At 62.1% G+C, this 113115-nt stretch carries 110 protein-coding genes, 1 tRNA gene and 1 pseudogene (2 of these 112 running past the window's edge); 43 read left to right on the top strand and 69 right to left on the bottom strand.

What is annotated here, in order from left to right:
• Positions 1-384 carry the 5' portion of a GNAT family protein gene (locus N5D61_RS12365; protein WP_279892937.1) on the bottom strand. It extends 222 nt beyond the left edge of the window, so only the first 384 of its 606 coding nucleotides appear in the window; its start codon is at positions 382-384; the stop codon falls past the left edge of the window.
• Positions 385-402: 18 nt separating this feature from the next.
• Positions 403-1560 carry an MltA domain-containing protein gene (locus N5D61_RS12360; protein ID WP_279893087.1) on the bottom strand — a complete coding sequence of 386 codons (1158 nt, stop codon included), beginning with the start codon at positions 1558-1560 and terminating at the stop codon, positions 403-405.
• Between the two features lie 247 nt (positions 1561-1807).
• Here N5D61_RS12360 and N5D61_RS12355 point away from each other — a divergent pair, with 247 nt between their 5' ends.
• The gene (locus N5D61_RS12355; protein ID WP_108238491.1) at positions 1808-2530 is read left to right on the top strand and encodes a hypothetical protein; all 723 of its coding nucleotides are present in this window, start codon (positions 1808-1810) and stop codon (positions 2528-2530) included.
• 20 nt (positions 2531-2550) lie between these two features.
• Here the strand turns inward: N5D61_RS12355 and N5D61_RS12350 are convergent, their stop codons facing one another.
• The 4 genes from N5D61_RS12350 to ppnN form a co-directional block, all read right to left on the bottom strand.
• Positions 2551-2997, bottom strand: a complete 447-nt coding sequence (locus tag N5D61_RS12350) for a CBS domain-containing protein (protein WP_279892935.1) — start codon at positions 2995-2997, stop codon at positions 2551-2553.
• 153 nt (positions 2998-3150) lie between these two features.
• On the bottom strand, positions 3151-3573 hold the full coding sequence (locus N5D61_RS12345) for a type III secretion system chaperone (protein WP_279892934.1): 423 nt from the start codon (positions 3571-3573) through the stop codon (positions 3151-3153).
• A gap of 88 nt (positions 3574-3661) precedes the next feature.
• Positions 3662-4243, bottom strand: a complete 582-nt coding sequence (locus N5D61_RS12340) for a GNAT family N-acetyltransferase (RefSeq protein WP_279892933.1) — start codon at positions 4241-4243, stop codon at positions 3662-3664.
• A 131-nt stretch (positions 4244-4374) separates the two neighbouring features.
• Positions 4375-5748 carry a nucleotide 5'-monophosphate nucleosidase PpnN gene (gene ppnN / locus N5D61_RS12335; RefSeq protein WP_108238495.1) on the bottom strand — a complete coding sequence of 458 codons (1374 nt, stop codon included), beginning with the start codon at positions 5746-5748 and terminating at the stop codon, positions 4375-4377.
• Between the two features lie 246 nt (positions 5749-5994).
• Between ppnN and N5D61_RS12330 the strand changes: the two genes are divergently transcribed.
• Positions 5995-6567, top strand: coding sequence for a sterol desaturase family protein (locus N5D61_RS12330; protein WP_279892932.1), 573 nt, complete (start codon positions 5995-5997; stop codon positions 6565-6567).
• Entirely contained in the window at positions 6533-7255 is a 723-nt protein-coding gene (locus N5D61_RS12325; protein WP_279892931.1) for a dienelactone hydrolase family protein, read from the top strand. The genes N5D61_RS12330 and N5D61_RS12325 overlap by 35 nt, the downstream gene beginning before the upstream one ends.
• Positions 7256-7344: 89 nt before the next feature.
• Here N5D61_RS12325 and N5D61_RS12320 read toward each other — a convergent pair whose 3' ends face one another.
• Positions 7345-7758, bottom strand: a complete 414-nt coding sequence (locus N5D61_RS12320; RefSeq protein WP_279892930.1) for a PaaI family thioesterase — start codon at positions 7756-7758, stop codon at positions 7345-7347.
• Positions 7759-7964: 206 nt separating this feature from the next.
• Between N5D61_RS12320 and N5D61_RS12315 the strand changes: the two genes are divergently transcribed.
• Entirely contained in the window at positions 7965-9485 is a 1521-nt protein-coding gene (locus tag N5D61_RS12315; protein WP_279892928.1) for an FGGY family carbohydrate kinase, read from the top strand.
• Here the strand turns inward: N5D61_RS12315 and N5D61_RS12310 are convergent.
• From N5D61_RS12310 to N5D61_RS12285, 6 genes are all read right to left on the bottom strand, one after another.
• Positions 9472-10191, bottom strand: a complete 720-nt coding sequence (locus N5D61_RS12310) for an SDR family oxidoreductase (RefSeq protein ID WP_108238628.1) — start codon at positions 10189-10191, stop codon at positions 9472-9474. The two genes, N5D61_RS12315 and N5D61_RS12310, sit on opposite strands and share 14 nt — an antisense overlap.
• A 16-nt stretch (positions 10192-10207) precedes the next feature.
• Complete coding sequence (locus tag N5D61_RS12305; RefSeq protein WP_279892925.1) at positions 10208-11203, bottom strand: sugar-binding transcriptional regulator; 996 nt, start codon at positions 11201-11203, stop codon at positions 10208-10210.
• A gap of 32 nt (positions 11204-11235) precedes the next feature.
• Complete coding sequence (locus N5D61_RS12300) at positions 11236-12117, bottom strand: carbohydrate ABC transporter permease (protein ID WP_218565101.1); 882 nt, start codon at positions 12115-12117, stop codon at positions 11236-11238.
• 1 nt (position 12118) lies between these two features.
• On the bottom strand, positions 12119-13024 hold the full coding sequence (locus N5D61_RS12295) for a sugar ABC transporter permease (RefSeq protein ID WP_108238501.1): 906 nt from the start codon (positions 13022-13024) through the stop codon (positions 12119-12121).
• A gap of 137 nt (positions 13025-13161) precedes the next feature.
• Positions 13162-14508, bottom strand: a complete 1347-nt coding sequence (locus N5D61_RS12290) for a sugar ABC transporter substrate-binding protein (RefSeq protein WP_108238502.1) — start codon at positions 14506-14508, stop codon at positions 13162-13164.
• A 60-nt stretch (positions 14509-14568) separates the two neighbouring features.
• Complete coding sequence (locus tag N5D61_RS12285; RefSeq protein ID WP_279892923.1) at positions 14569-15600, bottom strand: alcohol dehydrogenase catalytic domain-containing protein; 1032 nt, start codon at positions 15598-15600, stop codon at positions 14569-14571.
• Between the two features lie 165 nt (positions 15601-15765).
• On the opposite strand from N5D61_RS12285, the gene ugpC reads away from it, so the two are divergent.
• Together ugpC and N5D61_RS12275 are read left to right on the top strand one after the other, a co-directional pair.
• Complete coding sequence (gene ugpC / locus N5D61_RS12280) at positions 15766-16914, top strand: sn-glycerol-3-phosphate ABC transporter ATP-binding protein UgpC (RefSeq protein WP_279892922.1); 1149 nt, start codon at positions 15766-15768, stop codon at positions 16912-16914.
• Positions 16915-17253: 339 nt separating this feature from the next.
• Positions 17254-17877, top strand: a complete 624-nt coding sequence (locus N5D61_RS12275; RefSeq protein WP_279892921.1) for a cell wall hydrolase — start codon at positions 17254-17256, stop codon at positions 17875-17877.
• 88 nt (positions 17878-17965) lie between these two features.
• Here N5D61_RS12275 and N5D61_RS12270 read toward each other — a convergent pair whose 3' ends face one another.
• Positions 17966-18817, bottom strand: a complete 852-nt coding sequence (locus tag N5D61_RS12270; RefSeq protein ID WP_279892919.1) for a CAP domain-containing protein — start codon at positions 18815-18817, stop codon at positions 17966-17968.
• 290 nt (positions 18818-19107) lie between these two features.
• Here N5D61_RS12270 and N5D61_RS12265 point away from each other — a divergent pair, with 290 nt between their 5' ends.
• The 9 genes from N5D61_RS12265 to N5D61_RS12225 all read left to right on the top strand — a co-directional run bounded on the left by N5D61_RS12265 (position 19108) and on the right by N5D61_RS12225 (position 26990).
• Complete coding sequence (locus N5D61_RS12265; protein WP_279892917.1) at positions 19108-19764, top strand: peroxiredoxin-like family protein; 657 nt, start codon at positions 19108-19110, stop codon at positions 19762-19764.
• Between the two features lie 75 nt (positions 19765-19839).
• Positions 19840-20724, top strand: coding sequence for a LysR family transcriptional regulator (locus N5D61_RS12260; RefSeq protein WP_108238507.1), 885 nt, complete (start codon positions 19840-19842; stop codon positions 20722-20724).
• A 106-nt stretch (positions 20725-20830) separates the two neighbouring features.
• A complete protein-coding gene (locus N5D61_RS12255) occupies positions 20831-21742 on the top strand; it encodes a LysR family transcriptional regulator (protein WP_108238508.1) in 912 nt (303 codons plus the stop codon).
• A gap of 330 nt (positions 21743-22072) precedes the next feature.
• Positions 22073-23383 carry an MFS transporter gene (locus N5D61_RS12250; RefSeq protein WP_108238509.1) on the top strand — a complete coding sequence of 437 codons (1311 nt, stop codon included), beginning with the start codon at positions 22073-22075 and terminating at the stop codon, positions 23381-23383.
• Positions 23384-23470: 87 nt separating this feature from the next.
• A complete protein-coding gene (locus N5D61_RS12245) occupies positions 23471-24475 on the top strand; it encodes a succinylglutamate desuccinylase/aspartoacylase family protein (protein ID WP_279892914.1) in 1005 nt (334 codons plus the stop codon).
• A 139-nt stretch (positions 24476-24614) separates the two neighbouring features.
• Positions 24615-25298: a GNAT family N-acetyltransferase gene (locus N5D61_RS12240; protein ID WP_279892913.1), complete on the top strand. Its 684-nt coding sequence runs from the start codon at positions 24615-24617 to the stop codon at positions 25296-25298.
• Between the two features lie 88 nt (positions 25299-25386).
• Entirely contained in the window at positions 25387-25764 is a 378-nt protein-coding gene (locus N5D61_RS12235) for a hypothetical protein (RefSeq protein ID WP_108238512.1), read from the top strand.
• Positions 25765-25878: 114 nt separating this feature from the next.
• On the top strand, positions 25879-26487 hold the full coding sequence (locus N5D61_RS12230; RefSeq protein ID WP_108238513.1) for an SCO family protein: 609 nt from the start codon (positions 25879-25881) through the stop codon (positions 26485-26487).
• Complete coding sequence (locus tag N5D61_RS12225; RefSeq protein WP_108238514.1) at positions 26487-26990, top strand: copper chaperone PCu(A)C; 504 nt, start codon at positions 26487-26489, stop codon at positions 26988-26990. The genes N5D61_RS12230 and N5D61_RS12225 overlap by 1 nt, the downstream gene beginning before the upstream one ends.
• Before the next feature lie 88 nt (positions 26991-27078).
• Here the strand turns inward: N5D61_RS12225 and N5D61_RS12220 are convergent, their stop codons facing one another.
• The 14 genes from N5D61_RS12220 to N5D61_RS12155 form a co-directional block, all read right to left on the bottom strand.
• Entirely contained in the window at positions 27079-28353 is a 1275-nt protein-coding gene (locus tag N5D61_RS12220) for an Nramp family divalent metal transporter (RefSeq protein WP_218565105.1), read from the bottom strand.
• 380 nt (positions 28354-28733) lie between these two features.
• Positions 28734-29297 carry a type 1 glutamine amidotransferase gene (locus N5D61_RS12215; RefSeq protein WP_279892912.1) on the bottom strand — a complete coding sequence of 188 codons (564 nt, stop codon included), beginning with the start codon at positions 29295-29297 and terminating at the stop codon, positions 28734-28736.
• 118 nt (positions 29298-29415) lie between these two features.
• A complete protein-coding gene (locus N5D61_RS12210; protein ID WP_108238517.1) occupies positions 29416-29751 on the bottom strand; it encodes a hypothetical protein in 336 nt (111 codons plus the stop codon).
• Between the two features lie 360 nt (positions 29752-30111).
• Entirely contained in the window at positions 30112-31407 is a 1296-nt protein-coding gene (locus N5D61_RS12205) for a sorbosone dehydrogenase family protein (protein ID WP_279892911.1), read from the bottom strand.
• Positions 31404-31847, bottom strand: coding sequence for a DUF2231 domain-containing protein (locus N5D61_RS12200; RefSeq protein WP_108238519.1), 444 nt, complete (start codon positions 31845-31847; stop codon positions 31404-31406). The genes N5D61_RS12205 and N5D61_RS12200 overlap by 4 nt, the downstream gene beginning before the upstream one ends.
• A gap of 210 nt (positions 31848-32057) precedes the next feature.
• On the bottom strand, positions 32058-32351 hold the full coding sequence (locus N5D61_RS12195) for a hypothetical protein (RefSeq protein WP_108238520.1): 294 nt from the start codon (positions 32349-32351) through the stop codon (positions 32058-32060).
• A gap of 151 nt (positions 32352-32502) precedes the next feature.
• Positions 32503-33105, bottom strand: coding sequence for a cupin domain-containing protein (locus N5D61_RS12190; protein ID WP_108238521.1), 603 nt, complete (start codon positions 33103-33105; stop codon positions 32503-32505).
• A gap of 83 nt (positions 33106-33188) precedes the next feature.
• Positions 33189-33899 carry an urea carboxylase-associated family protein gene (locus N5D61_RS12185; RefSeq protein ID WP_279892910.1) on the bottom strand — a complete coding sequence of 237 codons (711 nt, stop codon included), beginning with the start codon at positions 33897-33899 and terminating at the stop codon, positions 33189-33191.
• Positions 33900-33933: 34 nt separating this feature from the next.
• Positions 33934-35166, bottom strand: coding sequence for a M20 family metallo-hydrolase (locus N5D61_RS12180; protein WP_279892909.1), 1233 nt, complete (start codon positions 35164-35166; stop codon positions 33934-33936).
• Positions 35163-35969 (bottom strand): amino acid ABC transporter ATP-binding protein, encoded by an 807-nt coding sequence (locus N5D61_RS12175; RefSeq protein ID WP_279892908.1) that lies wholly within the window; start codon positions 35967-35969, stop codon positions 35163-35165. Before N5D61_RS12175 ends, N5D61_RS12180 begins: the two co-directional genes overlap by 4 nt.
• Before the next feature lie 4 nt (positions 35970-35973).
• Positions 35974-36621 carry an amino acid ABC transporter permease gene (locus tag N5D61_RS12170; protein WP_279892906.1) on the bottom strand — a complete coding sequence of 216 codons (648 nt, stop codon included), beginning with the start codon at positions 36619-36621 and terminating at the stop codon, positions 35974-35976.
• Positions 36621-37280, bottom strand: a complete 660-nt coding sequence (locus N5D61_RS12165; protein WP_279892904.1) for an ABC transporter permease subunit — start codon at positions 37278-37280, stop codon at positions 36621-36623. The genes N5D61_RS12170 and N5D61_RS12165 overlap by 1 nt, the downstream gene beginning before the upstream one ends.
• 7 nt (positions 37281-37287) lie before the next feature.
• Positions 37288-38136, bottom strand: a complete 849-nt coding sequence (locus tag N5D61_RS12160) for a transporter substrate-binding domain-containing protein (protein ID WP_279892902.1) — start codon at positions 38134-38136, stop codon at positions 37288-37290.
• A gap of 229 nt (positions 38137-38365) precedes the next feature.
• A complete protein-coding gene (locus N5D61_RS12155) occupies positions 38366-39148 on the bottom strand; it encodes an aldolase (RefSeq protein ID WP_279892901.1) in 783 nt (260 codons plus the stop codon).
• Positions 39149-39283: 135 nt separating this feature from the next.
• Here N5D61_RS12155 and N5D61_RS12150 point away from each other — a divergent pair, with 135 nt between their 5' ends.
• On the top strand, positions 39284-39841 hold the full coding sequence (locus tag N5D61_RS12150) for an XRE family transcriptional regulator (protein ID WP_108238528.1): 558 nt from the start codon (positions 39284-39286) through the stop codon (positions 39839-39841).
• A 9-nt stretch (positions 39842-39850) separates the two neighbouring features.
• Here N5D61_RS12150 and N5D61_RS12145 read toward each other — a convergent pair whose 3' ends face one another.
• The 3 genes from N5D61_RS12145 to N5D61_RS12135 all read right to left on the bottom strand — a co-directional run bounded on the left by N5D61_RS12145 (position 39851) and on the right by N5D61_RS12135 (position 41974).
• A complete protein-coding gene (locus tag N5D61_RS12145) occupies positions 39851-40723 on the bottom strand; it encodes an NAD(P)-dependent oxidoreductase (RefSeq protein ID WP_279892899.1) in 873 nt (290 codons plus the stop codon).
• A 97-nt stretch (positions 40724-40820) separates the two neighbouring features.
• Complete coding sequence (locus N5D61_RS12140; RefSeq protein WP_279892898.1) at positions 40821-41333, bottom strand: GNAT family N-acetyltransferase; 513 nt, start codon at positions 41331-41333, stop codon at positions 40821-40823.
• Between the two features lie 293 nt (positions 41334-41626).
• On the bottom strand, positions 41627-41974 hold the full coding sequence (locus N5D61_RS12135) for a hypothetical protein (protein WP_279892897.1): 348 nt from the start codon (positions 41972-41974) through the stop codon (positions 41627-41629).
• A 245-nt stretch (positions 41975-42219) separates the two neighbouring features.
• Here N5D61_RS12135 and N5D61_RS12130 point away from each other — a divergent pair.
• From N5D61_RS12130 to N5D61_RS12120, 3 genes are all read left to right on the top strand, one after another.
• A tRNA-Val gene (locus N5D61_RS12130) sits at positions 42220-42296 on the top strand.
• A gap of 244 nt (positions 42297-42540) precedes the next feature.
• Positions 42541-43098, top strand: coding sequence for a DUF4174 domain-containing protein (locus N5D61_RS12125; RefSeq protein WP_279892896.1), 558 nt, complete (start codon positions 42541-42543; stop codon positions 43096-43098).
• Between the two features lie 109 nt (positions 43099-43207).
• Complete coding sequence (locus N5D61_RS12120; RefSeq protein WP_108238533.1) at positions 43208-43552, top strand: 2-oxoacid ferredoxin oxidoreductase; 345 nt, start codon at positions 43208-43210, stop codon at positions 43550-43552.
• Positions 43553-43611: 59 nt separating this feature from the next.
• Here N5D61_RS12120 and N5D61_RS12115 read toward each other — a convergent pair whose 3' ends face one another.
• From N5D61_RS12115 to N5D61_RS12025, 19 genes are all read right to left on the bottom strand, one after another.
• Positions 43612-44238 carry a DUF5666 domain-containing protein gene (locus tag N5D61_RS12115; protein ID WP_279892895.1) on the bottom strand — a complete coding sequence of 209 codons (627 nt, stop codon included), beginning with the start codon at positions 44236-44238 and terminating at the stop codon, positions 43612-43614.
• A gap of 430 nt (positions 44239-44668) precedes the next feature.
• Positions 44669-46138 (bottom strand): D-alanyl-D-alanine carboxypeptidase/D-alanyl-D-alanine-endopeptidase, encoded by a 1470-nt coding sequence (gene dacB / locus N5D61_RS12110; RefSeq protein WP_279892893.1) that lies wholly within the window; start codon positions 46136-46138, stop codon positions 44669-44671.
• A gap of 328 nt (positions 46139-46466) precedes the next feature.
• Positions 46467-46811: a YggL family protein gene (locus tag N5D61_RS12105; protein ID WP_108238536.1), complete on the bottom strand. Its 345-nt coding sequence runs from the start codon at positions 46809-46811 to the stop codon at positions 46467-46469.
• Positions 46812-46972: 161 nt separating this feature from the next.
• Positions 46973-47764, bottom strand: a complete 792-nt coding sequence (locus N5D61_RS12100) for an ABC transporter permease (protein ID WP_256600875.1) — start codon at positions 47762-47764, stop codon at positions 46973-46975.
• 34 nt (positions 47765-47798) lie between these two features.
• Positions 47799-49046, bottom strand: coding sequence for an ABC transporter permease (locus tag N5D61_RS12095; protein WP_279892891.1), 1248 nt, complete (start codon positions 49044-49046; stop codon positions 47799-47801).
• Between the two features lie 46 nt (positions 49047-49092).
• Entirely contained in the window at positions 49093-50100 is a 1008-nt protein-coding gene (locus N5D61_RS12090; protein ID WP_279893082.1) for an ABC transporter substrate-binding protein, read from the bottom strand.
• 54 nt (positions 50101-50154) lie between these two features.
• Positions 50155-51255, bottom strand: coding sequence for an ABC transporter ATP-binding protein (locus N5D61_RS12085; protein WP_279892890.1), 1101 nt, complete (start codon positions 51253-51255; stop codon positions 50155-50157).
• 257 nt (positions 51256-51512) lie between these two features.
• Positions 51513-52772, bottom strand: coding sequence for an aminotransferase class III-fold pyridoxal phosphate-dependent enzyme (locus tag N5D61_RS12080; protein WP_279892889.1), 1260 nt, complete (start codon positions 52770-52772; stop codon positions 51513-51515).
• Entirely contained in the window at positions 52769-53833 is a 1065-nt protein-coding gene (locus N5D61_RS12075; protein WP_279892888.1) for a phosphotransferase, read from the bottom strand. Before N5D61_RS12075 ends, N5D61_RS12080 begins: the two co-directional genes overlap by 4 nt.
• Complete coding sequence (locus tag N5D61_RS12070) at positions 53826-54560, bottom strand: SDR family NAD(P)-dependent oxidoreductase (RefSeq protein ID WP_279892887.1); 735 nt, start codon at positions 54558-54560, stop codon at positions 53826-53828. Before N5D61_RS12070 ends, N5D61_RS12075 begins: the two co-directional genes overlap by 8 nt.
• An 81-nt stretch (positions 54561-54641) precedes the next feature.
• A complete protein-coding gene (locus N5D61_RS12065) occupies positions 54642-55322 on the bottom strand; it encodes a GntR family transcriptional regulator (protein ID WP_108238544.1) in 681 nt (226 codons plus the stop codon).
• 84 nt (positions 55323-55406) lie between these two features.
• A complete protein-coding gene (locus N5D61_RS12060) occupies positions 55407-58916 on the bottom strand; it encodes a transporter substrate-binding domain-containing protein (RefSeq protein ID WP_279893079.1) in 3510 nt (1169 codons plus the stop codon).
• A gap of 131 nt (positions 58917-59047) precedes the next feature.
• Positions 59048-59674: a response regulator transcription factor gene (locus N5D61_RS12055; protein WP_279892886.1), complete on the bottom strand. Its 627-nt coding sequence runs from the start codon at positions 59672-59674 to the stop codon at positions 59048-59050.
• 380 nt (positions 59675-60054) lie between these two features.
• Positions 60055-60453 (bottom strand): response regulator, encoded by a 399-nt coding sequence (locus tag N5D61_RS12050; RefSeq protein WP_108238547.1) that lies wholly within the window; start codon positions 60451-60453, stop codon positions 60055-60057.
• Between the two features lie 277 nt (positions 60454-60730).
• Positions 60731-62062 (bottom strand): deoxyguanosinetriphosphate triphosphohydrolase, encoded by a 1332-nt coding sequence (locus N5D61_RS12045; protein WP_108238548.1) that lies wholly within the window; start codon positions 62060-62062, stop codon positions 60731-60733.
• A gap of 84 nt (positions 62063-62146) precedes the next feature.
• On the bottom strand, positions 62147-63310 hold the full coding sequence (locus N5D61_RS12040) for an EAL domain-containing protein (protein ID WP_108238549.1): 1164 nt from the start codon (positions 63308-63310) through the stop codon (positions 62147-62149).
• Positions 63311-63430: 120 nt separating this feature from the next.
• Positions 63431-63772 carry a hypothetical protein gene (locus N5D61_RS12035; protein ID WP_108238550.1) on the bottom strand — a complete coding sequence of 114 codons (342 nt, stop codon included), beginning with the start codon at positions 63770-63772 and terminating at the stop codon, positions 63431-63433.
• Positions 63769-64155 carry a phage holin family protein gene (locus tag N5D61_RS12030; protein WP_108238551.1) on the bottom strand — a complete coding sequence of 129 codons (387 nt, stop codon included), beginning with the start codon at positions 64153-64155 and terminating at the stop codon, positions 63769-63771. The genes N5D61_RS12035 and N5D61_RS12030 overlap by 4 nt, the downstream gene beginning before the upstream one ends.
• Before the next feature lie 5 nt (positions 64156-64160).
• Positions 64161-64475, bottom strand: a complete 315-nt coding sequence (locus tag N5D61_RS12025; protein ID WP_108238552.1) for a YqjD family protein — start codon at positions 64473-64475, stop codon at positions 64161-64163.
• 341 nt (positions 64476-64816) lie between these two features.
• On the opposite strand from N5D61_RS12025, the gene N5D61_RS12020 reads away from it, so the two are divergent.
• From N5D61_RS12020 to N5D61_RS12010, 3 genes are all read left to right on the top strand, one after another.
• A complete protein-coding gene (locus N5D61_RS12020; RefSeq protein ID WP_108238553.1) occupies positions 64817-66025 on the top strand; it encodes an ammonium transporter in 1209 nt (402 codons plus the stop codon).
• Between the two features lie 151 nt (positions 66026-66176).
• Complete coding sequence (locus tag N5D61_RS12015) at positions 66177-67262, top strand: acyltransferase (protein ID WP_279892884.1); 1086 nt, start codon at positions 66177-66179, stop codon at positions 67260-67262.
• Positions 67263-67306: 44 nt separating this feature from the next.
• Positions 67307-67546, top strand: a complete 240-nt coding sequence (locus N5D61_RS12010; protein ID WP_108238555.1) for a glutaredoxin family protein — start codon at positions 67307-67309, stop codon at positions 67544-67546.
• A 27-nt stretch (positions 67547-67573) separates the two neighbouring features.
• Here N5D61_RS12010 and N5D61_RS12005 read toward each other — a convergent pair whose 3' ends face one another.
• Entirely contained in the window at positions 67574-67840 is a 267-nt protein-coding gene (locus tag N5D61_RS12005; RefSeq protein WP_108238556.1) for a hypothetical protein, read from the bottom strand.
• 403 nt (positions 67841-68243) lie between these two features.
• Here N5D61_RS12005 and N5D61_RS12000 point away from each other — a divergent pair, with 403 nt between their 5' ends.
• Positions 68244-69137, top strand: coding sequence for a pseudouridine synthase (locus N5D61_RS12000; RefSeq protein WP_279892879.1), 894 nt, complete (start codon positions 68244-68246; stop codon positions 69135-69137).
• A 33-nt stretch (positions 69138-69170) separates the two neighbouring features.
• Here N5D61_RS12000 and N5D61_RS11995 read toward each other — a convergent pair whose 3' ends face one another.
• A complete protein-coding gene (locus N5D61_RS11995; RefSeq protein ID WP_279892877.1) occupies positions 69171-69671 on the bottom strand; it encodes a cupin in 501 nt (166 codons plus the stop codon).
• A gap of 320 nt (positions 69672-69991) precedes the next feature.
• Between N5D61_RS11995 and N5D61_RS11990 the strand changes: the two genes are divergently transcribed.
• The gene (locus tag N5D61_RS11990) at positions 69992-71326 is read left to right on the top strand and encodes a sorbosone dehydrogenase family protein (RefSeq protein ID WP_279893077.1); all 1335 of its coding nucleotides are present in this window, start codon (positions 69992-69994) and stop codon (positions 71324-71326) included.
• A 185-nt stretch (positions 71327-71511) separates the two neighbouring features.
• Positions 71512-72393, top strand: a complete 882-nt coding sequence (locus tag N5D61_RS11985) for a DMT family transporter (protein WP_279892875.1) — start codon at positions 71512-71514, stop codon at positions 72391-72393.
• A 13-nt stretch (positions 72394-72406) separates the two neighbouring features.
• On the opposite strand, the gene N5D61_RS11980 is transcribed toward N5D61_RS11985, so the two are convergent.
• A complete protein-coding gene (locus N5D61_RS11980; RefSeq protein WP_279892872.1) occupies positions 72407-73309 on the bottom strand; it encodes a DMT family transporter in 903 nt (300 codons plus the stop codon).
• A gap of 87 nt (positions 73310-73396) precedes the next feature.
• Between N5D61_RS11980 and N5D61_RS11975 the strand changes: the two genes are divergently transcribed.
• From N5D61_RS11975 to N5D61_RS11960, 4 genes are all read left to right on the top strand, one after another.
• Positions 73397-74731, top strand: coding sequence for a PLP-dependent aminotransferase family protein (locus N5D61_RS11975; RefSeq protein WP_279893075.1), 1335 nt, complete (start codon positions 73397-73399; stop codon positions 74729-74731).
• A 173-nt stretch (positions 74732-74904) separates the two neighbouring features.
• Positions 74905-75588: an ATPase gene (locus N5D61_RS11970; RefSeq protein ID WP_279892870.1), complete on the top strand. Its 684-nt coding sequence runs from the start codon at positions 74905-74907 to the stop codon at positions 75586-75588.
• A 150-nt stretch (positions 75589-75738) separates the two neighbouring features.
• Positions 75739-76149 (top strand): ester cyclase, encoded by a 411-nt coding sequence (locus N5D61_RS11965; RefSeq protein ID WP_108238635.1) that lies wholly within the window; start codon positions 75739-75741, stop codon positions 76147-76149.
• A gap of 88 nt (positions 76150-76237) precedes the next feature.
• Positions 76238-78457: an EAL domain-containing protein gene (locus N5D61_RS11960; protein ID WP_279892868.1), complete on the top strand. Its 2220-nt coding sequence runs from the start codon at positions 76238-76240 to the stop codon at positions 78455-78457.
• On the opposite strand, the gene N5D61_RS11955 is transcribed toward N5D61_RS11960, so the two are convergent.
• Positions 78447-78875: an NUDIX hydrolase gene (locus N5D61_RS11955; RefSeq protein WP_108238562.1), complete on the bottom strand. Its 429-nt coding sequence runs from the start codon at positions 78873-78875 to the stop codon at positions 78447-78449. The genes N5D61_RS11960 and N5D61_RS11955 overlap by 11 nt on opposite strands.
• Before the next feature lie 155 nt (positions 78876-79030).
• Between N5D61_RS11955 and yghU the strand changes: the two genes are divergently transcribed.
• The 3 genes from yghU (at position 79031) to N5D61_RS11940 (ending at position 82565) form a co-directional block, all read left to right on the top strand.
• Entirely contained in the window at positions 79031-79870 is an 840-nt protein-coding gene (gene yghU, locus N5D61_RS11950) for a glutathione-dependent disulfide-bond oxidoreductase (protein WP_108238563.1), read from the top strand.
• A gap of 209 nt (positions 79871-80079) precedes the next feature.
• On the top strand, positions 80080-82293 hold the full coding sequence (locus tag N5D61_RS11945) for an OsmC domain/YcaO domain-containing protein (RefSeq protein ID WP_279892864.1): 2214 nt from the start codon (positions 80080-80082) through the stop codon (positions 82291-82293).
• A 110-nt stretch (positions 82294-82403) separates the two neighbouring features.
• The gene (locus N5D61_RS11940) at positions 82404-82565 is read left to right on the top strand and encodes a DUF2986 domain-containing protein (protein WP_108238564.1); all 162 of its coding nucleotides are present in this window, start codon (positions 82404-82406) and stop codon (positions 82563-82565) included.
• Here N5D61_RS11940 and N5D61_RS11935 read toward each other — a convergent pair.
• The 6 genes and pseudogenes from N5D61_RS11935 to N5D61_RS11910 form a co-directional block, all read right to left on the bottom strand.
• Positions 82549-83010 carry a 3-dehydroquinate dehydratase gene (locus N5D61_RS11935; protein ID WP_279892860.1) on the bottom strand — a complete coding sequence of 154 codons (462 nt, stop codon included), beginning with the start codon at positions 83008-83010 and terminating at the stop codon, positions 82549-82551. The genes N5D61_RS11940 and N5D61_RS11935 overlap by 17 nt on opposite strands.
• 16 nt (positions 83011-83026) lie before the next feature.
• A complete protein-coding gene (locus N5D61_RS11930; protein WP_279892858.1) occupies positions 83027-83650 on the bottom strand; it encodes a glutathione S-transferase in 624 nt (207 codons plus the stop codon).
• Positions 83647-84681: pseudogene (locus N5D61_RS11925) on the bottom strand (NAD(P)H-quinone oxidoreductase). Before N5D61_RS11925 ends, N5D61_RS11930 begins: the two are co-directional and overlap by 4 nt.
• A 17-nt stretch (positions 84682-84698) precedes the next feature.
• Positions 84699-85868: an ABC transporter ATP-binding protein gene (locus N5D61_RS11920; RefSeq protein WP_279892855.1), complete on the bottom strand. Its 1170-nt coding sequence runs from the start codon at positions 85866-85868 to the stop codon at positions 84699-84701.
• A 27-nt stretch (positions 85869-85895) separates the two neighbouring features.
• Positions 85896-86321 (bottom strand): RidA family protein, encoded by a 426-nt coding sequence (locus N5D61_RS11915; protein WP_108238569.1) that lies wholly within the window; start codon positions 86319-86321, stop codon positions 85896-85898.
• Between the two features lie 167 nt (positions 86322-86488).
• Positions 86489-87739, bottom strand: a complete 1251-nt coding sequence (locus N5D61_RS11910; protein ID WP_279892852.1) for an NAD(P)/FAD-dependent oxidoreductase — start codon at positions 87737-87739, stop codon at positions 86489-86491.
• A 387-nt stretch (positions 87740-88126) separates the two neighbouring features.
• Between N5D61_RS11910 and N5D61_RS11905 the strand changes: the two genes are divergently transcribed.
• From N5D61_RS11905 to N5D61_RS11885, 5 genes are all read left to right on the top strand, one after another.
• The gene (locus N5D61_RS11905) at positions 88127-89101 is read left to right on the top strand and encodes a LysR family transcriptional regulator (RefSeq protein WP_108238637.1); all 975 of its coding nucleotides are present in this window, start codon (positions 88127-88129) and stop codon (positions 89099-89101) included.
• Positions 89102-89480: 379 nt separating this feature from the next.
• Positions 89481-91004: an amino acid ABC transporter permease/ATP-binding protein gene (locus N5D61_RS11900; RefSeq protein WP_279892849.1), complete on the top strand. Its 1524-nt coding sequence runs from the start codon at positions 89481-89483 to the stop codon at positions 91002-91004.
• Positions 91005-91039: 35 nt separating this feature from the next.
• Entirely contained in the window at positions 91040-91921 is an 882-nt protein-coding gene (locus N5D61_RS11895; protein ID WP_279892847.1) for a phytanoyl-CoA dioxygenase family protein, read from the top strand.
• Between the two features lie 151 nt (positions 91922-92072).
• Positions 92073-92897, top strand: coding sequence for an ABC transporter substrate-binding protein (locus tag N5D61_RS11890; protein ID WP_279892846.1), 825 nt, complete (start codon positions 92073-92075; stop codon positions 92895-92897).
• 52 nt (positions 92898-92949) lie between these two features.
• Positions 92950-93681 (top strand): class II aldolase and adducin N-terminal domain-containing protein, encoded by a 732-nt coding sequence (locus N5D61_RS11885; protein WP_279892845.1) that lies wholly within the window; start codon positions 92950-92952, stop codon positions 93679-93681.
• 36 nt (positions 93682-93717) lie between these two features.
• On the opposite strand, the gene N5D61_RS11880 is transcribed toward N5D61_RS11885, so the two are convergent.
• From N5D61_RS11880 to N5D61_RS11865, 4 genes are all read right to left on the bottom strand, one after another.
• The gene (locus N5D61_RS11880; protein ID WP_279892844.1) at positions 93718-94110 is read right to left on the bottom strand and encodes a VOC family protein; all 393 of its coding nucleotides are present in this window, start codon (positions 94108-94110) and stop codon (positions 93718-93720) included.
• Positions 94111-94247: 137 nt separating this feature from the next.
• Complete coding sequence (locus N5D61_RS11875) at positions 94248-94601, bottom strand: hypothetical protein (protein WP_108238575.1); 354 nt, start codon at positions 94599-94601, stop codon at positions 94248-94250.
• 145 nt (positions 94602-94746) lie between these two features.
• Positions 94747-96129 carry an ATP-binding protein gene (locus tag N5D61_RS11870; RefSeq protein WP_279892842.1) on the bottom strand — a complete coding sequence of 461 codons (1383 nt, stop codon included), beginning with the start codon at positions 96127-96129 and terminating at the stop codon, positions 94747-94749.
• The gene (locus N5D61_RS11865) at positions 96126-96836 is read right to left on the bottom strand and encodes a response regulator (protein WP_279892840.1); all 711 of its coding nucleotides are present in this window, start codon (positions 96834-96836) and stop codon (positions 96126-96128) included. Before N5D61_RS11865 ends, N5D61_RS11870 begins: the two co-directional genes overlap by 4 nt.
• 166 nt (positions 96837-97002) lie before the next feature.
• Between N5D61_RS11865 and N5D61_RS11860 the strand changes: the two genes are divergently transcribed.
• Positions 97003-97785 carry a VacJ family lipoprotein gene (locus tag N5D61_RS11860; RefSeq protein WP_279892838.1) on the top strand — a complete coding sequence of 261 codons (783 nt, stop codon included), beginning with the start codon at positions 97003-97005 and terminating at the stop codon, positions 97783-97785.
• Here the strand turns inward: N5D61_RS11860 and N5D61_RS11855 are convergent.
• The 3 genes from N5D61_RS11855 to N5D61_RS11845 all read right to left on the bottom strand — a co-directional run bounded on the left by N5D61_RS11855 (position 97772) and on the right by N5D61_RS11845 (position 99869).
• Entirely contained in the window at positions 97772-98233 is a 462-nt protein-coding gene (locus N5D61_RS11855) for an Hsp20 family protein (RefSeq protein WP_279892836.1), read from the bottom strand. The two genes, N5D61_RS11860 and N5D61_RS11855, sit on opposite strands and share 14 nt — an antisense overlap.
• A 138-nt stretch (positions 98234-98371) precedes the next feature.
• Positions 98372-98875, bottom strand: coding sequence for a thioredoxin family protein (locus N5D61_RS11850; protein WP_279892833.1), 504 nt, complete (start codon positions 98873-98875; stop codon positions 98372-98374).
• Positions 98876-98972: 97 nt separating this feature from the next.
• The gene (locus N5D61_RS11845) at positions 98973-99869 is read right to left on the bottom strand and encodes a LysR family transcriptional regulator (RefSeq protein ID WP_279892831.1); all 897 of its coding nucleotides are present in this window, start codon (positions 99867-99869) and stop codon (positions 98973-98975) included.
• Between the two features lie 132 nt (positions 99870-100001).
• On the opposite strand from N5D61_RS11845, the gene N5D61_RS11840 reads away from it, so the two are divergent.
• Complete coding sequence (locus N5D61_RS11840; RefSeq protein WP_279892829.1) at positions 100002-100730, top strand: SDR family oxidoreductase; 729 nt, start codon at positions 100002-100004, stop codon at positions 100728-100730.
• Here the strand turns inward: N5D61_RS11840 and N5D61_RS11835 are convergent.
• Entirely contained in the window at positions 100724-101635 is a 912-nt protein-coding gene (locus tag N5D61_RS11835) for an AraC family transcriptional regulator (protein WP_279892827.1), read from the bottom strand. The two genes, N5D61_RS11840 and N5D61_RS11835, sit on opposite strands and share 7 nt — an antisense overlap.
• A gap of 96 nt (positions 101636-101731) precedes the next feature.
• Here N5D61_RS11835 and N5D61_RS11830 point away from each other — a divergent pair, with 96 nt between their 5' ends.
• The gene (locus N5D61_RS11830; RefSeq protein WP_279892825.1) at positions 101732-102496 is read left to right on the top strand and encodes an SDR family oxidoreductase; all 765 of its coding nucleotides are present in this window, start codon (positions 101732-101734) and stop codon (positions 102494-102496) included.
• A 58-nt stretch (positions 102497-102554) separates the two neighbouring features.
• Here N5D61_RS11830 and N5D61_RS11825 read toward each other — a convergent pair whose 3' ends face one another.
• Positions 102555-102989: a GNAT family N-acetyltransferase gene (locus N5D61_RS11825; protein WP_279892823.1), complete on the bottom strand. Its 435-nt coding sequence runs from the start codon at positions 102987-102989 to the stop codon at positions 102555-102557.
• A 181-nt stretch (positions 102990-103170) separates the two neighbouring features.
• On the opposite strand from N5D61_RS11825, the gene N5D61_RS11820 reads away from it, so the two are divergent.
• The 3 genes in view from N5D61_RS11820 to N5D61_RS11815 are tightly spaced (at most 21 nt apart) and all read left to right on the top strand, a layout consistent with a single transcriptional unit that may run on beyond the window.
• Positions 103171-104850, top strand: a complete 1680-nt coding sequence (locus tag N5D61_RS11820) for a ShlB/FhaC/HecB family hemolysin secretion/activation protein (RefSeq protein ID WP_279893073.1) — start codon at positions 103171-103173, stop codon at positions 104848-104850.
• Between the two features lie 21 nt (positions 104851-104871).
• The gene (locus N5D61_RS26475; RefSeq protein WP_347881578.1) at positions 104872-105936 is read left to right on the top strand and encodes a filamentous hemagglutinin N-terminal domain-containing protein; all 1065 of its coding nucleotides are present in this window, start codon (positions 104872-104874) and stop codon (positions 105934-105936) included.
• On the top strand, positions 105933-113115 hold the 5' portion of the coding sequence (locus tag N5D61_RS11815) for a DUF637 domain-containing protein (RefSeq protein WP_347881577.1). The gene runs 1931 nt beyond the window's last position; the window shows 7183 of its 9114 coding nt (coding positions 1-7183); its start codon is at positions 105933-105935; its stop codon lies beyond the right edge, outside the window. Before N5D61_RS26475 ends, N5D61_RS11815 begins: the two co-directional genes overlap by 4 nt.

Genomic DNA, 113115 nt, shown 5'->3' with positions numbered 1-113115 from the left:
GAAGGCGTAGCTCAGCATCAGGTATTTCATTTCTGTGTTCAGGCCCGAGCGCTGGACCGATTGCCCCAGCCAAGTGTGACCGATCTCCAGCTTGCGGTTCTTGCGGTCAATTTTCCAGAAGCGGGTGCTGCCGACGATGCGACCGGTGTCGCGGCGCACGATCACGAACGGCATCACCGAACCCGCCGCGCGTCCCGCCAGGGCGGTGGCGATGTACTGCTCGACGGTAGCGGGGCCGGGAATGACCGTGACCTTCATGTCCCATAGATCGCCGTCCGCGGCAGCTTCCAGCAGCTCCCCCGCATGGGCGGTCTGGAGTGGCTGCAACGCCACGGCGCTGCCGGAGAGGATGACCTGTTCAGTGGGTATCACTTCAGTGCTCATGGGCCAGGGGTCCTGTCTTCAACTTTTGGGCTTGTTGTCTGGCAAGGGTGCTCCCTTGGGCCACAGCATCCAGATCTGCCCTTGCTGTTTCATGTTGCCCGCCAGTTCGCCCGCGGCATCGCCGGTGCCCCAGAACATATCGGCGCGCACTTCGCCCGCAATCGCGCCCCCGGTGTCCTGAGCGGCCACCGGACGCACCAGCGGCGACCCGTCTGGATGGGTCGACGACAACCAGAGCAAGCTGCCCAGGGGAATCACCTTGCGATCGATCGCCACGCTGTACCCGGCGGTCAACGGCACGTTGAGCGAGCCGCGCGGCCCTTCGTCGCTGTCCGGGCGCAGGGTGAAGAACACGTAACTGGGGTTGCTCCCCAACAGCTCGGGCACGCGCTCGGGGTGGGCAATGGCCCAATCGCGGATGCGGCCCATGGACACTTCGTCCTTGGTCAACTGGCCCTGTTCCACCAGCCAGCGGCCCACGGGTTTGTACGGGTAGCCATTCTGGTCGGCATAGGCAATGCGCAATTGCCGACCGCTTTCGAGCTGAACGCGGCCCGAGCCCTGGATTTGCAGGAACTGCAGGTCGATCGGGTTTTCCAGCCACGCGAGGACCGGGGCGTTGACGCCTTTTTCGCCGATGGTGGCTGCATCGTCGTAAGGGCGCAGGACACGACCGTCGAGGCGACCGCGCAGGCGCTTGCCTTTGAGCTCGGGGTACAGGCTGTCCAAGTTGACGATGATCAAGTCCTCGGGGACGCCGTAAATGGCGACCGGGTGTTGGTCATTGCGCTGCTCGCTGCCTTTGTAGATGGGCTCGTAGTAGCCGGTGATCAGCCCGTTGGCGCCGTGCTCCGACGAGCGCAGGCTGTAGACCTGAAGCGTGTTCTTCAGAAAGTCGCGCACCGCCGCCGGGTTCTGCGGCACCTGCGCCGCTTGCGTGCAGGTGGGGCCCCAGACCGCGTCCTTCGCCAGCCGCTTGCAGGCCGAGAACCAACTGTTGAAACCCGCCATCAGGTCGACGTCGTTGACTGCGGGCAGTTTGTCCCACTCGACGCTGACGTAGGTGGTGGCCTCGGCAGGCTTGGGTTTGGGTGCACCGCCATCGCAGGCTGCGAGCAAGGCGATCAGCGGAGCGAGGCAGAAAAGAAAGCGGCGCCAATGCAGGCTTGGGGTCATCACGCGGAGCGGTCCTGGAAGCATGTGAAGTCGGCTAGCTTGGTGAAAGGCGACGGCGCCGTCAAATCCGCGCGCCACTCCGGGCCGGAAAACCGAATGGCGGGCAGCCGTGTTCAGCGCGGATTGACTCCGCTCGCCGCACTTTTTTTCGATTTGCCGCTCTATGCAGGGCGGGGACGCTGCGATTGACGCGGGTCCAGTGGGTTGAAGCGTGTGATCGATGGTGTGTGTTGCTTCTGGGTTCTTCATGCGTTCGCGCTCGCGGGCGCTGCTCGCGTTCGGGCTCATGGCGCTTTGCGCGGTCGGTTGTACTCGACAGGATGGGCGCGACGTGGCGACGCAACTCAGTGAAACCCGGCCTCAGGAATTTTTTCAGACCAGCGTCGACCGGATGGCCACCCTGGCCATGCACGACAACCTGGAAAGCCTTTACCTGTTGATGAGCAAACTGTATTTGCGCAACCCGGCGCAGTGGCGCAAATCCGGCTTCGTCGACGCGCGCGCCGCTGAACGCAATGTGCGCTTGGCCATTGAACAGCAGAAGCCGTTGCCGCAGTTAGGCAACCGTCGGGACCTGGCAGCCCTCAGCTACGCGTTGAGCCCTGAGTTCCTGGGCGATCGGGTCGGCGCATTCATCTACGCCATTGGCAGCATGCTGGTCACCGCCCATGGAGGACGGCTCGAATTCTTCATGACTGACCAAATCAATCCGACCTTCGTCAACAACGCCGCCCGCAACATTGAGAAAGCCACGTGGTTGCTTGGCCAGCGACAAAATGCGAACGGCGAGTTGATGCTGTTCTCCAACGAAATCACGGAAGAGGGCAGCAACCTGAGCTTTGCCACGGAATTCGGAAAAATCGTCGCGCGGCTTGACCTGCTGACCCAAATGCTCGACGAGCGCTATCGGCGAATTGGCCTCAATTACGCGCAGAGCCTGTTGTTCCTCAACTTCCTGCCGGTGCAGTAACAGTCGGTGCGTCGTGTGGATCAATAACTCTCGCCGCGGATGTATTCCTGCATTTTCTCGATCAGGCGTGCCTGTTCGGCGATGGCTTCCTTGACCAGGTCGCCGATGGACAGCAGTCCCACCAACTGACCGTTCTCCACCACGGGCAAGTGGCGCAAGCGGTTATCGGTCATGATGCCCATGCACGCATCCACTTTGTGCTGCGGGGTGATGGTTTTCACATTCCGGGTCATGATCTCGCTGACCGGCGTGCCGACCGACGCGCGTCCTTCCAGTTCCATCTTGCGGGCGTAATCCCGTTCGCTGACGATGCCAACGATCACCGCACCATCGACCACGGGCACGGCGCCGATGTTCTTCTCGGCCATGAGCTTGATCGCGTCGATGACCATCTGATCCTGTCTGACGGTGTGAACTTCACCCTGGTGCTTTTCTTTGAGTTTCAGTAGTTCGGCTACGGTCGTCATGCTGGCCTCTCCGGCGCGTATTTGTGAGCGCGGCCACGCCAATCGGGCCGTGTGTACAGCATCGTAGAGAGATCGGATTCCAGCAAGTTTGGAAGCGCCGCGCAGATGGCAAAAAGCGTCATCGCACGACACCCGGGTGTCGCCGCCTGAAGCCTATAGGCTGCGGGCCAGCCCCGGCATCGCCGAGCGTTTCGGCGGCGTGACCGTTTTCAGCAGATGAGGCATTTCCCGCGCCTGGCGGATGAAGCCCTGAACGCCGTGCACGAATGCAGCTTCCGACAGGCCCTGAAGCGCCATGTGCGTGCATAGCCGGAGGTCGTTGCGGGGGTCCAGTGCCAGCCAGCACCCGTGCAGCGCGTCCGTGTCGAAATTCAAGCGCAGCAGATGTTCATACGTGTCGGGCGTCGAACGTAGCGGCAGCTTGCAGTGCAGCACCGCGACATCGCCCGCGGGAGGCATTTCGATGATGGCGACTTCACGGTCCTGATCGAACAGCGCGCAAACGCCATTTTCCAGACCCAGTTCGGTATTCAAATGCCTGCCCAGTGCGGCAAGCAGGGTGTCCGGTGTGCTCATGAGACTGTCCTTGTGCGGTCGGTTCGTTCCTGAGTGGTCTCACCGGCCCACGGGTTCCCATTCCCAGGCCGTCAGGTGGCCCGAGGCCTCACGGGCGCGGACGTCGCGGCCGGGACACCACCGATTCGATATTCTTGCGCCCGATCAGCAGCGGGCTCTTGGCCCTCCGGGAGGCCGGCATCTCGGCCAGCCATTTGAACATCACCAGGCAATCCACCAGACCATGGCGCGCATGGCGATAGGCGCGGGGCAGGCGACCGACCGTCTCGAAACCGAGCTTGGTCCACAGCGCCACGGCCACGTCGTTGGTCGACACCACCGAGTTGAACTGCATCGCGCTGAAGCCGCTGTCCACCGCCAGTTGCTGCGAGTGTTCGCACATCGCCCGTGCTACGCCACGACCGCGGGCCTGGTCGGTGACCATGTAACCGCAGTTGCACACGTGGCTACCGGGGCCGGCGGCGTTGGCCTTGAGGTAATAGCTGCCGAGCAAGACGCCGTCTTCTTCAGCGATCAGTGTGTGTGGCGGGTATTCGAGCCACAGGTGCTGGGCTTGCTCGTACGTCAGGTCGGGATCATAGGCGTAGGTTTCCTGCGCCTTGATCACGGCGTGGAACGTCGGCCAGAAGCGTTCGAAGTCTTCGGCCGTCATGGGGCGAATCTGGATCATGGAGGGTCCGGTCGGTCGAGGTAGTAACAGTCGGGGGGGCGAGCGACGGGGGCCTGAGGCCAGGGAGCGGTGGCCATGCAACTCGCCACCGCCGGCCCGTGGGCCACCTATAAACGCATCACGGTCGCGGCTCAGGACACCACGCGGTAACAGGGCACATAGGCCGCGCCGCCCGGCAGCTTCATCCGATGCTGCTCGACGAACGCCTGCAACAGCTTGTCCAGCGGCTGCATGACTTCGGCATCGCCATGAATCTCGTATGGGCCGTGCTCTTCGATCAGGCGAATGCCCTTGTCCTTGACATTGCCCGCCACGATGCCTGAAAACGCCCGGCGCAGGTTGGCCGCCAGTTCATGGGGCGGCAGGTCGCGGCGCAACTGCAGGCTGGCCATGTTGGCGTGGGTCGGGTCGAACGGACGCTGGAAGCTTTCCTCGATCTTCAGCAGCCAGTTGAAGTGGAAGGCGTCGGCCCGCTCGCGTCGGAACTGGCGAACCTCGGCCAGCCCGGCAACCATTTGCCGGGCGACTTCGGCCGGGTCGTCGATGATGATCTGGTAATGCTTGTGCGCTTGCGCACCCAGGGTCGCGCTGACGAACGCGTGCAGTTGCTCCAGGTAGGGCGCGGTGCTTTTCGGGCCGGTGAGAATGACCGGGAAGGGCAGGTCCTGGTTGTCGGGGTGCATCAGGATGCCCAGCAGGTAGAGGAATTCTTCCGCCGTGCCGGCGCCCCCCGGGAAGATGATGATGCCGTGGCCGACCCGAACGAAGGCTTCCAGGCGTTTTTCGATGTCCGGAAGGATCACCAGCTCATTGACGATCGGGTTCGGCGCTTCGGCGGCGATGATGCCCGGCTCGGTCAGCCCCAGGTAGCGGCCACCGCTGATGCGTTGTTTGGCATGGGCGATGGTGGCGCCTTTCATCGGCCCCTTCATGACGCCCGGGCCGCAGCCGGTGCAGATGTCCAGCTTGCGCAGGCCCAGTTCGTGGCCGACTTTCTTGGTGTATTTGTACTCCTCGGTGTTGATGGAGTGGCCACCCCAGCACACCACCATCTTCGGCTCGACGCCCGCCCGCAGGGTGCGAGCATTGCGCAGCAAGTGGAACACGTAGTCGGTGATGCCTTGCGACGATTCCAGGTCGATGCGCTGGCTGTCCAACTCGCTTTCGGTATAGACGATATCGCGCAGGGCGCTGAAGAGCATTTCCCGCGTGCTGGCGATCATCTCGCCGTCGACGAAGGCGTCGGCGGGCGCGTTCAGCAGCTCCAGGCGCACGCCGCGGTCCAGTTGATGTATGCGCACTTCGAAGTCCTGGTAGGCTTCGAGAATGGTTTTGGCGTTGTCGACATGCGCGCCCGTGTTGAGGATGGCCAGGGCGCACTGGCGGAAAAGACTGTACGTACTGCCTGAGCCAGCAGCGCTCAGTTGTTGCACTTCACGTTGTGAAAGCGTCTCCAGGCTACCTTTTGGACTGACCGAAGCGTTGATTACCTGTCTTGGAGCCATTCTGAATTCCTTGAAAGCAATGCCCCCCGCATGAGTCGGCGGAGGCATGTGGACAGTGAATGAAAACGCCATTCACCCTGGCGGCCATTTTTCACATCGGTCGGTCAGGAAAGCAAATGTTGTGCGGAAAATCTTTGGCGACCTTGTGAACGGGCAGGTGCGCGGTGACGATCCGTGACTTTTGATTTTCCACGCCCCCCGGTATGCTGCACCTCGACGTCAGACGCCCGTGACCACGCCGCCCTTATGATTTTCAACTTCGCGATTTTCCTCTGCACCCTGATCGCCATGGAGGGTGTCGGTTTTCTTGCGCACAAGTACGTCATGCACGGCTGGGGTTGGTTTTTGCACCGTTCTCACCACGAGGAGCACCTGGGCGCGTTCGAAACCAATGACGTTTACCTGCTGGTGCTCGTCGTGGTGGCCGTCGGTCTGATCGTCCTCGGCCACAACGGCCATGACCCGCTGCAGTGGGTCGGCGCGGGCGTCGCCGCTTTCGCGCTGATCTATATTCTGGTCCACGACGGCATCGTTCACCGCCACTGGCCGTTGCGGCCCCAGCCTCGCAATCGCTACCTGCGCCGGCTGTACCAGGCCCACCTCATGCACCACGCGGTCAAAGGCCGTCGCAACAGCGTTTCGTTCGGCTTCCTCTACGCGCCGCCCGTCGCCACGCTGCAACGGCAACTGCGCGAAATGCGTCGGAAGGAGCCAGCCTCTACCGGCGAGCGCACAGACCGCCGCGGTACGCCCATCCACCTTTTCATCGCTTCGGGAGACTCACGTGACGCCATCGAAAGCACAACAGGCAACCGCTAAAACCATCACTTACAACCGTCCGGACGGCAAGTCGGTCAGCGGTTACCTGGCCAGTCCGGCGAACAGCCAGGGCGCCCCGGCCATCGTGGTGATCCAGGAATGGTGGGGCCTCAACGATCAGATCCGCGGCGTGGCGGACCGATTGGCCGCTGCCGGTTACCTGGCGCTGGTCCCGGACCTGTATCGGGGCGAAATGACCGTCGAGGAAGAAGAGGCCCATCACCTGATGAGCAAGCTCGACTTCGCCGATGCCGCCACCCAGGACATCCGCGGCGCGGTGCAGTATTTGAAGGATTACACGCCCAACGTGGGGGTCACCGGCTTCTGCATGGGCGGTGCGCTGACGTTGCTGGCGCTGAACTTCATTCCGGAGCTGTCGGCAGGGGTGGTGTTCTACGGCATGCCGCCGCTGGAGTACCTCGATCCGCAAGCGATCAAGGTCCCGGTCCAGGCGCACTGGGCCACTCAGGACGAGTTCTTTCCGGCCGAAAACGTCGACGCGCTGGAGGCGAAGTTGGGAGAGGGCGGGGTCGACATCGAGTTCCATCGGTATTTGGCCCACCACGCCTTCGCCAATGAAACCGCCGTCGGCCCGGGCCGTATTGCGGGCACCCAGTACGACCCGGTGTGGGCGCAACTGGCTTGGGACCGCGCATTGACCTTCTTCGGCCGTACGCTCTGGAAGTGACCGCAACGCGGTGCCTATCCATGAGCGGTTTGCACCTGGATACGGCGCCGCCCGCCTCAAGAGGGTTCACTGAGGTGCGGTAACGCGCCTCATCGCAGGTGCTCGGGCGGAATGGCATAGGTGCCGACCACATGCGCCACGGCGTCGGGCGCCCCCTCGGAGTACAGCGAGACTTCGCCAATGGCCAGGGTCTTGCCGACTTTCATCAATTGGCACTCGGCGATGATCCGGCGCTCGGCTTGCGGTTTGCGCAGGAAGTTGATGGTCAAGCTGGTGGTGACCGCCAACGGGACGATGCCGATCGCGCCAAGCACCGCAACGTACAACGCCACATCGGCCACGGCCATCAAGGTCGGGCCTGACACCGTTCCCCCTGGGCGCAGATCCGAGTGATCGATGGCCTGGGAAACGGTCGCGCTTCGCTCGCCGACGTCCTCCACCACGATCCGGGTCTGCGGAAATTCCCGTGCGATGAATGCCGCGATTTCGTCCTTGCTCGCCATGGGCCTCTCCCGAATGAGTCGAAGCCGCAAGATTTGATGAGGCCCAGGGCAATTGTCAACGCGGGCGAGCGTGAAGAGGGTGTGACAGGCTTTGCGGCTCAGCCGCCAGGGGAAGCCACCTTCGTGCGACAGGGATCTTTCGGCGGATTTCGGCTAGTCTAGCCGTTCGATTCGACGGGTCACGGGCGGTGACGGAGCAGGGGTGCATGGGCAAGCTGGTTATCGGTATCGATCTGAGCACGACCACCTGCAAGGCCATCGCCTGGGATCTGCAGGGGCGGCTGGTGGCTCAGGCGCGGGCGCCTCTGGCCCTGGCTCGGCCTGGCGTGAGTGCCTACGAGCAGGACCCTCATGACTGGTGGCGAGCCACGCAACTCGCAGTCAGGCAACTGCTGCCCCTGATCGCGGACCACGCCATCGCGGCGCTATCGGTGGTCAACCAGCGTGAAACCGTCGCGGTCACCGACGCGGACGATGGTTTGCTGCGCCCGGCCATTCTCTGGCTCGACGAGCGCCGCAAGCATGAGGTGGCAGCGCTGTGCCAGCGGGTCGGCCACGACCGTTTGCACCGCATCACCGGCAAACCCCACGACTGGGCGCCAGCCATCTACAGCCTGGCCTGGTTGGCGGAGGCCGAACCCGAGATGTTCGGCAGGATCCGCCACGTGTACGAACCGCATGCGTGGCTGGTGCGGCAGTTCACCGGGCAGTTCGTGACCAGTTGGGCCAGCGCCGATCCGTTCGGCGCGTTCGACATTCATCAGCACCGCTGGGCCGACGATGTCCTGCAGGCGTTGCCCATCGCGTTGAGCCCCGAGTGTTTCCCCCTTGCGCTGGCACCCGGTTCAGTGCTGGGCGTGGTGTCTGCCCATGCCGAGGCGTGCACCGGGCTGCCGGCTGGCACGCCGGTGGTCGCGGGCGGGGGCGACGGTCAGGCCGGTGGCCTGGGAATTGGCGTGGTCAGCCCCGGTACGGCGTACCTGAATCTGGGCACGGCGATCGTGTCCGGGGTGTACGCCAGCCAACCAAAGGTCGACGATGCTTTTCGCACCCTGTGCGCCGTGGACCGTGAAGGCTACGTTCTTGAAACGTCCCTGCGCTCCGGCACGCTGCTGATCAACAGCCTGCTCAAGCAGTTCTTCGACATCGACGTGGTCGCCCACCCCGAGAGCCTCGTGCGGCTGGAAGTGGAGGCGTCGCGCGTGCCGCCCGGCAGCGCCGGTTTGATTTTGCTGCCGTACTGGAACGGCGTGATGAATCCGTACTGGGATCAGGATGCGCGAGGCTGCCTGCTGGGCCTGTCGCCCGATCACGGGCGTGCCGAAATCTACCGTGCGGTGTTGGAAGGCATCGCGTTGGAGCAGGCCGTCGCGACCCAGCGGATGGTCGAAGCCACCGGCGAGCCGGTGCACACCTTCGTGGCGATCGGTGGGGGAGCGGCGAGTCGGCTGTGGTGTCAGATCATCGCTGACGTGACGGACCGGCCGGTGATCCGCGCCAGCACTCAGGAAGCTTCAAGCCTGGGCGCAGGCATCGCCGCTGCAGTAGGCGCGGGTAGCTACCCCGATTTTGCCAGTGCCGCACGGGTGATGACCCAGGGCGGCGAAACCTTCGTACCCAACCCGGGGTTGCGTGAATTTCATCGCGAACTGCTGAGCCTCTACCGCGAGTTATACCCGCGCCTGCGCGACCTCTATCCGCGCCTGGCTCGACTCAACCTGCGCTGAAGCCGCCGTCCACGGTCAGGGTCACACCATTGACCATCGCCGCGTCGTCGCTGAGCAAAAAGGCGATGGCCGAGGCGATTTCGTCGGGTTGGACGAAACGTCCCAACGGTATGCGCGAGAGCATCGAAGCGGATTTGGCCGGGTCGCTCCAGGCCTTTTCGGCCATTGGCGTCAACGTCACCACCGGGTTGACGCTGTTGACCCGAATGCCATGACGCCCCAGCTCAACGGCCATGACCCGGGTCATGGCGTCCAGCGCGGCTTTGGACGCGCAATAGGCCAAATGATCGGGCGTTCCCACGGCGGCGGCCAAGCTCGAGACATTGACGATGGCGCCGGGCCGACCCCGGCGGATCAGATCACGCGCCACCGCCTGAGCGACCACCATGGGGGCTCGGGCGTTGACGGCCATCAGGTGATCGAAGGTTTCGACCGACGTGTCGAGCACCGATTCCAGCTCCACCACCCCTGCGCAGTTGACCAGCAGATCGATGGGCAGCGTGTTTTCGACTGCCGCTTGAGTCGCTGCCGCGTCGGCCAGATCGACCACCAGGGTGCGTTCGCAGTACGCCAAATCCGCCGGGTTGCGGCCCGCCGCTATGACCTCGGCGCCGCAGCGGCTGAGCCACTGCACCGTTTCCCGGCCAATGCCTTTGCCGGCGCCGGTGACCAGAATGCGTTTGCCCGTGAAATCGTGGGTTGCCATGAACATCTCCCCAGGGTCAGTTGTCGTGCGATTCGCTGGCACCGCCGAGCAATTCGAGGGCAGCGCTCTCATCGATGACCAGCTCGTGCACCACGTTGCGCAGCAAGACGGCGCGAATGATCTGCGCCTTGTAGGGCCCACCCGATACCAGCACGACTTTCTTGATCTTGCGCAGGTCTTCCGGGTCCAGCGAAATCGCACGGCGGTTCAGCGGGTGGTTGACCTCGATCCCGTCGCGGTCCAGCCAATGTCCGAGCAAGTCGCCCACCGCGCCCGCGGCCCGCAGCGAGCGCGCGTCCTGTGGGTTGACCAGCCCCAGTTCGAGCATCAGCGAACGCTCGCTGAGGTCGCCCACGGTCAGCAACGCCACGTCGGCGTTGCGCGCCTTACCCAGGACGTCCTGAACCGAGGCCTCTTCCAGGATCATCCCGCGATAGGCCTCGGAGGGCGCGAACAGCGGCGCGGCGAGGTAGTAGTAGGAGCCGCCGAACAGGGTGGCGAGGCTGGACGCGATCTCCACCGTGTTGTTCGCCGAGCCGTAATGCAGGCCCCCCAGCAGCGAGACCACCTTCATGTTCGGCAGCGGTCGGCCCTGCAGCTCACGCACCGCCTGACGCAAGGTACGGCCCCACCCGACGGCGATGGTGCAACCGTCTTGAAGGTACTCCTCGATGCTGGGCGCTACGCCAACGCCGAGCACGCGGAAGATGGTCGATGGATCGTCCGGGGAGGGCACGACGGTCACGCGTTCCAGCCCGAAATGCGCCTGCAGCCGGTCTTCCAGTTCGATGCAGGATGCCAGCGGCGAGTTGATCCGAATCTGGACCACGCCGGTTTCGCGGCAAGTCGCCAAGGCTTTGTTGACCCGCACGCGGGTGATCCCCAGGCGATCGGCAATCTGCTGTTGGGTCATGTTGTTGACGTAGTAGTACCAGGCGATGCGAATGTTCAGTTGATCCTCGGCGCTGACCGGGTCGGCGTCGGGGATCGTTTCCGGGTAGCGATTCTGCACGGCAGTGTCCTTGGCGCTCGAAGCGAGGGCGCCTACTTTACAGCGCCCATGGTCAGACCTTGTACCAAATGCTTGGAAACCATCAACGCGAAGATGATGACAGGGAACACGATCAAGGTTCCGGTGGCCATGATCTCGCCCCAGGGCAAGTCGTAGCCGCTCATGAAGCTGGTGGCGGTGACCGGCGCCGTGCGTGCGACATTGCGGGTCAACACCAGGGCATAGAGCAGCTCGTTCCAGGAAAAAATGAACGAGAAAATGGCCGACACCGCAACGCCGGGCATGGCCAGCGGCAGGGCGATCCGCCAGAAGATGGTAAAGCGCGAGGCACCGGAAAGACGCGCGGCTTCGTCCAGGTCCTTGGGTACGCCGCGAAACTGATCGGTGCAAATCCACACCACAATCGGCAGGTTGAACGTCAGGTAGACCAGGATCAGCACCAAGTGGGTGTCGATCAGGCTCAGGCTACGCGCCATGAGAAAAATGGGCAGCGCCACGACAATCGGACTGAGCATGCGGTTGGTGATGAACCAGAACCACAGGTCCTCCTTGCCGCGGAATTCAAAACGCGCCAGCGCATAGGCGGCCGGCGTGCCGAGACCGATCGCCAGCACCGTAGTGCACACGGCGACGATCAGCGAATTGCCGAGACTGTGCAGCACGTCGCGCTCGAACAGCACCTTGACGTAATTGTCGAGGTGCGGGGTAAAGGCCCACACCGGAGGCGATGCCAGCGCTTCGGCCTGGGTCTTGAGGCTCGTGGCGACCATCCAGTAAAACGGAAATACCGCGAACAGCACGATGGCCAGCAGCCCCACGACATGCCAGGCGTTGACTTTCATGCCGGGGCGAACCTGCCCGGGGCGAACCTGCTCGGGCGCAGCCACGGTGTGTGCAGCGGAAACGGTGGCCATGTCAGATCTCCCGGTAGACGAATTTGATGTACAGGCGCGCAAGCACGATGGTCAGGATCAACAATAGAATCGCCTGGGCCGAGGCGATGCCCTGATCGAACACACGGAACCCCACCCGCTGAATGTAAACGCTCACCAGCTCGGTCGCCGCACCGGGGCCCCCTCGGGTCATGGTGAATACGGTGTCGAACATCTTCAGGATGTCAGCGGTGCGCAAAATCAGAATCACCGTGGCGCTGGGCAGCAAGAACGGCAGTTGAACGTAGCGCACGATCTGCCAGCGGCTGCGGGTTTCCAGGCGGGCAGCTTCTTCGATTTCGTTGGGCACCATGGTCAGCCCGGCCAGCAGCACCAAGGCGCAGAACGGCGTCCACTGCCAGATGTCCATCAAGGCCACGGCGATGAAGGCGTTGGTGGTGTCTCCCAGCCATTCCACCGGACCCGCATCGAGCATCGCCAGCAGGGCATTGGCCACGCCGAAGTCGCGATTGAAGATCAGCCGCCCGATCAGGCCCGCCACCGCAGGGGCGGTGGCCAGCGGAATCACCAGGCTCATGCGCGCGAGCAGCTTGACCCCGGACAGGCCGGGTTTGTGCAACAGCAAGGCGATGATCAGGCCGAGGGCGAGTTGAATCGGCACCACCGTGATCAGAAACAATCCGGTGCGCCCCAGCGCACTCCAGAAGGAAGCATCTCCCAGAACGGTGAGGTAGTTATCGAACCCGATGAAAGGGGTCGCATCCTTGGGGCGGGCAAGGTTGTACTGGCGGAAGGAATTGACCAACGCGAAGACGGTCGGGAAGATCCCGATCAGCGCCAGGGCGACGGTAGCCGGCGCCAGAAAGGAAAACGCTGCCCGGGTGTTGTTCCACAACGTAGGGAACACCGGTTTTTTAGGGCTGGACATACAGATGGGTTTCTCCGGAGATCAGCTTCAGCCGCAGACATAGGGGCATGGGTGGCCCGCGATCGAGTGCCTGGCAACCGAACGCAGGCCTGCCACGCGCCGACGGCCTCTTGGCCGAAGGGCGGGGCGTGCACCGGTTATTTCAATAGCTTGACCTTGCCATCGTAGTAACCCGCTTTCTTCAGGATGTCCTCCATCTTCGTCCCGATGGCCTTGGCCCCGGCTTCGACGCTGGTCTTGCCCAGCATGATCGCCGTGCCGTTTTCGCCGACCACTTCGGAGATCTCCGGCCATTGCGGGAAGCGCGGACGGTAGTCAGGCACGCCGCCCTCCCACGACGTGACCATGGGCTGTACGAACGGGTATTTCTTCTGCACGTCCGCGTCTTTGTAGACTGACATCCGGCCACTCACGCCACCGGCTTCCAGGTACGGTTTGGCCATCGCCTCGGAGGTCACCCACTGAATGAACAGCCAGGCCGACGCTTTCTTTTTCTCGTCGGCGCTGGCATTCACCCCCAAGGAGAAACCGCCCAAGGCTGGCTTGAGGCCTGCAGGCCCCTTCGGTTCGGTGGCCACCCCCAGGCAATCCGTGATTTTCGACTTGGCCGGGTCTGCCAGGGTGCTGTAGAACGCTGACCATTCAGTGATCATCGCGACCTTGCCTTGGGCGAGGGCGTTGACCGCTTCGATATGGTCATAGTCGACGATGCCCGGTGGCATGAACTGCATCAGGTCCTGGCGGAATTGCAGACCTTGCTGTGAGGCTTTGGAGTTGAGGTTGGATTTGAAGCCGGCGTCCAGCAGCGAACCCCCGAACGGCCAGAGGAAGCGCATGAAGCTGTCGGCGGACTGGGTTTCACCTCGGCGCGACTGCAGTGCGTAGGCGTAACGGTCCTTGGCCTTGTCGGTGAGCTTGGGCGCGTAGTCCTTGAGCAATTCGTCCCAGGTCGCAGGCGGCTTGTCGAAGCCGGCTTCCTTGAGCATGCACTTGTTGTAGAACAGCAGGCCTGAATAGTTATCGAACGGCAGGCCGTAGGTCTTGCCGTCCCAGCCGCCAAAGGATTCCAGCAGGATCGGGAAGAAACCGTCGAGCTTCAAGTTCGGGTCGGCGAGCTTGGCGTCCTGAGTGAACGTGGTGATCGGTTCCAGCCAGCCATTGCCCGCGAACTCGCCGATCCAGACCACATCCGTGAGCACCACATCGAGCGGCTCACCGCTGGTGAACCTCAGCACTTCCTGCTCGCGGGTGTTTTCGTACGGGACGATTTCGTAATTGACCTTGATTCCGGTCTTTTTCTCGAATTCGGGCAGCAGTTTGATCGCCGCTGCGTATCCGGGACGGTCGAGGAAAATCGCCTTGATTTCGGTGCCCTTGTAAGGGGCCGAGGCTTCTTCCAGGGTCCAGGCCTGCGCGGCGTTCGAGCCTGCCGCCGCACTCAGGGCGACGGTCAAGGCAAGGGCATTCCATACCAGCTTCTTCATTACGTGACCTCTTTATTGTTGTTGATGAGGGTTACGCGGTGTCTGCGCTGACGCGCGTGTTCAGTCCGGGTGAGGCAGCACTACGGTTTTCAGTGCTCCATCGAGAAAGGCTGCGGGATAGCTGAAGGCTTCGCTGGCCTGTTCCAGGTCGAAGCGATGGGTGACCAGGCAATCGACGTCCACCGCGCCCTGGGCCACCAGTTGGATGGCGCGCTCGTAGACATGGCCCATGCGTCGGGACAGGCGAATGTCCAGCCCCTTGCGCCGCAGCACGGAGGCGCTCAGGGGGGCGTATTGATCGCCGTCGGGAATGCCGACCAGCACCACCCGGCCACCGATGCGGGCCGCGTGCGCGGCAATCTGAAAACCTTCAGGGGCGTTGGTCGCTTCCAGCACCAGATCGACGCCACGGCCACCGGTCCATTCGGCGATCGCGGCGTGATCGGCAGCAACCTGGTCGGCCCCCAGTTGCCGGGCCTTCTCGGTGCGGTAGTTGATCGGGTCGATGGCATAGACGGCTTTCTTGCCCAGCATCCGGGCCAGTTGCACCAGGCACAGGCCGATGGGGCCACAGCCGATGATGGCCACCGTTTCGAAGAGTTTCTTGCTGCCTGCCAGGTCCATGGCGTGAATCGCCACGCCCAAGGGTTCCAGCATGACGGCTTGAACCGGGGTGAAGTGATCCGGTACAGGGTAGACCTGACCCGGCGAGACGACGATGTACTCGGTCATCGCGCCGTGGGTGTGGGGCGGGGAACCGAGAAACTGCACGTTGGGGCACAGGTTCACATGGCCGCGCTGGCACCATTCGCAATGGCCGCAGGGTTTGGCCGGATCCACTGCGACCAGTTGCCCGGCCTTCAGGCCCAGCGTCGGGTGGTCGTCGACGACGCGTGCGGCGAACTCGTGGCCTGCGATGAATGGCTGAGTGATTCGGGCGTGGCCAATCGCGCCCTCCTTGAAGTAATGCAAATCGCTGCCACAGACGCCGACAGCGCTGACGCGAAGCAGAATCTCGTCGCCAACCGGCATCGGCACCGGCTTTTCGCCGATGCGGATGTCGCGGATGCCGTGGATGTAGGCCGCGCGCATCGCTTCACTCCTTGACATTTGTATTTTTAGAATTACAAATGATCCTAGAGCGAAACTTCTGGCTGTCAAGCAGGACGACGCAATCCGACCTGACTCCGGCGCAGTCGGTCCAGGCGGAGACACGAATGTTCGGACCCACACAACAATAATTCAGGGGACACGATTTTGACTGAGCTCAGTTTGAGTGGCGTCGAGAAAGCCTATGGCGACATCAAGGTGTTGCATGACATCCACCTGAGTATCGAAAGCCGCGAGTTCGTGGTCTTCGTCGGGCCATCGGGGTGCGGTAAGTCGACGTTGCTGCGTTGCATCGCGGGGCTGGAGAGCATCACCCAAGGCCGGATCCGAATCGGCACGCGGGACGTGACCTACCTGGAGCCTGCGGACCGTGGCGTGGCAATGGTGTTTCAGTCGTACGCGCTGTACCCGCACATGTCGGTGTACGACAACATCGCCTTCGGCCTGAAAATGCAGAAAACCCCCAAAGCGCAGATCGACGCCAAGGTGCAGCATGCCGCGCGGATTCTTCAGCTCGAACCGCTGCTGGCGCGCAAGCCCAAAGCGCTGTCCGGCGGGCAACGCCAACGCGTGGCGATCGGGCGCGCCATCGTGCATGAGCCGGAAGTCTTTTTGTTCGACGAGCCGCTGTCGAACCTCGACGCCTCCCTGCGGGTACAGATGCGCATCGAAATCGCCAAACTCCACGCCGACCTGCAGGCCACCATGGTCTATGTGACCCACGATCAGGTCGAAGCCATGACCCTGGCCGACAAGATTGTGGTGTTGAACAAGGGAGGCATCGAGCAGGTGGGTTCGCCACTGGAGCTGTATCACCATCCGCGCAACCGCTTCGTTGCGGGGTTCATCGGCTCGCCGCAGATGAGCTTTCTACCGGTTCAGGCGCTTGCAGCCACAGCCGAAGGCGTTCAGGTCGAACTGCCGGGGGGCGGATATTTACGGGTGCCGGTCAACGGCGAGAGCGTCAAGGCAGGGGATTCGCTGACCCTGGGATTGCGTCCGGAGCACCTGTCCGAAAACGCAGGGGGCGATGCGCAGATTCCGATCAAAGCGTTGGTGGTCGAGCACTTGGGCGGAGAGACGTTCATCCATGGCCAGACGCCTGGCGGTCACGATTTGATGATCAAGGGTGACGGCCTGTCACAGGTTGCCGTCGGGCAGGCGTTGTCGATCGGCGTGGCGGGTCCGCGCTGTCACCTGTTCGACGGGCAAGGCCAGGCGCTGGCGCACCTGCGGCATTTCACCGAGCAGGGCCCGGAAACCGAGCGACACAGCCCTGCCCGGGTATTTCCCTGAAGGTCAGCATTGTGGTCGGCCCGGTTCAGCCGACGACGGAATCCCAGCGTATTTTCCGTTCGATGTGGCAGGGTCAAAACGAGTGAGGGGTGATCGGCGGGGCGTTTGCATGAGCGTCGCCGAAGGCCGATTACTCACTCGTAGAAAAATGGAGTTCGGCCGTTTCTCCGCCACGCGCGGCGCGCTATGCTTCACCGCGATTCCTCAGCGTTTCCCGACACCACTCCATCACTTGTCGACGGTCACTTGCGTTGTTCCGACTCTGCCGCGGGCGCGGTCTTGGCGCTGCGAAGCCGTGAGCGGGTGCAGGGCCGCTCGCCTTACGCAAAAGGTTCGACGATGCGTTTCATCTACCTTTCGATCTGCCTGGGCATCGCCAGTATCCCGACCCACGCCATTGCCATGGAAACCCCGCCGCAGCCCGAGGCCGTCGTCGACAAGGCCCAGGCGCTAGAGGAGAAGGCTGCCGAAAAAGACGGCTCGCCGCCGGCCGTCCCCAGAAGCGAAACCATCAGCCGGGTCGAAGCTCAGATCGTGGACCCCGCCGGTGCGCAGCCGGTGGATGATGCGCTCGTTTGCCTGTCGCGAACCCTCTATTGGGAGGCCAAGGGCGGTACGGACGCGGACATGGAAGGGGTGGCCGATGTGGTGCTCAACCGCCTCGGGCATGAAGGCTACCCCAGTACCATTTGCGCGGTGGTCAAGGAGGGTGCAGATAAAAAAGCCTGCCAGTTTTCCTGGTGGTGTGACGGCAAATCCGATCAGGTCAAGGAAGATGACCGTTATGCCGCCGCCAAGGAAATTGCCCGCAAGGCCCTTAACCAGCAATTACCCGACCGCACCCGAGGAGCGATGTATTTCCACGACCGTCACGTGAAGCCCGCCTGGGCGTCGACGTACGTCAGGACGGCCGAGACCGAGAAATTCCTGTTTTACAAACCTCGGGACGGAAAGGCGAAATGATGCGGCAAGGTGCAGCGGGGCACCGTCGCTACACCCTTTTTACGCGCGAGGAGGCGGAGTCCGTGGGGGGCGGGCCTCGAAGGCGGCCCTATTGCTGCACGCCGAACAGGGCCGTCCAGTAGATCCCGGCATCGCTCTTGGGGTCCACCGCGTAAGCCGCGCCCAGTTCCTTGAACGCGGGATTCATGATGTTGGCGCAATGCCCGGGACTGGCCAGCCATCCTTCCACGACCTTGCGCGCACTGTCCTGGCCGGCGGCGATGTTTTCACCGATGGCCTGGCCGATGTAACCCGCCAGTTCGGCGCGGTCCCCTGGCGTACCGCCGTTGCGGCCTTTGTGGTCGAAGTAGTTGTTGTTGGCCATGGAGCGGGTGTGGCCTTCCGCTGCGCTCGCCAGTGCGTCATTCCAGCTCAGCGGTGAGGCCGGGCCGTAAGGCTGCCCGCCGCATTGATGAGGGACACTGCGGGCAGCATTGATCAGGCCGAGCATTTTCTGCCCTTCGGCTTGAGCGTTGCCGAGGCCGCCGGCCAGCAGCGGCCGGGCCAGCACGATACGCCAGTCGCGGTCGTTACGGCTGACGCCGATGTCGACGAACTGTGGATTGAGCACCACTTGGCAGAAGCTTTCCTGGATCGCCTTCATCGCCGCCGGTGCATCACGCGGGCCGGACAGGCTGATGGCTTGCACCGAGACCATGGGGTATGAAGCCCGGGCCAGCATGGGTTGCAGGTCCACCGCGCCGCTGGCCGGCAGGTTGAGCCGGGGGTCGATGTTCAGCGGTGGAAGCTCCTGGGACACCACGTTGGCGCAGGGCTGGGCCTCGCTGCGATACGTGTTGATGGTCTGAATCAACTGGGATTCTTCGCTGGCCAACTCCGTCCCGGTCGCCACCAGCAGCCACGAAACCGTCGCCAGGCGAATGAATGATGTGAAGCGCATGAAGATCTCCCTTGAACTGGCTGCCGCCATGATGCGCGATTTTGCCTGAGTCGAAATAGTCTGAGCTGAAGATTCGGCGGAGGTTGCAACGCGATGGCCGCTTTTTGCAATCCCGACCGAAAAACGCCTGTGAAGGGAGGTGCGCCAACGGGTAGCGGCTCATCTTGGCGCCCACTTGCATCGCCATTCCCGGCAGGCATGACTGATATGGCCGTCGGCTGTCTACTGGGGGTAGCCGGGACTTGAGAGGATGAACTCACCACCTGTTCATCACCCACAAGGAATACATCATGACCCTGCAAGCCACCCTGGACGCCTTCAAAGCCGATTTCGTCGCTGGCAAGCCTCCGTACAACGCACCGCCTGAAGTGCACGCAATCATGAAGCGTGCCACCGACCAGTTGATCGCGTCGGGTCAGGCCGAGCGGGCGTTGGGCGTCGGTGACAAGGCACCGGTGTTCACACTGAACGACCCGGATGGCAACCCGGTGTCCTCCACCGACCTGCTGGCCAAGGGACCGCTGGTTATCAGTTTTTACCGGGGCGTCTGGTGCCCATACTGCAACATGGAACTGCAGGCCCTCCAAGCGGCGCTTCCCGAGTATCTGGCCCTCGGCGCGAGCCTGGTGGCGATCTCTCCGCAGGTGAAAGCCAACAGCCGCAAATCGGTACGCCAGAATCACTTGACGTTCCCGATCCTCAGCGACGTCAAGAGCGAGGTCGCCCATGCGTTCGGCTTGCGCTTCAACCTGCCGGATTACCTGATCGATCTGTACAAGGGCTTTGGCAATGACTTGCCTACGTTCAACGATGACCCGGCCTGGGTGCTGCCGATGCCAGCGCGTTTCGTCATCGGTCAGGACGGTCTGATCAAGTATGCCGAGGTCAATCCGGATTACACTCAGCGCCCTGAACCCACGGATCTGCTGCCTGCACTGCGCGGCTGATCATCACCTTCGCGCAACGCCGTCACCGTGGGTGGCGGTGTTGTGCGTTGAGCTTCTGGCTGAGAAGGAGCCTGAATGGATCGTCTGGCGGCAATGGAAACCTTTATCTGCGCGGTGGAAACCGGCTCGTTTTCGGCGGCGGCCAAACGTCTGGGGGTGGGCCAGCCTGCGGTGTCCAAGTCCATCGCTTCGCTGGAAGAGGCGCTTGGCACGCGCCTGTTGTTGCGGACCACCCGTGGCCTGACGCCCACCGAAGCCGGACAGACCTATTACGAGGCGGCGCTGCTAGCCGTCGACCAAGCGAACGCGGCCGATGCCGCGGTTCGCGGAATCGGTGCGGGGTTTTCGGGACGGCTGCGGGTGAGCGCGCCGGTGACCTTCGCCAGCCTGCGGATCATGCCATTCCTGGGGCCGCTGCTTCAGCAGCATCCGCAACTGACCATCGAGATGGTGCTGGACGACCGAAGCGTCGATCTGGTGGAAGAGGGGATCGACGTGTCACTGCGCATGGGCGTGCTTGCGGACTCCTCGATGACCGCGAAGAAAATCGCGCAGGGGCGACGGCGGATCCTCGCCACCCCGGCGTATTTCGAATGCCATGGCTTGCCGAAGCATCCCGATGACCTCGCCAGCCATCACGCGATCCTCTATCACCGCGGCGGCGGTGGCGAGACCTGGGCAATGGGCAACGGCGATGAACAGCGCACCGTGACCATGGCGGGGCGCCTTAAAGTGTCGGCGGCCGAGGGCGTGCGCGCCGCGGTGAAGGCCAACCTCGGTCTGGCCATGGCCTCGGAGTGGATGTTCGCTCCCGAACTGGCCCGCGGTGAGGTGGTGACGGTACTCGATGACTGGTCGCTGCCGCCGATCGACCTCTGGGCCGTGTTCCCCGCAGGTCGCATGACCAGCGCCAAGGCCCGGGTGTTCGTCGATTATGTGGCGACGTTGATGGCGCATTGAGCCGAGACAGGCGCCAGGCTTCTGTTTTCCTCGAGTGCCCCATGACAAGCGCTCGCGCTTGTGCGCAAATGCCTGCTCCGGGCGACTACCGTGGGCAGAGCGAACGATGCAATTGGAATGGCTGGAAGACTTCATCGAACTGGCGCGCACCCGCAGCCTTTCCCGGGCGGCGGAGATTCGTTGTGTGACGCACCCGGCCTTCGGGCGGCGCATTCGTGCGCTTGAAGATTGGGTCGGGGTCCCGCTGATCGAGCGTAAGCAACCCCTGTCGCTCACCCCCGCGGGGGTATTGTTTCTGGACGCCGCCACCCAGTCGATGGAACTGCTGCTGGCAGCACGCGCGCAGTTCCGCCATCTGGGCATGAACCGTGACGAGCCGCTGCGCATTGCCACGGGGCGGACCTTGGCCCGGGTGTTTTTCCCGGACTGGTACCAGTCGCTGCACGATCGGATCGGCGCCTTTCCCGTGTCGTTGGTCACCGGCGGTGCCCAGGAGGCGATCGCCAAACTGACCGCCGGGGAAGTTGACCTCCAACTGATTTTTTCCAGCCCCTTGACCCGGATCCTGATCGACAGCGAACGTTTCGACTCTCGAGTGCTGGCTCAGGAAGAACTCCTCCCGGTCAGCGCACCGGATGCGCAGGGCCGCCCCTTGTTCTCGATCCAGACGGACAGCGAGCTGTCGAGCATCCCTTGGCTGGGTTTTTCGCCGACGCTGTCGTTGCGAGGCGTGTTGGCCCAGCACCTGGCACGGCTGCCTCACCGGTTGGCGTTGCGGATGATCTATCAGGCCGATTCCTACGAAGCGATCCTGGAGATGGCACTGCGCGGTGGCGGGTTGGCGTGGCTGCCGGGCATGGTGGTGAAGGAGGCATTGGCCGCCGGCGAGTTGCTGATTGCAGGTGACCCGGAGATGCGCATCGGTTTCGACATCTCGCTGCATCGGTTGCGCTCGAACCGCAGTGAGCGGGTGATGAGGGTCTGGGAGGCATTGAGCCCGGAGCCTCAAACGGCCTAGGCCACCGCTTCAAACAGGCGGATGCCGCCGACCCGCACAGCAGCACGGTGCACTGTTCTTGTGCGGGGCAGAACAATCGGCATGCCCTCGGCCAGCGCCGACCCCCATCACTGCGGCCCCGTGCCGAATAGGCTCAAGCCTGTGCCCAATCGGCAATTGTCCTGCTTCCACGCCTGATTCACTGTGCCCTTGGGCCGGATGGCCAATGAAGGCGCAGACCTTCAATCGCCGTCCGGTTGTTTTCACCCAATAAAAAACTGCCATCGGTTCGCATGCCCTGCGTTCGCGAACGTGATCGTCAACAGTGAAACAGACCCGGAAGCCACTTTCATGACCCTCCATTCCTCTACCGTGAATACCGTTGCGAGGCCCGCTCGACGAGGCCCGTGGAAAGAAATCGTCGCGGCCAGTTTCGGCAACGCACTGGAATTCTACGACTTGCTGATCTACGGCTACTTCGCGGTGGTCATCGGTAAGCTGTTCTTTCCGTCGGACAATGAAACCACCTCGCTGCTGCTGGCCGTCGGCTCGTTCGGCATCTCGTTTCTGATGCGACCGCTGGGCGCCCTCGTGTTGGGTTCCTACGCGGACCGCGCCGGACGCAAGGCGTCGTTGACACTGTCCATCCTGATCATGCTCGTTGGCACCGCGCTGATTACCTTCACCCCGTCGTACCAGCAGATCGGTCTGGCGGCGCCTTTGCTGATCATCGTTGCCCGGATGTTGCAGGGCTTCTCCACCGGCGGCGAATTTGGTGCGGCGACGGCCTTCATGGTCGAGCACGCCGATGCCAGCCGACGCGGCTTCTTCGCCAGTTGGCAGTTGTCGACCCAAGGCCTGGCGACGGTATTGGCCGCTGGGGTCAGTGCGCTGCTCAGCCATGTGCTGACTGACGTGCAGCTCAACGATTGGGGCTGGCGCGTGGCCTTCGGTATCGGGCTGCTGATCGGGCCGGTCGGGTTCTACATCCGCAGCCAGATCGACGAAACCCCGGATTTCCAACAGGTGGCGACCCGATCCGAAGAGAAGACCCCGTTGCGCGATGTCTTGACCAAAGGCCGCGACAGCCTGCTGCTGGCCATTGGCGTGGTCGCAGGCGCAACGGCGTTCAACTACGTGCACAAGCTGTACATGCCGACCTATGCCCTCAAGCAACTGCAGATCGCGGCCACTTCTTCGTACCTGGGCGCGTTGGTCACGGGGGTGACGCTGATGTTGATGGCGCCGGTGTTCGGCAGCCTGTCGGACCGCTACGGGCGCTTCCGCGTGCTGACCTTGGCGTTACTGATCACCGGGCTGTCGTCGTACCCGATGTTCCTCTGGTTGAACCACTTTCCCAGCGTTTCGACGTTGCTGTGGGTCCAGGCGGTGGTGGGCGTCTTGATCGCCGCGTGTCTGGGGCCGATCCCGGCCATGCTCGCCGACATCTTTCCCACCCGTATCCGCGGCACGGGCCTGGCGCTGAGTTACAACTTCTCGGTCACGCTGTTCGGCGGTTTTGCGCCGCTGATCGTGACCTGGATGATCGAGGCCACGGGCAGCAAGCTGGCGCCCAGCTTTTATGTGATGGCCACGTCGCTGGTCAGTGTCATTGCCGTGATCCTCCTGGGCCGTCGCATGCATCGGCACGCGCCAGCCTGAACCCCCTGACATCTTTCAACGATCCACGCTGCCGACGGCCCAGGCGAGGCCCCGGTCTGCGTCAGCCATTGCCTGCTGGAGACTGATATGAAAACCCTTGAACACGTACGTGCCGCGTTGAAGCCTTACCCGATCGAGGTCGAGTTTCCCGATATTCGGCGATGGGAAGCCGGGACTCACGGCGTCGATTACGTGCATACCTTCGACAGCGGTGTCGCCGGGCCCCACGTAATGATCATGGCACTGACCCACGGCAACGAGGTCAGCGGCGCGATCACCGTGGACGCCTTTCTCAAGCGTCAGTTGCGTCCAATCAGGGGGCGTTTGACCCTGGCCTTCGGCAACGTCGAGGCGTACCACCGCTTCGATCGGCGCGACATCGACGCGACCCGTTATCTGGACGAAGACATGAACCGCGTCTGGCTGCCCGAGAAACTGGACAGCGACCAGGATTCGATCGAGCTGCGTCGGGCGCGGCAGTTGCGTCCCGTGGTGGAGACGGTCGACCTGCTGCTCGACATTCATTCGATGCATGAGGAAGCCCCACCGGTGATGATGTGCGGTGCTCAGCACAAGGGCCGCGCGTTCGCCGCGACCCTGGGGCTTCCGCAAACGGTGGTGGTCGACGCCGGGCACGCCAATGGCCGACGCCTGCGGGATTTCCAGGGGTTCGATGATCCGGCCAGCCACAAGAATGCGCTGCTGATCGAAACCGGCCAGCACTTCTCCCGGCGCAGTCAGGACGTGGCGCTGGACACCGCGGCTCGCTTCCTGTCGACGACCGGAGCGGTGCGGCACGAGGACGTCGTCGAATTCCTGGGGCCGGAGAATCCGGGGCCACAGCGTTTTCTGGAGGTCACCTGCCCGGTGGTGGCGCGGAGCATGGATTTCAGTTTCGTCGAGGACTTCCGTGGCCTGGAAGTCATCGAAAAGGCGGGGACCGTCATCGCCTGGGACGGCGAAACCGCCATCGTCACGCCCCATGACCACTGTGTGTTGGTCCAGCCTTCCTTGCGTCATCTCGGGGTGGGGGTAACGATGGTACGGCTGGCGAGGATCCTGGATGAGCAGCCGCCCCGGCTGACGTTCTGACGCCATGTGCTGAACGGACCGTGGCTGGGCAGGCCGTGCCGCATCGGTATACCGATGGTTTGGCCGGAACAAGGTATGATGCGCACGCTCGCCATCCATCAACGGGATGTCGGGCTGCCTTTACCGAAACAGGAATGCCATGTTCACCCTCACTCGCCTCGACACACCTCCACCGGAATTCATCGACAGCCAGATCATGCAGATGGTGGTCGATTACGTGACCGACATCAGCATGGTCGGCATTGCTCCGAGCAATCCGTTGTATCCGCTGTATCAATACGGCGTCGGGCATGAGGTGCACCAGTACCTGCAGGCCATGGACGGTTCGCGGGGGTTTCCGGTGGAGCTGATCGTGGCGCTGGACGCCGAAGACCCTTCGCAGGTTTCGGGCTTTCTGCTGTACCTGCCGACACAAGGCGATCCCGAGGCCTGTTCGGTGGCCTACATGGCCGTCAGGGCCGATCGGCGCCGTCAAGGCATGGCACGGGCGATGCTGGCAGACATGCAGAGGCGTTATCCCCACGCCGAACTGGCCTGCTTCGTTCACAAGGTGCCGTATTTCGAAGCCATGGGTTTTCAGGTGCTCAGAGCGCGTGGCCCGCAGGTGCTGATGAATACCCGGCACTATCAGAGCGAAGGGCAAGTGGCCGTGTTGGACACCGCGCCCATTTACACCTCCGTGGAAGTGCGGCAGATCCATGCCTACCTGCTCAACCAGCACGGAAAGCGGGCGATGACCGACGCGGAGAAACAGCGCGATCGGCACATGGACCAGTTGACCCGCCAGGCCCGCGTGTTCGTGCAGGAGCGCTTGGGACGCTGAAGCGTCCAACGGGCTGCGCGGTTTTGTCGCACCCGGTCATCATCCCCCCTTCCATGAGCCTGCCTGCGACGATGTAGAATGCGGCCCCATGAAATTCGTTCGAACTCACCAACCGCTCATCGCCTGGATCCTGTACGGCTTCATCCTGTTCAGCGGGATGGTGTGCAGCCTCAGTCATGGGCAGATGCTGCGCGCCTTCAACCAGTTGCCGCCCGGTGTCGATTGCAGTGAGCACCACGCGGTGGCGGGGCAGTCGGATCTGGCCAGCATCGGTGAGCATGCCCAGTTGATGAAGCTGTCGATGACCGACTGCGCGTTCGCCGGCACCGTGGCGCTGGCGGTGGTGTTCTTCCTGGGTCTGGGGCGTTGGGCGCGTAGACCCAACGCATCGATGCCGCGTTCGGACCATCGTCTACGCAGGCCGCCCCGAGACGCTTTCCCCGGGTGGGCACCCCAGGCGCCCTGAACCTGCCGCCGCGCTTGCACGCCATTTAGCGTCATCCTGCGTGCCCCGTTCTGAAGGGGCAGCGGGGTGGTCAAAGGTCGGCATCGACGCCGACCGCTTCAGAGAGTTCGTCACATGAATCAATTATTGACCCGTCGTCAGGTGCTGGGTGGCATGGGCATCGTCGGCCTGGGCCTTCTCGCAGGCTGCGATGGTTCCACCACCGCGCTGAATTTCAAACACGGCAAGGATCTGAGCAACGAAATCCGCGGCCGCACCTTCAAGCTCACGGACACTCAAGGCGAGGTCAAGACCTTGTCCAGCTTCCGTGGCTTGATGCCAATGGTGTTCTTCGGTTTTACCCAGTGCCCATCGGTCTGCCCGACCGCACTGGCGCGTGCCGCGCAGATCAAGAAGATCATGGGTGAGGACGGCCGAACCCTGCAGGTGATCTTCATCACCGTCGACCCTGAGCGTGATACCCCGCAGATCCTCGACGCCTACGTGAAGCAGTTCGACCCGAGCTTCGTCGCCCTGCGGGGGACGCTTGAACAAACGCAGCAGGTCGCCAAGGAGTTTGGCGTGTTCTACGAAAAGGAACCGATTGGCGACACCTACACCATGTCCCATACCGCCACCAGTTTCGTGTTCGATTCGCGGGGTAATCTGCGTCTGGGGCTGTCACCTTCGCTGTCCGCCAAGCAATGCGCGGAAGATTTGCTCACTGTCATGGAGGTCTGCTGATGACCGGTTTGTTTTCATCCTTCGTTTCCGGCCGTGCCGCGCGCCGCGCTTTGGCTGTGTCGTTGTTGGCCGGAGTGAGTCTTTCCGCCATGGCCCAGACCCGCGTGGAGGATCCCTGGGTGCGCACCACGGTACCAGGGCAGCCGTCTTCCGGCGCTTTCATGCGCATCACGGCGCAGACCGACAGCCGCTTGCTGAGCGTAGCGTCGCCGGTCGCCAGCGATGTGCAGGTGCATGAAATGAGCATGAGCCATGACGTGATGCGCATGGGCCCCGTGGATTCGGTTCCGCTGCCTGCGGGCAAGACCGTGTCGCTCGATCCGGACGGTTATCACGTCATGCTCATGGGCTTGAAGGGGCAGATCAAGGAGGGCGACCAAGTGCCCCTGATCCTGACCATCGAAAGCGACGGTGGCGTGCGGGAAACCCTGCAGGTCAGCGCCCCAGCCCGGTCGATGCACGATGCGATGAACATGGGGCACGATCACGGCGACAGCCATTGAGCGCAGCGTGAACGCGGACGGCGGCGGGCACTGCACACGCCTGCCACCGCCCGCGTGTCGAACGCTGTCGAGGCCCCGGGGCTCGACGTCAGTCCGAGAACATCCCTAGCAGCAATACGCCGTTCAAGCCCACGATGAGCAAGGCGATCGCCCACGCCAGGGCGGTCAGCACCGGCCCCGTGACGAAATTGCCCATCAGCTTGCGGTCCGAGACGAAGTTCACCAACGGAATGATGGCGAAAGGCAGTTGCATCGATAGAATCACCTGACTCAACACCAGCAACTTGGCGGTGCCCTCCGCGCCGTACAGGCTGGTGATGACAATCACCGGGATGATCGCCAGGCCCCGGGTCAGCAGCCGCCGCACCCAGCCGGGCAGGCGCATCTTGAGAAAACCTTCCATCACGATCTGCCCGGCGAGGGTGGCCGTCACGGTCGAATTGATGCCGGAGGCCAACAGCGCCACCGCAAAGAGCGTTGAAGCAATGCCGACCCCGAGCATAGGCGACAGCAGGTGATAGGCCTCCTCGATTTCCACCACATCCGTTTTGCCCGCCTTATGAAACACCGTGGCGGCGGTGATCAGGATCGCCGCATTGACGAACAACGCCAGTGTCAAGGCGATGGTGCTGTCGGTCACTGACCAACGCAAGCCGAGACGGCGGCCTGCTTCAGTGCGCGGATAAGCCCGGGTCTGGACGAGGGAGGAGTGCAGGTAGAGGTTATGGGGCATGACGGTGGCGCCGATGATGCCGATCGCCAGATACAACGCCGCCGGGTTGGTGACGATTTCGGCCTTGGGAATGAAACCGCCCAATAGCTCGGCCATGTCAGGCTGGGCGAGCACCATCTGGATCGCGAAACAACTGAAGATGATCAGCAGCAACGCGATGACGAAGGCCTCCAGGGCGCGGAAGCCTCTGCCCATGAGCAGGAAGATCAGAAAGACGTCGACCGCCGAAATGACTGCGCCCCACACCAGGGGAATACCGAACAGCAGATTAAGGGCAATCGCGGTACCAATGACCTCGGCGAGGTCGCAGGCGATGATGGCGATTTCGCAGGCCAGCCACAACGCAATGCACACCGGACGGCTGTAGCGTTCCCGGCAGGCGCGCGCCAGGTCCCAACCGGTGACGATGCCCAGGCGAGCGGAAAGGGCCTGCAGCACGATGGCCATGAGGTTGGAAAGCAGGATGACGGACAGCAACAGGTAGCCGAACTTCGAGCCGCCGGCCAGATCGGTTGCCCAGTTGCCAGGGTCCATATAGCCCACGGCAACCATGTAACCGGGCCCGGTGAATGCCAGCAGGCGCTTGAGCCAGTTGCCCGTCTTGGGCAGAGCGACACTCGCGCCGGGCATGCCGCCACCCAGGGTGTCATCGCCGGGTTCGGCCCGGTGTTTGATCGGCTGCATTGCGTGTCTTCCGCTCAGATAAAGCTGGTCAGGCGCTCACGCATTCAGGCTGAGCGAGTGGTTCGATGGGGAAACGTCATGGGGTTGATCCGAAGACGTTTGAGTCCTCCTCGCGTTTAGTCAGGTCGCTGCTCCGTTCCGCGGCGAGAGCCCAGTACGCCCCAGGGATCTCCGGAGTGCCCGCGGAACCGGCAGAAGCCGTTGCGACTATCGATGTCGACTGGCGTCGGTGAGCGTTGGTTTCAAGTATTTGCTACGCCAGCGGACCGGCTGCAACGACCGTCAGGCCGCTGCAGCTTCGCGCCGCGCAGGTCGCGCCGCACAGGTCAGGCGGACTGGAGCGACTTGGCGATGGCTTCGCTGAACGCGGGCAGGTCGTCCGGATTGCGCGATGTGATCAGCGTCCAGCCGTTGGCACCGCATTGTTTGACCTGTTCATCGACCCATTCGGCGGCGCCGGCGTTGAGCAGGTCGGGGCGCACGCTCGGGTAGGAGGTCAGGGTCTTGCCTTTCACCACGCCAGCGTCGATCAACAGCCAGGGGCCGTGGCAGATGGCAGCGATGGTCTTGCCCGAGCTCGCAAAGTCACTCACCAGGCGCTGTGCGTCGGCGTCCTGACGCAAGGTGTCGGCATTGACGGTGCCGCCAGGAATGACAAGTACGTCGTATTCACCGGCAGACAACCCGGCCAGACGGGTGTCGGACGTAACGCGGGTGTCCTTCTCGGTGTCCTGAACGAAGGTCTGGGTTTCTCCACCCTCGATGGAAGCATGGGTGACGGTGGCGCCCAGGTCCTTCAGCGTGTTCAAGGGTTTGAGCAACTCGTCCCGCTCGATGCCAGTGTTCGAGGTGATGATCAGGACTTTTTTGCCAACCAATTGCGTGCTCATGGTGTGTCTCCTCTGATTGAACCGTGACCCGACGAAACGGGCGTTGTCGGATTTCAGAGGAAGGGGCAGAGGTGAAGTTCACCCTGATTGCATCACCGGTGTGCTGAGCCGTGCCAGCCTACAGGCAGTCGCGGGCGGCTTTTTCCAGCGCGCTCTGCCCGAAGGCCGATGCCAGCGGGGCACGCTGGTACAGAAATACCCGCGTATTGGGGTTGCCTTTGAAAACCTCGAGGATGTCGTCCTGCGCGACTTTGCCCGAGACCAGCAATTTGTAGTGGCCTTTGCTTTCGGTCAGGGTCGTTGAAGGTTTCAAAGCCTGCCATTTGGGCAGGACGCATTGCGCATAGTCGCTGGCGGTCTTGGGCGTTTCCAGATCGACAGACGGGTTGTTCGGGGTGGAGCCGCAGCCGGCGAGTGACAGGGCCAGTGCGCTTGTCAGCAGTTGAATTCGCATCTCTTTCATCCTGAAAAATAAGGGGCGCATCAGGAACACGCAAAGGTGAATAACGCCTGTCCACGGGTGTCAGGCATGACTATTCCGCCAGTGTTCTACAGCGATCGATGTAAGAGGGGGGCATCGTTATCGGATGCAGGAAGTGCGCTCATTGGCAACCCTGGAGTGCCCACCTTCAGTGTTTGGCGCGTATGTTGACGAGGTCGCTGGAAAATGAAAAGAGCGTCCAGGAAATATCTTCGGCGGAGGCGTTTGCCGACCGATCCTGAACGCTACAGGGGCGCGGGATGCCTGTTCGCCCCGACCGGCTTGCTCAACGATCATCTGGCTGTCGAGAGCAGCCGGCCAGGGTAGGTCCTTTTACCGATTGCGCGTGACCCGCCAGACGGTGTTGGCCAGGTCGTCAGCGATGATCAACGCGCCGCGAGGGTCGACCGTAACCCCCACGGGCCTGCCACGCGTCTTCCCGTCGGCCCCCCGGAATCCTGTGGCGAAGTCAACTGGCTCGCCGGTCGCCGCGCCGTTGTGGAAGGGTACGAACACCACCTTGTAACCCACAGGATTGTCACGGTTCCAACTGCCGTGTTCGCCCACGAATGCTCCGTCACCGAACGCGCCACCCATGGCAGGCGTGGAAAAATCCAACCCTAGCGCGGCCACGTGTGAGCCCAGGCTGTAGTCCGGTTTGATGGCCGAGGCGACCTTCGCCGGGTCTTGTGGCTGGGCACGGGTATCGACGTTCTGGCCCCAATAACTGTACGGCCAACCGTAGAAGCCGCCTTCGCGAATGGAGGTCAGGTAGTCGGGCACCAGATCTTCACCCAGCTCGTCACGTTCGTTGGCGACCGCCCACAACCGCTCGGTGCCCGGCTGGATTTTCAAGGCCGTCGGATTGCGCACGCCGGTCGCGTAAGGTTTGTGCGCGCCGCTGCGGGCGTCGATCTGCCAGATTTGCGCGCGGTCCAATTCGACGTCCATCCCGCGCTCGGTCACGTTGCTGTTGGAGCCAATGCCCACGTACAGCGTCTGACCATCCGGGCTGATGGCCAGTGACTTGGTCCAGTGGTGGTTGATCCTGGACGGCAGCTCGGTCACGGTCGTCGGGGCGGCGCTGGCCTTGGTCTGGCCTTCGGTGTAGTCGAAGCGCACCAGAGCGTCCTGATTGGCCACATAGAGCTTGCCTTGCGCGTACGCCAGGCCGTAGGGCGCGTTGAGATTCTCCGCGAACACGGTGCGCAGCTCGTACTTCCCATCGCCATCGGCATCACGCAGCAACGTCAGGCGGTTACCGCCTTTGACTTGCGTGTTGCCCTGGGCCTTGATGTAACCGGCGATGACGTCCTTGGGGCGCACCTTGGGTGCATCGGCACCGCCACGACCTTCGGCGATCAGAATGTCGCCATTAGGAAGCACCAGGGTCTGCCGTGGGATGCGCAGGTCCGTGGCAATGGCCGAAATGCTGTAGCCGTCGGGAACCGTGGGTTTCTGATCGCCCCATGGCGCCGGCTCGGCGATTTTCATGCTGGGCAGCAGACCGCGTTCGGCCTGCGGCATTTTCGGGTCGGCACCGTGGGTCTGGACCGTGTCTTTCTCACCCCCACATGCGCTCAGCAGCAGCGCCGAACTCAGGGCTGTCAAAACCAATGCGGATTTCATTGCGCACCTCCCACGCGGGTCGCGACCGCGTTCGGACGAGAAAAGCCGATCCAGGCGGACGCAGCCGCGAGCACCGCCACGACCACCGACAGCATCAGGCCCGTTGGCATCACGGCCCAAGCGTCCTTGGCGTGTTCGAACGCATTGATCCAACCCAGTGCCCATGTCGCCAGCAGCACCAGGAAATACGTCATCGGCTGCCCCGACTTCGGGGTGGCGCGCAGCAGGTTGATCAACGCGAACAGCAGCGCCAGGCCACCGAGCAACATGCCACCGGCAATCAACCACGCGGCAAAGTTGCTCCATTGAATGAGGTAGGTGTTGTAGTAAGCGATGTCACTCAGTACGGCACCGAGAAACAGCGCAACGGTGCCTCCCAGCAGGATTGAGTGCAGCGGGCCGGGTAGGCGTCGGTAGGGTAGCAAGGCGGTATCGGTCACGATGGCTCCTTATCGTTCAGTCACCTCGGGCAGGGTCGGCGCGAAGACGCCACTCCCACTTGCGCGGACTGCGCGATAAAACTGATCGTGAGCTCAAAGCGATAGTTCAAAGAGATTGCCACGTCGGGCAAGAGGCTGCGTCGATCGATGCCTGGCCGACTCGGGGTTCGAGGAGCCCGTGCCTGCCAGGCGTCGATTCAGGCGCCGCTGTCAGCTTCCGGAGCTGCCTGCGCCCGAAGGGGTCTTGTTGCCAGGGCTCGAGTTGCCGCCACTTCCGGCTTCCCCTCCGGAGCCCGGCAGGGCCGTGCCGTTGGTATTAGCACCGTTGGTGCCTTCAGGACGGGAGGATTTGTCGGAGTGGGTCGAATGGTCCGTCGACGGCGCGCTCATGGTGCTTTTGGACGTGTCACTCGATCCGCTGTCGTTGGTGGCGGCCATCACCGGCAGCGACAGCAGGCAGGTCAATCCGGTCATCGCGACCGCGTAGCTCAGTTTCTTGTTCATGTCGTACGCCTCGTTCACACAGGGCAGATAAGAAGATGGCTGACGGGGCCGCCAGCCGCTCCTGCCATGTGACCCGGCGCCGTACGGGGCTGATCGAAGAAAATGAAATCGGGGCGATAAACGGTCATGTGCGATCGGTGCGCTAAATGAATCAGAACGTCGCAGGGGTGTTGATCCACAGGATGCGCACGACCCGATCCGTCGCATTGCGATAACCGTGAGGCACGCTGCTGGGGAAATGGAAGGAATCGCCTTCATTGAGCGTGTAGGTGGCTTCGCCGAGCGTCAGGTCCAGGCTGCCTTCGATGATGTAGCCCATTTCTTCGCCCGCATGCTCGATCATTTCACTGACCATGCCTGGCGAGACGATGTGGATGTCGCCCTGCAGCAAGCCGCCTTTTTGCGGGTGGGTGATGCGCTCCAAGTCGATATAACCCTTGCGCGCTTGAGCGAAACGGCTGACCTGACGGGCACCGGCGCGCAGCACGGGCTCTTCGGACACCCACTCTTCCGAGGTCAGTTCCGACACGTTGCTGCCCAGGGCGATGGCCAAGCGGTGCAGCATGGCAAGGGAAGGCGATGCGGTGTCGTTTTCCAGTTTGGAAATCAGGCTTTCCGAACAACCAGCGGCTTCTGCGACCTGCTTGAGGGTCAACCCGGCGACCTTGCGGGCGTGGCGAAGGCGGACGCTCAAGCTGGGCAATCCCGCTGAATGCAGAGATTTGGGGGCTGGCGGATGGCTGGCTTTGGACATGCATTCCTCGATGAGCACAATCGCATGAAGTGGGCGACAGGCATCCTAGGGGGACGGATGCCTGCCGTCTACTGGGGGGCTGATCAGGCGTGAACCGAGAAGCTCACCTCGACCGGGTTCAGGTCGTTGATCGGCACGATGTCCTGCGGGCACGCGGACATCACCACGACCACGTCCATGTTGGCGCGGATCTCGACGTAGTCGCCCGCTTTCGAAACCGGCGGCAGCCACTCGATGGTGTAGTCGGGTTTGACCGGGATGTTCATCCACAGGTTGAACGGTTGCGGGACTTCGTGGGAGCGCAGGCCGATGGCTTGCAACGCCAGGCGCATGTTGTCGGCGCAACTGTCGTGGTAACCCTCGACGCCCAGGTTGGTGTAACGGTGCAGGTCGCACGCAGCGATCAGCGTGTCGTGGATACCTGGCGAGGTGTCGGTCAGCAGGGTGCCGATGGTGCGGCGGCGGTTGCTGAACAGCTCGTCACCGACCTTCGGAATGATGCCGTTGATGTGGGCGCGGGCGTGCTCCATGGACAGGAATTCGCTCATGTCCTCGCTGTTGAACAGCCAGGTGTCGCAGACCTGGGTGCCGTGGGTGTTGACGATCTTGATCACTTGCCCGGCCTTCAGGCGCACGGCGCGGCCGCAACGGGCGGGCACCGTGTAGCGCTGGTCGAGGACCGGGGTGCCGTCCGCCGATATCGGCTCCTGCAAGGTTGCGTTGATGCCCAGTGAAGCGCCGTTGTCGGGCTGGCAGCAGGCAGGGAAGTCATGGCTGTGGGTAATGGGGTTCATCTGGGTTTCCTTATGTCTTGAATCAGCGTTCAGTTCAGGGTTGTTCAGCCAGTGCAACCAGGCTCCAGGCGAGTGCCCGGACGCCCGCTTCCAGTTGCGCGGGTTCGGTGTATTCCAAGGGGTTGTGGCTGATGCCGTCGCGGCTGGGCACGAACAGCATGGCCGTGGGGCAATGCTCAGCGAGGTACATGGCGTCGTGGAACGCGCCGGAGCGGATCGGCTGCCAGGCCAGACCCGTGGCGTTGCAGCCGTGTTCGAGCACTTCGATTACCCGGCTGTCGAAGGTGGTCGGCGCATGGTCGAACAGACGCGTCAGTTCGGCATCGCCGGGCAGGCACGCGCCCAGATCGGCATCGAAAGCATTGAGCACCGCCGGGTCGGAATGCCGAAAATCGATGCTGAAGGTCACTTCGCCGGCGATGGTGTTGATCGCGTTGGGATGAACGTTCCAGCGTCCGAACGTGAGGCGCTTGTTCTCGCCGGCCAGCCGCTCGGCCAATGCGTCGATGGGGCCGAGCGCGGCGGTCGCCATCAGCAGGGCATCGCGGCGCAGCGCTGTCGGCGTGGTGCCAGCATGGGCCGACGCCCCCCGGCAGCGCACCTGGTACCAGCGCACGCCCTGAATCCCGTGTACGACGCCGAGCGGGACACCTGCCTGTTCCAGGACCGGGCCTTGCTCGATGTGCAGTTCGACGAAGGCGTGCGTCGCGATTTTTGCCCGATGTGGCAAATCGGCGAAGCGTTGCGCGTGGGCATCGAGTGCGGCGCCAACAGTGACACCGGCGGCGTCCTGGTGGCCGCGATAGTCCGTCAGCCGTGCCGGCTCGACATAGGCACTGGAACCCATGGCCCCTGGGCTGAAGCGGCTGCCTTCTTCGTTGGTCCAGACCACCAACTCGATGGGGCGGAGGGTCTGAACGTTCGCATCGGTCAGCGCATGAAGGACTTCCAGTCCGGCCATCACGCCATAACAACCGTCCAGCGTGCCGCCGGTGGGTTGGGTGTCGATGTGGCTGCCGGTCATCACCGGCGGCAGGTCCTCGCGGCCTTCGCGGCGGATGAACAGGTTGGCGCAGCCATCCGTCCAGACCGCGCAGCCGAGCTTTCTCGCTTCGGCAATCAGCCAGGCTCGGGCCTGAAAATCGTCTTCCGAGAGTGCCTGGCGATTCATCCCGCCGTGGGTGCCGGGGCCAAAGGTGGCCAGAGTGTCCAGCCAGTGTTGCAAGCGCGTGGCCGACACGGCTTGCAAGGTCTTGTCAGCGATCATGGGATGACCTGCGCGCGAGGGGTGAGGCTGCGGTTGAACCACGGTTTGAGAAATTGCTGCAGACGCTCGGTCTCCGGGGCGTTGAACAGCGGTTCGGGGGCGCCGGTCTCGACGATGCGTCCGGCCTCCATGAAGACCACCTGTGACGAAATCTGCGCCGCGAAGCTCATTTCGTGGGTCACCATGACCATGGTCATGCCGTCGTCGGCCAGGCTGCGAATCACCTGCAGCACTTCCTCGACCAGTTCCGGGTCCAGTGCCGACGTCGGTTCGTCCAGCAGCATCAGACGGGGCTTGACCGCCAGCGCTCTGGCAATCCCGACCCGTTGTTGCTGGCCGCCGGACAGCCGGGCAGGGTAGGCGTCGGCCTTGGCGCTCAGGCCGACCCGACCCAAGGCCAGATCGGCCAGGCTGCGGGCCTCATCCTTGCCCATCTTTTTGCCCAGCACCAAGGGCGCCATGACGTTTTGGCGCACCGTCATGTGCGGCCACAGGTTGAATTGCTGAAACACCATCGATACCGGATGGCGGACTTCGTCGACCCTGGCCTCGCTGTCACAGTCAGCGGCCGCGCGCCCGGTGCCGCTGTAGCCCAATAACTGGCCGTCGATCCAGACTTCGCCTTCATCGTAGCGTTCCAGAAAGTTCATGCAGCGCAGGGCGGTGGTCTTGCCCGAGCCAGAGGGGCCGATCAGCGAGACGATTTCTCCGGGGGACACCCGCAGGTCGAAGCCGCTGAGCACGCGATGGGCGCCGTAGGATTTGCCGACACCGCGCAGCTCGAGAAGGGGCAGGTTACTCATCAGGTCAACCTCGCAAATGACGGGTCATGCGCTGGCCCAGGGCGCGAGCCAGGGCGGCGACGGTGGACGTCAGCAGCCAGTAGCTCAACACCAGCAAGGCGTAGGGCATCACGTAGGAAAAAGTGGTGGAGACGATGCGCCCGGCCGTCAGGGTCAGCTCGGGAACGGTGATGATCGACGTCACCGCGCTTTCCTTGATTGTCAGGATCACCTGATTGCCCAGCAGGGGCAGGGCGAAGGCCATGGCCTGAGGCGCCTGGATGTGCCAGAACACCCCGCGCCGGGAAATGCCGTGGGCCCGCGCCGCTTCCACTTGGCCGAGGGGAACGCTGGCCCAGGCCGAGCGAAACAACTCGGCGAAATAAGCGCCGCTGTAAACCGCCAGGGACAGAATGCTGGCTTCCACCGCCTCCAGCCGCAGGCCGATGACCGGCAGGCCGAAGTAGATGATTGCCAGTTGAGCCAGAAACGGCGTGCCTCGGACCAGCCAGACATAGGCACGGTAGAGCGCGGCGAAACCGGGCAGCGCCAAACGCAACGCGTTGAACGCGAATCCCAGGATCAGACCGGCTCCGGCCGCGGCCAGGCTGATGCCCAGCGTCACCAGCAAGGCTGTGCCGAAGTCCGGTAGGTAGCTCATTAATTCATGCATCAGGTGCGCTCCCGCCAACGGCGTTCCAGCAGGCTGCCCAGCAGGCTCAACAGACTCGTCAGCGCCAGGTAAAACACGGCCATCACCAAGTACACCTCAAGCGGGCGGTAGGTTTGGGAAACCAGTTGCTGGCTGACCCGCATCAGGTCGGTGATGGAGATGACCGACACCACCGCAGACACCTTAATGACGTCGATCAGTTCGGAGATCAGCGCCGGGGACGTTAGCCGCAGGACCTGAGGCAGCTGGATGTGAACCAGCGTGTTGAACCTGCCGAGGGCGAATACGGAGGCAGCCTCCATCTGGCCCTTGGGGATGGCCGCAAATCCGCTGCTGAGGATCTGCGACTGATAGGCCGCCGTGTTCAGCGCCAGCGCCGCTGCGCCAGCCACCATCGGCGGCACGTCCAGGCCGAGCGCCGAGGGCAGGTAGAACAGCAACAGCAGTTGGGCGAGCATGGGCGTTCCGCGAAAGAAACTGACGTACACCCGGGTAAAGGCCACGCCGCCGCGACTGCGCCCGTGGGCCAATAGATGAAGCAGAACCCCGAGCACGAAGCCCAGCAGCATCCCGACGGCGCACAACCACAGAGTGGTCAGCGCGCCGTCAAGCAAGGCGGGCCCATACAACGCCAAACGGCTGCCGAAATCGTTCATCATCGGCGGCTCAAATGGTGGGGACCGGCATGGCGTCGGTCGGCAAGCTCATGGTGAAGCCGAACCATTTTTCCTGAAGCTTCTTCAGCGTGCCGTCTTGACTGGCCCGCGCGATGCCGTCGCTGAACAGTTTGACCAGCGACGCGCTGTCTGCGTCTTTGCGACCGACCCAGCCGAAATACGTGGTCGGGCCGACCATTTCTGGCAACGTGGCGAACAGCCCTGGCCGTGCTTTCATCAACGGGCCCAGGTTGGACAGCGACTGTGCGACGCCGTCGAGGCGGCCGTTGGCGAGGTCGGCATAAGCTTCGTCGAAACTCACGTATTCCTTGATGCGCTTGATGCCCGGCTGGCCTTCACCCTTGAGTTTGACGTCCAGCGCTTGCAGCACGGCCAGTTGGCCGGAACCCGCCTGCGAGCCGATCACCCGGCCATTCAAGTCGGCCAGGGTGTTGATGTGGCTGTCGTCGGCGCGCTTGAGCAGCGCCACGGTGGATTCGGCAATCGGCACGGTGAACGCGAACTGATCGAAACGGGCCTTGTTGACCGTAACCGAAGTCACCACGAAGTCGAACTTGCTGCTGTCCAGCCCCGGCAGGATGCCCTGGAAGGGCAGGTCCAATTGCCGGACTTTCACACCCGGCAGGTCCGCATCGAGGACGTAGTGCATCAGGTCGGCGCCGTAGCCGACGATCTTGCCGTTCTCCACCGATTCGAAGGGCGCAAAGCGCGCCTCGGTGGCCACTACGATTTCATGTTTCTGCTTGATCCGTTGCAGCAGATCATCGGCATGGGCCATGGACAGGGTGCACAGTGTGACCAACGATAAGGACAAGGCTTTGAGCGTGAAACGAATCATTCGGTAATCCCCTTGAATGGACCGTATTTTTATTCAAGTAACTTGAATGAAATTACAAAGGCATGAAGCATGCCAACCCGTCAGGGCCGTTGAACTGGGGTTAACGGAGGTATGCGCGGGCCGCTGTCGCCCCGAATCTGCGCAAGGAGCGGGGAATTGCGTCGATGTGGTGCATCGGTGAGCCTGGGGTCCGGCGCGCGACGCGCCGTGCCGCCGGGACGAGGTGGGATCAGTTCAGGCAGTCGACGTGCTTTTTGAGCGTGCGGCGCACGTAGTAGTCGAAAGTGGCGCTATGACGTGTGGGACGGGATACCCAATCGTGGGCTTCACGGCCCAGGTGTGGGGGGATGGGGCGGATCTGCCCTGCAGCCATCGCCAGCAGTTGCAGCTTGGCTGCCCTTTCCATCAGGATCGACAGCACACAGGCCTCTTCGACGCTGACGCCGGTCGAGAGCTGGCCGTGGTGGGAGAGCAGGATCGTGCGCTTGTCACCGAGGGCACCGGAAATGATTTCACCTTCCTCGTTGCCCACGGGCACCCCCGGCCAATCCTTGAGAAACGCACAGTCCTCGTACAGGGGAGTAAGGTCCATGTGCGACACTTCCAGCGGCACCTCCAACATCGACAATGCCGCGACATGTGTCGGGTGGGTGTGAATGATGCACTGCGCATCGGGCCGCGCGCGGTAGACCCACGTGTGAAAGCGGTTGGCCGGATTGGGCATGCCGTGGCCTTCCACGACGTCGAGGTCTTCATTGACCAACAGCAGGTTGCTAGCGGTGACTTCATCGAAGCCCAGCCCCAATGCTTGAGTGTAAAAGGTGCCGGGTATCGAGCCGCGAGCGGTGATCTGCCCCGCGAGGCCCGCGTCATGACCGTTTTCGAACAGAATGCGGCAGGTCAACGCCAGCTTCTGGCGCAGGGTCCAGTCGCCGGCTTTTAACGTACTATCCATCTGCGCGTTGGAGCGCGTCATCAGTTGTGCTTTGGAGAGGTCCAGTGTCTTGGCCATGGGCATGCCTCGGCGCGAATGTTCATATGAAGCGCGTTCGAGTCGAACGCTGCGTGAATGACACAAATTCATACTAATGACACAAGGTGTCATTGACAACGCACCCGTTTACCGTCTGACGGAAAAGATCGATCCATGTCCATCCGCTTGAAGCTGCTGCGAAAAAAAATGGGCGTCACCCTCGAAGCGTTGGCCGAACGCTCGGGCATGACCAAAAGCTACCTGTCCAAGGTCGAGCGGGGGCTCAACACGCCGTCGATTGCCACCGCGCTGAAGCTGGCCAGAGCGCTCCACGTCAATGTCGAAGCATTGTTCAGCGAGGCCGATGCTGACCCGGACGCTTACAGCCTGGTGCGCCGCGACCAGCGCCAACTGCTCGGACGCCCCGAGCAGGACGCGGCTTATGCGATGTTGGCCCGCCCGATGAGCGACCACAACTTGCTGCCGTTCATGCTGTGGCCCCCCTTCGACTTTGCCGGCACCACTTTCAAGGAGCATAGGGGCGAGGAGTTTCTGTTCGTCCATGAGGGGCGGGTCGAAGTGGATTTCATGAGCGAAACCGTGATTCTCGAGCGCGGCGATGCCTTGCACTTCAATGCACAGAAACCCCACCGCCTGCGGTCACTGGGCGACGTCCAGGCGCAGTTGCTGGTGGTGGTGCACAGTGAACCGGACGATTCGGCCACACGGTGAATCCCGGCTTCAGGCCGGGTTCCGGCGCTCCATGACTTCAGCCAGCACGGCCAGATCCTTCTCGCCATCGCCCTCGGCGACCGCTTCACGCAGATGGCCCTGAACCACCTCCGCGCCGGGTAGGGTGACGTTCACCTGGCGGGCAGCGGCCAGGATCAAATCGACATCCTTGAGCCCGAGCACGGCCTTGAATGCGGCGGGCTCGTAACGGCGTTCACCGATCAGCGCGCCATAGCCCGAGTACACCGGGCCGGTGAAGATCGTGTTGGAGACCAGGTCCACCAGGTCCGCAGGTTTGAGCCCGTGTCGGCTGACGAGCACAGCCGCTTCGCCCATCGCCTCCACCGCGGCCACCAGCAGGAAATTGGTCGCCAGCTTCATGGTATTGGCGGCCGAGGCTTTTTCGCCCAGACGCCAAGTCTTGCGACCGATCAGATCAAGCAGCGGCTGCACCTTGTCGATGGCCTGTGCGGGGCCGGCAGCCAGGATGTTCAGTTGCCCAGCGGCTGCGACATTCGGGCGGCCCAGCACCGGGGCGGCAATGTAGTCGATGCCTTGAGCGCGGTGCAGTTCGGCCAGTTCATCGGCGAAGTCGACGGCGATGGTCGCGAGGTTGACGTGGATCAAGGGGCCTTTGAGCCGTGGCAGCAGGCCCGAGTCCAGCAAGACTGCGCGCAGGGCCTTGTCGTCAGCGAGCATGCTGAACACGACCTCGGCAGCGAATGCCTCACCCGGATCGGCGACTGCGTGGGCACCGAGCTCGACCAACGGCCGCGCGGCATCAGGGGAGCGGTTCCAGACCTGCACAGTGTGCCCGCCTTTGATCAGGTTGGCGGCAATCGCCTGGCCCATGTTGCCCAGGCCAATAAAACCAATGTTCATTCGCGTGCTCTCCAGTTGTGATGACGATGGGGACTGACTGTAGCACTGAGAACCGACGCGGGTGGTTTCGCGTGAGTGTAATGAAGGCGACCTCGACTCATCGGTCAACGCAGAACAGCAGGCTTTCCGGCTGACCGGGCACGTCATCCAGCACGCCGCACGGTTGCATCCCAAGCTTCACCAGGACCTTGATCGATGCTGCGTGATCAGGGCGCACCACGGCCCACACACGCCGGACCACGGGCCTGGCGAAGGCGTGGTCGAGCGCCTGCCTGCCCATCTCGGTGGCGTAGCCCTGGCCCCATGCTTCAGGGGCGAAGCGGTAGCCCAGGTTGAGCCGCAGCTCGCCCAAATAATCGTAGTGCGCCACCCCACCGAAACCGATCACGTGCTCGGGGGTGTGTTGCACGGCGATCGCCCACCAGCCGAACCCGTGTCGTTGCCAGTGCTCAATCCAGTGGGCGAGCAGGGCGTGCGCTTGCTCGACCGATTTCATCGGCCCGGCGGGGTTGAATGACTGGGTGCGTGGGTCGCTGTAAATGGCGAACAATCGGGCGGCATCATCGGCTGTCGGCGGTCGGTAGATGAGTCGGGCGCTGGGCGTTGTCATGGGAAGGCTTCGAGTGGGTGGGCAGGCCGCCCAACCTACCATTTCGCGAGGCCAAGCGGCACGGCCTTCGACCTAGGGGGGATGCAATTAAAGTACTCGGTGTTCGCTGTGGGTGGCCGATTCGGTCTAGGGATGATCGTCGCTGTCTCGGCATCTGAAGCGGACGCGCCGGTAATTAGAGCGTTGATTGAAGCCTTGTGAACGGCAGGGCTGTCGAAGCCCTGCCACATGCCGCGCTTGCTTGAATGGAGAAGCCAGCGTCAATGCTTTTATCCAGCTGCATGCCGCAACCGTTAGCCGCCCGCTCCGCCGGCACTGGAGGAGCCGCCGTTTGAACCGCTTGAACCACTGCCTGTCGAGCCGCTGCCCGTGGTGTCCCCGCCAGGCAGGTCCACACCGTTGCTGCCGCCGGTGCCATTGCTCATCGAACTGGAATTCATGCCTCGACGGATCCCCATGGCCGGATCGCCCTTATCCATGTCGGTGCCTTGACGCTGGATGTCGTTGCCTTGGGTGCGTGGGTCGAGGCCGGTCTGAGAGGGGGGTGCGCCCATCTCGGGAGTGGCCGATCCGGCCAGTGCGGTGGCCGATCCACATACCAGAACGCAGCCCAGCGTCAGTGCAGCAAATGAGATATTCATCGTGTGATCTCCGTGTCTTGGGTCCTGTTCTCCGTTGGGCGTTCCAGGATCGGATTAAGTGCCATCACGGCGACAAGCGGCAGTCGTTGGAAGAACCCCCTGCAGAATTCACGTCTGCAACCGCAATGCGAGAAGGGAAGCTGGGCCGCGGAGGACGCTGTGCAAAAAATTTGCATATTCAGAGGCTTAGTGTGAAAAAAGCCGTTGACACACTTTGGAATATCCGTAGAATGCCGCCTCACAGCAGGCACGTAGCTCAGTTGGTTAGAGCACCACCTTGACATGGTGGGGGTCGTTGGTTCGAGTCCAATCGCGCCTACCAAACAAAATCCGCTCTGCTGGGCGGTGTCGAAAAGGGCGAATCCTATGATTCGCCCTTTTTTTTATTGCGGCGATTCGTGCCGTGCTCTCCCTTCTCAAAGCCCCGCTCGTCGGGCTTCGACCGCGCCGTTCCGATCCTGAGGCGCATTCTTCCATCGAAAAAAATCCTGAATTTTCAAGCTGTCGGCTGGACCTTTTGCCACGATGCGCGATCATGAGTGCATGGTTATCCAAAGGAGGTGCTTATGTTAAGTCGGTCACTGACCCTCGCCGCGCTGTTGGCCGTTGCCAGTCCCCTGCTGGCGGCCGATGCCGATACACCACTGGCTCAGGAGCGCGGCAAGGCTCGTCCGTTGATCATCATTGCCTCGAGTTCGGTCGACCCGACGCTCACCAGCCTCAAGAAGCAGTTCGATGAACCGGCCAACAAGGAAGGCTTCGCCAAGCGCAGCATGGTGCTGTACACCGTCGTCGGGCTCGCCGGTCAGCGTAATGGCAAGGAAATGGACGCTCAGTCGACCATGGCACTCATTCGCGAGCTCAAGCTCGGCGTTCTGGACAAGGATCAGGCGCAAGTGATCCTGGTGGGCAAGGATGGCGAGAAGAAGATCGACCATAAAGGCCCCATCGATCCCAAGGAAATCTTCAGCACCATCGATCAGATGCCGATGGCCGAGAAGGAAGCCGCTGCACCGGCCCCCGCGCCTCCTGCCGCCGAACCGAAAGCCGCTTCCCAAAGTGGCAAGCCGACCAAGGCAGGCAAAGGTGCGCCCGCGGCACCCCCGCCTGGCCTGGATGACTGAATGTCGGCTAGCGTCTGGTCAGCATTGCCGCACCCTCGATCCTGTCGCGGAACTTCGGCGGGGTGCGCCTTGCTGTTAAGATCGCTCCTTTTCGAGTGAAAGGACTGTCATGAAACACTGGGCGGGAGCGGTAGCGCTGGCGATGCTGGCGGGTTGCACGAGCATGAGTGAAGTGCGTTCGGCCGGGCCGGCACAGGTCTATTCGAGTGAGAAGCCAGCCGCGGCTGTCGCCGAATGCATCAAAGTGAGCTGGGCCAACGTGCAGCTGTTTGGAGATGTTGCCGACGTGTTCATGGAAAATGGCAAAGCCGGTGATTTCACGGTGTACACCACGGAAAGCGAGTACTTTGCCGACGTCAGCGGCAAGGGGGGGGCGACGACGATCAACTTCTACGCCAAACCCGGCGCGAAGGTGATCGAGCAACGCGGGGCGGTGGTCGCCACCTGCCTCTGATCCGCTGACTGATTGCCCTGAGGCGCCGGTGTGCGGTGCGTCAGGGCTTGTTCAAACTGTCACATCGGCGGAGTGACGCCATTCTCTCCCGCGGAAATCGACAGCGCTGTCAGCGTGCCGTCAGCGTCTGGCTGGGCTTGCAGCACCACTTTTACCCCAGGCTTGAGCAGGCTGCGGTCCGCGGGCGTCAAGCTGACGATGGGGACGTCATCCGGAATCACGATTTTCTTCTGACCCCCTTTGTAGTTAACGGTAATCGTGCGCCCGTTGCTGGTGACCAGATCGCCCACCGACCCGTTTGTCATGGTGCTGTCCTTGCCCAGGTCAAACGCGCGGTGGCCGTCGCCGGTGCCTGCCATCTCGGGCGGGAAGACGTGAACTTCCAGCGCCTTGAGGGTGCCATCCGCTTGCGGGATGGCCGCCGAGCCCACATAGCTGCCCGGCTTGATGTCCGAGACCTGGGCAAGCCTCACAGCGCGCACTTGGGTCTTCTCAGTCAACCTGACCTGGACGTCCTCCCCCCGATTGCTGTGAATTTTTAACGCGTCGCTTTCGACGGCGGTGATGGCGCCGCGTACGCGCGTGGGCTTGCCGTCGTCGGCGTGGGCGGCAGGGGCCAAGAGCAATGCCGAAGCCAGCAGCCCCGAGAGCAACAGCGCGCCCTGTGATCGTTGGGTGTTTTTCATTGAGGCGTTGTCCTGTGGAGGGTAGGAAGTAGAAGGGTAGCCTCATCCCACTGCGCGGTGGGTGACATTGCTGTCAGAAACGGACAGCGCAAGGGCTAAGCGGAGCGGGAGGATCAACGCGTAATGCCCGCTGTACCTAGGCTAGTTGCATGGTTCACTCGAACTCGCTTGCGCACGTGTGCGTCGGCCTGTTCATGGGGGCTGGAGGCCTCGTTGTCCACCTTGTTGGTGGCGAAGAGGGTGGATCATCGGGGGCAGCGCCCGACCCGCCCCGGTCAAGGCGGAATCAAGTATCGAGAGCAGCTTTCCCGGACATCGCGACGACCCCTGCCTGATAGGGTGGCGCAAGCAGAATGCGGAGTTGCTCGGTCTCGGCCAGCGCTGGTGAAAAAGGCATGCGCCATCGTCAAGATGGCGCACGCCTGGGCGGTCAAGGCTGCTGCAGGGAGAGCGTGGTGTTCGCCAGCTTTGGCTGGTTAAACATGCTGACCAAGACTTCATCCAGGATCGACGACGCGCCCCATGGACGGGAGTCGTTGAGGATCGCCACCACGACCCAGGTGTTGCCGTTGCTGTCACGGCTGAAGCCGGCAATGGCCCGTACGGTATTCAATGTGCCCGTCTTGATGTGCGCTTCGCCGCGCAATGCAGTGCGCTTGAGGCGTTTGCGCATGGTGCCGTCCATGCCCGCCAGCGGCAGTGAGCTCATGAACTCGGCTTGATAAGGGCTGTTCCAGGCTGCCTGAAGCATTTGCGCCATCTCTCGGGCGCTCACACGTTCTGCGCGGGACAGGCCTGAACCGTTTTCCATCACCAGGTGCGGGGCAGTGATGCCTTTTTTCGCCAGCCACTGACGGATCACCCGTTGCGCCGCCTTGGCGTCGTCACCGTCGGCTTCATTGCGGAATTCCGACCCCAGGCTCAGGAACAGTTGCTGGGCCATGGTGTTGTTACTGAATTTATTGATGTCGCGGATGATTTCCGCCAGGTCCGGCGAGTAGGCCTTGGCCAACAGCTTGGCGCTGCCGGGGACCACGTCCAGACGGTCCTTGCCCAGGATCGTGCCGCCCAGTTCCTGCCAGATCGCGCGCACGGCGCCTGCGGTATAGGTCGGGTGATCGAGCAGCGACAGGTAGGTCTGCGAGTTGCAGCCATCCCCCAACTGACCGGACACCGTCACGGTAATGCCGCCATCGGTGTCGGGCACCGGGTTGTACAGCACGTCGCCCGTGCATTTGTTGGACGCCAGGGCCTTCACCTGGTTGTTGATGTGAATGGCCGCGATTGGCGGTTCCACCGACACCAGAATCTTGCCGCCGTCATTGCGGGTCACGAAGCGTAGCGCCTTCAGGTTGACCATCAGGGCGTCGGGGCGGACCAGGAACGGTTTGTTCTTGTCGTTGCCGTCGTCGTCGAACACCGGCAATTGCGGCTGGATGAAATGACTGCGGTCCAGCACCAGATCGCCGGTGATCTGCTGCACACCGTTGGCCCGCAGATCACGCATCAGCAGCCAGAGCTTTTCCATGTTGAGTTTCGGGTCGCCGCCACCCTTGAGGTAGAGGTTGCCGCGCAGGACACCGTTGCTCAACGTGCCGTCGGTGTAGAACTCGGTTTTCCATTGGTGGGTCGGGCCGAGCATTTCCAGCGCGGCATAGGTGGTGACCAGCTTCATCGTGGAAGCCGGGTTGACCGAAACGTCGGCGTTATAGACGGTCGGGGTACCGGGACCCGTCAATGGCAGCAGCACCAGCGACAGGGCGCTGTTATCGAGCTTGCTGGCCTTCAGCGCTGCTGCGACCTTGGGCGGCAGCGCAGTGTTGATCGGTGCAGCGGAAACGGACAGGGAAAACGGCAGTAGCAGGGAGGCGAACAACAGCGGACGCAAAGATTTGATCATTCAATAAAACCCTACTGCAGAAAGAGGGGAACAATGAGGGGATGAATTCCCTCGTGACCTGAACAGGGACCGGAACCCGAAGCTGTTTGTCGCGGAAAATGGAGGGTCGCCCGATCCTGTGCGGCATTATGCCCCAAGGTGGCGTGACTTGCGCCGGGAAACCGCCGTCAGAAGCGGCTATTTTTGCAGGTGCCTGGCTGGGGGCGTCATGAACGCGTTGAAAGGCGTTCGTTGCGCCGATGGATCAACGTCGGCTCCAGGCCATTCCGCGCCCCCATGAAAAAACCGCCCCAGGGGGCGGTTTTCGTCGGCGCGTGCAGCGGGCGGATCAGGAAGCAGGGTTGATCGGCTTTTCCGGGTACCAGGCGTCCAGCAGCGGGCTGACTTCGACTTTGGTCACTTCGCTGCGGCCCTTGAGCCAGGCTTCGACGGTGGCCCGTTGCTCTTCGGTGACCGAGCCGCGTTCTGCCAGGCAGACCAGGCCGTAGTCGTCACCGCCTACGTAATCCAGGCCATTGGCGTCCATGGCTTCGGTCAGGAATGCGTCGAGGAAGGCGTCGATCGCCTGGTCGTCCAGACCCTCTTTGAATTCCAGATTGAGCTCGAAGCCCAGTTCCTGGAACTCGTCAACACAGAGTTTTTTGCGCAGACGACGGGAGCGGTTAGTGGCCATGAAGCATTCCTCTTAGGTAATTTCGGGGCGCAGTCTACCAGCTAACCCCGGCGGCTGCCTCTTCCTTGATACGCCGCGGCGATGACGCAGGTCATGGACAGTCATTCGTCCGCCGAGCCGTGAAGTACGATCCTGCACCGCAGCCGTAGGGTGTCCGGGCGTCATGAGCCGCGGGTACGTTCGTTGCGCCGACGCAGCGCTTCCATGGTAAGCAATAGCAGCAGTGCGCTAGCGACCATCAGGGTGGCAGCGGCGGCGATGGTCGGGTTCAGGTTTTCCTTGATTCCGGCAAACATCTGGATCGGCAACGTCTTCTGCGCCGGGGTCGAAAGAAACAGCGTCACCACGACCTCATCGAACGAGGTGGCGAACGCCAGGAGCGCGCCGCTCAGCACGCCGGGTGCAATGAGGGGGAGGGTGATGCGCCGAAAACCGTACCACGGCGAGGCGCCCAGGCTCGCAGCCGCTCGAGTGAAGTTGCGATTGTAGCCCTCCAGAGTGGCGTTCACCGTGATCAGCACGAAGGGCGCGCCGAGCACTGCATGGGCGATCACCAGGCCGGTGTACGTATTGAGCAGACCCAGACGGGCAAAAAAGAAATACAACCCGACCGCGACAATGACCACCGGGGCGACCATGGGCGAGATCAGGATCGCCATGATCAGTGCCTTGCCTTTGAACTCGCCTCGGGACAGGCCCACCGACGCCAACGTACCCAGAACGGTCGCGAGCAACGTGGCGAGGGGGGCGATTTTCAGGCTATTGCCCACGGCTTGCATCCATTCGCCGGAGCCGAAGAACTCTCGGTACCACCGCAGCGACAGACCACTGAGGGGGTAGGTCAGGAAGGAGCCTTCGTTGAACGACAGCGGCACGATCACCAAGATGGGCACGATGAGGAACAGCAACATGCACAGGCTGTACAGGCTCAGCAACGGGCGCAGCAGGCGCATCTCCCAAGGATCGACATTTTTCATGGCAGGTTCCTCAGGCAGGTGTGTGCGCGGAGCGTGACACTTTGGTGTACACCCAGTACAGCAAGAGCACGATGATCAACAACTGGCTGCTCAGGGCCGTCGCCATGCCCCAATTGATGGTGGTGTTGGTGTAGTAGGCCACGAAATAACTGATCATCTGATCGCCGGGGCCGCCCAGCAACGCAGGGGTGATGTAGTAACCGATCGCCATGATGAACACCAGCAGGGCACCCGCGGCGACGCCGGCGTACGTCTGCGGCACGTACACCCGGCGAAAGGCGGTCAGCGGGTGAGCGCCGAGTGAAATTGCTGCATTGGTGTAGCGCGGATCGATGCCCTTCATCACTGCGTACAGCGGCAGGATCAGAAACGGCAGAAGGATGTGAGTCATCGAAATCAGCACGCCGGTTCGATTGAACACCAGCGCCAGGGGTTTCTCCAGCACATGCAGACTCATCAGCGTGTCGTTCACCAGGCCGCCGGATTGCAGCATCACGATCCAACTGGCCGTGCGCACAATCAAAGATGTCCAGAACGGCAGCAACACGAATATCAGTAACAGATTGGCGCGCCGGGGAGGCTGGCGAGCCAGCCAGTACGCCAATGGGTAGCCCAGCACGACACACAGGAGCGTCACCAGCCCCGCGATCGCCAGTGAGCGTTGCAAAACTTCCAGGTACAACGCCTTGCCTGGGTCGACCGGGCGAATCTGGCCCGCTTCGCGTTTCAGATCGAACGCCGACAGCCAGTAAAGGCTGGTATAGCGCGCCCCGAGTGCTTTGAACGTGGCCCAGGTTTGAACGTCATCGAGGGCTGGAACCGCCTGGCGCAAGCGTTCGCGCAGCGGTTGGCCAGGGGCAGGCAGTTTGCTCAGGACTGCCGCAGGGATGCTGCGCAACGCCTGGCTTTCATAGCCCAGGCGTCGGTTCAACGCAAACAGTTGCCCCTGACTTCGTGCGTTGCGCAAGTCTTCAGCGAACGCGCCGAACACCGCTTCACCCGGCACCGCCTGGCCGTCCCACTGTGCCAGGAGCGACAGTGTGCGGGGGAGGGCGGTGGCCACTTCCGGGTTGTCGACGCTGCGGGTCAACAGCCCGCCGATGGGTGTCAGGAAGCCCACCACCAACAGCGTCAGCAAGGGCAAGAGCAGCATGATGGAGCGCCGTGTATGGCTACGCCGCGCCGCGCGGATTCGCCAGGCAAGGTCGCGAGGCGCATTGGCAGGCATCGGTGGTTCCAACGTCAGGGCGTCAGGCATGAGCGACTCCTCGTCACAGCGGTGTCGGGTTTGGGAAGGGGGGCGTTCAGCGCGCGGCCCAGGCGTTGAAGCGCTGTTCCAGTTCTTCGCCATGGTCGATCCAGAACTGTGTGCTCACCTGCAGCCCTTTCTCGATATCCGGCAGGTTTTTCTGCGTGTTGGCGTCCAGCAGCGCCATGGCCTGCTTGTTGGTAGGGCGATACGGAATGGTCTCGGCGAACACTTTCTGCTGTTGGGGCTGGCTGACGAAGGCGATGTACTGCTCACCCAGGGCCTTGTGTGGCGAGCCCTTGACGATGGCCCAACTGTCGAGGTCAAAGAGGCTCTGGTCCCAGACGATGGTGAAGGCGTGCCCCTCATTCCGGGCGCTGGTCACGCGGCCGTTGTACGCGGTGGTCATGACCACGTCGCCTGCCACCAGCCATTGCAGCGGTTGGGCGCCAGCCTCCCACCATTGAATGTCGTGTTTGATCAGGTCGAGTTTCTTGAACGCCCGGTCAACGCCTTCCGGGGTCGAGAGCACCGTGTACAAATCTTGCGGCTTCACCCCGTCGGCGAGCAGGGCAATTTCCAGCGTGAACTTGGCGCTTTTGCGCAGCCCACGCTTGCCGGGAAAGGTCTTGGTATCCCAGTAAGCTGCCCAACCGGTCGGGGCGGTTTTCAGTTTGTCGGCGTTGTAGGTCAGAACGGTCGACCAAAAGTACATGCCGATACCGCACTCGCTGACGGCGCTCTTTTCGAATTGCCCCGGTTCGCCAATCTTGCTCCAGTCCAGGGGCTCGAACAGGCCTTCGGAACAGCCGCGTACCAGATCAGGGCTTTCGACTTCAACGACGTCCCAACTGACCTGGCCGGTTTCGACCATCGCGCGGATCTTGGACATCTCACCGTTGTATTCCCCGGCCTGGATGGTGCCCTTTGCGGTGGCATTGAAGGGCTGGTAGAACGCTTTGTCCTGCGCCACCTTGGCGGCGCCGCCAAACGAGATGACGGTCAGCGGTTCAGCGGCGCTCGTTGAGCCGGCGGGCGTGAGGAGGGCGGTCAACAGGGTCATTGCAGCAAATGGCTTGAGCATGGCGAGTTTCCTGAGGCATCGAGGTTCGGAGGGTTAGGCAGGCGTCGCATCCAGCGCCGAGGCATCGGCGCTGTGCCAACAGACAGAAAGGCAATGACCTTCGCGCCAGAGCGGTTGCATCTGGGCGATGGGCACCTTGACGTTGAAATCGGGGTTGTCGCCCACGCGCAGCCGGATGCGCACGTGGTCACCCAGGTAAAGGCATTCTTCGATCCGCCCGCTCAGGCGGCTGTCATAACGCTCATCCCCATCCAGGGTGACCCGTTCGGATCGGATCGACAGCGAGGTGCGGCTGCCGTCGACCAGCCCTGGCGTGCGACGTGCGAACACCTGCTGACCGGCGTCCAGGCGTACGCGACACCGGTCGGGGTCGAGCGAGTCGAGTCTTCCGGGCAGCACGTTGGTATCGCCCATGAAGGTGGCGACGAAGGTATTGGCAGGACGCTCGTACAGCGCCTGCGGGGTGTCGACCTGCTGAATCACTCCATCGTTGAAGATCGCGATGCGATCAGACAGCGTCAGCGCTTCGGACTGATCGTGAGTGACGAAGACCACGGTCAGGCCGAGCTCGCGATGGAGGCGGCGGATTTCCAGCTGCATCTGTTCGCGCAGTTGCTTGTCCAGCGCACCCAGCGGCTCATCCATCAACACCAGCCGTGGTTCGAACACCAGCGCCCTGGCCAGTGCAATGCGCTGCTGCTGGCCGCCTGACAATTGGCTGGGGTAGCGGTCAGCAAGTTCGGACAGGCGCACCATCTCCAGCGCCCGCTTGACCTTCGCGCGGATGTCGTGCCGGTTGATCCGTCGCACTTCCAACGGAAAGGCCATGTTTTGCGCGACGGTCATGTGCGGGAACAAGGCATAGTTTTGAAACACCATGCCAATGCCACGCAAGTGCGCGGGAACGCTTTCGATCGCTTTGCCGTCCAGGCAGATCCTGCCTTGGGTGGGGCTTTCAAAGCCGGCGAGCATCATGAGGCTGGTGGTCTTCCCGGAGCCGGATGGGCCGAGCAACGTCAGGAATTCGCCCTGCGTCACGTCCAGGTCAAGCTGTTTCACCACTGTCTTGAAACCGTCGTAGCTCTTTTCCACGCCTCGAAAACTGACGAAGGCCTCTGCGTTGCTGCGGGTCATCTCAGGTTCCCCTGTATATTCAAAACATGATGCATCATGTTCGAAGCAGAAATTGTGCCACTCCTTCACGCCCATCATTTCCGCGGGTTTTTACTCCAAATCGTCGGGGAAATGCACCGCGGCTGTGCTGCGGCGCCCTGTTTGAGACCGTGGCACCGCTACCAACTTTGGTCAACCCGGGTTAAAGACCATTCATGCGCGATGAGGCGAGCTCTGGCGCAGCGCTACCGCGCTTGCCCTACCGCTAACCCTGGAAGTCAAGGCAGTTCGGCCAATGTCGCACTCAACTGTTCCAGCAGCAGGTCGGCGTGCTCGCGGGTGAACACCAGTGGTGGACGAATTTTCAGCACATTGCTGCGCGGCCCCGTGGCGCTGATCAGCACCTGTCTGCGTCGCATACCGTTGACCACGTGGCTGGCCAACGCCGTGGCAGGGAGGCGTGTGGCGGGCGAGTCGATCAGTTCGACGCCGATGAACAAGCCTTGGCCGCGAACGTCCCCGATCGCAGGGTGGCGGGCAGCAAGGTCATGCAGACCTTGCCGAAGGTACTCGCCGACTCGCTGCGCGTTGGCCTGAAGGTCTTCCTGGCGCAGGACGTCGAGCACCGCCTGGGCCGCCTTGCACGACACTGGATTCCCACCGTAAGTGTTGAAATAGCGTTGCTGATGGCCGAACGCGTCGAACAGCTCGGCGCGTCCGACCACGCCCGCGACAGGGTGGCCATTGCCCATCGGTTTGCCCAGGGTGACCAGATCGGGAATCACGCTGTCGCGCTGGAATCCCCAGCGGTGCGCCCCCGTGCGGCCGAAGCCAGCCTGCACCTCGTCGGCGATGTAGAGACCGCCTGCCGCACGTACCCGTTGCGCGGCCTGCGCCAGCTCACCCCGGCTTGGCGTGAAGACGCCGTCGCTGGAAAAGATGCTGTCCGTCAGCAGCGCGGCAGGTCGGATGCCGTGCGCGCGCAGATCCTCCAATGCTGCGGTGACGCTCTCAACGAAGGTATTGCCGCGGTACGTATCGGGCGCATCGATTAACCTGACATGGGAGGCGGTCGGCAGGCCGGTCGCCAGGGACGGAGAAAGTTGCGCCAGCAGGTTCGACACGCCGTGGTACGCCCAGCGCGTCACCAGCATCCCGGTTCCTCCCGTCACGCATTGCGCCACCCGCAACGCCAGATCGTTGGCCTCGCTGCCGGTGCAGGTCATGGTGAGGTTGTTCAAGGGCTGGGGAAATTCGCTGAGCAGATCCTCCGCGTAATCGACGATGGAGGGGTGAAGGTAGCGGGTGTGGGTGTTGAGCAACGCACTTTGCTCGGCGATAGCCTGCACCACCGCCGGATGGCAATGGCCGATGGAGGCGACGTTGTTATAGGCGTCCAGGTGAGGCGTGCCGTGCTGGTCATACAGCCAGACACCCTCACCTCGTACCGGAGCGAAGGGCTCTTCGTAGAACAGCCGGTAACTTGCCCCCAAGGCTTGGCGACGACGGGCGAGGAGTGGGGTGGCTTCGGTATTCACAGGGCCTCCGGTGTGCAGGCGTCTATCAGGCTTTGGGTCAGTGCCCCGCTCGGCAGGGCCATCAATCCTTGCAGGTTGCGCCAGGTCACCGACAGATTGCGCAAAATGTAGGCGCGATTCTGCGGATACAGCGAGGCACGCCACTGGGCGATGGTGATTGCCATGGCCATGCGCGTAGCAATCAGATCGCCCAGAATGTTCAATTCATCCGGCAATAAGGGGATGTGGGCGTTGTAGGCCGCGGTGAAGGCCTTGATTCGCCAGAGTGGATCGGTCGCGTCAGCGTCGAACTGGTAGGACAGGGCAGTCCCTAGTTCATTGACCAAGGGCGCGTACAAGGCGTCACCGAAATCGATGATCGCCGCCACGCGCGTCCCGGTCTCGCGGTCGAGGATCACATTGTGTGGGTTCAGGTCGTTGTGAATCACTTGGGCCCTGAGCGCCGATAGGCGCGGCTTGACCTGGCGCTCATAGTGGTCGAGGAGGGTCGTCACCAGGGGGCGCTGCGCTTGGTCCAGAAAAATGAGGTGCGGACGTACGCGTTCCGCGTGGCCAACGTCCCACAGCAGGTAACGGTGGGCCGCCGGTGGCGCAAAGCCTTTCAGGGCCAGGTTGACCTGTGCGAGGGTCGCGCCCAGTTCGTGCATCAGCGCCACGCTGGGAGTGCCGAGATTTTGCGGGATACCGTCAAGGTAGCTGACCGCTCTCACCGTCAGTGCCTGCTGGGCGATGAGCACGCGGGCTTCGAAGTCCCCTGTCCGGGCGGCCAGTACGCGAGGAACGGGCAAGTGTTTGCCCTGGCGTTCGATGTACACCAGTGCGTCGGTCTGAAACCGCGTCACCTCGCGGGCTTCAGCAGGGTTGACGAACTTCATGACGAAGGCGCCACGGCTGTCCCGGATCAGAAAGTTGAGGTCCCGCTCTCCGTCGAGTTGCTCGATCGGGCCACGTAAGCCGTACTGATCAAGGGCAACCCGCTCCGCTTCGTGGAGACTCACCCGCGGTACTTCGGTAGTCATCAGTTGTGCGCAGAGAGAAGCGGACTTTGCCGTGTCAGACATGCTGACCACCGTTGACATGGATCTCCGAGCCGTTCACATAGGACGCGCCACTGGTGCACAGGAAATAGATCAGCGATGCGACTTCTTCGGGTTTGCCCAAACGGTGCATCGGAACGAGGCGCTCGACCATTTCTGCGGTGCCAGGGGAAAGGATCGATGTATCGATCTCACCGGGCGCGATCGCGTTGACGCGCACGTCATGACGGCCAAAGTCGTAAGCCATTTCCCGCGTCAGTGCGGAAAGGGCGGCCTTCGACGTGGAGTACGCCACGCCCGCAAAAGGATGCACCTTCGAGCCGGCGATGGACGTTACGTTGATGATACTGCCCTTGGCGGCTTCCAATTCGTCGAACAGGCCGCGGGCGAGCAGGGCGGTGGAAAACAGATTGACATTGAACACTTGCACCCAGGTGGCATAGTCCGTTTCCAGCACCCCCAGACGGCTGCCCTCAGGCCCCTTGGGGGACACCCCGGCATTGTTGACCAAGGCGTCCAGACGTCCGCCGAGCCTAGCCTTGATATCAGCGAGACTGTCCGTGACGCTTTGGATGTTTTCGAGGTCCAGGTGGATGTGATTCAACAGGCCCTCGGCCCAGGGGCACTCGGCCACCCAGTCGTGGCGGGACGCGGTGAAGACTTCCCAGCCGGCTGCGTTGAAATGTTTCACGGTGGCGTGACCGATGCCTCGACTGGCACCCGTCAACAACAGCTTCTTTTTTTCGCTCATGAGCCTGCTCACTTGTTAGTGAAGTTTGATGCATCATGTTTTTTGAGTGACCTGTATGTCAATCAAAATCCTTGCTGGAAGCTATTCGGCCAATGCTTCCTGACTGACGGCGATGAATTCGAGCATTTTCTGATTGCCGTCGAGGATGTCGGTCTGAATGGCATGACGCGCCGCCGCCGGGTCCTGATTGCGTAAAGCGTGAAGCACTTCCTGGTGGTGCTCGATCGCCATGGTCAGCGAGAAGTGAACGTAGGCCTGGGCGATCAGGGGACCCGCGCGCATCCACAAACTGTCGATATACCCCCGCAGCACCGGCATGCGAGCCGTGTCGGCCAGCAGGAAGTGAAAATCACTGTTCAACCGTAACGCTTGCGTCAGGTCGTTGTTATTGATCGCTTCGAGGTTCGACTGGATGTTGGCCTCGATTCGCTGCAAGTCGGCACTGGTCGCGATACGTGCGGCTGTTTCGGCCCCGAGGCCTTCAAGGTTCAGACGCAGGGTGCGTATCTCCAGATAGGCTGCGCTGTCGAGCACCGGCACGCGAATGTCCTTGGGCGTCTTCAATACCAGTGCTTTCTCTTTGGCCAACTGCAGGATGGCGTCCCTGACAGGAGTCACGCTGGTGCCCAGCTGACTCGCCAGCTCCCGGATGCGCAGCCGGTCATCGGGCTTCAACCCGCCCGTGATCAGCGCATTGCGCAATTGGGCATACACGTTGCTACCCAGATAGGTGTGGTTGATGGCGTCGAGTGGGTAGGACATGGGTCACCAGGTGAAGTGGGCATTGCAGGCGCGACTATACAACATGATGCATTAGGCGATGAACTTTCCCCGCTCAGCACGCACCTAGCCTCGACGGTGCTGGAGCAATGCTTTCTCGAGGGTTTCCATGGCGACTTTCAAGGCTTGCCCGCACCGCTCGATAACGGCGATCGGCTCGCCGGCGTCGCACTCCTGCTCAAGCTGCGTGCACAACGCAATGACTTCATTGGCGCTGATGATCCGGGCAGCACCCTTGATCTTGTGGGCTGTGTCGTGAATGCCCTGCCGATTGCCCCGTGAAATCGCCTCCCGCAATTCGTTGGCGTCGTCACGGCAACTGCTGATCAGCTGTTTGATCAAGTGCTCGATCATCTCAGGCCGATCGCCGGTCAACGTCACAATGCTGTCCATTTCAAAGGGGAGCTGGCTCGCCTCCGGTGCCTTCGCTGCAGGCGTGGGGGTGATGCGCGCGAGGCGGTCATTGAGTGCGGTCAGGCTGATGGGTTTGAACAGGCAGTCGTCCATGCCGGCGTCGCGGCAGCGCTGCTTTTCTTCGGGTTGGGCATTGGCGGTGAATCCCAGCAGGGTGCACGGCGTCCGGCCGGTCGCGTGCTCCTGGCTGCGAATCGCACGCGCGAGATCGTACCCATTCATCACCGGCATGTTGCAGTCGACGATTACCAAGTCGAAATGGCGGGCCTGCCACCGCTCGAGCCCTTGGGCTCCCTGCTCGGCCACGTCGCAACGATGCCCCAGAAACTCCAGCTGCTGACACAGCAGCAGACGATTGGCAGGGTGATCGTCGACGACCAGAATGGCCAGTGTGGTCCTTTCGTTTTCGGTGTGATCCCTCATTGCCGGGGTGGTGGCCACGGGCTCGAGACAGGTCAGGTCGAAGATCATCTCTACCCGTGTTCCCTGGCCGGGCTCGCTGTCGAGTGTCAGGGTTCCGCCCATCATTTCGCACAGGCTGCGACAGATGACCAAGCCAAGCCCCGCGCCGCTGCGAGCCATTTGCCCCGTGTTGTCGGCCTGGGCGAAAGGGGCGAACAGGCGCGCCTGATCCGCTGCGCTGATGCCGATGCCACTGTCCTGGATCGCCACGTGCAGGCGGACCTGTTGCTCGCTGGCGGCCTCTTCGGCGTGAAGCGTGATGCGGATCTGGCCCTGAGGGGTGAACTTGATGGCATTGCTGATCAGGTTCGAAAGGATCTGCTTGAAGCGCAACGGGTCGATCAATACGTCCAGATTGACCCGACTGTCCAGGTCCAGATGCAGTGTCAGGGCCTTTTGTCGGGCCAGACCGTCGAACACCCGCACGACGGACTCCGCGAGCGCTCGCGGATTGGCCCGTTCAGGGCTCAGTGTCAGACGGCCCGACTCGATTCGCGCGATGTCTAGGATGTCGCCGATCAACTCCAGCAGGTCTCTGGCCGAATCGTACGCGACCTCGAGCGCCGGACGATCCAACTGTCCCTGGTCGGCGCGTTTGAGCGCCAGTTCGAGCATGCCGATGATGGCATTCATCGGGGTACGGATCTCATGGCTCATGGTGGCCAGAAAGGTACTTTTGGCACGGTTGGCATCGTCCGCTTGCTGCTTGGCACTCTGCAGTTGCTCGATCAACTGGCGTCGCTCGCTGATGTCGATCCAGCCACCGATGATGCCCTGCACCTTGCCCAATGAATCTCTGAACGGGAGAATCCAGTGATAGATGGTCAGAGGGCGGTCGTCGATGTGCAAGGAGCGGTCGAGAATCAACGGAACGCCGTCGGCCATCACCTGACGATAATCCTCGACGTATTGCCTGGCTTCCTGAGCATCGCTGAGCACACCTTCGAGAATGCTTTTGCCGATCACGTCGTCGCGCTGGGCGGAGAACGCTGTCAGATAGCTTTCGTTGCACATTTGCAGCAGGCCGTCGCGATCCCGGACGTAAATGGGATGGGGAGTGCCGTTGACCATGGCGCCCATGAATTCCAATTGATCATTGAGCGCGCGCTCGGCTTTTTCACGCTGTTTGATCTGGCGCCGCATCCACGCATTCCACGCCAGCGACCCGAGCAGCAGCAGGCCGGCGCCGGCGAGGATCTGATAGACCAGCAACTGATAATCCTGCCAGGCGCCGCGCCCCGCAGGGATGTAGGTCCGCCAGCGATTGTTGATGACGGCCAGGTCCTCGGGCGCAATGCTCGACAGCGCCTTGTCGATGATGCTGCTCAGTTCCGTGGCATTGCGGGAAGTGGCCATGGCAATGCGGGCGGGCTCCTTTCCGACGGTCACGCGCATTTGCAACGTATCCTGCAACCCGCGGGAAGCAATGAAATAACTGGCGCTGAACAGGGACGTGATCGCGCCTTCCACCCGGCCATGGGACAGCATGTCCAATGCCTGGGCCGGGTTATCGACCTCTACCGGATAGATGTGCGGATAACTCTTTTGAAGGTAATCCAGCGTCGGACTGCCGAGGTTGAGCGCCACGCGCTTGCCCTCCAACTGGTCCAGATTGGAGGGGCTGGAAGGGTCCTTGCGCGTGACCAGAACGAACGCGCTGTCCATGTAAGGGCGACTGAAGCTGAAGCGGTTTTCCCGCTCGTCGCTGGGCACCATGGCGCCGATCAGGTCGGCCTGGCCTTGGCTGAGCCGGTTCATCATCTCCCCCATCCCAGGCGCATGGGAAACCTCGAAGCGCAGGCCGGTGCGCAGCCTGATCAGGTCCAGTAGATCGGCAGTGACGCCGCGGAAGTTGCCGCTCGTATCGAAAAAGGTCAGCGGCGCGTACGCGTCGTTGATCACCACGCGTACGGTCGGGTGTTGCGCGATCCAGCGCTCTTCTCGCTGGGTCAGTTGCAGTTTCTGGTCGGTCAGGTGCCGGTCTGCGCCAGCGCCCCAACGTTTGGAGATGGCGATCCGTTCATCGATCGGGATGCCCTTGAGGACCTTGTTGACGATGTCCAGCAGGGCAGGGTGGTCGGCGTTGACCGCGAAGCTGAAGCCGTTGGGTTCATGTTTGCCGAAGTTGGCCATCTGCACGTTGTTCAGGTAGCCCTTGCTGATGACATAGTGTGTGGAAATCGCGTCGCCGAGAAAGACGTCGGCCTGGTTGAAGGCCACGGCGTTGATCGCGCTTTGGAACGAAGGGAAGGTCTGGAGACGCGCCTTGGGGTAGAGGGCGCTGATGTCTTCCGGTGGCAAGTAGTGGTAGACCATGCTCAGGCGCAGGCCATTGAGACCATCGTTCAGCCCTCGGGACTCACCAGTGCGGGTGACCAGTACCGGTTGGTCCACGGCATAGGGCGAAGAAAGCCGTATGTTCCTTGCGGCGGCTTCGTAGCCGTTGGCGCTGCCGAGCAGGTCGATCTCTCCTTTGAGCAGGGCTTCCATGGCCTGATCGCGGGTCTCATAGCGCAGCACTCGAATGGGAAGATCCAGCGCCCTGGCCAGGATGCCCGCATAATCTGCCGTCAGGCCTTCATAGTCATGGCCGGTGGGCGTCATGTCGAAGGGGGGGTAATCTGGCGCCGAAGTGCCGAGCACCAGTTCGCGTTGGCTGCGTACCCATTGCCATTGAGCCCGGTCCAGCGCGACATCCATGTGCGCAGGGTTGGAGCGGCTCAAGAGGGCGTAGCGTTCAGCCGCTGTGGCTTGTAACTGCGCAACAAGGCTCAGGCATACGAACGCGATGATTGTCCAATAATCCTTTATTCCCTTCGACATCCTGTTTCTCACACTAAAGAATTGCGTTTTGCCATCTCGATAAGTTCTACCAGGGTCTTGGCTTTCAGTTTATGCATCAGACGGGTCTTGTAGGTGCTGACGGTCTTGTTGCTGAGAAACATGCCTTTGGCGATTTCCTTATTGGTTCGTCCTTGGGCGAATAATTGGAGAACCATCAATTCCCGATCGTTCACCAGCTTGAAGCGCTCCAGTTCGTGCGGATCACCGCCGAGATGAGCGGCCGTGCCGAGTGCCTGACTTGGAAAATAATTGTAGCCGGAAAGAACCGCCTTCACCGAACTGACAAGTTCGCTGAGGTCTTCCTGTTTGCAGACATAACCGGCGGCGCCTGACTGCATGCAGCGTATCGCAAACAGCGTCGGCGCCTGGGCAGTCAGGACCAGGATTTTCGAGGGAAGGTTCATCGCGTTGAAGCGGGCCAACACTTCCAGCCCGTCCAGTTTGGGGATGCTGATGTCGAGGATGATCAGGTCGGGCATGCATTCGCGGACCATTTGCATGGCGTCGACCCCGTTGTCCGTTTCGCCGACGATGTCGTAATTTTCATTTTCCAGCAGCATGCGGATGGCGAGGCGAATGACGGGATGATCATCGATGATAAAAACTGAGTTCATAAGGCAATCCATAACAGGCAGCGAAGAGGGTGCGCACGTTTTCCCAGCGGTGTGGGCGCGCGCATGAACATAATCACGCGATGGCTGAATATAGGAAGAGTCCTACAAAAATAAGAGTATTGCCGTACGTCAGTGCTCTTATCGCCCATTGGCGTTTAAAAATTGGCACCGATTCTGAGTGAAAAAAGTTATCAGTGAAAGCGTGTTTATTTCGATTGGGAATGTTCCTACATATGCATAAGGGCGGTACTACAAATATTAAACACGCCGAATTCCGCGCGCAGTAATAACCGCGTTTAACGGGAGGCGGTAAAAAGGCTGAATGATGGCGTTATTGGGCGAAGAAGCGCGGCAGCGAACAATAAGATGCTGCGTATCGATCAGCAGTCACCGTATCGGGACGAAATAAGTTGCAATAGCTCCAGTGTGTTCAAGGGTTTCGATAGGCACCCGAGTAATGGAACGCCTCTTTCGACTGCCGCCCGGGTGAGATCTTTCAATTCGGCGTTCTCCAGCCCACTGAGCAACACCGCGTGACTCACCAGTTTGCGCTGAGTGGCGATGTCGATGAGCTCGGTGCCGCTCATGTCCGGCAGGCGCTGGTCGCACAGCAGCACGTCATAGGGCTTGGCGCTGCGCTCCAGCGCGACCAGCGCTTCTTCGGCATTGAGCGCGGGGGTCACCCGATACAGGCCATGGTTATTGAGCAGGATCTGCAGCGCGATGAGCTGAAACGGGTGATCCTCTACCAACAAGATTCGAAGCGTGTCTGTGGGCATTGAAAGATTCCAGGCGGGGGCAGGGCAACCGAAGCGCTTGTGCGCTGAGGATCGCGTGGGCAATTGCTGTGATAGAGGCGCCGTGGACGGGTGTCGGGGCCGGTCCACACGGCATTGTGGTCGGCGGATTATTCGACAGCGCATTGGAGTCGGCGATAGGACTCCTCTCGTCAACGTGTAGGACGTTTCCGAAGATGGCGTTTTCCTTTCTGGAAACACCCAAAAGAAAAGCCCGATCTCCAGTCGGATTTCGGGCTTTATGCGATCAGGGCATTCTTTAAACGGGGCTTGAGCGCCCCGTCATTTCACGCGCCATCTCACTGGCGTAGCTGTCGGTCATGCCGGCGATAAAGTCGATGACACGCAGGAACGAGGTGTGCAGGGGCCATCGGGGGTCCGGCGCGTTGTTTCCCAGTAGATCGAGGATGCGTCGGCTCTTGAACGAGGGTGTGTGCCCACCGTACTGCTCCAGTGCCGCTCCGCAGAACGCATTGAGCAGGATTTCCAGGGTGGTGTAGGCGCCGATCTCGTGGAGCGTCTTGCGCTTGTCCTGGAAGATTTTTTTGCGGGCCATGTCTTTTGCGCTGAGCACGCAACGTTTCGCGGGGCCCTCCATGTGCTCGACCAGGTCGCCCTGAAGCGTACCGGCGAGCAATGCGTCCTGCTGCTCCACGAACGCCCGCGCGGCGGCGTTGGTCAGGTGCTCGATGGCCTTGCCACGCAAGATCGCCAGTTTGCGGCGACGCGAGTCATCCGGGCCGAGTTGCCGGTAGGTTTCGGGCAAGTCGTCGCCCACCAGGCCCAGCAGCAACGACTCGACTTCCGGGTAATTGAGCAGCTCCATTTCCAGGCCATCTTCGAGGTCGATCAATGCATAGCAGATGTCGTCCGCAGCCTCCATGAGGTACACCAGCGGATGGCGCGCCCAGCGTTGGTCCTCGATCTGCGGCAGCCCTAATTTATGGGCGATCTGTTCGAGGATCGGCAGTTCGCTCTGGTAGCAGCCGAACTTGTGCTTTTTATAGCCCAGCGAGTCGGCGTGACGGGCGGTCCACGGGTACTTGAGGTACGTGCCAAGTGTGGCGTACGTCAGGCGGGTCCCTCCTTCGAACTGGTGATACTCCAGTTGCGTCAGCACACGAAAGCCTTGGGCATTGCCTTCGAAATTGAGGAAGTCGTTGCGCTCAACGTCGCTCATCGCATCCAGCCAGCCACGTCCTGCGGCTTGTTTGAACCAGTTGCGGATCGCATCTTCTCCCGAATGCCCGAACGGCGGGTTGCCGATGTCATGGGCCAGGCAGGCCGATTGAACGACCATGCCCAAGTCACTCGGGTCGCACCACTCGGGCAACGCGCTGCGCAGGGTCTCACCGACACGCATGCCCAATGAGCGGCCCACACAGCTCACTTCGAGAGAATGGGTCAGGCGTGTGTGGATGTGATCGTTACTGGTGACCGGGTGGACTTGCGTCTTGCGGCCCAGGCGACGGAACGCGCCGGAAAAGATAATGCGGTCGTGGTCTTTGTGAAACGGGCTGCGCCCCAGTTCTTCCGGGCTGTGCAGGGTTTTGCCGAGACGCTCGCGCGTGAGCAGGGTGTGCCAATCCAAGGCCGGTACTCCAACGGGTGATGACCGGCCTAGCTTCCCGGTTCGTGTATCGGGCTGCAAGCAGAAGATGGCCTGGGTGGCGCGTCAAAAGCCTGCGGCGTCGACGTCAATCAACAGCAGACGCTGGCCATTGTCGAAAAACTGGCCTGCTGTCAGGCAATACTGATTGCTCGTGGCGTCGCGGTAAGTGTTGGACAGGGTCAGTCGCCGCTCATGCCAGCCTTCAGCCAGTAGATGATAGAAGTAGGGCCGCCACGACCAGTTGTGGCCCAGATAGCGGGCGTCCGCCAGCCAGGCGCCTTGGCGCCATTCCAGGTTGGGCGTGAGTTGTGTTCCGTGGCGGTCGCATTGGTAGAACCGCAGCAGCCACGGGAACTCCTCGACGTTCGGTAAATCACTCAGTGGCGCGTTGCCTTCGGCCCAGCGCTGCAATCGTGTCATGAGTTGGCTGAGCTGCTTGCGCAGGTTCATCAAGCGCTCGCGCTCGACCACTTTTTCCATGACGTAGCGATCGCGCAACTGGGCAAATCGCTCGACGAACGCATCGGCGGCGAAAAAGTGCTGTTCGGCCTGGGCGAAGAGAAAGCCCTGCACGTACCGCGATCCGCACTCCAGCGCGAAATGCAATTCGGCTTCGGTTTCCACCCCTTCGGCGATGATCCAGCAACCGGTCTTCTCGGCCATCTGAGCCAAGGCTTTGACCACGTCACTGCTAGGACCGCCCCTCGCCGCCGCCTGAAACAGACGCATGTCCAACTTGAGAATATCTGGCTGCAAGGCCAACACCCGATCCAACTGGGAGTAACCCGCTCCGAAGTCATCGATGGCGATTCTGGCGCCGGCTTCTCGATAACGCGCGACCACGTCGCTCAGGCGCTGGCTGTCGCCACCCAGTTCAGTGATCTCGAACACGATGCGATGAGCCGGGATGCCATGTCGCTTGAGTTGCAACAGGCTGGGCAGCGACTGCCCTGGGCGAAGGCGGCTGATCCAGCGAGGGGAAATGTTCAGGCTCAGGAACCAGTCGCTCGGCGCCTCGTGCAGACGGCTGAGCGCATCGTCTCGGATCAACCGATCCAGCCGACGCAGGTCGGCGGCGGGATGTTTGGGGTCGGCGAACAGCGGGCCGACTGACAGCAATCGGGCGTCTTCCTGGCGCAGGCGTCCCAAGGCCTCTATCCCTGCAATACGACCGGTGGCGGTATCGATGAACGGCTGAAAACAGGCTAGCGGTTGCCCATCGATCACATGGCCTCCTCAGAAAATATTGGCTTTGTTATTCAGGCAAAAAAACACGCCCCGACTCGACATGACCATCGAGGCGGGGCGGATGAAATTTATTTGCAAGAATGCAGCCAAATGGCCATCTCAGTGGCGACGGCCGGAGGTCTGCAGGATCAGCCGGATGATAGGCAGCACGCTGGCGCTGAATTTGATCAGCCGAGTCACACTTCCAGCCTGTTTGCTACGCGCTCGTTTTCCCGTGAGAAACCCGAGCAGCGAGACGAGACCCACTCCCCAGAGGGGACCGTGCTTGATACCCAGTGAACCGGGCAGGTCATGCGCCATGCCACGCATCCGATGCAGGGGACGCATCAGCTGCGCAGACTCGTGACGTATCTCCTGACGATGCATCTCCATGCGCAGGCGGATCAGCGCCTTGCGCAACTCTCGACGGTTATGGGTTTGAGGCGAGTCGGGGTGGCTCATGGCATCAGTCGCTCACGATCATTGGCCAGTTCTTCCAGGGTGGAATGAAAGGGCGAGGATTCATCGAAGATCGCGGATCTCAGCCGCATCGCGCAGAACAGCGCTGCCAAGGTGTAGAACGCACACAGGCCGATGATGCCGCTGAGCCGGTAGGTGTCCCACACCAGAATCAACAGCAACGCGGACAGCCCGATGAGCAACAACAGTGCGAACACCAAAGCCAGGCCCGCGAACAGCAGCAGGCTGACCGTACGAGCCTTTTGCTCCTGAAGCTCGATGCCGAAAAGCTCGATGTGGCTGTGCAGCAAACCGAGAAACGCGGCACCGAGACGGCGCGGCGAGGAGGATTGATCCGGGGCGGATGGACCTGTTTCCACTGTCATAGCCTTTAACGCCTTGTGGCCAGCAGACCCAGCAGGAAGCCTACGCCAGCGGCGATACCTACCGATTGCCAGGGATTGTTCTGAACGTATTCTTCGGTGGCGACGACCGCTTCCTTACTGCGCTCGCGCAGCGTGGCTTCGGCCAGTGCCAATGTTTCGCGAGCGCGCAGCAGACTCTCCTGAATCTGGTCCCGCAGCTCATCGGCCTGTTCTCCTGCCAGAGACGCCGTGTGCGCCAGTAGCTTTTCCGTGTCGGCAACCAGTGTCTGGAAGTCTGCCATCAAAATATCCTGGGCTTTCTCTGGGGTCGGGCGAGCCATGGTGTTCTCCGTTGAGGTGGCAATAATGGTTTTCGAGTATGGCCTATTTGCGAAGGTTCATTCCAATTGCCACATTGAGCGCCGGTACAGTTTTTGCTTTTCGGTGGTGCGCCAGTGAGGCGACTTGCCCTAAAGGAGGGCGTGCGCATCGGCGGGACCGCTGATAACTGGACAGCTAACTCAAAAAATCAACACTCATGCCCCTGTGGTCATCGTCCTTCTCCTAATGTGGTGCGCCGTTTCGGTTCGTACTGCATGTTCCTGCGCAACCTTGGTGCGTTTGAGCGGTGGGTCTCGGTGCATGACGCAGGGCCGTCGTCATCTTGTAGGCCTGCCCCTCGATGGAAAATATGCAAAGTGCGGTAAATACCTTGGTTCACAGTTCCAACACCCTGTTCCTTCTGATCGGTGCCGTCATGGTTCTGGCCATGCACGCGGGTTTCGCCTTTTTGGAAGTCGGCACCGTTCGGCAGAAGAACCAGGTCAATGCCTTGTCGAAAATCCTCAGCGACTTCGCCGTATCGACCCTCGCTTATTTCTTTATGGGTTACTGGGTGTCCTATGGCGTGAGCTTTCTGCAGCCGGCCAGTGCCCTGGCTGCCGATCATGGTTACGCCTTGGTGAAGTTTTTCTTTCTGCTGACGTTCGCTGCGGCGATCCCTGCCATCATCTCGGGGGGCATTGCCGAGCGCGCGAAATTCACTCCGCAACTCTGTGCGACGGTGCTGATCGTCGCCTTCGTCTACCCGTTTTTCGAAGGCGTGGTGTGGAACGGCAACTTCGGCATCCAGGCTTGGTTGTCGCGCAGCTTCGGCGCCGGTTTTCATGATTTCGCCGGGTCGGTCGTGGTGCATGCCGTAGGGGGCTGGCTGGCGTTGGCCGCGGTCACGCTGCTCGGGGCGCGTAACGGTCGATACCGCGACGGTAAGTTGATCGCTTATCCGCCGTCGAGCATACCCTTCCTGGCGCTGGGGTCGTGGATTCTCATCGTGGGCTGGTTTGGCTTCAACGTGATGAGTGCACAGACGCTGGCAGGCGTCAGCGGTCTGGTCGCCGTCAACTCGTTGATGGCGATGGTAGGGGGGACGGTCGCCGCCTTGCTGGTCGGGCGCAATGACCCCGGCTTTTTGCACAATGGCCCCTTGGCCGGACTGGTGGCCGTGTGCGCGGGCTCCGACCTGATGCATCCGGTCGGCGCGCTGATCACTGGCGCGGTCGCCGGCGCGTTGTTCGTCTGGTGTTTTACGGCGGCTCAGGTGCGTTGGAAAATCGACGACGTGCTGGGTGTCTGGCCGCTTCACGGCGTGTGCGGCGTCTGGGGTGGACTCGCCTGCGGCATCTTCGGCCAGGTCTCCCTCGGAGGCTTGGGTGGCGTCAGCCTGGTCAGCCAGATCATCGGCAGCCTGGCAGGGGTGTTCATCGCGCTTGCCGGTGGGTTTGGGGTCTATGGCCTGATCAAGCAGTGCCTGGGCCTGCGTTTGACGCAAGAGCAAGAGTTTTACGGCGCTGACCTGTCGATCCACATGATCGGGGCAGTCAGTCACGATTGAGCCTGAGCTTCGTCCCAACGTAACGCTCGACCGAGCTGACCATTGGCTATGCTTGTCGGCAAAGCGAGTGGGCAGGGCAACAGCAGCCCTGCCTCTCGACTTTCCTGATTTGTCGTCGCCCTCATGGGCACGTCTGTTGTAGGAGAAGTCGATGGAGCGAATCTATTCCCTTCAAGCGCTGAGGGGCGTGGCGGTGCTGGGGGTGGTGCTTTTCCACATGACCGCCGTCGAGGGCAAATATGCCGGCGGGGACGTTCTCCTCCCGCCCTGGCTGGATTTCTTCCAGTTGGGAGTGGACCTGTTCTTCATCATCAGTGGTTTCGTGATGGTGATTGTCAGCCGTGGGCGTTTTCAGAAGGTGGCCGAGTCCAAACGCTTTCTCTTCAACCGAGCTTCGAGAATCTACCCCACATACTGGCTTTATTTCTTTCTGACGTGGGTGGCGGTGTGGTTACAGCCGAGCCTGGTCAACAGCACGCATGGCTCGTCCAATCTGCTGATGTCCTTTCTGTTGCTGCCCAACGACAAGGTGCTGCTGGTCATGGTGGCCTGGTCGCTGCTGTTCGAACTATGGTTCTACTTGGTGTTCACTGGCCTGATGCTGTTTCGCGAACGATGGCTGCCGGTGTTTCTGGCGGCGTGGGCGTTGTCATTGATGAGCTTCAACAGCGTCGACACCTGGCAGGACTACAACGCCGCATTGAAAATCGTTCTTCATCCCTACGCGCTGGAGTTCATTGTTGGCGTCGCGCTGGCGCTGCTTTTTTACAGTCGCCATTGCGCACGGATCACCACGCCGATGATTTTCGGTGCACTCGCGGTAGCGCTAGTACCCGGGGTGGCGCTGATTGGGTATTACCGGCTGTTCGACGAGCAGGGCATGTTGCGCATGTGTGCAGTCGGCGCCGTATTCGGCGTCCTGGTCCTGGGGCTGGCCCTGCTGGAGCGTCGCCGGCGGGTGAAGATGCCTTCGTCCTTGGTGGCGGTGGGAGACATGTCGTACACCCTCTACTTGTCGCACCTTTTGGTGCTGGGTGTCGTTGGCCGCTTCTGGCAGTTGTTCGGTGGTTGGCCGAACAGCCTGTTGGACAACGTGCTGTTCACCCTGGTCATGCTGATGGCGGTGCTGTGTTATGGCTGGGTGGGTTACCGCTGCTTCGAGAAGCCGCTGCTGGACCTTTCCAATGATTTTTCCCGACGTCGCTTCCGGCTCGACGGTATTCCAGGGCGGGCCTAAAATGGCCGCAGTTCGTGAAATTCTCTGGAGGGAGGTTTTTCCTCATGCCGCCGGAATGTCAGCTGTTCAGCACCGTGGGATGCCACCTCTGCGAGGTCGCCGAGGCGGAGCTCATGACGCTCGTCGAGCATGGCCTGATGGTGGAACTGGTCGATATCGCAGACAGTGACGCCCTGACTGACGCTTACAGCCTGCGCATTCCAGTACTGCGCCGTGTGGACACCGGCGCCGAGCTGGACTGGCCGTTCGACACCGGTCAGGTGGTGATGTTCTTGAGGGACTGAGCGCTTGAAGCGGTTCAGTCGCAGTCCTCAGAGGTACTGGGTGTCGACCACCATCGCCTTGGCGACGGCTTCTTTCTGGGCTTCGGTCATGCCGTCCCAGACATGAACCTTGGCGTAGTAGCCAAGCCCCGCGACGATGTACAGGCTCAGCGTGAAAATGATGAAGACCGACATGAAGGTCCAGCGACCGACGTCATGTTCTTCACCCGAAAACGACTGCGAATAGTTGTCCTCGCTTTCGGCCGGCGTACCGGTGGACAGGCGTTTGATCCATTGAAAAAGTTGAACCAGCATGGCGTAACCTCAAGTTTGCAAAACGAAATCTGTCGTGGGCCATGAGCAACGGGTGCGTTCAGGGCCGACGCTACGGTTCGGCGGTCGCGCAGGGCGCGGGGTGCAAACGCTGAAAACGAAAAAAGCCCGTCGAGGACGGGCTTTCTTTTTATGGAATTCAGGTCTGGCAGGGCTTTCGGGTTCGATCACGAAGATGTTCGTGGTCGTTCGGTTTCGCCCCTGCGTGCCGATTTAGCAACATTTTAGAACAAAGGAATGCCAGCGGCTACCGTCGTCATGTAGATGTCAGACAACTGGTAGTGGATTGCGCTGCGACATAACGTCGCGTGCCGGCATGGCTCGCGCCTGACGGCCGCTTGAGGGGATAATGCTGTCTCTTCACGCCATGACCTCCGAGAGACCCATGTCCGATTCTGCATTCCTACCCGCCACCAGCCAGGCCAGCACCCTGTATCTGCCCCCAGGCCCCTGGTTGACGGTGCTCGACTGCCTGTGCGCGCGCTTTAGTGCGATCAGCCGAGAGCAATGGGTGGACCGCTTTCTCCGGGGGCGTGTGCTCGACGGCCAGGGCCAGCCCGTCGCGCTGGATCTGCCGTACCGTGAAGGGCTGCGCATCCACTATTTCCGCGAAGTACCCAACGAGACGCCGATCCCGGTCCAGGAGCAGATCCTTTACGCCGATGAACACCTGGTCGTCGCGGACAAACCGCATTTTCTGCCGGTCACCCCGTCCGGCGAATACGTGGAGCAAACGTTGTTGCGGCGCTTGATTCGCACACTCGACAATCCGCACCTGGTACCGCTGCACCGTATCGACCGCCACACAGCTGGGCTGGTGCTGTTCTCGGCCAACAAGGGCAGTCGTTCGGCCTATCAGGCGTTGTTCCCGACGCGACGCATCGAAAAACGTTACGAAGCCATTGCGCGTGCGCTGCCAGCACTGGCGTTTCCCCGCGTCCATAAAAGCCGATTGGTGGATGGCGAACCTTTTTTTCGCATGACGGAAGGGGACGGGCCCAGCAACACCGAAACCCGGATAGAGGTCTGTGAGCGCCACGGCGAACTGTGCCGTTACGGATTATTTCCGGTGACGGGCAAGAAGCATCAATTGCGCGTGCACATGGCGGCGCTGGGCGCACCGATCTGCAATGACCCGTTTTACCCCGAGGTCGTGAAAGACGCTGTCGACGACTATGACAAGCCGCTGAAGCTGCTGGCGCAAGGGCTGCGCTTTACGGATCCGGTGACCGGCCAGGCGCGGGCGTTCGAAAGCCGCATCGCATTGGCCTGGTCTTGAGGGTGCCGACTGGACACACGCTGGCCAAGACTTTCAATGACCCTGCCAGTGGGCCGTCAACGGAGGGCGGTTCCCGGTCACTGGGTCGCTGTTCGGAAACGGCAGACGCGCGATGCGCTCGATCATCGCCTCGGTCGGTGCCTCCCGGCAGATGTCCCAGTTCTGGCCCGGCGGATAGCCGCCCACGACCAGGAAATCTTCGCTGGCCGACAACCGACAGTGGCCCGTCCCGGCAGGCAGCAGCACGACATCACCCTTGTTCACGGTGACCTCCACGCCCTGTGGGCCTCCCAGGATCAGCCGTGCGCTGCCCGCGGCGAAGCCGAGTACTTCATGGGCGGTGGAGTGGTAGTGGTGGTAATCGAACACACCGTCCCGCCATGCCGGTTTCCAGCCATTGCGGGTGAACAAGGCTTCCATGGCCGAAGCGACATCGCCATCGGTAACGACGTCGCGGTAATGCAGCACCGGTAGGGTCGGATTGTTCGGTACCCAGTCATTGCGCTGCAATAGCAGTGTCTCGAGCGCGTGCATCGTTTTTGCTCCAGCGAACCCCGTGGGCAATACCCAGGCGACGGCGCCGAAGGTCAGTGCCTTTGAAATGAGTGCGCGCCTGTGCCATGTCTTCATCGTGTTCCCTCTGGTTTCCTGACCGCGGACGCGCGCGTCACGTTCCCTCACCACCGCCTACATTGAACCCTTGCACGACAGGCGGGGTCGTTTGATTCGTGCCCTTGCAACAAAGGTCATTTGTACCTGCCCAGCTGTTTGGTGGCGGAAGACAGGGCGATAATTTCGCCGATTGGATGTCCAGACGTGGCCCACGAAGGGCCGAAGAAGAGGTTAGAACAATGATGACGGTACAGCGCCTTGCCCTGTTGATGACCGCCGCGGCCTTGCTCGGCGGCTGCGGCGAAAACGCCAAATTACCCTTTCAGGCAGGCGTTGGCCCCAAGCCACAGTTGCCCGAGCCGACGCAGTCGTTGATTCCGACGGTGAAGGTGTCAAAGGCGGTGGGTTGGCAGGGCACCCATGCGCCTGTCGCGCCACCCGGTTTCAAGGTGCAGGCGCTGGCGGACCGTCTTGAGCACCCGCGCTGGTTGTACAAACTGCCGAATGGCGATGTGCTGGTAGCAGAAAGCAACACGCCGCCCAAGCCGGAGGGGACTACCGACGGTGGCTCTGGCCTGATGGCCTGGGCCAAGCGCACAGCGGCTGGCATCGTGATGTCGCGGGCAGGGGCGGACGCGCAGAGCGCGAATCGCATCACCTTGCTTCGCGACGCCGATGGTGATGGCAAGGCTGAAGTGCGTACGGTCTTCATCAGTGGGTTGAGTTCGCCGTTCGGGATGGCGCTGGTGGGCAATGAGTTGTACATCGCCAATGCTGATGCCGTGGTCAAGGTGCCTTATGAGAACGGGCAGACCGAGATCACCGCCACGCCGGTCAAGGTGACTGACTTGCCTGCCGGCATCAATCACCATTGGACCAAAAACATCGTTGCCAATGGCGACGGCAGCAAGCTGTATGTAACGGTCGGGTCCAACAGCAACGTCGGCGAGAATGGTCTGGAAGCCGAAGAGGGCCGCGCCGCAATCTGGGAAGTCGACCCCCGGACCGGCCAGAAACGTCTGTTTGCCAGTGGCCTGCGTAACCCCAACGGTCTGGCCTGGAAACCGGGCACCTCGGAACTCTGGACAGTGGTCAACGAGCGGGATGAGATCGGCAGCGACTTGGTGCCCGATTATCTGACGTCGGTGAAGGACGGCGCGTTTTATGGCTGGCCCTGGAGTTATTACGGCAGTCATGTCGATGCGCGCGTCCAGCCACCGCGTCCTGACAAGGTCAGCCAGGCCATCGCGCCGGACTACGCGCTGGGCACCCACGTTGCGCCGTTGGGCCTGACGTTTTCGGACGCCCGGGGGATGCCGCAGAACTTCTCGAACGGCGTGTTCGTCGGTGAGCACGGTTCGTGGAACCGCAACCCGCAGTCAGGTTACAAGGTGGTGTTCATCGGCTTTCAGGATGGCAAGCCGACAGGCATGCCGATCGACTTTCTCACGGGCTTTCTGAACCAGGACGGTGAAGCCCAGGGCCGCCCCGTGGGGGTCATTCTCGATCAGCAAGCCGCGCTACTGGTGGCGGATGACGTGGGCAATACGGTATGGCGAGTGAGCCAGGCGCAGTAGGCCCGACACTCCCACGCCCGGTCCACGCATCGCTGCGAATGGCGGGGCCGGGCTGTTCGTAGGGGCTTGATCGCGGCGTGGCTGGCCCAGGCAACGCCGCCGTCAAACCGGCGTTGGAGGCCGGGGCAACTTGTGCTGTACTGCGCAGCGCGCCTGTTGTCTCTCACTCCGCCGTTGGATGCCCCATGAGCTTGCTTTCTTCTCCCCATCGTCATGTGCTCGGCATGTGGCTGATGGTCGGTGTGGCGTTTGTGTTCGCCAGCCACGATGCTGTCTCGAAAACCATGATCCTCGTGCTGCCTGTCGTCTTCGTGGCGTGGGCGCGTTACCTGATCCATACCCTGATCGTGACCAGCCTGATCATCAGGGAAAAACGCCAGCGGGCCTTTCACACCCGCAGGCCGGGGCTGCATCTGGTGCGGTCCTTGTTCCTGTTGGGTGACAGCCTGACCTTTCTATTCGGGCTGACGCATGTGCCGCTGGCCGAATCGACGGCACTGGTGTTTTTAGCCCCGGCGTTCGTCACCCTGTTGTCTCCGCTGGTTTTCGGCATCCACGCCGACCGCCTGCAGTGGCTGTCCGTGATCGTCGGATTCATAGGTGTGCTGGTGGTCATCAATCCCACCCGCGAGGGGTTCTCGCTCTGGATGCTGTTTCCACTGGCCTCGGCATTCTGTTTTGCGGTCTATCAAGTATTGACGCAGCTGGCGGGCGAATCGGACAGCCCCTCGGTGTGCAGCTTTTATGTGGGCGTGTTCAGCACGGCGATCCTGAGCCTGGTGGTGCCGTTCTTTTGGGCCACCCCCAGCCTGTCCCAGTGTGCCATGCTGCTGATGCTGGGCGGATTGGGGATGACGGCGCATCTGCTGATTTCCAAATCCTATGTTTATGCGTCGTCATCGGTCCTGGCCCCATTGGGGTACTTGCAAATCCTTTTCGCTGCCGTGTACGGCGTGGTGTTTTTCGACAGCTACCCGGTGCTGTCCTCATCGCTGGGAATGGCGCTGATCTGCCTGAGCGGCCTGCTGGTGTATTTCAAGCGCGTGCCCCTGACCGTGACCGAGTGACGCCCCAGCCCCTTCACCGGGAAAAGCGCCGCGCCCCGACGACGCACAGGATGACGCCCGCGGTCACGCCCACCAAGGCCACGCTCACGTCTTCGTGCAGCAGTGTGGCAGCCAGTGCCAGCCCGAAGAATGGCTGGAGCAACTGCAACTGGCCGACCGCGGCGATCCCGCCCTGCACCAGTCCCCGATACCAGAAGACGAACCCGATGAGCATGCTGAACAGCGACACGTAGCCCAGGCTGATCCAGGCCGCAAGACCGACAGAGGCGAACGATGCGGGCGCGTTCAGCCAGGTCAGCACCAGCATCATTGGCAGTGCCAGCACCAACGCCCAGCAGATCACCTGCCACCCGCCCAGCGTCCGTGAGAGTTTTGCCCCTTCGGCATAGCCCAGCCCGCAGGCAAGGATCGCCAGCAGCATCAGCAGGTCACAGACCGGAGAAGCACTCAGCCCCTGCGCCAGGGCATAGCCCACCACCAACGCGCTGCCAAGTCCGGAGAATGCCCAAAAGGCCGGGCGTGGTCGTTCACCGCCCCGCCATACGGCGAACGCGGCGGTGGCCAGCGGCAACAGGCCGACGAAAACGATCGAGTGCGCCGAGGTGACGTACTGCAAAGCCAGGGCCGTGAGCAGCGGAAAGCCGATCACGACCCCCAGGGCGACGATGCACAGCGGCCACACTTGGGATGCGGTGGGGCGCCGTTGCTTGAGCAGCCACAGCAAGCACAACGCGACCGCTCCGGCGATGGAGGCGCGTGCGACCGTCAGGAATACGGGCGCGATGTCCTGCACGGCGATGCGCGTGGCAGGCAACGAACCGCTGAAGATCAGCACACCGATCAGGCCGTTGAGCCAGCCGCTGGATACGCGTGGGCGGGGTAGGTGGGAGCGAGACAGCGGCGATGCATGTTCCATGGCGTGGTGTCCTAGTCGTGATTGCATGGGCGAAAGCCTAAGGTGCAGAATCAGGACAATCAAAGAATTGTCATGGATGCATTCCTTATGCCGCCCGCGCGCTACAAAACCTTGGTGGATCGCTTCGCCCATGACATCACCTCCGGGGCGCTGGCACCGGGGACCCGGTTGCCGACCCATCGACAACTCGCCGAGCAGGAAGGGCTCGCGCTGGTGACTGCATCTCGCGTCTATGCCGAGCTGGAGGCGATGGGGTTGGTCAGCGGTGAGACGGGGCGGGGGACTTATGTGCGGGAAATCGCCTTGCCTCTCAGCCATGGGGTTGATCAGCAAGCGCCGGGCGCCGGTGTGCTGGACCTCAATTTCAATTACCCCGCGCTGCCGGGCCAGGGCGAAATGCTGCGCACCGGCTTGCGTCAACTGGCGCTCAGCGGAGATCTGGACGCCTTGTTGCGCTATCAACCTCACGCCGGGCGCGGCCATGAACGGGCCTGCTTTGCCCGTTACTTGGCGGAGAGGGGCCTGCAGGTCAGTTCGGATGAGGTCGTCATCGTCAGCGGAGCGCAGCACGGGCTGGCGGCGATTGCCATGGCGCTGCTCAAGCCCGGCGATGTCGTGGCGGTGGACGCGTTGACCTATTCGGGGTTCAAGGTGCTGGCCGAGGCCCTTCGCCTTGAAATGCTGCCGATTCCCTTGACCGATAACGGCCCGGACCTCAATGCGCTGGAACGCCATTGTCGCCTGCGACGTGTCAAAGCGGTCTACGCCATGCCCACGCTGCACAATCCCATGGGCTGGGTGCTGGATCAGGCCTGGAGGGCGCGGTTGGTGAGCCTGGCACACACGCATGGGCTGATGCTGATCGAGGACGCAGCCTATGCGTTTCTGGCGGAGGATCCGCCGCCTGCGCTGCGCACGTTGGCGCCGGAACTGACGGTGTACGTCTCGGGGTTTTCCAAGAATGTCGCCACGGGGTTGAGGGTCGGGTATGTCGTGGCGCCTTCGCGCTGGGTGGCGGCCATCGAGCGTGCCGTTAGAGCCACGACCTGGAACACGGCGGGCGTCATGACCGCGCTGATCTGCCAATGGATAGAGGACGGCACGGTCGCCCGGCTGGAGGGGGAAAAGCGCGAGGACGCCAGGGCCCGACAGGCGGTGGCGCACAAGCGCCTGATTGGGCTGAACCTTATCAGCCATCCCGCCTCGTATTTCATGTGGGTGCCGTTGCCGGAAGAAGCGAGGGCCGATCAGGTGGCGATGGAATTGCTCGACATGAACGTTGCGGTGTCGACCGCCGAGCCCTTCGCCATCTCCAGCCCCGTGCCCCATGCCATTCGCCTGGCACTGGGGTCTGTGGACAAGGCGGCGCTGGATGTTGCATTGGGTAAAGTGCGACAGGTTCTGGGCAACTACGGCATCTAGTCGGTCGGTTGGGTTATAGGGGAAAGTTGTTTTATTCGATAAATCGTAAAGGACTTTCTCTGCGCGCCTACCATTGGCGAAATCGATAGTTAACATCATCGATCACGTGTTCTTTTTTTTCTGTAAAGGAGCAGGATAGAGCCATGTTGAATTGTTTGCGAAGGACACCTGCGATGAGAATTTCCACTTTGCTGACGCTTGTCGCCGTATTGACCGGTGGCCTGGTGGCCGCGGTGCCCGCAAGCGCCGCGACGTCGGCAGCCGACGAACCGATTTGCCACTTCATGCCCATGGCAGACAGCGGTGTGGGCCTGAGCAAGTCTCAGTCAGTGGGCGTTCTTTACAGCGAAAATACCGTCGCTACCTTGAATTACCTCGAGCACTATCATGCGGTCGCCGTGAAGGGGGTCAAGAACGGTGCGCTGGATTCGCGTATTCGCGATGCGTTCGTCAACAGCTCTGATCCAAAGTTGGCCATCGACTGGCTTAAAGCCTCCATTGCCAAGGAATTCGCGTCGGTCACTGTCTATGACAATCTGGACGCGCTCATGAAGGCACGACCCGATGTGGTTGTCATGCTCGACACCTATAGCCAATTGGTTACCCAGCGCAACAGCAAGGTTGAAGCGCGGTTCGTCGCCAAGTTTTATGACGCCAACCTTCAATACATTGGCAAAGCCGAAGGCTTGGGCACCCAGGAGCTGAGCTCGGTGTGGGTGCATGACAAGGCGGCCCCGGAAATTGCCGCGCAGATCAACCAGCAGCGTGAACTGCAAGTCGATGCACTCAAACGGTTCGACATGTCGCTCAAGGCGCTGGTGACCTCCGGTGAGGTGGCGCAGGTGGCGGGCAACTGAGCAGGTGGCGTTCCCTTGGGATGCCCCGTTACGGCTGACTCCACGGGATGCCATGCAACCGCCGATTCCGGCTTGATCCTGAACTTAATCGTCCCGCTTGCCCCCTAACTCCCGACGGCTGCCTGTGCAGCGCCAACGGAGGTGATGACCTTGAGCAAGCAAGCCCTTTGCGAACGCTACCTCGGCTACATCGACTGCCTGAATCGCCAGGACTGGTCCCATCTGGGGGAATTCGTCGCGCCCGATGTCCATTACAACGGCCAGCGCATCGACCTCGCCGGTTACCAGGCGATGCTGGAAAACGACTTCCGGGCGATACCCGACCTGCGCTTCGTCGTTGATCGGTTGATTGCCGATCCACCCCATATTGCCGCGCGGCTGTGCTTCGATTGCACGCCCATCGGTGACCTCTTCGGTCTGCCGGTCAACGGACAGCGGGTCCGTTTCACTGAAAACGTGTTTTATGAGTTTCAGGAAGACCGGATCGTCAACGTGCACTCGGTCATCGACAAAGCGGCAGTGGCCCTGCAACTGCCCGTCGCGTCGAGGAATGACCGCTAGCTCCTGCAGAACCAGACGGTTAGGATAGCCATTCGCAATCATTGGTCGTTGCGTGTCGCTGCTGTAACCGTCGCTCTCAGGTGTCTGCATGTTCAAAACCAACTTCGCCGACTGGGCCGCCACCCGCCGCAGTCGTCAGTTGATCCTGCGTCTTTTCCCGGCGATCTGCGCGCTGTTGCTGTTGATCGGCCTCAGTGGCTTTCTGCTGGTGCAGAATGCCTTGAATCAGGACCGCGATGTCCAGCAGCGCTCGCGTATCTTCATTGCCCGCACCCTGGAGCAAGTGCGCAATGAAGTGGGGCGCAACATTATCAACTACGCCAAATGGGGCGAAGCGTACAAACACCTGCACATGACCGTCGACAAGGTCTGGGCCGATGATCAGCGCAACGTCGGTCCGATCCCGTACGAACTGTATGGCTACAATGGCGTGCTGGTCATCGACGCTCGGGACCGGACCCGCTACGCAGTGATCGATGGCAAGCCTTCGATGATTCAGGCGGGCGACTGGCTGGAAGGCGATCTGGACGGTCTGGTGCGCGACGCGCGGTTATCGACGCAAAGCAACGACGGCCTGGTCCGTGCGTTCAGGGTCGCCGGGGTGCCCGCGCTGGTGGCGGCGGCGACCATCAGTCCTGAGTCCGACCCCACCATCCAGCCGGTTCCCGGTCCGGCCTCGGTGATGATGTTCGTCACCATCCTGGACCCTGTGAAATTGAACCACCTGAGCGACACCTACGGCTTGCCGAGTATTTCCCTGTACGAGCGGCCGGAGCCGGGCTACGACGTCATGCCCTTGCTGGAGTCGACGATCCTGTTGAAATGGATGCCGCCGCGACCCGGCATGGCTTTACTCAAACAGACCCTGCCGCTTTTTATTTCCGGCGTTCTGCTGCTGGCGGTCGTTCTCGCCATGCTGGTGCGCTACGCCTGGACGCTGGCGCGACAGATCGACGCGCAGTTCCAGGCGCTGCATGCCAGCCAACTGGAACTCAGCGGCAGCGAACAGCGTTTTCGCCAACTCTCGTTGCACGATTCGTTGACGGGGCTGGCGAACCGCTTCCGCCTGCATCAGTTTCTCGACGAACACCTCGGCCACCCGGTGACCTGGCCGTTGACCGTATTGAGCCTGGACCTCGATCGTTTCAAACCTATCAATGACGCGCTGGGGCACGCTGTGGGTGATCGCGTGCTTCAAGAAGTCGCCCGGCGTCTGCAGGCCCACGTGCACGACGGCGACATGGTGGCGCGGTTGGGCGGGGACGAATTCATCGTGGTGCTGGTCGGCGAAGTGGGCGAGGGCGACGTCGTGGCGCTGTGCAGCCGGCTGGTCGAGGAGGTGTGCCGTCCGATTGAGGTGGAAGGGCAGACCGTGTTCATCGGCACCAGCATCGGCATCGCCCGGGCCCCCGCCGATGGCCACACCGGCGCAGAGCTGTTGAGCATGGGTGACATCGCCCTGTACCAGGCCAAGGCGGCGGGCCGCAACACCTGGCGGTTCTACGTCGACAGCATGAAGACCCACTTGCTGGCGCGTCGACAGCTGGAGCACGAGCTGCGCACGGCATTGCTGAACGATCAACTGTGCGTGCACTACCAGCCGCGGTACGCGACGGTCGACGGGTCGCTGCGCAGCCTCGAGGCGCTGGTGCGATGGCAGCACCCGGAGCGGGGCCTGTTGCCGCCGGACGCCTTCATCACGCTGGCCGAAGACACCGGTCTGATCCAGCCGTTAGGGCGCTGGGTACTGGAACGGGCCTGCCGTGATGCGATGGATTGGCCCCCAGAGGTTGGCCTGTCGGTCAACCTGTCCCCCGGCCAGTTGGCCGACCAAGAAGACATCGTGGCGGTGGTCGCCCAGGCCCTGCATGGCAGCGGCCTGTCTGCGCGCCGTCTGGAGCTGGAAATCACCGAACGGGTGCTGCTGGACCACGCCCAAGGCGCGAAGGCGGCGTTGACCGCGCTGCGTACGCTGGGAGTGCGCTTGAGCCTGGACGATTTCGGCACGGGTTTCTCATCCCTTGCGTATTTGCGTCAATACCCGCTGGACGGCATCAAGATCGACCGCAGCTTTATTGCTCACCTCACAGAGCGGGGCAATGATCTGGCCATCGTCCAGGCGATGATCGACCTGGGGCGTTCGCTGGGCATGACCGTGACCGCGGAAGGTGTGGAAACCCAAGCCCAGTTGGAATGCCTGCGGCGTCACCCCTGCGATGAAGTGCAGGGCTTTCATTTCAGCCGTGCGGTCCCAGCGGATCAGTTGGCGCCCCTGTTCGGTCGAGCGCCTTCGACCTCTACCGGCTAGCCGAGACCGCGTTCGTCCAGTCGCGCAACCGGTCTTGCAGGTGCGGGATGGCGTCCTCCATCGCCAGGTAGGCGTCGACGGTACTGATGCGCCAGCGCTGGCCTTCATCGCCGAAGGTGATCTGGCCGAACAGCCCCGACGGAACCTCGGCCACCATGAACCAGGTGTCCAGGCCATTGTTGCCCGCGCCCCGATAGACCCGTCGGTAGACGATCCAGGCCGGGTTCAGGGCCAGGCCGAATTCTTCGTATGCTTCGCGCAGGGCGCATGCTTCGGGCGTTTCATCGTGTTCGCGTCCGCCTCCGGGCAAGTCCCAGAGCCCGGGCCAGGGAATGCTGGGTTTGTCGTCACGCTGGTAGATCAGCAATTGGTCATCGCACAGTAGCGCGATCTTGGTGCCGGAAAAGGCTGGGTGCATGGTCGTTTCTCTGATTGAAATGTGATTGAGGCGCCCCAAGGTAACCCGATACCCCGAACCGCTCCGATCTCATGCCGGTCCGGTCATGACCCGTGGCAAAGGTTTGCCGCGGGCCACGGCGCCCCCAACAGTGACCCACTCTAGAGGTTTGTTTCATGACGAAAGACGCATACGTTCCGCCCAAGGTCTGGAAAAACGAAGCAGCATCCGGTGGGCACTTCTCCAGTATCAACCGCCCGGTGGCGGGCCCGACCCATGAAAAAAACCTGCCCGTGGGCAAGCAGCCGTTGCAACTCTACTCGCTGGCGACCCCCAACGGTGTGAAAGTCACCATCCTGCTCGAAGAGCTGCTGGCCCTGGGCAAAACCGACGCCGAATACGATGCGTGGCTCATCCGCATCGGCGAGGGCGACCAGTTCTCCAGCGGTTTTGTCGACATCAACCCCAACTCCAAGATTCCGGCCTTGGTCGATCACAGCGTCGAACCGCCGATCCGGGTGTTCGAATCCGGCTCGATCCTGCTGTACCTCGCCGAAAAATATGGTGCGCTGTTGCCCACCGATCCGGCAGGCCGCACCGAAACCCTGAACTGGCTGTTCTGGCAAATGGGCGCGGCGCCTTACCTGGGGGGCGGTTTCGGTCACTTCTACGTGTACGCGCCGGAAAAGTTCGAATACGCCATCAACCGTTTCACCATGGAAGCCAAGCGTCAGTTGGACGTGCTCGACCGTCGTCTGGCCGAGAGCCGCTACCTGGCCGGTGACAGCTACACCATCGCCGACATTGCGGTCTGGTCCTGGTATGGCCAAGTGGTGCGCGGTACGGTCTACAACGCCGCAGAATTCCTCGATGCGAAAAGCTACACCCATGTCCAGCGCTGGGCCGAAGAGATTGCCAATCGCCCGGCCGTGATTCGCGGGCTGCGGGTCAACCGCACCTGGGGTGACGAGGACAAACAAGTGCCCGAACGGCATTCCGCCTCGGACATTCGCTGACATCGGGGGCGTTTCCCCTCAGCCTCCGGCTGGCCTCAGGTGACGGGTCTCCCGCTCACCTCCGGCGCGCCGGAGGTTCATCTCACTTGCACCCTGTTCATCAGGCGCTCACCCCGCACGCCTGAGCGGCGACTCTGTCGGCGCCGCAAGACTTTCCGCTGAAAAACCGGATAATGGCCGCCATTCGTTTTTCGCTGCCGGTACCCCCCATGGAAATCAAGGTCAACTTTCTCGACAACTTGCGACTCGAAGCCAAGTTCGACGACTTCACGGTCATTGCCGACCAGCCCATTCGTTACAAGGGCGATGGCTCGGCCCCGGGCCCGTTCGACTACTTCCTCGCGTCGTCGGCCTTGTGTGCGGCGTATTTCGTCAAGCTGTATTGCCAGACGCGCAATATCCCGACCGACAACATCCGGCTGTCGCAGAACAACATCGTCGACCCGGAAAACCGCTACAACCAGATCTTCAAGATTCAGGTCGAGCTGCCTGCCGACCTCTCGGAAAAAGACCGCCAGGGCATCCTGCGGTCGATCGATCGCTGCACCGTGAAAAAGGTCGTGCAGGCCGGGCCTGAGTTCGTGATCGAGGAAGTCGAGAACCTCGACGCCGACGCGCAGGCGTTGTTGATGCCGGCGCTGCATGAAGCGGGGGGCGCCCCGGCCAACACTTACATCCTCGGCAAGGACCTGCCGCTGGAGCAGACCATCGCCAACATGTCCGGAATCCTCGCGGAGCTGGGCATGAAGATCGAGATCGCCTCGTGGCGCAACATTGTGCCCAACGTCTGGTCGCTGCACATCCGGGATGCCCATTCGCCGATGTGTTTTACCAACGGCAAAGGGGCGACCAAGGAAAGTGCTCTGGCCTCGGCGCTGGGCGAGTTCATCGAGCGGTTGAACTGCAATTTCTTCTACAACGATCAGTTCTGGGGCGAAGACATCGCCACCGCCGAATTCGTCCATTACCCCAACGAGCGCTGGTTCAAACCAGGCCCGAACGATGAATTGCCAAGCGAAATTCTCGACCCGTACTGCCTGAAGATATTCAACCGTGATGGCGAACTGCGCGGCTCGCACCTCTACGACACCAACACTGGCAATACCCAGCGCGGCATCGTGTCGTTGCCCTTCGTGCGGCAGTCGGATGGGGAAACGGTCTATTTCCCATCCAACCTGATCGAGAACCTTTACCTCAGCAACGGCATGAGTGCAGGCAATACCCTGGCCGAAGCCCAGGTGCAGTGCCTTTCAGAGATTTTCGAGCGGGCCGTCAAGCGCGAGATCCTGGAGGGAGAGATCGCCTTGCCGGATGTACCTCTGGAAGTGATCGCCCGATACCCGGGCATCCTGGCCGGTATTCAGGGGCTGGAGGAGCAAGGCTTCCCGGTGCTGGTCAAGGACGCCTCGCTGGGGGGCGAATTCCCGGTGATGTGCGTGACGCTGATGAACCCGCGCACCGGCGGGGTGTTCGCTTCGTTCGGCGCTCACCCAAGCTTTGAAGTGGCGTTGGAGCGCAGCCTCACCGAGTTGCTGCAAGGCCGTAGTTTCGAAGGCCTCAACGACTTGCCGCCTCCGACCTTCGAAGGCCAGGCGGTCATCGAACCGAACAATTTCGTCGAGCATTTCATCGATTCCAGCGGCGTGGTGTCGTGGCGTTTCTTCAGTGCCGCGGCGGACTACCCGTTCGTCGAGTGGGATTTTTCCAGTGAAGGGGAGGATGCCAACGCACTGGAGGCCGCGACCCTGTTCGGCATTCTCGAAGGGATGGGCAAGGAAGCGTACATGGCCGTTTACGACGACCTCGGCGCCAACGCCTGCCGCATCCTGGTGCCGGGTTATTCGGAAATTTATCCGGTGGAAGACCTGATTTGGGACAACACCAACAAGGCGCTTGAATTCCGCGCCGACATCCTGAACCTGCACAGCCTGAGCAAGGTCGGCCTGAGAACCCTGGCCCAGCGTCTGGAAGCCAGCGAGCTGGACGACTACACCGACATCACTACGCTGATTGGCATCGAGTTCGACGACAACACCGCGTGGGGGCAGTTGACCATTCTGGAACTCAAGCTGTTGATCTACCTCGCCCTGCAAAAGCACGAGAAAGCCAAGGACCTGGTGGAGGCGTTCCTGCAGTACAACGACAACACCGTCGAGCGCGGCCTGTTTTATCAGGCCGTGAACGTGGTGCTGGAAATTGCCCTGGACGAGGACTTGGAACTGGCCGACTACGAGGTCAACTTCCGCCGGATGTTCGGTGACGAGCGAATGGACGCGGCGATTGGCTCGGTGGACGGCAGCGTGCGTTTCCATGGCTTGACGCCGACCAGCCTCAAGCTCGAGGGGCTCGACCGTCACCTACGGTTGATCGACAGCTACAAGAAGCTGCACGCAGCGCGAGCGAAGGCGGCAGGGTTGAACTGAGCCGTCTGCCCGGCGCTCGCGACGCTTCGTGCCAGGGCGTGGGCTGTCCGGGCCACCTTCAATCTACGGGGCGGCGCACAGCGCGGCCGTCCCCTTGCCGAGCAGAATCGATGAACCGACGCAAAAAAATCGCCCAGCTACTCAAGGCCCACGCCAAGAAGGCCAATGCCAAGCTGGCCCCGCGCAGCACCAAGCCGCGCTACATCAGCAAGGCGGACCGGGCAAAAATGGACGCAGAGGCCGCTCAAGCACCCGTCACCCCTGAGGCGTGACCGCGGCTTCTTCGAGCATTTGAGCGATCGCCGTCAGCGCCAGCCGGTAGCCCCGCGCGCCCAGCCCGGCGATCACACCGGTTGCGGCCTTGGACACGTAGGAGTGATGGCGAAAGCTCTCGCGCTTCCAGATGTTGCTCATGTGCGCTTCGATGATGGGGCCTTCGAAGGCCAACAATGCATCGAGAATCGGTACCGAGCTGTAGCTGAGTCCGGCGGCATTGATGATCAGCGCATCGGCCTGCTGACGCGCCTCCTGTATCCAGTCCACCAAAACGCCTTCGTGATTGCTTTGACGAAATTCGAGGCTCAACCCCAGTTCAGCGGCGTGGGCCTGGCAACTGGCTTCAATGCTGGCGAAGCTCTCGCTGCCGTAGGTCCCGGTTTTGTCCAGTCCGTAGAGGTTGGCGTTCGGGCCGTTGAGAAAGTAAACCGTGTGCGGCATGAGTGACTCCTGAAGCTTAGACAAAAGGACGGGTGGCGAGCATGGCCGGGTGCTGGTCGAACGCAGCGAACCAGGTCGCCGTCGCGGGATGGCCCTTGCGCCAGTCAAGCCCTTCGAAACGGAAATCCAGGTACCCGAGCGCGCAGCCTAGGGTGATCACGCCGATGTCGTCCGGTTGCGTGCTCAACCTGTCGGCCTGGTGTTCCACTTCGGCCAGGACGGCGGTGATCTTCGTCAGTTGCCCTGCGGTCCAGTCATCCCATTGCTTGGCCGGTGGCCGGGCCACGGCCTCATAGCGCGCCAGCAACGCGGCGTCGAGCAGTCCATCGCCCAATGCCTGGCGCACCAGGCTGCTCCAGCGCCGTTCGCCGTCGCGCGGAAACAGGCTGCCGCCGGCTAGGGTGTCGAGGTATTCGCAGATCACCCGACTGTCGAACAAGGCGAGGCCTTCGGGTGTCTGCAACGCGGGCACCTTCGCCAGTGGGTTGAACCGGGCGATGCGCTCGTCACGAATGACGGGGTGGGCGGCGGATTCGAGCTTTTCGATCCGCTCGGCTAGCCCCAGGCAGTGGGCAACGACCATCACTTTGCGCACGTAGGGGGAGGTGGAGGCGTAATACAGCTTGAACGTCTCCATCATGCCGACTCGCTGGCGGGCACGGGCATCAACAGCACCTTGCCCAGATTGGCGTTGCTTTCCAGCAGACGATGGGCGGCGGCGGCTTCGTGCAGCGGCAGGCGGTCGTGGATCAGCGGTTTCACCTTGCCGCTGGCCAGCTATGGCAGCAGAAAGTCCCGAATGCATTCCGCGATTCGGGCTTTTGCCGCCAGGCTTTTTGGTCGCAGGGTGGAAGACGTCAGGGTCAGGTTTTTGCGCATCACGATCTGCAGGTCCAGTTCGATCTTCGCGCCCTGCAGGAATGACAGGCTGACGTGGCGACCGCCCATTGCCAGGGCGTCCAGGTTGCGGCTGACATAGGGGCCACCGACGTTGTCCAGCACCACGTCGACGCCACGGCCTTCAGTGCACTGCGCGACCACCGCGACGAAATCTTCCTGATGACGGTCGATGGCACGCCACACCCCGAGCTTTTCCAGCAGCGCGACCTTTTCCGGGCCCCCCGCAGTGGCAATGACCCGAGCCCCCACGGCATGGGCGCACTGCACGGCGAAGCTGCCGACGCCACTCGCGGCGCCGTGGATCAGCAATGTATCGCCCGATTTCAAGCGGCCCAGTTCGAACAGGTTGTGCCACACGGTAAAGGCGGCTTCCGGTACCCCGGCGGCGTCGACCAGTGGCAAATTCTGGGGGACGGGCAGGCATTGATCGGCAATGGCCACGCAATACTGTGCATAGCCCCCGCCACTGAGCAGCGCCATCACTCGATCCCCCAGCGCAATGTTGTTGACACCTTCGCCGACGGCCACCACCACACCGGCAACCTCCAGCCCGAGGATGTCCGTGACGCCGGGCGGCACCGGCAGGCCGCCACGCTGCAGCAAGTCCGGGCGGTTGACGCCCGATGCGGCAACGCGAATGAGCACCTCGCCAGCGTGCACCGTCGGCAGTGGACGCTCGACGCACGCGAGCACATCGGGGCCACCCGGCTGGGTGGCGACGACGGCCAGTGCGGTCGCTGGAAGAGGGGGAAGGCTTGCAAAATAGGTCATGGCGCTCTCAGGTTCAGTTAGGGGGCGCCGTTGCCGGACTGAGCATCAACGGCAAAGGCGCAGGCGCCGTCGCTGTCGATGCTCAGCCCGGCAACGGCGCCCACGGGCCAGCGGGTCTGGGCATCGCTGCCGGGCTGTCGTGCCAGCAGGCGATCCGGGCCCAGCGCCGGGGCGTCGAGTTGGATGTCGACGTGGTCACCCTGAAACACATGGGCGACCACAGTGGCGCTGAGGCGAGTGTCGGCGCCCAGCGGTTCGAGATGGATGTGTTCGGGTCGCAGGTAAAGATCCAGGCGCGCACCGACATCGGCTTGCACCTGCTCGGCAGGCAACCGCAGAACGCTGTCGCCGAGGGACACCTTCGCACGCTCGTCACGGCTCAGGTAGCGGCTCGGCAGGACGTTGACGTCGCCGACGAAACGGGCCACGAACGGGTCTTGAGGGTAGCGGTAGATGGCGTCCGGTGGCCCGGCCTGGTGCACCCGTCCCGCCCGCATCACCACCACGCGGTCGCTCAGGCTCAAGGCTTCGCCCTGATCGTGGGTCACGCATACGGTGGTCATCCCCAAGCGGCGCTGAAGGTCTTTGAGCTCGATTTGCATCGCCAACCTCAACGGTTTTTCCAACCCTGCAAAGGGTTCGTCCAACAGCAGCAGCCGGGGGCGGATGGCCAGTGCCTGAGCCAATGCCGCCCGTTGCCGTTCCCCCCCCGACAGGTCGCGAAAGGGCCGCTCGGCGTGGGCGTGCAACCTGACCAGCGTCAGCACCTGTGCGACACGGTCGACGATCTCGGTTTCGCCGACATCGCGCCTGCGCAATTCATCACCGATGCTTGCGGCAATGCTTTGGCCCGCAAGCTGTGCATCCCACTGGGGTGGGTGCTGGTTGACGATGCCGATTTCACCGAGCTGGCTGTGTGCATCGCCCGCCCATTGGCCGTCCAGAATGACCTGGCCCTGGTCGGCCGTGCACAGCCCCGCCAACAGATTGAGCAGGGTGGTCTTGCCGCAGCCCGAAGGCCCGATCAGGGTCACGAACTCACCTTCGTGGATCCTCAGCGACACGTCGTCCAAGGCCAACGAGTCGCCGAATCGCTTGCTCACGCGCTCCAGTTGTACCGCAAACGGCGCACCGGGTGCTGACGCCAGGGTGGCGAGTTCACGTGGGTCGATCGGGAAAGGGGCCATGGACACTCCGCAGGGGCAGGGCTGGGATCAGGCGCCGGTCCAGTCGTCCGGGATGACGGCGATGACGTCGATTTCCATCAACCACTCGGGCTGGCCGAGGCCGGAGATCACCAGGCCCGTGGAAATCGGGAACACCCCCTTGAGCCATTTGCCGATCTCCCGGTACACCGGCTCGCGATAACGTGGGTCGATGATGTAGGTGGTGGTCTTGACGATGTGAGAGAGGTCGGAGCCAGCTTCCTCCAGTAACTGCTTCACGTTCTTCATGGCCTGCTCGGCCTGCGCCCGCGGATCGCCCAACCCGACCAGATTGCCCTCGAAATCGGTGCCGATCTGTCCGCGCACGTACACGGTGTTGCCGGCGCGAACCGCTTGGCACAGATCGTTGTCCAGCGACTGATTGGGGTAGGTTTCCTTAGTGTTGAACATGCGAATGCGCGTGTGGGTCGGCATGGGTGCAGCCTCGTGATCGGTGAATGGCCCCAGCTTCACACTGGCCCCGAATGGGATAAACCAGCATTTGTCAGGGGTAATGGTTAGGAAAAACCGAAGTCGCCTTGATGCCCTCCGGCCGCACCACCGACACAGGGCGATGGCGGGCCGAACCGGGGCGGCGGGCTTCAGGACGGCGCGTAGGCCATGTAGTCGTTTTGCAGCACGATGTGATCCGCGATGTATTTAGCGTCGTGCCACACCCCATAAATGAACGACGAGGCGCGGTTCACCAGGTTGGGCAAACCGAGGAAGTAGATACCGCTTTCGGCACAGATGCCGCGCTTGTGGAAGGGTTCGCCCCGGTCGTCGAAGGCGTTGACCTGCAGCCAGCTGAAATCGAATTTGAAGCCGGTGGCCCAGAGAATGGTGGTCACGCCGGCTTTTTCCAGATCCAGGCTCAGGACCGGGTCGATCAGGCATTCGGGGTCAGGCAGCAGCTCCCAGGCTTCGGGTTCGGGCGGGAAGGGCAGGCCGTTCTGTTCGATATAGGCGTCCGCGTCGCGCAGCACGTCGAAGTAGGCGCGGTCACCTTCGGCGATGTTCTCGGCCAGGCCGGGTTCGAACGTCATGACACCGTCTTCGTAAGCCTTGGTCAGGCCGACCAAGGTGATGCCTTGATGGGCCAGGCGGCGGAAATCGACGGTCTTGCCACCGTCATAACCGCTGACGGCGAACGCGACGTGCTTTTTCTTTGGCGTGATCCGCACCTCATCCCACAGGCCCAGCGCGCCCAGCCACCAGCAGTAGTCACGGCCACGATAGGCACGTGGCGGCCGGTAATGCTCGCCCACTGACAAGTAGACTTGCTTGCCCGCGCGTCGCAATTCTTCGGCGATCTGGGAGCCCGACGCGCCGGCACCGACCACCAGCACGGCGCCCTCGGCCAGTTGGTCCGGATTCTTGTAAGCAGACGAATGCAGCTGTTGAACGCTGGCGTGCGCCGGCACGATGGGCGGGACTGCCGGACGCTGGAATGGGCCGGTGGCGGCCACCACGTTCGAGGCCTCGATGACCCCTTCGGAGGTGGTCACTTTGAAGCCGGGTCGACCGACGTGGCGTTCGACCTTCAGCACCTCGACGCCGGTGCGCACTGGCGCTTTGAGCATCTGGACATAGGCCTCGAAATAATCGGCCATGCGCTCTTTGGGCGGGAAGGCCTCAGGCGAGATGTTCTCGAATTTCATGCTCGGGAAGCGGTCGTGCCAGGCCGGGCCGTTGGCGACCAGCGAATCCCAGCGCTCGGAGCGCCAGCGTTCTGCGATGCGGTTGCGCTCCAGCACGATGTGCGGCACACCCATCAGCGTCAGGTGTTCGCTCATCGCGACGCCCGCCTGGCCTGCGCCGACCACCAAGGTGTTGATTTTTTCCACTGACATTTGAATTTCCTAAAGAGAATCGACCCTGATCGGTTTCGCCGATGCTCATGCACCGACGGCAGTCCAAGGCACAGGCGCCTTGGCGACTTCATTCATCCACGGCGTCAGTGTGAGGAAGGGGATCCCGTATAGGAATTCTGCTTTTTGAACGTAGAGCTTAGGAAAAACCGAACCCTGCCCAAGCGCTGGAAACCCGATGATGGCAAATCGTCGCAGAAGTGACGTCACCGGGTTCGAGCGGCATGAACCCTGCAAATGAACCTGCCAGTGAAGCTTGCACATGAACTCGGACAGAGACCCTGCAAACAGATCCCCGGCGCCATTCGGTCGCTCATTCAAACGGTGGGCGCCGAAGTGCGCCTATCGGCTCAAGCTGTGGAGGGCGTGATGCTCAGTCGTATTACCCAACGCCAACTGGAATATTTCGTCGCCTCGGGAGAAGCAGGCAGCATCAGCGCCGCGTCAGAGCGCATACACGTTTCGTCGCCGTCGATTTCAGCGGCCATCACCCACATGGAAGCCGAGCTCGGCATCCAGCTGTTCGTCCGCCATCACGCGCAAGGCATTTCCCTGACGGCGGTCGGGCGGCAGGTGATGCACGAGGCCAAGCTGATCCTCGAACAGATGAGCAACCTCTACACCATCGCTTCGGAATCCCTGAACACCGTGCGCGGCCCGCTGCGGGTCGGTTGCCTGCATTCGCTCGCGCCCATGATCACCCCTGAACTGGTGTTCGGCTTCGGCCGTGCGTTTCCGGGGGTGCGCATTTCCCAGATCGAAGGCGACCACGAACAACTGCTGGAAAAGCTACGCAGTTCCGAGATCGACATCGCCTTGACCTACGATCTGGTGAGCAGCGATGACATCGATTTCCAGCCGCTGGCCAAGCTGCCGCCTTACGTACTCGTCGGCGAGCATCACCCGCTGGCCCACTTGCCGGCCGTCAGCGTTCAGGACTTGGAACATCACTCTATGGTGCTGCTGGACATCCCCTGGAGCCGGGAATATTTCCTCAGTTTGTTCATCCCGGCAGGAATCACCCCCAACATCGTGATGCGCTCCAGCAACCTGGAAACCATCCGCTCCATGGTCGGCAACGGCATCGGCTACACCATTGCCAATGCCCGACCCAAGGGCAACATTTCGCAGGACGGCAAGCGCCTCGTGCGCATTCGCATGGCCGGCGGTCTGCACCCCTTGCAACTGGGTTATGCCACTGCCCGCAACGCACAGTTGTCCCGCGTGGTGGCGGCGTTCACTGAACGCTGCCGGATGTTCGTGTCGGATCAATACATCCCCGGCATGGCCGCGCCCAGCTTCTTCGACCCTCACGCGGTGAAGCCCACCCGCGGCGCAGAGTGAAGATTGCGCACCACTGTCGATCATCCGGAGCCGCCCTCGCTGCTTCGGATTTTCTCGCCCCAGTCGTAAATCAGAAACGAATTTAAGCCACCTCGCCGGGCCTGCAGACTGCAGGCATCGAACACCCCAAGGATGACTCAGGACACGCCGCACCAGAAAGCGGCGCCCGCCGGAGCGCGGATCTGCCAGTGCATCCTTGTGGTGCGCGGCAGTGCCGGTGCGACATTGCATCGGTTCTGCCTACTCACTGGCGCGGTTAATCCTAATTGACCGGGAGCGACCCTCTCCACGAATCTCGTTTCAACGGTGCGCCGGGTAGCGGGTTCTGACGGAACGCCCCCGGTTGCACATTCAGATTGATTAGTTGAGCGCGGCGACGATGACTTTTGACTGGAATTACATGTTTGGTTTGCTCCTCGACGCCGAGTTCTGGCGTGCGACATGGACCGTCATCAAGCTCAGCTTCGCCACCTGGATTCTCAGTATCGTATTCGGCTTCTTCGTGGCCTTGGCCAAGCAATCGAAGCGCCCGGCGCTGAATGCACCGGCGCGGGCCTACATCTGGTTGTTCCGCAGCATCCCGCTGCTGGTGCTGCTGATCTTCGTTTATAACGTGCCGCAGGCGTTCCCATCGGCCTCGGTCGTGCTGGGCGATCCGTTCTGGGCAGGCTTGCTGGCGATGGTCATGTGCGAGACCGCCTACGTGGCGGAGATCCATCGTGGCGGCCTGCTGTCGATTCACAAAGGTCAGACCGAGGCCGCAAGAGCGCTGGGCCTGCGCTTCCTGGGCACGCAGTGGCGGGTGGTCATTCCGCAGGCGCTGCGTGTGGCGTTGCCGTCGTTGGCCAACGAATACATCTCGATCGTCAAACTCAGTTCGCTGGTCTCGGTGATCTCGCTGACCGAGATTCTCATGGTCGGCCAGCGCCTCTATTCGCAGAACTTTCTGGTCATGGAGACCATGGCGGCGGTGGCGTTCTATTACGTCCTGATCGTCACCGTGTTCGACTACCTGCTCAAGCGTCTGGAGCGCCACCTGGACGTCACCCAGCGCAACGTCTCGCGCACCCCGGACGCTGAAGTGCTGGCGCTCGCCACCCAGCCGAGCAAGGCACAACCGCGTCCGGCAACCACCGGTGTCGAAGCGCCCGCGTTGCAGGCCAACCGCTTGCACAAGGCCTACAACGATGTCGAAGTGCTGGGAGCAGTGAGCCTGAAGATTCAACCCGGTGAAGTGGTGTCGGTGATCGGCCCCTCCGGCTCCGGCAAGACCACGCTGATTCGGCTGCTCAACGGCCTGGAGCAGATCGACAACGGCGACATCCAGATCAACGGTCAGCCCTTCATTCACCTGAACAAGCAGGGTGCGCAGAAGCCCGAGTACGTCGAGCACGCCGAACACCGCCTGAACATCGGCATGGTGTTCCAAAGCTTCAACCTGTTTCCACACCTCAACGTGCTGGACAACCTGCTCATGGCCCCGCGTTACCACCGCATGGGGACGCTGGCCGAGCTCAAGCAACAAGCCTACGCGCTGCTGCACAAGGTGGGCATGCTCGACCATGCCTGGAAGTACCCGAGCCAGCTTTCCGGTGGTCAGCAGCAACGCGTCGCCATTGCCCGCGCGCTGATGATGCGTCCGCAGATCATGCTGTTCGACGAACCGACTTCCGCCCTGGACCCGGAGAAGGTCAACGAGGTGCTGCAAGTCATCGAGGCGCTCGCTCAGGACGGCATCACCATGGTGATCGTCACCCACGAAATGAACTTCGCCTTCAAGGTTTCCGACCGCATCGTCTTTATGGAGAAGGGGCGCGTGGTCTGCGACGACAAACCCCAGGTGTTGCGAAACGGCCATAACCCCCGGGTCGACGCGTTCCTCAAGGACGTCTCGCTGGCGTGACCCCCTCATCGTCAAGTTTTGGAAAAGGTAAGCACATGATCGAGCAAGCGCAGATTGAACAGTTTCACCGCGACGGCGTTCTGGTGGTGGAGGGGGTCCTCTCGGCCGAGGAAGTGGCGGCGTTGCAGCACGACTTCGACCAATGGGTGGAGGAGAGCCGCAGCCATGAGCAAGGCTGGGGCGAGACCATCGATGGCCGGGCACGTTTCGACCTTGAGGGCGACCATCGCGCCGATCATCCATCGCTGCGCCGGGTCAGTTCGCCGACCGAGATCTCGCCCGCCTATTACCGGGTGGCGCTGCAGTCGCGCATGGCGCAGATCGCTGCTCAATTGATCGGCGGCAGCGGGGCGCGCTTCCACCACAGCAAGATCAACTCCAAGCTGCCGCACACCGCGACCCAGGTGAAGTGGCACCAGGACTTCCTGTTCACGCCTCACAGCAACGACGACATTGTCACCGCGCTGCTGATGGTCAGCGAAGTCACGCCGGAAAACGGCCCGCTGAACGTCATTCCCGGCAGCCACAAAGGGCCGCTGTGGTCGCATTGGCATGACCAGCGCTTCACAGGCGCGGTCGATGACCAGGTGGTCGCCGAGCACTGCCAGGCCCCGGTGGCCTGCTTCGGTCCAGCCGGTTCCGTCTGCTTCATGCACACCCGTTTGCTGCACGCTTCAAGCCCTAACGAGACCGAGCTGCCGCGCACTCTGTTCATCGGCGTCTACGCCGCAGAGGACGCACTGCCATTCGGCGAAAACCCTCTGCCCAGCAAGCACGCCGGCCTGATGGTGGCCGGCGAAGAAAGTGGCCTCGTGCGTTCCACGGCCAATCAGGTGCGATTGCCGCAAAAGCCGCGCGGCGCCTCTTTCTTCGTTCAGCAGGCCGGACAAGATCAAGCTTCTGCCCAGGGGATGTGAGAAAAGTCGCTCGGTGAATGTCAGGCAAGGTGAAACAGGTGAGGTCGCGCATGTCTATGCGCCCCCCGAGCCTGTTTTCCCTGCAACCTGACAGCGCACAGTCACTTTTCCTGCAATGCCTCAACAACCTTTAACCTTGCGGGGATACACCATGCACAAGTTTGTTCGCCCAATTGCTTTGAGTCTGGTTGGCGCAGCGGTCGCCATGACCTCGTTGGCCGCTTCGGCCTTCCAGCAGGAAGGCAAGCTGATCGCCGGCTCCGACGTGACCTTCTTCCCCTACGAGTACATGGACAACAACCGTCCGGCCGGCTTCGACATTGAGTTGCTCGACGGATTGGGCAAGATCATGGGGCGCAAGGTCGAAACCGTCGACACCCGTTTCCCGAACCTGATCACCGGTTTGCAGGGCGGGCGCTTCGACGTCACCAACTCCTCGATGTACATCACCGCTGAGCGGGTGAAAGTCATCGACATGGTCCCGTACCTGAAAAGCGGCGAATCGATCCTTTCGGTCAAGGGCAGTGACTACCAGCCCAAGCGCCCGGAAGACTTCTGTGGCCACAAGATCGGCTCCATGGCCGCCACCTCCTGGCTGCAGCAGATGCACAAACTGTCGGACGAGTACTGCGTCAAGAACGGCCTGAAACCGATCGCAATCAGTGAATACGCCACTGACCCGCAAACCACTCAAGCGATGCTGGCACACGCGGTCGAAGCACAGATTACCGATGCGGCCGTTGCCCGTGGCGTGGTCGACAAGCTGGGCAATCGCGTGGTGATCTCTTCCGATACCCTGATCTACCCGGTACTCAACGGCTTCGGTGTGAAGAAGGGCAATGACGAGGTCAAGGCCGCGCTGGTCGACGCCTTGGCCAAATACTCGAAAACGCCGGAATACGCGGCCTTGCTGAAGAAGTACAACTTCCAGGCGCCGACCGATGCGGACATCGCCGAGCTGATGCCTAAACCCTGACCGGAACTGAGTGCGTGCCGCGCTGCATCGGCGGCACGTCGGAGAGCGACCCATGGCGTTATCGATTGAAGAACAGGCGCGCATCGACCTGGCCGCGACGTTTCGCATCGTCGCGCACCTCGGGATGCACGAGGCGGTGGCCAACCATTTCAGCGCCGCGGTCTCGGCCGACGGCAAACAGTTTCTGATCAACCCGAAGTGGAAGCACTTTTCCCGGATCCGCGCCAGCGATCTGCTGTTGCTGAACGCCGACGACTCGGCCTGTGCCGCGCATCCGGAGGTGGACGCGACGGCATGGTCGATTCACGGGCAGATACATCAGCGGTTGCCGCACGCGCGGGCCGTGCTGCATTTGCATCCGGTCTACACCACGGCGGTGGCCTGCCTGGCCAAGCCTGAGGTGTTGCCGGTCGACCAGAACACCGCCCGCTATTTCAATCGGGTGGCGGTCGATGAAATGTACGGCGGCATGGCCGACACCGAAGCGGAGGGCGCACGGCTGGCCGGGTTGCTGGACGGCAAGCGCCGCTTGTTGATGGGCAACCACGGCGTCATGGTCATCGCCCCGGACATTGGCGAGGCGTTCGACGACATCTGGACCCTGGAGCGGGCATGCCAGATCCTGGTGACGGCCTGGTCGACCGGGCAACCGTTGCGGGTGCTGTCTGACGAGGTCGCCGAAAAGACCGCGAAAGGCTGGGAAAAGATCACTGATTTTTCCCGTCGCCATTTCGAGGAAATGAAGCAGTTGATGATCGACGTGGACCCTTCGCTGCTCGACTGACGTCAAATCCGCCGGGGGGCGGCCCAGCCCAAAGATTCAGGATTCGGAAGGCGTGAGCAACTCGGATATCTCGATCAGATTCAGGTCCGGGTCGCGGACATACACCGAGCGGATGGGGCCTGTGGCGCCAGTGCGTTGAACCGGCCCCTCGACGATCGGCCATTGCTCGGCCTTCAGGTGCGAGATCACCGCGTCGAGGCCGATGCTGGCGATGAAGCACAGATCCAGCGCTCCCGGCACCGGAAGGTGAGCCTTGGGCTCGAATTCGCGACCGCGCGCGTGCACATTGATTTTCTGTTGACCGAAACGAAAGGCCAGCCGGCCATTGCCAAAGGTTTCCGGCTGCATGCCCATGACCCGTACATAAAAATCCTGGCAGGCCTGGACATCGATGGTGGTCAGGACGAGGTGGTCGAGATGGTCGATCATGGTGAACTTCACTCTTGGCGTTGAGAGGCTGAGAGTGAAGCACGGGGGCAGGGTGGCCGTCTTCAGCAGAATCGGACCGTCGCCGCTCAAGACGGCGTGCGGCAGCCAGGTGTCAGGCTGCCACGGGGGAACAGGGATTAGCTCCTCAGGTCGGTTCGTTTATCGCCACAGGGCACTTTCTGCTTTTCATCCGGGTGGAACTCACCCTTCACGGCCAACTCGCCCAAACGCTGTGTCAGCGCGCGCTCGACCGTTTCGACAGCCTGAGCGTCGTTCAGGTCGTCGACCAGCAGCCATAACCGAGGCAGGTTCTGGAAAAAGGGGTCGTCGATCTCGACGTCATCCGTCAGGTCCCGTTCCATGCGCCAGATGCATTCGCGTTGAGAGGTGTGCGGGTCCTGCGGCCAGGTTTCCGAGGTGGTCAGCCAGACTTCATAGAAGTCGTGAAGGTTGGTTTCTTCCAGTTTTTCCAACGGTACGAATGTGTTCACGGCGTCACCTGTCTACGAGTGAATTACGCGGCAGCGTGGATTTCGATGCCTGCCCCCCCGCACCGCTGACGGCAGCGCAGGCGTTCACCTTAGGGCCTCACAGGTCCGGGAGAGTTCCATCGACTTGCCCGCACAGGGACAGGCGTCATGTGCCGGGCAAGTCGGGGCGAGGAACGCCCTGCGGGGGTAACTGAACAATGACCTCCAGGCCACCGCCGGCGCGCGCGGCCAGGCGCAGGCGCCCTCCATGCTCCAGAACGATCGCACGCGCGGCTGGCAGCCCGAGGCCCACGCCGCCGGTGTTCCTGTTGCGTGAGGCCTCCAGGCGAAAGAACGGTGCGAAGACCTGCTCCTGGTATTCGGGCGCGATGCCAGGGCCACGGTCGGCGATGCGAATCTCGATGCAATCGGTTCGAGCGTCCAGGCTCATCACTGGCTCGCGGCCGTATTTGGCGGCATTGTCGATCAGGTTGACCAACGCACGCTTGATCCCAACAGGCCGCCCCCAGTAAACGAAGCGCGGCACGCTGTTCAGCCCGACCTCGACACCGGCGTCCTTGAAGTCGTCGACGAGGGTGTGCAACAGCTCCGCCAGGTCGAAGGCGGTGGCCGGTTCCAGCCGTGCATCGTCGCGAAAGAAGTTCAGCGCCGAATCGACCATCGCTCGCATTTCGTCGACGTCACGGAAGAGCCGCGCTTGCTGCTCCGGGTCGTCGATGAATTCGCCACGCAAGCGCATGCGGGTCAGCGGGGCGCGCAAATCGTGGGAGATGGCCGCGAGCATCTGGGTCCGGTCGTGCAGGAAATGCTGGATTTGCGCCTGCATGGCGTTGAAGGCGACGATCGCCTGGCGAATTTCCTGCGGGCCGAGCTCAGGGATCGGCGGGGCCCTGAAGTCTGTGCCGAAGCGTCGAGCCCCCTCGGCGAAGCGCTCCAACGGTGTCGCCAGGTAGCGTGTGGCGATGAGAACGACCAGCAAGGTCGAGGACAGCATCAGCGCGAACACGATCAAGTTGCGATAGACCGCCGAAAGCCCCCAGCTGCGGCTGGGCACCGAGTACATCACCCACGAGCCATCGCTCAGTTCGAGCAGCAGCGCGTAACGCCCTTCGCCTTGGGTGGACCAGTCGCGGGGTTCGTAGGCTTCTATGCGGGCGTCGGGCCGGTTCAACAACTGGCGCAGCAGCGGGGCGCCGGAGCGGAAGTCCGGGTCATCGATGGTTGGCAGGCCTGCATCTTCGCGGCGGGGCAGCCACTGGGCATCGAAGGCCTGATCACGGGTCGCATTCGCGAGCGCCGGCCGCTGTTCACGGGGCACGGCGTCGATGATGCGGGTAATCGCCGCGACTTTTTCCATCAGGCCGGTTTCCGTCAACGGTGGCCTGGCCCATACCCCGCCCAACAAACTGAATGCGCCATTCAAGGCCAGCGACGTCAGCATCGCGGCCAGCGTGGTCAGGGCGATCCAGCGCGCGACGGTGTCGGCCGGCCGCCACCGCCTCGCTTCGACCCACGCCCTGCGGTTCATCGGCCCACCACGTCGGGGGTGAACAGGTAGCCCACGTTGCGGATGGTGCGAATCATCGGCGTGCCCGCCAGATCGGCTTCGAGCTTGCGACGCAAGCGGCTGACCTGCACGTCAATGCTGCGGTCGAAGGCGTCGTGGGTCTCCCCGCGAGCCATGTCCAGCAATTGTTGACGCGACAGTACGCGGCGCGGGTGCTCGGCGAACACCAGCAACAGCTCGAATTCCCCTGCCGACAGCGGAATCATGACGTTGTCCGGTGAACGCAATTCGCGGCGGGTGACATCCAGATGCCAACCGGCGAACGCTAGGATCGGGCGCGGGGTGTCCAGTGGCGCACTGCGTGTATCCGACGTCCTGCGCAGCACGGCGCGTACCCGGGCCAGCAGCTCGCGGGCGTCGAACGGCTTGGTCAGGTAGTCGTCTGCCCCCAGCTCGAGCCCGACGACCCGATCGCTCGCCTCGCCAAGCGCCGTCAGCATGATGATCCCGGCGTCGTACTCGGCACGCAGCCGCTGGCACAGCAGCAGGCCGCTGGTGCCCGGCAGCATGACGTCAAGAATGACCAGGTCGGGTACGCGCCGCGCCACGGCCTGCCACAGGGCTGCGCCATCGATGGCGACCTCGACGCTGTAGCCATGTCGCACGAGGAATTTCTGCAACAGGGCGAGGACTTCAAGGTCGTCGTCGACCAGAATCAAATGGCTCACGATGGACAGGCTGCCGGACGGGAAACAGGTGCCTATCTAAAATCATTCAGCGGTCGGCGTCATATATTTCAATCCGGAAACAAAGCGACACCCTTGCAAGAATCCAGCAATCATCGGGCAAACAATCGCGGGCAGTCTCGGCAGCAGTCCTTGTCGAGATGCCCGCATGCCAACGCTCAATGCTGTTCCGCCCTGTGTTCGTATCGTCACCCTCGGGGCTCTGGCGCTCCTGGCCAGTGCCTGCACCACGCAACCTCCTTCCCCGGCAACGTCCTGCGAGCAGGTCGACTATGAGGTGCACGATCCCGCCGAAACCGTCAACCGCGGGATTTTTGCTTTCAATCGCACGGTCGACGATTACGCCCTGGCGCCGGTGGCCCGTGGCTATCGGCACCTGCCGAGCGTCGTTCAAGCGGGGGTGCATAACTTCGTCGCCAACTTCGGCGAACCCAAGGTCTTCATCAACGATGTGTTGCAGGGCAATGCCCGGCGCTCGGTGAACACCTTGGGGCGGTTTGTCATCAACACCACCGTGGGCCTGGTCGGGCTCATCGACGTTTCTGGCAAATTGGGCATCGAGCGGCACAAAGCCGATTTCGGGCAGACGTTTGGTGTCTGGAGCATCGCCAACGGCCCCATCGTCGAACTGCCGTTGCTCGGCACGGCCAACCTGCGGGACGCCACCGGCAAAGTGCTGAGTTTTGCGGTCGACCCCTTCGGCGACAACAGCGACACCGTGGAGACGCTCAGCACCGTCAACACGGTGGGAGGCATCGTCGACGGGCGCGCCGAGGCGCTACCGGTCACTGACAAGCTCAAGCAGGCGCCGGATTATTACGTGGCGCTGCGCGATGGCATGGCGGCAAAACGGGCACGCTTCGTCGATGAAGGTCGCGCGGGGGCAAGCACTTCGGCGGGCAGCCCTTGTGGCTCGGTCAATGGCGATTGACCTGCCGTCGGGAGGGCCCGTCATCAGGGGTGTGGATGCGGATGTGTCGGGCGCGAGGGGCGTCGGGCACGACCCGCAAAAGGAACACGATCAGCAGGCCGTTTTCGAACGTTGCGCCCTGCACCTCGATGTGGTCCGCCAGGTGAAACACCAGGCGAAACGCACCCTGAGCGATGCCTCGATGCAGATAGGTGGCGCCGGCGTCGACCTGGCGCTCGGCGCCGCAGACCGTCAGCACGCCTTTTTCCACCTGCAGGTCCAGGTCGTCGGCGGACAGGCCGGCGGCGGCGATGACCACCCGGTAATGGTCGTCACCGTAGCGTTCAACGTTGTGAGGGGGGGAGCCCATGGCGGTTTCGCTGTGCAGCGCTGATTCGAAGAACGCGTTGTATCGATCGAATCCCACCGATTGACGGAACAGAGGCGCCAGTGAGCTTGCAATGGCCATGTCCGAATCTCCCGACGATGCCCAGTGATCGAGACGCGAGTCGCTAAATCGGCTACGCACACTAAGCAGTAAGGCTCATCGGTGGAAAAAAACAAGCGCGGCGCCCACTTTTTCAAGCCCTGCCCACTGCCGCCGGACTTAACGGGCGTGTTCGAAGATCGCCAGCAGGTCCTCGACGGTGCTCTCCACATAGAGGCCTGCGCGATAGGCCGGCTTGAGCGCGTCGCCGCCTTGGACCACCGCATCGGGGCGCTCGACGAAGCGCCCGATCACTTGAAAGTCTCGATCGAGCACCAGCACGAATGGGATGGCGACCCGCTCCAGCGCCAGGTGCGTTTTCAAAGCGTCTTCGGCGCGCGCCTTGGTGATGATCGATAATGTGACGGACGGCGCAAAGCGTTGCAGGCTGTCCATGACGGCGAGGTTGATCTGGCAATCCGGACACCACATTTCACCGGCCGCCAAGAGAAAAAAAGCGTCATCCAGCGCTGCCAGACGGTGTCGCGTCCCGGCGCTCAACGCTTCCGGCGATGCCAGCTTTCGCTGAACCGCCCACACGGCGTCGATCTCATCGGGCAGTCCGTGGCGGACGAAGTCGTCGAACGTTTGCCCGATAGCAAACAGGTCCTGGTACGAGGTCATGATCAAGGGCTCATTGGCAAATGCGATGGACCATCCCACCAGAAACGGACGGCCACCGCAATCTGATCCCGGCTCGTTGCTCGAAACCGTCGTGGCATCAGGCTGACGGCCCCGATTTGCGCACATGGTCGACCAACGCCCGCAGCTTGGGTGCAAGGTTGTGGCGGTTGGGGTAGTACAGGTAGAAGCCCGGAAATGGCGGCAGGTATTCGTCCAGGACGGTGACCAGTTCGCCACGTTCGAGATAGGGGCGGAAGGTGTCCTCGATACCGAAAGTGATCCCGCCGTCCGCCAACGCGGTCCGCACCATGAGCAGCATGTCGTTGGTGGTGATTTGCGGTGACACTGCCACGTCGAACGCGCGGCCGCGGTCACTGAACTCCCAGCGCCAGGGCGCTACGTCCGGTGCACGGCGCCAGCCGATGCAGCGATGGGCCGTCAGGTCGCGTGGGTGCTGAGGCCTGCCGTGGCGCGCCAGATAGGCAGGGCTGGCCACGGCCACCTCCCGCTGTTCACCTGTGACGGGAATGGCAATCATGTCTTGTTCGATCACTTCGCCGAGCCGCACACCGGCATCGAACCCCCGCTCGACGATATCGAAGGTTTCATCCGTGACGGTGACGTCCAGCGACACCTCGGGGTAAGCCTCTACGAAGCCTGCGATCAGCGGGCCATCCAGGAAGCGCTCGGCGATCGAGGTCACGGCGATCTTCAGCAGGCCTCGGGGCGGCCCTTTCAAGGCTGCGTCGTCGAGGGCGCAGGTCAACGACGCCAGCGCTTGCGCCGTCTGTTGATACAACGCCTGGCCGGCCTCGGTCAGCCGCACGTTGCGGGTAGAGCGCTGGACCAGCGACACCCCGAGGCCGTCTTCCAGCCGACGAATGCTCTGGCTCACTGCCGAGCGGGTGACATCCAGCCGTTCGGCGGCGGCGCGGAAACTGCTCAGTTGCGCCACGGCCGCAAAGGCCTTCAACAAATTGAGATCCGTCTTCATTGGTAAGCAACTCATAGGTCGGCATGTCATTGGTTAGCAACGCTAACCCATTCGGTCAGTTTTGAAAGACTTATCGCGACAGTCTGGGTTAGTTACCGTATTCGTCAACCTCACTGACACAGGTAATTTTCCATGACGATCGACAAAATCATTCTGATCACCGGTGCTTCCAGCGGTATTGGCGAAAGCATCGCTCGCGAACTTGGAGCTGCCGGTGCAACGCTGCTGTTAGGGGCGCGGCGTACCGAGCGGCTGCAGGCACTCGTCGATGAAATCAACGCCGCCGGCGGGCAAGCGGAATATCGTCGGCTGGACGTCACCGACAAGGCTGACGTCGAGGCCTTCGCTCAGCACGCCCGCAACCGCTGGGGGCGGGTGGACGTCATCATCAACAATGCGGGCATCATGCCGCTGTCGCCCATGGCGGCGATGAAAACCGAAGAGTGGGACCGCATGGTCGACGTCAACATCAAGGGCGTGCTGCATGGCATTGCGGCGGTATTGCCGGAATTCACCCGGCGTCGAGCAGGGCACGTGATCAACATGGCCTCTGTGGGTGCACTGACGGTCTCGCCGACGGCGGCAGTGTATTGCGCCACCAAGTTCGCGGTGCGCGCGATCTCCGACGGGTTGCGTCAGGAGTCGCCCGACATCCGCGTGACATGTGTCCACCCCGGTGTGGTAGAGAGCGAACTGGCCTTGACCATCACCGATGAGGTCGCCAAGCAGGCGATGGAAAGCTACCGGGCGGTCGCGCTGACGCCGGACGCCATTGGCAGGGCCGTGCGCTATGCCATCGAGCAGCCGGACGACGTCGACGTCAACGAAATCGTTGTACGGCCGACGCGTTCGGCTCAGTGAAGCGCGGCGTATCGACCCGGTGGCATGCCGACATGGCGGGTGAACGCGACGCCAAAGGCGCTGACCGAGCGGTACCCCACGCGGTCGGCGATCTCGCTGATGGCCTGTTCGCCCTGGCGCAGCCAGCGTTTGGCCAATGCCATGCGCCAGGTCAGCAGGTACTCCATGGGCGGCATGCCCACTGCACGGCCGAAGGCTTCGAAGAACGCTGAGCGCGACATGCCCGCCGCGCTGGCCAGTTGCGCGACGTTCCAGGGTTGAGCGGTCTGTTCATGGATGCGGTGCAGCGCCAGCGCCAGCTTGGGGTCGGACAGCCCGCGCAACAGGCCGGGCGAGGGCGCGCTGGAGCCCGTCGAGCGCAGGGCTTCGATCAGGAGGACCTCGAGCAACCGTGCCAGCACAATGTCCCGCGCCGGCCGTTGCGCGCGCGCTTCATCACCGACCAATTGCACCAGTGTGGCCAGCCGTTGCTCGCCCCGAACATGCACCCAGCGGGGCAACAGCGGCACCAGCAAGGTGGCGTCCTGTGAGCCGAACACGCAATGGCCCACCAGCATGCGCACCGTCACCGGCGCCTCGGGATCACCCACGCGCACGCCGCCGGGGATCGGGGTCAGCGGTGAAGTGATGGCTTCGTCTGCGGCGGGTGGCAGCCGATCAAGGCTCGATGTGGAGAAGGCGCGCGCGGCAGGGATCAGCACGAAATCACCCTCCGTCAGGGTCATGGTGTCTTCGTCCTCGGCGTTCTCCACGGTCAGTCGACACGCGCCTTCCAGCACAACGAAATAGAAGGGACGCCCGGTCTCCGAGCGCCTGACCGCCCAGGGCGCGGAAGCAATCACTCGTTTTGAAAAGGGCGCTGTCGGCTGCAGCAACGAGACGACTTCTGCCAAGGGGTCGACCATCTGGACTGTCTCGACAAATAACAGGACGTTGAAGTGTATTCCGTCTGGCAACTTCGTTCTATGGTGGGCTTGTCCCTCATTCCTTGGAGTTTGCACATGACCACCGCTTCCACCGTCTTGATTACCGGCTGTTCGTCTGGCTTTGGCCTGGACATTGCTCGTTTCTTCCTCGACCAGGGTTGGAACGTCATCGCGACGATGCGCACGCCCCGGGCGGATCTGTTCGAGCCTTCGGAGCGCTTGCGTTTGTTGGCACTGGACGTGACCGACAGTGGCAGCATTCGACGCTGCCTGGACGAAGCAGGCCCCATTGACGCGCTGGTCAATAACGCGGGCATTGGTTTGCTAGCCCCTGTCGAAGGTCTTTCGTTGGCCACCGTGCGCGAGGTCTTCGAAACCAACACCGTCGGTACCTTGGCCATGACCCAAGCGGTATTGCCTGATTTCCGCCAGCGACGGGCGGGTGTGGTGGTGAACGTGACCTCCACCGTGACCTTGAAATCCTTGCCGTTGCTGGCGGTGTACACCGCCAGCAAGGCCGCGGTGAATGCCTTCACCGAATCGCTGGCGCTGGAACTGGAGCCTTTCGGTGTGCGGGTCCGGTTGGTGTTGCCGGGGCGGGCACCGGACACACGCTTCGGCGACAACGCGCGGCGTCTGATGGCCGCGGACATCCCTGAAGCGTACGTGGCGTTCCGCGATCAGGTCTTCGCCAGTGTCCGCGATACGAGTACGCCGGTCACCCATGCTCGGGATGTTGCGCAGGCTGTCTGGCGCGCAGTGACCGACCCTGCCGCACCGATGCGCATCCCTGCAGGTGCCGACGCCGTGGCACTGAGCCAAGCCACCGGCCAGGCGTGATCTGGGAACCCCGATCGATCGCCATGGGCGTCGGCCCCTGGCCGTCAGCGCCAGCGCTTCATGCGTTCTCGTTGCCGGGGCGGGTGAAGGAGTAGCGGTCGATGTCCTGCCGCAACTGCCAGCCGCGGTTCAGCCAATAGCGGGCCGCGGCATCGTTGTCCTTGAGAACGTCCAGATGGCATTTGCCGATGCCCAGTGCTTCCAGGGCGGCCAAGCACCGCTGAACCAGTGCGTCGGCAATGCCCCGCCGCCTGAACGCGGGCAATACCAGCAGATGTTGCAAATAACCCCGTCGCCCATCGTGGCCGCACATCACACAGCCGCACAGCCCGGCCTCGGTTTCAGCGACGAAGCTCATGCCGGGGTTGCGTTGCAGATAACGGGCCGTGGCCTCGCTCGAGTCGGCATCCCGGATAGAAATGCCGGGTGTCTGGCGCATCAGGGCGAGGACAGCATCGTAATCGTCCAGGGTCATCACACGAATGTGGGTCATCAGAGCGAGCCTTTACAGAGAAGGGTGGCAGCGTAACAGGGCGTGTAGGACAGGTCGCCCCGCCCGAAAGGATAGTTTTGGAGCTTTTCAATTGACGCCAAATAAATGGCTAAATAGGATCCAAACCCGCTGATATGCCGTGCTCTTGCAAGGATGTTTCGTGGGTTTTCCCTTACGCCAAATTAAGCTCTTTTGTCTGCTGACCGCACTACAGCTGGTTGCTAACGCCGCGCCCACGCCGGGCGAACAAGACCTCATCCGCGACCGTCAGGAACGCTTGCTCCAGGAGCAAGAACGCCGGCTGGACGAACTGAAGAGTTTGCCCGGCCAGCCACCTGCACCTGCGCAGCCGAACCCGGTGCCCGACACCCGCTGTTTCACCATCAACACGATCGAGCTTAAAGGTGGTGACTCGCTATCCGAGTCCAAGCGCGGTCGTTTGACCCAACCCTATCTGGGTCGGTGCCTGGGCGTTTCCCAACTCAATGAGCTGCTCAAAGTCATCACCAACCTGTACATCGAGAAAGGCTGGGTCACCAGCCGCGCCTATCTGCCCCAACAGGACCTGTCGCAAGGCCATCTGCAGGTGCTGGTGATAGAAGGGCGGCTGGAGCAGCTTGGAGGCGATGCCGACAGCGGCTTGACCGAGCGTGAACTGGCCATGACGTTTCCCGGGCGGGAAGGGCAGTTGGTCAACCTGCGCGAGATCGAGCAGATGGTCGATCAGCTCAACCGTTTGCCCTCCAACCAGGCGCAAATGGAGCTAACGCCTGGCCAGCAGGTGGGGGGCAGCGATGTGGTGGTGAAAAACACGCCGCAGAAGCCTTGGCGCGTCAACCTGTCGCGCAACAACGACGGCCAGCGCAGCACGGGAGAACAGCAGTGGAACGCCGGCCTTGAGTGGGACAGCCCCTTGGGTCTGGCCGATCAACTGAGCCTGCGCGGTGGCCACGACGCCATGACCGATTCGGCCCACACCTCGCACAATGCTGCCCTGGCTTACAACGTGCCATGGGGCTGGTGGAACTTCAGTTACAGCTATAACGAAAGCGATTACCGCTCCGAAGGGCAAGCTGACGGCTTCACCTTCAAACAGACCGGCGACAGCCAGACCCATCAGGTGCGCGCCGAGCGCGTCGTCTACCGCGATGCGCTGAGCAAGACGTCGCTCAACATCGGCGTGTCGCACGTGCGCACCAACAACTATGTCGAAGACAGCCGCCTGGCGCTCAGTAGCAACCGCATCACCGAGTTGCAATACGGTATCAACCATGGCCGCCGCATCGGCGGGGCGTTTCTCAACGTTGACCTGGGCATGCAGCAAGGCATCGGCGCCTTGGGCGCTCAAGATAATAATCACCCGGACCCGGGCGAGCCTGACGCGCGCTACCGCAAATACACCGGCACGGTCAGTTACCTGCAGCCGTTCAAACTGTGGGGCGAGAGCCTGACCTTCACCAGCCTGGCGACCGGCCAGCGCAGCGAAGACGTGCTGTTCAGCCCGCAGCGCACCAGCCTGGGCGGCTCGGCGTCGGTGCGTGGCTACAAGGACCAGTTTCTCTCGGGTGACAGCGGCGGCTACTGGCGCAACGAGCTGCGCCTGACCCGTCCGGTGACCCTGGATTGGCTGCGCCCTGTGTTCAGCGACTACGGCGCTGCGGTCGGTTACGACCAAGGCGTCATCCGCAATGATCGCTACAACGGCGACGAACACGGTCGGCTGTCGAGCAACGCCTTCGAATTCTTCGCCCGCGGCCAGCACGTCGCGGCGAGTGCCACCTTTGCCCACTCTCTGGAACGTCCTGGCGGCGTGATCGAGCGCGAGTCGCCGATCTATTTTCGCCTCGACTTCTTCCTCTGACGCTTCGCCGGAATCCCTGACATGGACGTTCGCTTCTTTGATTTCCTCGCCCGCCAGCCTTCCGCGAAACTGACCGAGCGCAGCACTTTCTGCGGCCTGCCCAAGCGCGGCCTGGCGCTTATCCTGGCCAATGCGATGTTCTGGCAACCGCTGCTGGTTCAGGCCGATGGCATTGCCGTCAGTGGCACCACCAACACCACGCTGGGCCAGGCCGGCAACGGCGTGCCCATCGTCAACATCGCCGCACCCAACGCCAGCGGCCTGTCCCATAACCAATATCAGCAGTACAACGTCGGTGCTCAAGGCGTCATTCTCAACAACGCCACCAACCGTACCCAGAGCACGCAGTTGGGCGGCATCATCGTGGGCAACCAGAACCTCAATGGCCGCGCCGCCAGCACCATCCTCAATGAAGTAACCGGTGCCAACGCCACGCAGCTCAAGGGCTATACCGAAGTGGCAGGGCAGGCCGCCCGCGTCATCGTCGCCAACCCGTACGGCATCAGTTGCAACGGCTGCGGCTTCATCAATACGCCGCAAGTGACCTTGACCACCGGCAAACCCGTGTTCGACAGCGCAGGCGGGATTGACCGTTTCCACGTCGACGGCGGCAGCGTTTCCATCGACGGGCAGGGGCTGAACGCTGATAACGTCGATCGCTTCGACATCATCACCCGCAGCGCGAAAATCAACGCCGAGCTGCACGCCAAACAACTGAACATCGTCACCGGCCGCAACGACGTCAACGCCCAGACCCTGAACGCCACCCCCCTGGCAGATGACGGCAGCGCCAAGCCGCAACTGGCCATCGACAGCTCGGCCCTCGGCGGGATGTACGCAGGCGCGATCCGCCTGGTGGGCACCGAAGCAGGTGTTGGCGTAAAACTCGCGGGCAACCTGGCCGCCAGCGCTGGCGATATCCAGATCGACGCCAATGGCCAACTGAGCATGGCCCAGGTCGCCGCCAACGGCGCGGTCAACGTCAAAGCCGCCAGCGCCGAGGTGCAAGGCGCGATGTACGGTAGCAACGTCGACGTGCAGACCCGTGACGCGTTGAACATCCAGCAGAACATCGCCGCGCGTTGAACATCCAGCAGAACATCGCCGCGCGTGATCGCATCAGCCTGAGCAGTAACGGGCAATTGACCAACAATGCGATCGTCGAGGCGGGCGTGAACGCCGACAACAGCCGCAATGCGGCGGGTGATGTGGCGCTGAATGCGCAGAACCTGCGCAACGCAGGCAGCGTCACGGCCAGCCGCGCATTGCAAGCCACTGTTGCCCAGACGCTGAATAACCAAGGCGGCACGTTGAGCAGCCAGGCGAGCCTGCAGGTCTCGGCTGCGGTCATGGACAATCGGCAGTCGGGTCGCATGCTGAGTCAGGGCAGCACCGGGGTGACAGCCGCTCAGGTGCTCAACGCTCAGAATGGCTTGATCAGCAGCAACACGAGCTTGACAATCAACGCGGATCTGCTCGACAACCGCCAGCAGGGCAAAGTCTTCAGCGCCACGGGGTTGTCAGCCACGATCACCCGGCAGTTGCTCAACGGCTTGGGGCTGTTCACCGCCAATGGCAATCTGCAACTCAGTGCCGGGGAGCTGGACAACCGTGGCGGCACCGTGCGCGGTAATTCCGCGCTGAGCCTCAACGCGACCAACGTTGCCAACGACGCCGGCAGCTTGACCAGCGCGGGCTCGCTGAGCGTGACAGCAGCGAATGCCGTTTCCAACCAAGGGGGCGAATTACTGTCGGATTCGGCGCTCGTGCTGAAAAGCCTTTCCCTCGACAACAGCACGGGCGGCCGCCTGGCAGGCGTCGGGGTCACTGTACAGACCGGTGCTTTCGACAACCACGCTGCCAGCTTGACCAGCAGCGGTCGCTTGCAGTTGACCGCGCAGCAGGTCAACAACAGCGAAGCCGGGCGTATTGCCAGCGCCTTGGGCCTGAGCGCGTTCGTCACTGGCCTGGACCAACGCAATGGCGGCCAGCTGTACGGCAACGGCGATGTCACCCTGGACCTCAATGGTGGTCTGCTGGATAACCGGGGCGGCCTCATCACGGCGCCAGGGCAACTGCTGCTCAAGAACCTGAAGCAGGTGTCCAACCAGGCTGGAGAAATCTCCAGCGCCAAGGCGTTTTCCTTCACCGCGAGCGACCTGCAAAACGACGATGGCTCGCTGATCAGTGATCAGTCCCTGGTCGTGCGCGTGAATCGGCAGCTCAGCAACCTGAGAGGCGAGGTCTCGGCCAATGGCTTGGATGTGCACGCGGGCACATTGCTGAATGACGGTGGCCGCTTCAGCAGCCAGACCAATCTGGACGGGCTCGTTTATGGGGCCATGTCCAACCGCAATGGCGAATGGTCAGCCGCAGGCAATGCCACCCTCTCGGCGGCAAGCCTGGATAACGCCGGTGGCGACGTCGGCGCGGATCAACGCCTCTCACTGAACGTGAGCACGACCCTTGATAACCGGGGCGGGACCCTTGGTGCGGCCGAGGGCATCGCGCTGCAGGCTGCCAGCCTGAACAACGCCGAATCGGGCACCGTGGTGACTGACGGCGATCTAAACCTCAACCTCGACGGTCTGCTGAACAACGGCAATAACGGCCTGATCAACGCCGCGCAAACCCTCAACGTGCGAGCCACCGGCATCAACAACGTCGGCGGTAAACTGCTGGGCACCGCCGCGCTGAACCTTGATCTGAACGGCTCGGATCTCGACAACAGCAACGGCCTGATCGCTACGCAGAATCCGTTGGTCATCAATCATCTTCGTGACCTGAAAAACGCCGACGGTGAAATCTCTAGCAGCCAGACGTACAGCCTCATAGGCCGCACGCTGGACAACAGCGACGGCAAGCTGATTAGCAACCGGACCCTGAGCCTGACGGCCGATTCGTTGCTCAATCAGTCGGGGCTGATTTCCGGTTGGCAGGGACTGACTGTCAGCGGCGGCAGCCTCGACAACCGCAACGGCGGCACGCTCTCCAGCCGCAGCGGCGACCTTGGGGTCGCGCTGACCGGCGCCTTGCTCAATACTGCCAACGGCGCGTTGGTCAGCCAGAAGGCACTCAACGTCACGGCCGCCAGCCTCGATAACCGCGGTGGGATTCTGTCCAGCGGAGCAGGGCAGACCTACACCGTCAGCGGCCTGCTGGACAACGGCCAGAACGGCCTTATCGACAGCGGCGCCGCCTTGACCATCAACGCGACTCAACTGGGTAACGCCGCAGGCACGGTCAACGCGCAACAGGCATTGAGTTTCACGGGCACCGGCCTGGACAACAGCGCCGGTAGCATCGCGGGCAACGCAGGTGTTTCCCTTGACCTGCTTGGCAGCCTGACCAACACCAATGGCAAGCTCGCCAGTGCGGGCGACCTGCTGATCAGCCGCGCATCGCAGGTCAATAACCAAGGCGGCCAACTGGCGAGCCAACGGGCGCTGACCCTGTTCACCGGTGGGCTGGATAACCGTAATCGCGGCACCGTCGCCGCCAATGACAGCCTGCTGCTCACTGTCAGCGGCGCAATCCAGAACGCCAACAACGGCCTGATCTACAGCAAGAACGCGGGCCTGACGGTGCAGGCCGCGAGCCTCGCCAACGGCCAAGGCACCCTGCAAAGCCAGGGCGCACTGAACCTGACTGTCAGCGGCGACATCGACAGCCAGGCCGGCAAGATCATCGCTCAAGGCGGCGATCTCAACCTCACCGCCAACAGCGTCGACAACCGGGGCGGTGTGCTTTCCAGCCTGCAGAACGCGTTCACCGCCCGCATCACCGGCGTGTTGAAAAACGGTTACGACCTCACGCGCAACGGCGGCATTACCCAGGCTCAGCGCCTCGACATTCGGGCGTTGGCAGGCATCGACAACTACGGCGGGCGGATTTCTGCGCAGAGCGGCGACGCGTTCATCAACACCGGTAACGGCGATTTCGACAACCGCAAAGGCGGCCTGTACGCCAAGCAGAAGGTCAACGTCACCGGCAACCATTTCGATAACAGCGGCGACAATGACGGCCAGATCGCCGGTCAGCAAATCGACCTTGACCTGGCCGGCGCCCTTAACAATCGCCTGGGCATCATCGAAAGCTACAGCACCCTCAGTATCAAGGCGGCCAGCGTCGCCAATCAGACCGGCAAAATCCGCGCCTTGGGCACTGGCGGCGTTACCCAGTTCCAGATCGGCGGCCTGTTCGACAACCGTAACGGCATCCTGGAAACCGCCAACACCGACTTGTCGCTGGGCGTAGGCAACCTGCTCAACGCAGGCGGCAGTGTGCTGCACGTAGGCAGCGGCAACTTCGGTATTTCCACCGCCAACGTGATGAATGCTGGCGGCAGCTTCGTTACTCGCGGTGCGCTGACGCTCAATGCGGACAGCTGGACCAACAGCAGCGTGCTGCAAGCAGGGACGCTGAACGTCAACGTCAGTAACTTTACTCAGACCGCAAGTGGGCAGCTGTTGGCTTCGAAGGCGCTGACAGGATCGGGGGGCAACTGGAACAACGACGGCCTGATCGCCAGTGACGGCACGCTGAATCTGACGCTTGGCGGTACCTACTCTGGCAACGGCCGGCTGACCAGCCTTGGAGTGCTCGGCCTGGGCGCAGGCCAATTGGCGCTGGGCAGCGCGGCCAGCATCGCCGGCGGTGCTCGCACCGACATCAATGTCTCGGGACAGGCGAACAACTATGGCCGCATGACGTCAGCGGCCGACATGGTGTTCAACGCCGGGGCCATTGCCAACTACGGAACACTGGGCGCCGCTCAGGCCCTGACCGTGACGACGCCGACGCTCAGCAACACGCAAGGGCTGATCTTCAGCGGCGCGGACATGCAGTTGAACGTTGCCAGCCTGAGCAACCTGACGGGTGATTTTTACAGCCTGCGTAACCTGAACATCGGCGGATACGGCACTGCACGCGCCAATCAGGTCGCCAACGTGTCCGGATCGATGGAGAGCGGCGGCGTATTTTCAATCAACGCCACCGCATTCGAGAACCGTACGCAAGGTTCGGATGGGGCACAGAACTTTGCGGTGGGACGCACGCTGGTTTCAGGGTTTATCGCAATGCAATGCCTGGATTGCAGTGGCGATCACTATTCCGTCAACTTCGTTGCAAGGGAGACGTTCAACGCAGGTGAAGACAGCGATACCAGCGCCTCAGCCTTGCTGACGGCGGGCAGCAACTTCTCCTTCACCGGCAGCAGTTTCCTCAACAGCAAAAGCACCCTCAGTGCTGGCGGCAACATCTCCATTCAAGCGGACAACGTTAAAAACATCGGAGCCGTCAGCGGGACCGTCGAGCGCACCCTGACGTACTTCTATGGCGGCGACGTCAATGGCCATGAAATTACAGACGGGGACGTCAATCGCTTCATGGCGAATGTGGTCGCTTATAACCAGCGTGATAACCCTAATTTTCCATACGTCTACTATGTCGCGCCTTCAGGGGAGTTGCGCCTGGCCAAAGTCACTTTTACTAACAATCGAGAGCCAGGGCACGACGGCGGTTTTATACGAGTTACGAACGTCACAGATTTGCAGACCAATGCGAATGTCTCGAGTCTCACGCGTTCTGGTTATAGCTTCGGGTCTCAGCCAGCCTCACAATACGACCCTAACAACCTTCTGGCGTTACCTGCCGGGCTCAGCACGATGACCCTGGTCAGCGACGTAGAAGTGGCCAAGGACGGCACCAACAGCGCCGGGCGCAGTGCGGTCATTCAAGCAGGCGGCAACGTCGCCATCAGCGCCATCCAGGATCTGCAAAATAGCGTAATCCACCAGAATTACGCCTCGGCAGGCGGCACTAACAAAGTCGGCAACACCCTGGCGGCGGGCACCGGCAAGGCCGTCGTCGTTCGCCTCGACGCTCAACTGCCTCCCGACCTCGCCCAACAGCAGGTCAACCCAACCACCTTGCCCGGCTTCAGCCTGCCGACCGGCCAGAATGGTCTGTTTCGTCTAAGTACCCAAAGTGGAACCGATGCAGCGCCGATCGGGACTCGGTCTGGAACCTGGACCTTCAGCGGCGCCAACACTTCCACCTCAACCGAGGCAGGCAACGCAGGCGTCGTCCGGCCGGTCCGCACTTCCGAACCTGTCAGCGCGACCAGCGTCGGCCCCGTTCCTCGCGCTACGGCGAACGTTCAAGCGACCGTCTTGCTGCCGACCGTCAGCGCCGCAACCACCCAAAGCATCCCCAGGGTCCAGGGTTTGCCCAGCTACGCTGCCAAACCCAGCACCGGCAAATACCTCATCGAAACCAACCCCGTGCTCACCGACCTCAAGCAGTTCATGAGCTCGGACTACCTGCTGGCGGGCCTGGGTTACGATCCGGACACCAGCGCCAAGCGCCTGGGCGACGGCCTCTACGAACAACGCCTCGTACAACAGGCCGTCACCGCACGTACCGGCCAGGCCTTCATCGATGGACAGACCTCCAACGAGGATCAGTTCAAGTACCTGATGAACAACGCCATCGCCAGCAAGGAACAGCTCAACCTGTCCGTTGGCGTGTCGCTGACCTCCGAACAAGTCGCCGCGCTGACCCACGACATCGTCTGGCTTGAAGAGCACGAGGTAAATGGCGAAAAAGTGCTGGTGCCGGTGCTGTACCTGGCGCAAGCCGACAACCGCCTCGCACCCAACGGCGCGCTGATCGCCGGTAACGACGTCACCCTCATCGCAGGCGAAAACCTCGACAACGTCGGCACCCTCAAAGCCACCAACAACCTGTCGGCCATGGCAGGCAAGGACTTGGTCAACAGCGGGCTGATTCAGGCTGGCAACCGGCTGGATCTGTTGGCGGGTAACGACATCACCAACAAGGCAGGCGGCATCATCGCCGGTCGCGACGTAACCGTGACCGCCATCGGCGGCGACGTCACCAACGAGCGCACCCTCACCGCCCTCGACAGCGACGCCCGCGGCCAACTGCACAAGGACTATGCCGACAGCGCCGCCCGCATCGAAGCCGCCAACGATTTGAGCATGTCCGCAGGTCGCGACATCAACAACATCGGCAGTGCGCTGCAAAGCGGGCGTGACATGACCCTGAACGCTGGGCGAGACGTCAACCTCGTTTCCAGTCAAGTGGTCAACAGCCTCGTGCTGGACAGCAAGCACACCAGCAGCGACATCACGCAGATCGGCTCAACGGTGAGCGCAGGGCGTGATCTGTCGGTCCAGGCGGGACGCGACGTCAACGCCATCGCCACGCAGATCGATGCCAAACGTGACATCGCCATCGCCGCGACCGAAAACGTCAACATCAGCTCGGCGGCGGACGAAGAACACTCGCTGTCGAAAAGCAAAAAGCTGACCGTGCAGGAAGACCACGTCAGCCAGGTCTCGACCGACATCACCGCAGGCGGCAGCCTCGCCGTGAGCGCCGGGCAGAACCTTGCCGTCACCTCAAGCCGCATCACCGCAGGCGACGAAGCCTACCTGGTCGCAGGCGACAAGCTCGACATCCTGGCAGCCGAGGACAGCGACTACTCGCTCTACGACAAAAAGAAAAAAGGCTCCTTCGGCAAGAAAAAAACCAAACGCGATGAGGTGACCCAAGTCACCCACATCGGCAGCGAGATCACCTCCGGCGGCAACATGATGCTGGTCAGCGGAGGCGACCAGCACTATCAGGTAGCCAAACTCGACAGCGGTAAAGACCTGACCTTGAACAGTGGCGGGGCCATTGATTTCGAGGGCGTGAAGGATCTGCATCAGGAGAGTCACGCGAAGAGCAACAGCAGCCTGGCGTGGAACTCGATGTCGGGTAAAGGCAGCACGGACGAAACCCTGCGCCAGAGCGAATTGATCGCCAAAGGCAACTTGGCGATCAAGGCGGTGGACGGCCTGCACATTGATGTGAAGCAGGTGAATCAGCAGACCGTCAGTGAAGCGATTGATGCGATGGTCAAGGCGGATCCGAACCTTGCCTGGCTCAAGGATGCGGAAAAGCGGGGGGATGTTGACTGGAAGCTGATCAAAGAAACCCACGACGCCTATAAGTACAGCAACTCGGGCTTGGGCCAAGGCGCGATGTTGGCGATCATCATTATCACTACAGTATTGACTTCGGGAGCCGCGAGCGGCGCGATCGGAACAATGGCTGGGGTTGAGGCTGGCGCTGGAACGACCATGGCGGCAGCCACCACTTCTGAAGCCCTGGCTGCCGGGGTCCAATTTTCAGCAGCTGGATGGGGTAATGCCATGGCGACCGCGGCATTGACCTCTATGGCCAGTACAGGCG

It is taken from the genome of Pseudomonas sp. GD03842, from assembly GCF_029841165.1.
GTDB lineage: Bacteria > Pseudomonadota > Gammaproteobacteria > Pseudomonadales > Pseudomonadaceae > Aquipseudomonas.
Note: the sequence above shows the minus strand (reverse complement) of the source record. Positions and strands in the feature narration are given on the sequence as shown.

Coding starts and splice junctions, on each gene's coding strand:
- N5D61_RS12360 (WP_279893087.1), bottom strand. CDS start 1,560: ATGACCCCAAGCCTGCATTGGCGCCGCTTTCTTTTCTGCCTCGCTCCG.
- N5D61_RS12355 (WP_108238491.1), top strand. CDS start 1,808: ATGCGTTCGCGCTCGCGGGCGCTGCTCGCGTTCGGGCTCATGGCGCTT.
- N5D61_RS12350 (WP_279892935.1), bottom strand. CDS start 2,997: ATGACGACCGTAGCCGAACTACTGAAACTCAAAGAAAAGCACCAGGGT.
- N5D61_RS12345 (WP_279892934.1), bottom strand. CDS start 3,573: ATGAGCACACCGGACACCCTGCTTGCCGCACTGGGCAGGCATTTGAAT.
- N5D61_RS12340 (WP_279892933.1), bottom strand. CDS start 4,243: ATGATCCAGATTCGCCCCATGACGGCCGAAGACTTCGAACGCTTCTGG.
- ppnN (WP_108238495.1), bottom strand. CDS start 5,748: ATGGCTCCAAGACAGGTAATCAACGCTTCGGTCAGTCCAAAAGGTAGC.
- N5D61_RS12330 (WP_279892932.1), top strand. CDS start 5,995: ATGATTTTCAACTTCGCGATTTTCCTCTGCACCCTGATCGCCATGGAG.
- N5D61_RS12320 (WP_279892930.1), bottom strand. CDS start 7,758: ATGGCGAGCAAGGACGAAATCGCGGCATTCATCGCACGGGAATTTCCG.
- N5D61_RS12315 (WP_279892928.1), top strand. CDS start 7,965: ATGGGCAAGCTGGTTATCGGTATCGATCTGAGCACGACCACCTGCAAG.
- N5D61_RS12310 (WP_108238628.1), bottom strand. CDS start 10,191: ATGGCAACCCACGATTTCACGGGCAAACGCATTCTGGTCACCGGCGCC.
- N5D61_RS12300 (WP_218565101.1), bottom strand. CDS start 12,117: ATGGCCACCGTTTCCGCTGCACACACCGTGGCTGCGCCCGAGCAGGTT.
- N5D61_RS12295 (WP_108238501.1), bottom strand. CDS start 13,024: ATGTCCAGCCCTAAAAAACCGGTGTTCCCTACGTTGTGGAACAACACC.
- N5D61_RS12290 (WP_108238502.1), bottom strand. CDS start 14,508: ATGAAGAAGCTGGTATGGAATGCCCTTGCCTTGACCGTCGCCCTGAGT.
- N5D61_RS12285 (WP_279892923.1), bottom strand. CDS start 15,600: ATGCGCGCGGCCTACATCCACGGCATCCGCGACATCCGCATCGGCGAA.
- N5D61_RS12275 (WP_279892921.1), top strand. CDS start 17,254: ATGCGTTTCATCTACCTTTCGATCTGCCTGGGCATCGCCAGTATCCCG.
- N5D61_RS12270 (WP_279892919.1), bottom strand. CDS start 18,817: ATGCGCTTCACATCATTCATTCGCCTGGCGACGGTTTCGTGGCTGCTG.
- N5D61_RS12265 (WP_279892917.1), top strand. CDS start 19,108: ATGACCCTGCAAGCCACCCTGGACGCCTTCAAAGCCGATTTCGTCGCT.
- N5D61_RS12260 (WP_108238507.1), top strand. CDS start 19,840: ATGGATCGTCTGGCGGCAATGGAAACCTTTATCTGCGCGGTGGAAACC.
- N5D61_RS12255 (WP_108238508.1), top strand. CDS start 20,831: ATGCAATTGGAATGGCTGGAAGACTTCATCGAACTGGCGCGCACCCGC.
- N5D61_RS12250 (WP_108238509.1), top strand. CDS start 22,073: ATGACCCTCCATTCCTCTACCGTGAATACCGTTGCGAGGCCCGCTCGA.
- N5D61_RS12245 (WP_279892914.1), top strand. CDS start 23,471: ATGAAAACCCTTGAACACGTACGTGCCGCGTTGAAGCCTTACCCGATC.
- N5D61_RS12240 (WP_279892913.1), top strand. CDS start 24,615: ATGTTCACCCTCACTCGCCTCGACACACCTCCACCGGAATTCATCGAC.
- N5D61_RS12235 (WP_108238512.1), top strand. CDS start 25,387: ATGAAATTCGTTCGAACTCACCAACCGCTCATCGCCTGGATCCTGTAC.
- N5D61_RS12230 (WP_108238513.1), top strand. CDS start 25,879: ATGAATCAATTATTGACCCGTCGTCAGGTGCTGGGTGGCATGGGCATC.
- N5D61_RS12225 (WP_108238514.1), top strand. CDS start 26,487: ATGACCGGTTTGTTTTCATCCTTCGTTTCCGGCCGTGCCGCGCGCCGC.
- N5D61_RS12220 (WP_218565105.1), bottom strand. CDS start 28,353: ATGCCCGGCGCGAGTGTCGCTCTGCCCAAGACGGGCAACTGGCTCAAG.
- N5D61_RS12215 (WP_279892912.1), bottom strand. CDS start 29,297: ATGAGCACGCAATTGGTTGGCAAAAAAGTCCTGATCATCACCTCGAAC.
- N5D61_RS12210 (WP_108238517.1), bottom strand. CDS start 29,751: ATGCGAATTCAACTGCTGACAAGCGCACTGGCCCTGTCACTCGCCGGC.
- N5D61_RS12205 (WP_279892911.1), bottom strand. CDS start 31,407: ATGAAATCCGCATTGGTTTTGACAGCCCTGAGTTCGGCGCTGCTGCTG.
- N5D61_RS12195 (WP_108238520.1), bottom strand. CDS start 32,351: ATGAACAAGAAACTGAGCTACGCGGTCGCGATGACCGGATTGACCTGC.
- N5D61_RS12190 (WP_108238521.1), bottom strand. CDS start 33,105: ATGTCCAAAGCCAGCCATCCGCCAGCCCCCAAATCTCTGCATTCAGCG.
- N5D61_RS12185 (WP_279892910.1), bottom strand. CDS start 33,899: ATGAACCCCATTACCCACAGCCATGACTTCCCTGCCTGCTGCCAGCCC.
- N5D61_RS12180 (WP_279892909.1), bottom strand. CDS start 35,166: ATGATCGCTGACAAGACCTTGCAAGCCGTGTCGGCCACGCGCTTGCAA.
- N5D61_RS12175 (WP_279892908.1), bottom strand. CDS start 35,969: ATGAGTAACCTGCCCCTTCTCGAGCTGCGCGGTGTCGGCAAATCCTAC.
- N5D61_RS12170 (WP_279892906.1), bottom strand. CDS start 36,621: ATGCATGAATTAATGAGCTACCTACCGGACTTCGGCACAGCCTTGCTG.
- N5D61_RS12165 (WP_279892904.1), bottom strand. CDS start 37,280: ATGATGAACGATTTCGGCAGCCGTTTGGCGTTGTATGGGCCCGCCTTG.
- N5D61_RS12160 (WP_279892902.1), bottom strand. CDS start 38,136: ATGATTCGTTTCACGCTCAAAGCCTTGTCCTTATCGTTGGTCACACTG.
- N5D61_RS12155 (WP_279892901.1), bottom strand. CDS start 39,148: ATGGCCAAGACACTGGACCTCTCCAAAGCACAACTGATGACGCGCTCC.
- N5D61_RS12150 (WP_108238528.1), top strand. CDS start 39,284: ATGTCCATCCGCTTGAAGCTGCTGCGAAAAAAAATGGGCGTCACCCTC.
- N5D61_RS12145 (WP_279892899.1), bottom strand. CDS start 40,723: ATGAACATTGGTTTTATTGGCCTGGGCAACATGGGCCAGGCGATTGCC.
- N5D61_RS12140 (WP_279892898.1), bottom strand. CDS start 41,333: ATGACAACGCCCAGCGCCCGACTCATCTACCGACCGCCGACAGCCGAT.
- N5D61_RS12135 (WP_279892897.1), bottom strand. CDS start 41,974: ATGAATATCTCATTTGCTGCACTGACGCTGGGCTGCGTTCTGGTATGT.
- N5D61_RS12125 (WP_279892896.1), top strand. CDS start 42,541: ATGTTAAGTCGGTCACTGACCCTCGCCGCGCTGTTGGCCGTTGCCAGT.
- N5D61_RS12120 (WP_108238533.1), top strand. CDS start 43,208: ATGAAACACTGGGCGGGAGCGGTAGCGCTGGCGATGCTGGCGGGTTGC.
- N5D61_RS12115 (WP_279892895.1), bottom strand. CDS start 44,238: ATGAAAAACACCCAACGATCACAGGGCGCGCTGTTGCTCTCGGGGCTG.
- dacB (WP_279892893.1), bottom strand. CDS start 46,138: ATGATCAAATCTTTGCGTCCGCTGTTGTTCGCCTCCCTGCTACTGCCG.
- N5D61_RS12105 (WP_108238536.1), bottom strand. CDS start 46,811: ATGGCCACTAACCGCTCCCGTCGTCTGCGCAAAAAACTCTGTGTTGAC.
- N5D61_RS12100 (WP_256600875.1), bottom strand. CDS start 47,764: ATGCGCCTGCTGCGCCCGTTGCTGAGCCTGTACAGCCTGTGCATGTTG.
- N5D61_RS12095 (WP_279892891.1), bottom strand. CDS start 49,046: ATGCCTGACGCCCTGACGTTGGAACCACCGATGCCTGCCAATGCGCCT.
- N5D61_RS12090 (WP_279893082.1), bottom strand. CDS start 50,100: ATGACCCTGTTGACCGCCCTCCTCACGCCCGCCGGCTCAACGAGCGCC.
- N5D61_RS12085 (WP_279892890.1), bottom strand. CDS start 51,255: ATGACCCGCAGCAACGCAGAGGCCTTCGTCAGTTTTCGAGGCGTGGAA.
- N5D61_RS12075 (WP_279892888.1), bottom strand. CDS start 53,833: ATGTCTGACACGGCAAAGTCCGCTTCTCTCTGCGCACAACTGATGACT.
- N5D61_RS12070 (WP_279892887.1), bottom strand. CDS start 54,560: ATGAGCGAAAAAAAGAAGCTGTTGTTGACGGGTGCCAGTCGAGGCATC.
- N5D61_RS12065 (WP_108238544.1), bottom strand. CDS start 55,322: ATGTCCTACCCACTCGACGCCATCAACCACACCTATCTGGGTAGCAAC.
- N5D61_RS12060 (WP_279893079.1), bottom strand. CDS start 58,916: ATGGATGTCGCGCTGGACCGGGCTCAATGGCAATGGGTACGCAGCCAA.
- N5D61_RS12055 (WP_279892886.1), bottom strand. CDS start 59,674: ATGAACTCAGTTTTTATCATCGATGATCATCCCGTCATTCGCCTCGCC.
- N5D61_RS12050 (WP_108238547.1), bottom strand. CDS start 60,453: ATGCCCACAGACACGCTTCGAATCTTGTTGGTAGAGGATCACCCGTTT.
- N5D61_RS12035 (WP_108238550.1), bottom strand. CDS start 63,772: ATGAGCCACCCCGACTCGCCTCAAACCCATAACCGTCGAGAGTTGCGC.
- N5D61_RS12030 (WP_108238551.1), bottom strand. CDS start 64,155: ATGACAGTGGAAACAGGTCCATCCGCCCCGGATCAATCCTCCTCGCCG.
- N5D61_RS12025 (WP_108238552.1), bottom strand. CDS start 64,475: ATGGCTCGCCCGACCCCAGAGAAAGCCCAGGATATTTTGATGGCAGAC.
- N5D61_RS12020 (WP_108238553.1), top strand. CDS start 64,817: ATGGAAAATATGCAAAGTGCGGTAAATACCTTGGTTCACAGTTCCAAC.
- N5D61_RS12015 (WP_279892884.1), top strand. CDS start 66,177: ATGGAGCGAATCTATTCCCTTCAAGCGCTGAGGGGCGTGGCGGTGCTG.
- N5D61_RS12010 (WP_108238555.1), top strand. CDS start 67,307: ATGCCGCCGGAATGTCAGCTGTTCAGCACCGTGGGATGCCACCTCTGC.
- N5D61_RS12005 (WP_108238556.1), bottom strand. CDS start 67,840: ATGCTGGTTCAACTTTTTCAATGGATCAAACGCCTGTCCACCGGTACG.
- N5D61_RS12000 (WP_279892879.1), top strand. CDS start 68,244: ATGTCCGATTCTGCATTCCTACCCGCCACCAGCCAGGCCAGCACCCTG.
- N5D61_RS11995 (WP_279892877.1), bottom strand. CDS start 69,671: ATGCACGCGCTCGAGACACTGCTATTGCAGCGCAATGACTGGGTACCG.
- N5D61_RS11990 (WP_279893077.1), top strand. CDS start 69,992: ATGACGGTACAGCGCCTTGCCCTGTTGATGACCGCCGCGGCCTTGCTC.
- N5D61_RS11985 (WP_279892875.1), top strand. CDS start 71,512: ATGAGCTTGCTTTCTTCTCCCCATCGTCATGTGCTCGGCATGTGGCTG.
- N5D61_RS11980 (WP_279892872.1), bottom strand. CDS start 73,309: ATGGAACATGCATCGCCGCTGTCTCGCTCCCACCTACCCCGCCCACGC.
- N5D61_RS11975 (WP_279893075.1), top strand. CDS start 73,397: ATGCCGCCCGCGCGCTACAAAACCTTGGTGGATCGCTTCGCCCATGAC.
- N5D61_RS11970 (WP_279892870.1), top strand. CDS start 74,905: ATGAGAATTTCCACTTTGCTGACGCTTGTCGCCGTATTGACCGGTGGC.
- N5D61_RS11960 (WP_279892868.1), top strand. CDS start 76,238: ATGTTCAAAACCAACTTCGCCGACTGGGCCGCCACCCGCCGCAGTCGT.
- N5D61_RS11955 (WP_108238562.1), bottom strand. CDS start 78,875: ATGCACCCAGCCTTTTCCGGCACCAAGATCGCGCTACTGTGCGATGAC.
- yghU (WP_108238563.1), top strand. CDS start 79,031: ATGACGAAAGACGCATACGTTCCGCCCAAGGTCTGGAAAAACGAAGCA.
- N5D61_RS11945 (WP_279892864.1), top strand. CDS start 80,080: ATGGAAATCAAGGTCAACTTTCTCGACAACTTGCGACTCGAAGCCAAG.
- N5D61_RS11940 (WP_108238564.1), top strand. CDS start 82,404: ATGAACCGACGCAAAAAAATCGCCCAGCTACTCAAGGCCCACGCCAAG.
- N5D61_RS11935 (WP_279892860.1), bottom strand. CDS start 83,010: ATGCCGCACACGGTTTACTTTCTCAACGGCCCGAACGCCAACCTCTAC.
- N5D61_RS11930 (WP_279892858.1), bottom strand. CDS start 83,650: ATGATGGAGACGTTCAAGCTGTATTACGCCTCCACCTCCCCCTACGTG.
- N5D61_RS11920 (WP_279892855.1), bottom strand. CDS start 85,868: ATGGCCCCTTTCCCGATCGACCCACGTGAACTCGCCACCCTGGCGTCA.
- N5D61_RS11915 (WP_108238569.1), bottom strand. CDS start 86,321: ATGCCGACCCACACGCGCATTCGCATGTTCAACACTAAGGAAACCTAC.
- N5D61_RS11910 (WP_279892852.1), bottom strand. CDS start 87,739: ATGTCAGTGGAAAAAATCAACACCTTGGTGGTCGGCGCAGGCCAGGCG.
- N5D61_RS11905 (WP_108238637.1), top strand. CDS start 88,127: ATGCTCAGTCGTATTACCCAACGCCAACTGGAATATTTCGTCGCCTCG.
- N5D61_RS11900 (WP_279892849.1), top strand. CDS start 89,481: ATGACTTTTGACTGGAATTACATGTTTGGTTTGCTCCTCGACGCCGAG.
- N5D61_RS11895 (WP_279892847.1), top strand. CDS start 91,040: ATGATCGAGCAAGCGCAGATTGAACAGTTTCACCGCGACGGCGTTCTG.
- N5D61_RS11890 (WP_279892846.1), top strand. CDS start 92,073: ATGCACAAGTTTGTTCGCCCAATTGCTTTGAGTCTGGTTGGCGCAGCG.
- N5D61_RS11885 (WP_279892845.1), top strand. CDS start 92,950: ATGGCGTTATCGATTGAAGAACAGGCGCGCATCGACCTGGCCGCGACG.
- N5D61_RS11880 (WP_279892844.1), bottom strand. CDS start 94,110: ATGATCGACCATCTCGACCACCTCGTCCTGACCACCATCGATGTCCAG.
- N5D61_RS11870 (WP_279892842.1), bottom strand. CDS start 96,129: ATGAACCGCAGGGCGTGGGTCGAAGCGAGGCGGTGGCGGCCGGCCGAC.
- N5D61_RS11860 (WP_279892838.1), top strand. CDS start 97,003: ATGCCAACGCTCAATGCTGTTCCGCCCTGTGTTCGTATCGTCACCCTC.
- N5D61_RS11855 (WP_279892836.1), bottom strand. CDS start 98,233: ATGGCCATTGCAAGCTCACTGGCGCCTCTGTTCCGTCAATCGGTGGGA.
- N5D61_RS11850 (WP_279892833.1), bottom strand. CDS start 98,875: ATGACCTCGTACCAGGACCTGTTTGCTATCGGGCAAACGTTCGACGAC.
- N5D61_RS11845 (WP_279892831.1), bottom strand. CDS start 99,869: ATGAAGACGGATCTCAATTTGTTGAAGGCCTTTGCGGCCGTGGCGCAA.
- N5D61_RS11840 (WP_279892829.1), top strand. CDS start 100,002: ATGACGATCGACAAAATCATTCTGATCACCGGTGCTTCCAGCGGTATT.
- N5D61_RS11835 (WP_279892827.1), bottom strand. CDS start 101,635: ATGGTCGACCCCTTGGCAGAAGTCGTCTCGTTGCTGCAGCCGACAGCG.
- N5D61_RS11830 (WP_279892825.1), top strand. CDS start 101,732: ATGACCACCGCTTCCACCGTCTTGATTACCGGCTGTTCGTCTGGCTTT.
- N5D61_RS11825 (WP_279892823.1), bottom strand. CDS start 102,989: ATGACCCACATTCGTGTGATGACCCTGGACGATTACGATGCTGTCCTC.
- N5D61_RS26475 (WP_347881578.1), top strand. CDS start 104,872: ATGGACGTTCGCTTCTTTGATTTCCTCGCCCGCCAGCCTTCCGCGAAA.